The following is a 115,343-nucleotide window of genomic DNA, read 5'->3' on the forward strand; positions in this document are numbered from 1 at the left end:
GCATTTCGGGGAAATGCTCACTGAGGTAGTTCTCCAACTTCAGACGGAAGTAGGAAAGTTCTTTCTTTGTCGTTTCCATAAATCTTTTATTTTAGGGTTGTTATACTTTATTTGTTATCGGATTCCCATTGCCGCATTGAACTTGTCAAGTTTTCCAGCGAGTTGCTCCATGTCATGCTCAACTTTCTTGTTTGTTATTCGTGCATAAATCTGGGTTATCTTGATATTTGTATGCCCGAGCATCTTAGACACTGACTCCATAGGAACCCCTTTAGATATAGACATTGTAGCGAAAGTATGGCGTGCCATGTGGAAAGTCAGATTTTTTTTTATGCCACAAAGGTCGGCAATTTCTTTCAAATATGAGTTGATACGCTGGTTGCTCATCATCGGGAAAACCTTTCCACCCTTTCTGTTGATGTCATAGTACTTTCTTATAATGGCAAGTGGAATGTCCAACAGCATTACGTTTTCATCTATGCTTGTCTTATATCTCTTAGTGATGAGCCATTGCCTGTCTTCAACGGTAACAATCTTATCGTAGGTGAGATTATATACGTCAATGTAGGCCAATCCTGTGAAGCAGGAAAAGATGAATACATTTCGTACCAATTCCAGTCTTTCTATATCGAAGTGCTTCTTCATGATACGGAGTACCTCCTCTTCTGTGAGGTAGCCACGGTCTACCAATTCATAGTGCAACTTGTGGTTTGCAAACGGATCATGCATGATAAGTCCTCTGTTTCTCGCATAGTTCACGACTGTCTTTAAGTTTCTCAATTTCTTGGTGGTTGTGTTATGTACACCACCTACAACGGATGTCAGATACAATTCAAAGTCCTGAATAACGGCACTTGTAAGTTCTGTCAATCCAATATCCTTACGATGATATTTTGCTTGCAGAAAATCCTGAAAGTTCTGCCTCACTACCTTATACTTATAAAAAGTACCCTTTGTCAGCGTCTTGCCAACTTGTTGCGTGATGGAGTCTATGTATTTGTCAAAGACTGGAAGGAAAGTTGTAAACTCCTTATCTGTTCCAAGAAACACTGACCTGATAAGGTCTAAGGACAGGCTCTCAGAGGTTTCATATTTCCTATAAATCTGCATCAAAGTAGTTGTCAGTGCATCTATCGATGCATTGACAGAAAGGGCTTCTGCCGTTCTACCAATCATTCTGCTGGTTTTATTACTCCATTTAGATTTATCCACGAAAATTTTAGTGGATCCCAGATTTGCCATTTCTCCTCCGAGATACATCCGGAGCATTACAGGCGATTTTCCTTCTTTGTTCTCATAGTTGGAACGTAGGTAGTAGGACACCTTGAAAGTTGTTTTCATAACGCATCATTTTAATGTAGCATTTTGGCTACAAAGTTCGACATAAGTTGTTGAAAACAAGAGATTTGTATGCCGTCAAATTGGTAGTCATTTTCCATTCACTGCTACATTTTTTTGAGTGCCTGCTTTTGTGTAGCAGTTTCTGTAGCAGAAAATGACCGAATGATGACTATCAAAAGGTATGGTTTGGCAGTCAAGCAACTACGGATAAAAAACAAAAAATCGCTGTAAAACCTTGATTTTACAGCGATTATCCTTGTTTTGAAGGCTAAAATGACGTATTGTATGACGTCCTCTTGAAACCTATATGTGGACCAGCCAGGGCTTGAACCTGGGACCTCCAGATTATGAGTCTGTTAAAATAAAATTTTTTGAGGTTTTATAAAATTTTTCTTGGCTTTGTAAGTTGTTGTCTCACAATTATTTTATAACTTTGCGGCGCAAAAGTGAAATTTTAATAAACCTCAATTAATGGGCGATTTTGTTCGCATTTTGTTCGCAAATTGTTCGCAAGATTCCCATGAACGAAGCAACAGACTATAGTTATGAAGGCTGAAAAGACATCTATCAAGTGCGGAAAAGTGGACAACTGTTCACTTACTTTAGTTCTAGACAAACGTACCAATAAGAGTACGGATGTATACCCTTTGGCCATCTGTTTTCAGATAGCAGCTAAACGGTATTACTACAAGCTAAAGGATATTGACTATCAAAGCGAGAAGTACTTCAATGACGTATGTAGCGTGAAAGGAGCGAAAAGTTCGCTTATGCCTGTTCATGTCGAATGGCTAAAGATGCTAGAAAGCTACAGGGAAAAACTGGAGAAGCTAAGCAAGAAGCAGACTTTAACACTCGACCTTATCCGTACTTATCTGACAGGTGCGGAAATCGAATATGATAAAGCTACATCTTTTGTAGGTGTTTGGGAGAGCATTATCGCAAGAATGAAAGCAGAAGACAGGGTTGGTACCGCAGAGAACTACCAGTGGGCACTCAACTCCTTCCTTAAATACGTTGGTGATGTGAAGGGCTTCATGGTCGGCAAAAACGTAATTTACAAGTGGAATGATGTAATGAAAAATGGTGTGGTCGAAAACGGCAAGGTCGTCGGAAAGATTGCTGATGCCACCCGTGGTATGTATCTTCGGACCTGCCGTGTTGTTTGGAATGAATGTATTCGCCAAGGTTTTTTGACCGAGGACAAATACCCCTTCTCCAACAAGGACAACACGCTCATCTCAATTCCACGAGGTAAACGTCGCCAGCAATCGTATCTTAGCGTTGATGAAATGACGGAACTATATAAAGTCTTCGTTGAGAAGCGCTATCCCGAAGGTTGGGATCCAGCTTATAAGAAACGTGCCCATGATTCTTTGGGCCTATTCCTGGCACAATATCTGTGCAATGGATTCAATCTTGCCGATGCAGGACGTTTGACCTACAACCGTACTTACTTTGCAGAAGGTGGTCGTGCTTTTGAGTTTATGCGAAAGAAAACATCGGCACGAAGCAACAGCATGTCGGTGGTTATCGTTCCTATCATAGAACCACTCAAAGTGATCCTTAATGAGATTGGAGCCAAGCCAGAGAAGGACGCATATGTTTTTCCTCAAATCTTCAATGGAGCCACAGATGAAACCTTGCGAAGGAAACTGACGGTACAGGAAAACTCCAACATCAAAGACCGCATGAACCGTATATGCAAAGAAGTACTTGGGTGGGACAAGGTGGTGTCTGGAACATGGGCGCGTCATTCTTTTGCTACAAATCTGAAGTTGGCGGGCGTAGAGGAACTATACATTTCTGAAAGTATGGGTCACTCGCAAGGTAACGATGTAACCAGCGGCTATCAGGACATGTATCCTCTTGAAATCCGATTCCGAAACAATAGTAAGCTGCTCAACCTTGAAAAGGAAGAAGAACCTATCGACATTGATAGTCTTACTCCTGAACAGATGAAGGAAATGCTAAAGAAGATGATGGGGCAACAATAAAAATCGCAATTCGTTGTGATTTTTACGTATTATTATGGCAATTCATAGTAAATTATACCTAAAATCGCATTTTATTGAGATTTGCGCCTTTGTTTGAAAATAATTGCTTATCTTTGCACCGAAATCGCAATATATTGAGATTATGACACAGCAGGAAATAGGGAATGCCATCAAGGAAAGGCGGAAAAAATTGGGTATCAACCAACAAACATTGGCTGACCTTGCAAGTGTGGCTGTTAATACCGTTGTAGCGATTGAACGAGGCGAGGGTAATCCTCAGCTCGCCACCTTGCTCACGATACTCGATACTTTGGGTCTGCAAATAGACATTAACATCAAGCAACTTGACTATGAGACAGTGTAAGGTTTATGTTCATGACATGGAGGCTGGCATATTGCAAGAGACGGATGCCAGGGAATATGTGTTCACTTATGGTAAGGACTACCACGGCGAGCCAGTTTGCTTGGCAATGCCCGTAAGAAAAGAGCCTTACCGTTCCAACCATCTCTTTCCTTATTTTTATAACATGTTGTCTGAAGGCTCCAATCGCCAGGTGCAATCCATGTTGCATCATATCGATGAAAACGATGACTTCGGCATTATGCTGGCAACAGCTCAGCACGATACCATTGGAGCCGTAACCGTTAAGCCCTTATGAATATGGTAGAAATAAACGTATGCCCTTCTACATTGCAGGAAGGCTTTACCACCTATTCCCCTGTAGCTCGGAAACAACTGTTTGATGAAAAAGAAGTTTCCCATATTCTTGATTTTGACAGTCCCAATAACGATAGTGGTGACAATGAAGCTTATCTGAAGAATGTGGGGCGCATCTCGCTCTCTGGCGTTCAACCTAAGGCGAGCTTGGTGTTGAGTGAAGGACATTTGGTAAAGCCAGCTGAAGGTGAACGTGGAACATACATTTTGAAACCTGCTCCAACATCATACGCCTTGCTTGACCGTAAGTATTGCCCTGCCAATGAACATCTAACCATGCAGTTGGCTTCGCAGGTCTATCATATAGAAACGGCAGCAAATGGCATTTGTTTCTTCCAAGATGGTGAAGCTGCCTATCTTTGTCGACGTTTCGATGTCGGCCCTAATGGGCAAAAGTATAGCCAAGAAGACTTTGCCTCTCTTGCAGGACTGACCGATGCCAATGGTGGCAGCGATTTCAAATATAGTAATCTGAGTTATGAGGAATGTGCTGACATCATCCGCAAATACGTCAAGGCTGCTCCCGTCGAAATCCTGAAGTACTTCCGCATCGTTGTCTTCAACTATCTCACTCTCAATGATGATGCGCATCTGAAAAACTTCTCACTTATCAACCGAGGTGACGGAGAATACCACCTCACCCCTGCCTACGACCTCATCAATACCAGTCTACATTTGAGCATGCCACGCATCTTCGCTCTTGATAAAGGATTGTTCAAAGAAGGCATGCAACTATCCGATACAAGAACTGTTGGCCGTAAGGACTTCGAGGAGTTTGGTCGCCGTATAGGTCTATCTGAGCGATTGATAAAACGAGAAATGGATTTCTTTGCAGCAGAGCATCCTCTGGCAAAGGATATGATTGACCATTCTTTCCTGTCCGAATCCCTGAAACGAAGCTACTGGCTTTCGTACAACTATCGACGTGCAACGTTGGGATTTAAATGATGCGATTACACTTTTCCAAGGTGTTTTTGCCTCTTTTTGTACACTTTTCTAAGATTCACATAAGAATGCCCGAATGATTACTTGTTATCAGTAATACATTTGGGCATTTATGCTTTGTACTTATGGGAAAAGCTAATTTGTCAATAATCATTAGCGAATAATAATCTTTTTTTGTAACTTTTTTCTTGTTACGCAGAAAGGCTGCAGAGTGGCATTGTACCTTTGCACCCGAAATCCAATGGAAGTATGGGTGAGCGGTCGAAACCAGCACACTGCTAACGTGCCGAGCTGCAAGGCTCCGAAGGTTCGAATCCTTCTGCTTCCGCAAATTGGAGGTTTGGCAGAGTTGGTCTATTGCACTGGTCTTGAAAACCAGAGGGCGGTGAAACGCTCCAAGGGTTCAAATCCCTTAGCCTCCTCTGATGGAACTTTGGCAGACTTGGTGTATGCGCAGGACTGAAAATCCTGAGAACGTGGTTCGACTCCACGAGGTTCCACAAATATATTGAGGTGTTCTCCAGCGGCAACGAGAGCAGACTGTAAATCTGCCGCCATTCGGCTTCGTGGGTTCGAGTCCCTCCACCTCAACGATGGGAGCATAGTTCAGTTGGTAGAATGTCGGTCTCCAAAACCGAAGGTCGGAGGTTCGAACCCTTCTGCTTCTGCAAAATCGCGGGATAGAGTAGTGGCCCAACTCACCAGTCTCATAAGCTGGGCCGGCCAAAAACCGGACGCAGGTTCGAATCCTGCTCCCGCAACTACATGGAGTTTGTAGCTCAGTAGGTAGAGCGCCAGGTTGTGGCTCTGGTGGTCGCAGGTTCGAAACCTGTCAAACTCCCTATTACGTGAGGATGCCCGAGCGGTTTAAGGGGGCGGTCTGCAAAACCGTCATTCATCGGTTCGAATCCGATTCCTCACTCAACAAATAAAGACTCCAGTTGCCGATAAAAGGAACAGGAGTCTTTCCATTATCCATAGTTAAGAATTGCCGTCAGCCTTTTCTTAACCCGTGTGAGTATTCTACCCATTTGCTGAAACTCTGGTTTGTCCTCTGTCGTTTCCAACATTTTCACAGCTTTAGTAATAAGATTGAAATCCTCAGCTGTCAGGGGCAACTCTGTAATAGAGTAGTTCGGATCAGCGTACTTGTAGTACTTCTGATCATATACCTCAATGGGCGCATTGTATCCGAGCTTGTCAGAACGCATAATCTGAATATCGTTCTGAACAGTTCTCAAAGAGATGCCTTTGCGGATACCCTCCATATCATACAGCGCTTCAGATATTTCATCAACCAGGTCCTCTATCGTCCATCTTCTGTATCTGTTGCGTAGGCATCTGTCTATTATCTTGTAACGCAATAATGCATTTTTGTTTACTGGCATGAATGTATTTATAATTTAAAGAGTCCATAATTTGTTTATATTGCTATTAAATGGTTCATAATGAAAACTGTGCAGAAAACAATCTACATCTTTCTGCGTATACCAATACTTATCGCCTTCTCTTGAAAAACCAAGATATCCATTATCCCTTAGTTTTTTGAGATATTTATCCTTCACTCCCAGTAATTCCATAACCTCTTTGTTGTTGTAAACCTTCATAGAGGGCTGGACAACTACAGGAGATGCTTTCATATTTTTTAGAATCATAAGTATTTCTTCTAAGATTTCTCTATCACTTTGTTTATTTTTCCTATTCATTTTTACCTGTTTTTATAATTCATTTACTCATCTGGAATTTCACGGAAGCCTCCGTAGTCATCATCATACCGAACTCTTTTCTTCTTAAACGTGAATTTTCCACTAGGATACTTCGTTTTAAGCTCATGCAATTCTTGGTTTAAGCGTCTAACGAGATCATCTTCACCGTCATCACCTGACAACATCCAGTCTATTCGTTGAGCATATATGTATGCCATTCTAAGGATATAAACTGCCCGTTTCATAATCTCCATTGTCTTCCGATTGTAGGAACTATAGTATTGTTCCTCTAATGGTATCTCCCGTGAGTAACGATGTTGGTGTTCTTCCAATAATACATCTGGAATCTTTCTCCCTGCTTCCAAGATGGTTTGTTCGATATCATCGGCTATAAGTTCTATAGTCCGTTGTGAATAATCAAATGTACCTCCACTCATAATTGTATACTTTTTCTTTGTATTTTTGTCATTCATTAAATCTCTATCATTTTGCCGAAGTCAAATCCGTTTGTCAGATGCTCATTCGCAAACACATATCCCATCTGATTACACACAATTTTAGTATGTCCTATCGTTGTGTCGATATTGGTATGGGAATGACCATATATCCACACATCAATACGGCTATCGGCAACGAAATCACCAAGTTCTGTAGCAAAGCCAGAATTGATGTCTGAACCAAGGTGCTGAGGTGCCACCACCTGCCGTGTTGGCAAGTGATGGGTCACCACGACAATCCTCTCTGCTGTACTTTCTTGGACACTCTGCTTGATGAAGTCAAGACAGAACTGATGCATCCGGTTGTAATCATCTACTGTTAGGCGATGGTCTTCATACAGCGTCTGGTAGAAATCATTCAATCCATGGGACACGATATTTTCATCACCTGGCGGAATATGCGACCAAAGGGTGCTGAAGATGAAATCGACATTATCGATTCTGACTACCTGATTCTGGTAATAGCCGACATTCTCCTTGAACATCCATTCCCATTGCATACCACGAGTCATTATGTCATAATAACCATAATAGTCGTGGTTGCCTGGAACAATAAGTACCTGGCGATAGTTTGTCGATGCCCATTTCCAGAACTTGCCCAGTGGGGCCACATCGTTTCTCAGATAGAAGATGTCACCGGCCAGAACCAACACATCACCCGTAACAGGAAACTCATTATGTTTCAGATACCTGCTGTTCTCTGCGAACTCCATATGCAGGTCACTCATGTATTGTATCTTCATTGTTACTTTTCTTTACTTTGTTCAACTTGCTTGTCAATGATTCTCTTTACTTGCCCAAACGATACTGGGGTAAAGTTGTTATTGTCCACTCCTACGTCGTATTGTGTCGGATAGAGATACTGGAGTCTTCCGGCATCAATGCCTGAATTGCTCCTTCGGGTATGGACGTGTCCGAACAGCTGCCAAACATCATCCTTATAGCCGCCCTCAAAACAGAGAAAGGGATAGTGGCATAGGTAGATTCTCTTCTTCCCTATCTCGATTCGCATCTGCATGGCAACATGTTCAAAGCGACTGATGAATCCTTGTCGAATATTCTTCAAATCATGGTTACCCATGATTAGATAAATTTTGCCATTCAGACGGTCGAGTATCTTTGTCCATTCTGCCGCACCACCCAGACAGAAATCGCCCAAATGGAAAACTGTATCATCTTTACCTATCACGCTGTTCCAGTTTGCTATCATCACATCGTTCATCTGCTCTACGTCCTTGAACGGACGATTGCAGAACCTGATAATGTTCGCATGATTGAAGTGCGTATCTGATGTAAAGAACGTATGTTCTGCATTAAACTTGAAATTCATTTCCTTCTTTGTATTATTCTCTCCATGCCCCATCTGGAGCACGGAGAGAGTTTGTTAATTAATCGAGTATGTAAGCCTGGCCCATATAGACCTTCTTCACCATCTCAGTAGAAAGTTTGTTCAGTTCCTTGTTGAGCAACTTCTGTTCGCTCTTTTCAAGGCAACCATACTCACCGCCATGTTCCTTCAAGAAATCTTCGAGCACGTCCTTAGAGAACAGACCCATGATTTTTCCGAAGTCTTTAGGCACGTGTACCTCACCTATGTGGCTAACGACATTTGCCAGGCGCTGTTCGGTAACGTATGCCTCTACATCAGGGATTAGTGCTTTCAATGCCTCGCTGTAGGGAACAGGTTCGGCAAAGAGCTTGTTGCGCTTCTTCACACTCTTCTTTTCGGCAAACCGTTCGTTCTTGCTCTTGATGAGCACCCTGCTTCCATTTCTCAGGTACATGGGAACGACAGGTCTTATCACGATACCCTCGCAGATGTTGTCTTCAATGGCAGGGAAACCAAGCCATTCAGCAATCTTGCTCTGGAAAGCGTTAGGGTATTTGAGACATTCACCGAGAGTGCCCTTGAACAGAGTCCTGGCATAGAAGAATCCGTGCTTGTCGAAAAACTCGTTTACTTCATCTACAGGCAGATACCTACCGCCATCCTCGTTGATGACATAGATGTCAAAACCATAGAACTCATGTTCAGGGGTGTAGCATACACCCTTCTGGATGAGAGACAACTTGCGGTTTGGCTGCACATCCTTGTGAGGATAGGTTCCACCGAACATCTCACCGAAGACATTGACGCTCCTCACGTCCTCATATCTGCTGAAGACATCCTTGGTAAGGGCCACAACTTTGTCTTTGTACCTTTCAAGCAACTCGGGATAGTCGTAGAACATCTCCTCCGCTTCCAGCAAGGAGGTACGCTTTGCAAACCTTACGTTCTCTCCGTCGCAGAGGAAACTGGTATTGGCACCATGTACCTTTTCCTGTACCACATATTCCAAATCGGTTGGCATCTCTGCCACGATGCGCTCCATGAACTCTCTGTTGAAGGAATTCTCGATGGAGCTGTACTTTTTGAATTCTAACATTTCTTTGTTCCTTCTTGTTTTTGCGCATCGCTGCGCGGTTAATAATTGATTGACTACATATTGTGCCGTAGGCCAGGCCGATGAGGAGAAGTCTTGTCGGTGGTAAGTCGACAGTGTTCATGGTTGTGATAGGCACAAACGAAAAATGGTTGGAAAGCATTGCTGACTTTCCAACCACTTCGTTAATCTCGTGTTTGCACATACAATTATGTCAGGAGTAATCCACCCCCTCCTCGTGCAATATGGAAAGTCTTCCTATCTGAATAGCGTGGTGCAGCAATGCTTGACGTATGCATATAGGAATCGCATTCAAGGCACCATGTGCTCTGAATGTTCAATCCGCCTAATGTGTTAAATTTCTGTCTCTGCATTACTGCTATTTTTATGGATTTTCGTAAAATTGGCTGCAAAGATACACTTTTTCGTATAACTGACCAAAATTTCAGGGAATTATTTTAAGAGGCATTATTGCTTATACACTTGTGTATAAAAAAGTTTGCGTGCCCGAATGATTCCCACAACAAGGGATTTATTCGGGCGTAACTTTTTATCTTCCTACAGCTTGTGCCTTCTTTCGAGATGAAGGTTTTACCATTGCGGCAGCCGTAGCGATACAGCGTACCCACCATCGCTCATCATCCTCATCCTTCTTCTGTTCCCATCCAGACAAGTTCGACACACCACCGCCACCACATGATTCTGCGTAAGAGGTGGCCAGCTTGACATAGTTGAGAGCAAGCAACATGGCACAGTTGGCTATATTTTGAACGTTTTCGGCAAGGTCATAATAACCCTTCTCTCGTAAAATGTCACGTTGCCTATCGTTTAGAGTCGGAATGATTTCCTGCATAGTCTTAGCCAGCATCATATTGTAAGTACTGGTGATTCCCATACGGATGCGTGCTGCCTCCCTATCAATATCATCACCTTCTCTTTCCAAGGCTCTTTGATGCTCTCGTTTCATGTCAAATAGTTCTTCTCGAATATTCTTAAGGCTGGCACTCGTTTCTTCTAGCATTTTGGAGCGTTCAGCAATTTTGCTGTCAATGTCTTCCATCTCTTGGCGAAGGCTCTTAATACGGGCTGTCAGAAGAATGTTGTCCGTACCTTCCTCACCTAAGCTACGGGCGATTTCGTCTATCTCTCGCTGGATAGATGCACGACGCTCCCGAAGATTGGCTATCATTGTTGTCAGACTTTTCAGTTTACGTTCCTCTTGTCTGATGTCGGCAGCCAAATCAATCTTCCGGCTTTCAAGCTGGTTCACGTCATTCACAAGTTCTCGTTTGTATTCATAAGTGGATCGGTGACGGGCTCCAGTTTCTCTGATGCTGTCACCTCGTTCCAGTCCCCACTTCATACTAACCTCTTTTGAGAACTCATCGTGCAGTTGGGAAAACAGCTGCCCCATCTCATACTTGTTTTGCCCAAATACAGAACGCCACGAAATGCGGTTCTTCTCCCGGTCTAATGGAATAAGCGTACAATGTGCGTGAACATTGGTCTCGTCAAGATGGACGTAGAAGCTGACGAGGTTCTCTTCGCCGAAACGATGGGCAACAAAGGCATACACATCTTTTGCCCATTCCTCGATGTCATTGTTCCTTGTCAAGTGGGAGTTATCGGCACCCTTGTCAAGGCTCAATGTCTGGTTTCCGAAAGCGAGTTCGTTCATGCGTTCTCGGCTTCCACCAAAGATAAATTGTGCCAGCGTGTTCTGCCGACGGCGGACATTCTCTCGGGCATTAGGGTCTTTTATTCCACGACCTGCAAGATTGTCTGCCATCTTCTGCATGATGGACTTCGACTTGTCTATTGGTTGGACGATACCACCACGAACCACCTCAAAATTCAGGTGTGTTCGTGTTGGGTCATAATTTGCCATCGGGTCATTTGATTTCTTCCGGAGGAAGTCTTCACTCCAGTTTCGTTGCTGTTCGTTACTCTCTGCCTGGCTAATACCATCAGAGTTTGGACGTATGTCCATTACCTGTTTTCTGTTCATAATTTTTCTTTGTTTTTTTAATTGATGATGTGATAATTGAAGTATTTTCTGAGCTTGCTCCCTGAACGGGATAACAATAATGGTCTCACCCACTCGCGTTAATGGAAGTTAACGCATATTAGGCTATGCGATTCGTAGAATCACTCTCTTCCCTCTATTCGATTTTGGCTCCTTTGATGAACAAGTTGAATCTCATTCGACCATTTCTCGCCATGACAAAGTTCAAACAAGCTTGACTTTGTTCATTTGGCTTAACGAAATGGTTCATCTGCCACAATCGCCCTTACCATATTCGACATATTGATGGAGTTCATCACAATATGTCCCATTGATTCCCTCATGGGAACGAGAGCATTTGTGGCATTCTGGATTCCTGCCGTGCCATCGTTTTTCCTGTGCCATCAGGAATGATTTCATGGCTTCGTCATCCTCTCTTTGTGGAGGTGGTTCTGATTTTACCTCAGATTTGGATATTGGTTTCATCGCATCTTCGTCAATGGAAGAAGCACCTACCACCTCCAGATTAAGTGCCTTGACGAGCAATGCGATGTTGGGATTGGCATCCTCCATTCTCATCAATGCTGCTTCCTCTTCGGTTGGGCGTAGGGGTTGCTGGCTGAGAACCATCTGGGCAATGGTGTGGCAATCGCCTTGTACATTCTCCATCACTTCTGAGAGATGAAACTGGAGATTGGGAACTGCTTGCAGCGTTTCTTGCCATTTGTTATACTCACCTTTGTTGGGGAATACTACCACAGTTTTTCCGACAAGAGGGAACAAATCGGTAGGAGTCGTTTGTTCTTTTCCAGTTGCAAGCCAAACGTATGGCGTTGGGAAACAACTCATAATGGCAGCAGTCAGTTCATCCGTCACCAGTGCAACCGTCTGGCTGGGGAAGGCACCAAGTAAGTGCTCACCAAACATGCAAGTCGGTCGCCCATCTTGATAGTACCAACTGTCATCATAGACCTTGCCTGTTTCGCTATCCATTGTGATGATGTGACCATTAGTAATCTTGTTCTCTGCATTGATGTGCCAGAATATTGATTCGCCTTGCTCTGTAGCACCAATTGGATAGCGTTTCATCAGAGCCTCTAACTTATCTTGGTCAAACCAGACGAAACCGCAGAGGTATTCAAAGAATGAACTGCTGAAACTCGTAATCTCCGTTTTCATAGGCTATCCTCCTTCCAGTTGATTCCATGCTGTGAACAGATATGGAAGAACGTACCGATCTTGATATTGCTGACATTGCGCAGAAGATTGTCGAACTTCTTGTCTGTCTCAGATGCTTTGTACTTCGCATTTTGCGAACTGACCATATGGAACAGACTACGTCCACATTCACCAAGTGATGCCAAGGCTGCACCCACATGGAACCATTCATCGTAGGTGGCGGTAATGTCGATGCTACGGTCTTCAATTATATGGCAGCACTTCTCGACCTGTTCCATGTCGTCACCACTATATGCACTGGAACTGTGGTATGTCTGTTTAGGTTCCACCCATACCTTAGTATATAATGTAGCATCTTCATTTATATACGGCTCTGGGTCGTAGGAGATGAAGCGCATCCTGTTCACGTTCTTGCATGCTTTGTCAATGATTAGTCCGCTGTTGGCGAAGTCACGTTTCAGGGCTTCGAACTGATCCTCGTGCTTATCAGGATAGGCAATGCGGAAGATGGCAAACCAGCCTTTGCCACGGATGCTGCGGCCCGCATAGAGTATCTGGGGGATGTTATGCCACTCATGCTTCAGGTCATCGAACCAGTCAACGTCCATGTTGTCTTTCTTGTCGATGTCGATACAGAGAAGGTTCGAGTGGGCCACGAGGTTTTCCGCCTTACATGTAGGGGCAAATGTGCCTGAGATGGTTGCCACGGGCAGTTGCAACTTCAAGCGCTTTTGTTTATCTTCATCCGATATGGAACGGATATACTCAATCTGTTCCTTGTGTTGGTCGTTGAAGAGGAAGTCGCGCAGGGAAATTTCCGTGCCGACATTGTCTTCCACGTTTCTATAATAGCTAATCTTCGTATCAAATAAACTTTGCATCGTTATTCAAAATTTAAGTTTGTTGTTGTAGTTGTAGCTTGGCTTAAAGTCTTGTAAATACGGGGCTTAATGCTACAACAAGGGTACAACCATATAGATGAGATTCCATGATGGAGATAAGAGCACCTTGGTTGTAGGGTAGTTGTTGGCTTGCGCCCTTTATCCATAGGCTATTACTGACATCTACAACTACAACCATCATTGTTCCTTTAGTATTTTATTGACATACTGCTGTGACACACCGAGGACTTCGGCAAGAGCGTTCTGCGACTTGATTTTGAACTGCCGACTGACTGCCCGAAGCAGGTCGCCGTTGGTCATCGGACGCTGTGTGGCTGCCGAGCCTCGCAACAAAGGATAAATGTGTTCAACATGAATCTGGGTAAAGTAATCGGCAACGCGAATGGCATATTCCATGCATTCTCCTGTGATAACAGGTTCGTTCCAATGCTCAGACAGCAGATGTGCCATGATAGCCAGACGCAGCACATGAATGTTCATCTTCTGCCTCACACCACCGATGTAGTCATCCTCTTCCGCATCAGCCTTCATGTCGTTGGCATCGGCATAGTCAGCGTAGAGTCTTTCAGCCTCATGGGACAGCAAGAGCGGTAAAGATTCCATACTGAACAGCCTTCCTATGATGTCACTCCAGTTGTCACGCATTTCCGTTGTCATCCGTCTGCGGTCCTGTCTCTTGATGAACTCTGCTTTGTCAGGATAGACGAAAAGGAAACGCTGGGTGAAGCCTGAATCCATCAAGGCATCAGTGCCAAAAGTCTTGCCGAGTGGTCCTGGTTGAATACCACCAATGATACTCATGGCAGGGTCATCGACAAGTTTGGTATCTTCTGACTTTCGGTTGATGGTAAAGCTGACATTAGACCAAGTTGACAGCAGTTGAGACACTTCAGTTCCTGAACCGTTACCACCTTTGGAATATCGCCCGAAAGAATCAATGAAGGACTTCAGCTCATCGGCAACAATGACAATCATGTCACCTTGCGCCAGCAATGCGTTACGAGACTCTGGGGAACTATCGCCAGCCACTCGTTGGTGGAATATCGGTTGTTCACCGCTAAAGTTTCTATCCTCCCGTTTGTTTTGGTCATAAACAATCTTCGCCTCGGAATACTTGGCAAAGTTAGCTTTGTCATGTTCCCGTAGAGGACTGGTGACTTCCTTCAACGGCCCCGTCTTATTACGACTCGGCTTACCAACCATACAAATGAAGTCACAAGGATAATTGGTGTATGGGTTGGTGGCAAGCAGCACTTTTTTTCCTGCCGCAATGCCTGCCGTTGTCAAACAGATGGCAACGACAAAGTCCTGTGGGCATCCGTACGATTCTGCAACAGTACGAATATAGTCTTGAACTGATTGTGACAGCCAGTCAATTGGTAAGGTTGGTTCTGTGAAATTCGAAGCTTTCAGGTGCTGTACCTCTTTTGGCCTTTCGGTAGGAATGGGCAATGACTCAGGAGGCACAAGGGATGGCGGTTGCTCGTCTGGAGGAGTAAGCGAAACCTTGATAGTAGGTTCCACCTTCTCCACCTCAGCATTAACGAGGGAAAGGAAGTCGGGCTGCCCTCCCGCAAATGGCATGACTTGTTCACTCATCTTTGGACTTTTTAATTTCACCATTTAGCAATGCCAGGACATCACTATATTTGTACATCACCCGACGGCCACCAATCTTTCTGGAATGGAGATGCCCCTGCTTATCCCATCGCCAAAGGGTGGTGAAGTTCACATGCAGTATGTGAGCCGCCTCTTCACGAGTGATGAAACGTTCACCTTCCGGGACATTCATCCATGCCTCATAGTCATTCTGTGCGTTCTTGGTTTGAGCAGCCACGATGTTTTGGGCCATCTCATTTACCAATGCGTCAAGGTCTTCCCTCGACATTACAACCAGTTGGTTGCCTAAGATCCTATTTTCAGATTGCATAATCACGTTTTTTTGAAGTGAAAGTTTTGTTTGTTATCTCTCATTCGTTTGGCACCTTATGCACGGATCCTTTTGCATTTCAGATTTAATGAAGTGTCGCGTCCGACAATCCTGTAATCTGAGGCACCGCCACGAAATCGAATGCAAAATTAGAGTGCTGCAAGCTCCAAGAAGAAAATCACATCAAAAACCAGCCATTTTTGCCCTCACATTTCAAAATTGGTTCTAATGAGGAGGGCAATTAGAACCAACTCTGTAAGTCAAATGAGCAAAACCATGCTTGTATGAGTTTTGTCATGACGAGAGTTGGAAGAATGAATTCAACTAACAATTTGGTTTTTATAATTTAAAACTTCTTATATAGACCATTTCGAATCAGAATGAGGGGAGGCGCGAACAAGAAACCGTGAAAAAGCATAAAAAAGAATGAAGAAATATAATGTTTTCCAACAAATTGCAGAATAAATGATTTTTTTTTCATTATCTTTGCGACATTAAATTCACAAAGATGGAAGATATCAATCGGATAAAAGTAGTACTTGCAGAGAAGAAGCGCACAAACAAGTGGCTTGCAGAACAGATGGGCGTCAATCCAACCACCGTATCGAAATGGTGCACCAACTCTTCACAACCCGACCTCGGCAATCTATTAAGAATTGCGGACTTATTGGAGGTTGATATAAAAGAGCTGTTCATTAGAGAGTATAAGCAGTACCTGCTTTCGCAGGAAATGAGGTAATAGACAGAGTATAGGCAATGGAAACTCCTACGATAAAAAAGATAAAGGAAATCTTACCTAAAATTGATGAGCATCTCATTAATTTTAGGAAGTATTATAGAGAGCAAAACACCGATTTGGACTCTGCGCTATATGGGGATGAGACAGAATATAGTGTTAATGGTATAGTTGCTGGAGTAAGAAATGTGCTGACAGATATGCGCTTCTTGGTTAAATCCCATAATCTCTTTATTAAACTATCGACTCTTGGTGAACGTAATCAGATTGTCAATGAACTATCTAATATCAATGCACATCTTTCAACAAATAGAGTCGTCAATGTAACAAGATCTCTTGACCAGTTGAAAATGATATTAAGGACATACAATCTAAGAATTGATCGCCAACGATATCTCGATTTCAACACGACAATAGACGAGTTATGCCGTAAGGCTGTATCATTAAGCGATGAGATTGAAAATGTCAAGAATAAGCTTGATGAATCGGAAACAACTTATACGTTAATTGAAGAAAAGAAGCATGAATTTGAAAATATTCTTGCGGAATTAGTAGAACAAAAAGACTCGTTCTCTACAGAGTTTGACTCGTTTAAAAAAGAAACTTCAGACTTTAGGGATTTGGCTAACTCTGCACAAGTGAATAGTAAAACTATATCAAATAATCTCTCTATAACAAATGAAGCGAAAAATACGTTTGATGAATTTATTGCGAAAATTGACGAAAGAGAAAGCCAACTAAATAGGCAAGGGAAAAGTACGGAGGAATACAATGTAAAGTTAGAAGAATTTGCAAAATCATATGGAGAGAAGCTTGACGAAGTTCAAAATTTGATTGAAAAATCAAAACAGGCTCTTCAATTTACCACTGCTGAAGGTATGAGTGCGGCGTTCGCTACTCAATACCAAAATGCCAACAAATGGTATTATAAAGTTGGATGGCTTAGTGGAGCTTTGGTTTTTGTTATACTTACATTGCTGATTGGGGCATGGATAGTTACAGGTTATGGAGTACAACAAAAGGAAGAAACGATGTGGTTTAGCCTAATTGGAAGATTAAGCATGATTCCATTTACAATTTATGCTGCTATTTTCTGCTCCCAACAATACGTTAAACAGAAAAACCTAGTAGAAGATTATGCATACAAATCTGTATTATCGAAATCAATCATCGCTTTCTCTGAAGAATTACGTAAGAATGACCCAGAGAAATATACAGAATATTTATCAACAGTATTGAGGGAAATTCATCAAGATCCTTTACGGAAGCGTGGAAAAGAAAAGGAAGACGATTCCTACAAGGATTCTGCTGGAATTCTTGGCAGAGTTATTGACCTTGCGCAAGCCGTAATAAAACAGAACAATGAATAATCAAACATGGTTAAAAAGAAATATACATTCATAGATTTATTTGCTGGTGCTGGCGGTCTCTCTGAAGGGTTTGTTAGGGCTGGCTTTACTCCTATTGCCCATGTAGAGATGGACAAATATGCTTGCGACACGTTAAGAACACGGGCTGCCTATCATTATCTTCGTGGGAAAAACGAGTTGGATGTCTACAAAAAATACCTACTTGAGAAGAAAGAAGGCGAAAATGGTGAAAAGCTATGGAAACAGGTTCCTAAATCTATAACAGATAGCGTAATTCATGAAACCATAAGTTCCACAACTATTGATAATATCTTCCAGAAGATAGATTCTCTGAAGGGTAAAGCAACTGTTGATTTAATCATCGGAGGACCTCCCTGCCAAGCATATTCCATTGTTGGACGTTCAAGGATGGGGAAATCTGTTGAGGAAGATCCTCGGAATGAATTATACAAGTTTTACGTGAAGTTTTTGGAGAGATACACTCCGAAGATGTTTGTTTTCGAGAACGTTTTGGGACTGATTACGGCAAAAAAAGGTGAGCCGTTAAAGGACTTGAAGCAATTGGTTGACAGCATTGGCTACGAAATGCAGATTCAAGTTCAGAATGCTTCTGAGCTTGGTGTTCTGCAAAGACGTCAGAGACTTATCATCGTTGGCTGGAAAAAGAGTGGCATAAACTCAAAAGGTGAGAGATATTTTTATCCGCAATTGAAAAAAGAAAAAAATATCTATGCTGTTATGAAAGACCTGTTCTCCGACCTTCCGCAACGCAAAGCGGGAGAAGGCAGTATAGCGGAATTAGTTCCATATACCAAGCCTTTAAAAGAAATGAAATATCTGAGAGAATCATGGATTCGAGATAGTGACTTTGACTTTACCACACAACATGTGGCTCGTCCACATAATGTAAACGATCGTGAGATATATTGTTTGGCTATAAAACAATGGCAAGAAAAAAAGAAACAGTTAGACTACTCCAAATTGCCTGCACATTTGCAGACGCACAAGAATACCAAATCCTTCTTGGACAGGTACTCTGTTGTTGATCCCGATGGCTGTAGTCACACTGTTGTTGCCCATATCTCTAAAGACGGGCACTATTATATATATCCGACTCCTAATCCAACCATTGAAAATGTTCGCTCTATCACAGTTAGAGAAGCTGCAAGACTACAATCATTCCCTGACGATTATTATTTTGAGGGGAGTAGAGGTGCCGCATTCAAGCAGATTGGCAACGCCGTTCCAGTTGTATTGGCTTATAAAATCGCAGAAGAATTGAAGAAGCAGTTGTAAACTTATGGATTACTCCAAACTACCTAAAACAGAAGCAGTCCCTGAGGCATCATCGATGATAGAAACCTTCAGGGCAATAGGATATAATCTTGAAACGGCTGTTGCAGATATCGTTGACAATTCAATATCTGCAGGGGCAAAGAATGTCTACATTGACAGAATCTGGGAAGGAGGTAACACCATTATCACTATCAAGGATGACGGTTGTGGTATGAGCAGTGACGAGATTGTCGAAGCAATGCGTCCTGGTTCACATAATCCTTTAGAGACACGAGCGGCAAACGACTTGGGAAGATTTGGCTTGGGCATGAAGACCGCATCTTTCTCACAGTGTCGAAAGTTGACCGTCATAAGCAAGAAGGCTGGCTATCATTCTGCCTATTGGACTTGGGATTTAGATTATGTGGCATTAACACATAAATGGGAATTAATTAGGTGGACTCCTGATGAGTATGCTGATGCCATTGACAATCAGAAATCAGGAACAATGATAATATGGACTGACTTAGACAGGGTTATTCCCCCGTCAACGTCAGTAAGTGATATTGCCGCAAAGCAGAAATTCTCTGATGCATGGGCAAGAGTAAAGTCCCATATTGCAATGACATTCCATAGGTTTATTGAAAGCAATGTTATCTCAATATACTGGGGTGAGAATATAATTGATGCATGGAATCCATTCTGCCTGTCAGAAAAGAAAACACAGATATTCCCCTCCGAATCCTTATATTTTGGAAGCCAAAAAGCTGAAGTAAAAGGCTACGTTCTACCTCACAAGAATAATTTCAGCTCAGAGGAGAACTACAGAAAAGCAGAAGGAATGTATGGTTATCCAGCGGCACAGGGATTTTATATCTATCGTGGGAAAAGATTATTGTTAGCAGGTAGTTGGCTTAACTTGTTTAGGAAAGAAGACCACTATAAACTTGTCCGCATCAGTATTGATTTACCTAACACACTGGATTCAGAATGGCAGATTGATATTAAGAAATCAACAGCGACACCCCCTATCTCATGCCGTGAACAACTTCGCTCCTATGCTCTTGACGTTAGAAATAAGGGTATGGAAGTGTATCGGCACAGAGGTAAGATATTAAAGAAAAAAGCTGGGGCAAATTTCCAACCATTATGGTTAGAAAAGAAAAAAGGAAACAAGTGGTCATTTGTTGTTAATAGAGAAAATCAGTTGATAAAGAATCTGCAAGAAGAAGCAAAGACAAATCCTGTGCCTGCAATTAATAAATTGCTTAGGATTATTGAAGAATCCATACCAACACCGACTATTTTCATTAAACAATCGAGTGAGGAGAATTTGCAGAAAGAGCCATTCTCAGATATGGATATTTCTCTGATAAAAGAGATGTTGTGTCGGATGTATGATAATCTCATTGCATCTGGACAGGTATCTGAACAGGCAAAAGCAGTTCTAAAAACCATTGAGCCATTTAACAATTACGAAGATTTAATAGAAGAACTATGAATATGGAATCATTTCAGAAAGCGATTGAGGTTTGTAGGACTCTCATAGGTATAAAGAATCCTGTAACAGATGAAGACATTGATAACGCTGTCAATAATGTCGTTTTGATGTTTCCGAGTCTTGGCAAAGAAGTCCTCAAAACCAAACTAATGTCTATATATAGTGTTCGGGTGGAACCTATGCAGATATTGGAAGGCCGAGATAGGCGAAGGCCTTGGCTAATGGCTTTTAAAGCTGAAGAGACCAGCAAATGGCCATTCTGGAATAGATATAAATATTATCTAGAACATCAAAAGGGATTTGAACCTGCAGCAATTCAAGGTGTCGATGAGATGACGGATAAAATCTTGGATAGATTCTTTAACCCCTTAAAAACAGATGTGATTATCAATAAGAAAGGACTTGTTGTCGGACAGGTTCAGTCGGGAAAAACTGCAAACTACACAGGTCTTATTTGTAAAGCTGCTGATACAGGATTTAATTTAATCATTGTATTGGCAGGAATTCATAACAATCTTCGTAGTCAGACTCAATTGAGACTTGACGAGGGATTCCTAGGCTTTGATACCCAATTTGAAAGGGCAAGTACAAAAGAAACCACGAAGATAGGTGTCGGATTAATACCTGGGTTCGAAGATGCAATCGCAAATTCATACACAACGAATGCAGAGAAAGGGGATTTTACCAGTCGTTCTGCAAACACTGCTGGTTTTAACTTTAATGCCCCACAACCAGCTCTTCTTGTTGTTAAGAAAAACTCTTCGGTGTTGAAACGTTTGAATACATGGCTAAACACTCACGCAGAAAACGGGAAGATTAACAACAAATCCCTTTTGATGATAGATGACGAGGCAGATAATGCCTCTATCAACACAAATGCTTCTAATGAAGACCCTACGACAATCAACAAATATATATGTTCCATTCTAAACAAGTTTAATCGTACTGCATACGTTGGATATACTGCGACACCGTTTGCGAATATTTTTATACCTTTAGATGACACAAACTTGTTTCCACGTGATTTCATTATAAATCTTCCAGCACCGTCAACATACATTGGGCCAGACAAGGTCTTTGGCACATCATTAACACCAGATGATACTAATGACGATTTATTGCCAATAGTTACTCCAATTAATGACTTCCATAGTTTTGTGCCAAATAAACACAAAAAGGATGATGTTAAGCCCTCTTTAAATGAAGTGCCGGAATCATTACGCCTAGCCATAAAGTGTTTTATCGTGACGTGTGCAATAAGGATTCTTCGCGGCCAGGAGCACAAACATAATTCGATGCTAATCCACGTAAGCCGGTTCCAATCATGGCAAAACCACATAAAAGACTTAGTTTCCAGGGTTTTTAACTATTACAAACAAGAGATTGAAGTCGGGGATAAGATGGTTCTTGAAGAACTTCGGTATGTATTTGAAGTAGATAGGGGGGATTATAAATCTTATAAGACCACTACGCAAACAATACTGGAGTCAAAATTTAAAAGCATTGACGACTCGCTAATTATCCACAAGTGGGAAGATGTTAAGGGACAACTATTTAAGGCAGTACAAAAGATTGCAGTCAAATCCATTAATGGCTCATCAAATGATGCCTTAACTTATTATGACAACAAAGATGAAGGAATCTCGGTAATTGCAATAGGTGGCGATAAGCTCTCACGAGGTCTTACCTTGGAAGGACTGTCAATTAGTTATTTTTTGAGGGCATCCAAAATGTATGATACATTGATGCAAATGGGAAGATGGTTTGGATATCGTTCTGGATATGTTGATTTATGCAGACTTTTTACAAGTAGTGAACTAAATGAATGGTACCGCCATATAACACTTGCTAGTGAAGAGCTTCGAGAGGAATTCAGTTATTTGTACGAAGTTGGTGGTACCCCAGAAGACTATGCACTTAGAGTCAGAAACCACCCTGGAGTACTGCAAATAACGTCTCTATCAAAGATGAGATATGCGAATACCGTAGAAGTTTCTTGGGCTGGTAGATTGGTTGAAACATATCAATTATTAAAAGATAAAGAAAATAGGCATGCCAATTTTGTGGATGTGGACACTTTGCTTTGCGACCTTGGTAGTTATGAACTAAAAGGGAAGAATTATTTGTGGCGAAACGTCAGTCTTGAAAAAATTATAGTCTTCTTCGAGAAATACCGATTGCCAGCCTCAATGGTTAAAGTTAATCTGGGGGCAATAACAGAATACATAAAGCAAGTTAATAAATCGGGAGAATTGTCTGATTGGAATGTGGTGTTAATGAATAAACCCACAGGAGAGAAGGTGCTGGAACATGATGGTTATTTATCAAACGGTTTGGGATTTAATTATTTCCTTCGTGTTCCGTCCAATGACTCAACAGACAATTATCTTCTGAGGAAAAACCATATCTTAGGTAATCCACGTGATGAATTTATAGACCTGGACGAACCGAAACTTACAGCCGCATTGGAAGAAACTAATCAAAAATTGAAAGATCGTAACCAATCCTATCCTAGTCCCAAATTGGTAAGAGAAAAATATCGTGACGTTAAGCATCCATTGTTGATAATATATCCAATAAAACCAACAAATGATTATGTGACAAGTAATGCTGATGGAAATGAACCGTATATGAGCTTTGCCATTTCTTTCCCTCACACCAATACTGGTGTAGCCATATCGTATTCCGTTAATCAATTGAATGATTTTGCAGATACTGAAGACATCTTTGAATCAGAAAACGATAATGTGTATGAACAGTGATAATATGATAAAAGATATTTGGAAGGAACTCGAGGAGGCTCATGTTCCTAGTGTTGTTAAAAGAGCAATGGACATTCCTTCATGTCTCAAAATGTTCTGTACCTATAATGGTCAAGATGGATATTATGGAATAGCTTTTTCTTTTAGCGAAGGAATAAATCTTGATATATCCCCTTTTCAAAATTTATCCGAAATAGAGGTGTCTTTATTTAAGGATAGCTCTTTTCCTGATTCAAAGTTCTTATTGATACAGTTGGTTAACAGGGACTGTAGAGTTCGTGATATTTTTGCAGCGATATGTGGCAACATAGCTAATACGATACAATCTGTCTCATCCGAAAGAGAGGCTGTTCTGCTGGTTGTGAGCCAAATGCGAAAATGGCAAGATTTGTTTTCTAAGAAAATAAAGACAACTTTGTCCGTCCAAGAACAACAAGGGCTATTCGGAGAGCTGTCATTCCTTCAAAAATTGATATGTTCATCAATGGACAAGGTACATGCAGTGAAATCTTGGGTAGGCCCCAACATGACTCCGCAAGACTTTCAAAGCGAATTATGGGCAGTAGAAGTAAAAACTATAGTAGCAAATAAGTTCCCTAATGTGTCAATAAATGGTGAGCTACAATTAGACGAATCTACTATAAGTAAACTATATCTGTATAATTTGGTGGTGGAGATTCTTCCTGTCGACGGAAAGACTCTGCCAGAACTCATTGATGAATTGCGGGATAGTTTAAGCCAAGAAACCTATGCAACGAACCTATTTGAAAACAAACTGTTATATTCTGGCTATTTCGATACAGATAAAGACGTTTATAAAGAGCGTCACTATTATACACGTAAAGAAAACTATTATTTAGTTCAAGGCGACTTCCCTCGAATAAAAAAAGAAAATTTATTGTTAGGTGTAAGCGATGTGAAATATTCAATATCGCTTGCCGTACCTACCGAGAATGTTGTTGAAGAGAGTAATGTACTAAATACCATTCTATCATATGAAGGAAATCAGAAAGTTTTATAAATCTTTAGTTCAAGAGGTCCTTACTCGGCAAATTGCCAATGAGGAGGGAGATAACCAAGAACAGACATTTACTCGTATATGTCTGGAGCTTTTGAGTGAGGCTGGAGAAACAGAAAACACCGATGTGGCTTTCTATGAAAGGGATTTGGGCACGCCAAATCAACAAAAAGTAAATGGTTATGCTATAGCTGACAACTATGAAACCGTTGATTTGTTTTTGTCTATATATGAAGGTACGGAAGAGTCTGTAACAATACTTAAAAGAGATATAGAAAATGCGTCAAAACGTTTGATTAATTTCTTTAGGAATGCTATTTATTCGGACTTTGGTAATGATATTGAAGAGTCTTCTTCAATATTCGAATTTGTCAACACATTAGGCAACTATAAAGAGCTTAGGGATTCGTTAGTCAGAGTGAATGCCTTTATTCTTACAAACGGGACATATAAGGGGGAAATCCCTGCAAGTAAAGAGATAAGTGGTTATAAAATCTTTTTTCGAATCGTTGATATCAATTATCTGTATCAAATATCTGAGCAGTCTCATGCTCCCATATTTATTGATTTCAAGGAAGAAGGTTGGAGCGTACCGTGTCTTCATGCTACGTCTAGTAATTCGGACTATGAAGCATATGTTGCAATTCTTCCTGGCAAATGCCTATCCAGTTTGTATGAACGATATGGTGGACGCCTGCTGGAACAAAACGTCAGGTCATTCCTGCAATTTACTGGAAAGATTAACAAAGGAATACGCGAGACCATTAAAGAGAAACCACACATGTTCCTAGCCTATAACAATGGTATTGCTGCAACAGCTGATGCGATGGAACTTGATGAAGATGGCAGAACCATCAAGAGCATTTCGAATCTTCAGATTGTTAATGGAGGACAAACAACTGCCTCAATATATCATACAGAGAAAAAGGATAAGGCAGACATCTCAGACATCTATGTCCAAGTAAAATTCTCCATCGTAAAAAAGAAAGACGATTACGCAAATATAGTGTCTGCTATTTCAAAGTATGCCAATACTCAGAATAAGGTGAACAACGCAGACTTTTCAGCCAACAATCCAATCCTTGTTGAATTGGAGAAAGTGTCTCGATACGTAATGACTCCTATTACTCCCGAGAGGTCTATGCAGACGTATTGGTTCTTTGAACGTGCTAGGTCGCAGTACAAGAACATCCGTCAAAAAGAAGGATTTACCAAGTCAAGGCAAAAAGCATTTGACTTAAAATACCCAAAGAACCAGATGTTCACAAAAGTCGAGCTAGCTAAATACATCAACTGCTTTGAGGAAGTTTATGAGGGAAGCAAGCTGGTGATTGCACCCCATATTGTGGTAAGAGGCTCAGAAAAGAACTACGCACAGTTTGTTGCTAAAAATCTGCCTTCCAGTGCAAAGAAAATAACGAATGTGTATTTCGAAGATACCATTGCTAAAGCTATCCTGTTCAAGGCAGCAGATCAGTTGTATGGAACCAAAAGGACGGGAAACAACATTGGTGAACTAAAATCGGTGGTTGTTCCCTATACTATAGGACTGCTGAGTCATTTGACTGGCGGAAGGATAGACTTGTATCGGATTTGGAAAAATCAGAAAGTATCGGATACCCTGTCAAATTTTATCTATTCGCTGATGCTACAGGTGAATCCGTTCATCATGAACATTTCGCCATCTAACAACTATCTGGAATGGGCAAAAAAAGAAGAATGCTGGCTTGCTGTGCGTAATAGCAAGGATTGGAAATATGACTTGGATTCTATAGAAGACGATTTGATTGACCCAGAACATCCCGTTGTTCGAAAGGTCACTGTAAATACTGCTGCAGATAACAAATCCGAACATGATTTGAAGGTTGTAAAATCAATACCTTACAAACTATGGCAAAAATTTGCTGAATGGGGTGCAGAGTCTGGTGAATTGAGCCTAATCTTACAGTCTAAAGCCAAGGAGATTGCAAATGATTTAAAGTATAATCGTAAACTTTCCTCTGCTAGTGTAGCTCGCGGAATGGCTATTTTTGATAAAGTTTGTGAAGAAAATTATGAACTTTTAGAAGAAATCGACCAATTGCGTGAAGAGGAGCAAGCGGAAAAGGAACAAAAGGCGAAAGAACGTCAGACCGTCAAAAACATCAATCTTAATGATATTGATATCGATATTGATTTAATAAAAAGAATGGTCGAATGGGATAGGAGAAATCGTGTCCTAGAAGACTGGAAGTTCAAGGTCATGCAAGATGTGGCAATTGGACTAAAGCCTTTGAACGAAAAGTTAAAATGGGGTTTCAAACTCAATCTTAAATTGTTGATTTTAAAAGGTTTTGATGAACTATAGAAAAGATTATTTAATATGGTATTACGATTCAACATAGAGAAGCTTATCGATAACAAACATAATAATATTTTACGAATAAAACGTTATATGATTATGCGCAGATATACAATGAAAAAACTATAGCAAAAGCGCAAAGTCGGACCAAGAGAAAGGAGAAATATAGATTAATGAAAGGGTAGATAAAAGGGTAGATTGAGAAGAGCCCCATCGTTGACCTACAAAATGTCTTAGAAGAAAAAATCAAGCAACTCACTGAAAGGCAAAAGAATATATTCAATCGGCTGATAGGGACTGGAAAAATGAATGTCCTAGAAAATGTCCTAGAAACATCAGCTTCGCTTGCAACGCATTTCAAAGTTGATGCAAGGACTATCCGCCGCGACCTAAGCGTTCTACAAACCAAAGGCTTTATCCGTCACGATGGGCCAGATAGGGGTGGACGCTGGGTTGTTATAAAGGGATAATTGTGTGTTTCTTCAGAAAGCTTACTCGTATTACTGATATTACTGAATAATATGCCGAAAAATGATTTGCGAACAAAAATAATGGGATTTGCGAACAAAATGAGTGAATCAATTATTGCAGAAAGATTATATTGGTGTTCGCGAAATGTAATTTTGTTCGCAAATTGTTCGCAAAACAAAGAAAAAGGAGCTACATTTTTGATGTAACTCCTTGATTTTCAATGTGGACCAGCCAGGGCTTGAACCTGGGACCTCCAGATTATGAGGCTATTTGGTATATATTCCATAAAATTACAAATAATTACAAATGCTTGAAAATAAATGAGTTATATTATTTGTATATTCCAAGAAATATCGTAAATTTGCAGCAGTTTTCAGATTTGAATTTCACGTGAATTTCACGCTTTTCTTTCTGAAATACTAGTAAATAAAGGATTTATTGCATTTATGAAGACAGTGAATTTCACGCAAAAGACGAAAAATGAAAGTAGAGGTTACACGAGTAGAGGTGACACGAGCCTCGATAAGTTTAATTCCTCTAATGGGCAAGTCTATGGTACACTGACTTTGGACACAAGGCGTTCTATAGATGGTGATATGTTCCCTGTTGCCGTTCGTGTTGCCTATGGCGGGAAAAGTATTTATCTGCGTATAGGCAAGAAATTCACAAAAGAAGATTGGATGAATCTTTGTGAATGTGAGAAGCAAGCCCGTAACAAAAGGGCAATAGAGCGTAAAGAGTTGAAGGCGCAGATGGATAAAGTTGCTTTAATCGTGAACCATCTAATTGAAGAAAACACATTCAGTTTACAAAAGGTAAAACAGATACACCAAGGGAGGAGGGAAGATGATAGTTCCATTTACTCAATCTGGGAATCTTTTATTGCGTCAAAGCGTGATGAGGGCAAGGCAGGAACAGCTCGGTGCAGTGAGGATATATTAAAGAGGTTTGTACGAGATATGGGAAAAGATGTGGCTTTAAGTGATATAAGTCATAACTTTATTCTGGATTGGGTAAAAGTAATGAAGAAGAATAGTCTTAGCACAACATCCATTGGAATATCATTGCGTACATTCCGCACCATTGTAAATATCTGCATTGACCGTGGCTTGATTAAAGGAAGTACCAAAGAAATGTTCAAAGACACGGGCTACAATAAGGTGTGTAGTCGCAAGCATGAGTTCATTGATGTTCCTACCATGAAAATGCTTTATGACTTTTGGGAAAGAGACGAAGCCAAAGACGAAACAGGCAAGGAGTTATTCTTTCCAAAAGAGAAACACGCTGTCTTTCGTGATTTAGGGCTGTTCCTATTTATGTATCTTGGTGATGGGCAAAATTTGGCAGACACCTTGCGACTTACTTATGACAGTTGGTATTTTGCCACTCGTGGTAAGCAACTCCGCTTCCTGCGTCATAAGACGAGAGACAGAAACGAGAGTGCCAGTGAGGTAATCTTCCCTATTACCCCAGAACTGCAAAAGATAATAGACAAGTATGGCAACGAGCCTAAACTTGATAAGCGAGTGTTCCCGATTATGAGCGAATGGATAACCCCAGACCAAGAAGTGTGGGTTATCCAACGATATAACCGCTATATTCGTGAGCACATGGCAAAGGTTGCAGAACTTCTTGGCATGGAACAGCGACCATCATCTACTTGGGCTCGACATAGTTTCGCCACCAATCTGAATAATTCTGGTCTAGTACCATACAAATATATTAGTGATAGTATGGGACACAGTGGCAATGGAGATATAACATCCAACTATATTGGTGCCTATCCTTTGGATAAGATGTTGGAATATAATTGGTACCTTTTGAACGAAGAAAGACAAAACAAAGCTACTGATAAGCAAATGGTCTTGGAACTATTGAAGAATATGAGCGAAAAGGATAGAAAAGAATTGCTTGCATCTTTGTAACGAACGAGTTGATTTGAAAAATATGCCACAGGTGGCACTTTTTTCAAATCGTATGTCTTGTTTTAAAATAAATAATGTATCTTTGCCATTAAAAAAGTGCCCCATGGGGCAGAAAATTAAAATATGAGAACAACAATTCCCAGAGATGTCTATTTGAAACAGTTGATTGACGGACGAGAAAATGGTTTTATTAAAGTAATCACAGGTATGCGAAGGTGTGGCAAGTCCACACTTTTACAAGTTCTTTTTCGTGATTATTTGATGAAACAGAACATACCTGCTGATCACATTATCTCTATTGCTTTGGATGACCGCATCAATCAAAAGCTAAGAAACCCTGACGTTTTGTTGGCATATATTCGCCAGCAAGTCAAGGATAACCAGTTGTATTTTATACTTATGGATGAAATACAGATGGTAGATGAGTTTATGGATGTTCTAAACAGCTTGTTGCATATTGAGAATGTGGATGTCTATGTAACAGGCAGCAATTCTCATTTCCTCTCTAATGACATAGTTACAGAGTTTCGGGATAGAAGCGATGAAATACACATGTATCCATTCTCTTTCCATGAGTATTATGCAGCCGTAGGCGGGGATAAGCAAGGGGCATGGAAAGACTATTATACCTACGGTGGATTACCTCACGTATTGACCTTAGTAGGTGATAAGAAGAAAAGCGACTACCTATATAATGTTTATCGCAAAACATACTTGACGGATATAAAAGAACGGCATGAAATTAAGGAACATGAGTTTCAGGAATTGGCAAAGATGCTGTCTTCTTTTATAGGTTCATCCTGCAATCCGAACAAATTGACCAATACCTTTAAAAGTAAAGAGAATGTTGATTTGTCCTATCCCACAGTAGTAAAGTACATTTCCTACCTAAAAGACTCCTTTCTGATAGAAGAAGCAGAACGTTATGATATCAAGGGACGTAAATACATTGGCTCCTTGTCCAAATATTATTTTTGTGATTTGGGGGTAAGAAATTCCATTTTGAATTTCCGTCAACAAGAAGAAAATCATATTATGGAGAATGTTCTCTATAATGAGTTGCGAACGAGAGGTTATAATGTAGATGTCGGCATGGTAGATGTTAAGCGAAAAATTGACGGGAAGAGCATCCGCAAGCAATACGAGGTTGATTTCGTGGTGAATGAGGGAAGCAACAGGTACTATATTCAGTCTGCTTTTGCCATGCCCAACATTGAAAAGGAGCGTCAGGAAAAGACTTCTTTTTCATTTATCAATGACTCCTTCAAGAAAATTATCGTCGTGAAAGATGATATTAAGCCTAAACGGGACGAACAAGGAATCGTAACCATAGGCTTGCTCGATTTTCTGTTGAATAAGGATAGCTTAAAACTATAACTTGATTATGGGAGCAGAACATAAAGGAGATTTGCTGATATGGTACCAAGCCAACAAGGTACCTGCAGACCGCATCATCAATGACCTGAAGAAGCAGTCGCTTGAGGCGGTGATGCACCTCTATGCCTATACTGCCAAATCATTGGAACTGGAACATATTGTGAGCCAGAGGAACTTCCCCTTTCTGTTTTCCAACAATTACACGAGAGTTGGTGATACTATTGTAACAGCGATAGTATTTCTGCTCAGTGAGGGGAACATGAATTTTCTTCGTCCAAACAGGATAAGGAATACATTAAAGTACTGGCTATTTTATGGCAATCTGTACGAAACGACTGTCTCAAAAATCATCGTCAAGACTGATGAAGCCCGTGAACGATTGGAGAAGAACTCCTATTCCGATTTACAGCAGCAATTGGTTGAGACCAGCGTCCAAAATGGAATTAAGACACAGCATGATTGGGACAAATTCTTTGGCATTGAAATTTCGGAAGATGACGAAGATGGCGCAGTAACAGAAAGAAAAGTTAAACAAATCCCAGCCGAACTTCAAACGGAAGCTGCCAGACAGATTCTTGACAAGGCAATTTCGTTGGGGTTATGTGATAATGAATATCACTGGCAAAAGACAAACTCCCTGTTGGCCTATTTCGCTGATTGTGCCTGTGAACATTTGAAGCTATCCAAAGCGGAGCAGGACGGCAAGAAGAAAACATATTGGAAGCCTTTTGAAACCTTGTTCGGTGTTTCCGGGCTGGCCAATTACAAGAACACCTATACCAACAAGACGGGTAAGCTGCCCATTGACCATGAAATTGTGGAATCTATATTCCGCTAAAAGAAGAAACCCATAGCCCGTGTAAGCCAATCTTGCATGGGCTTTTTTATCCATTTTCCTTACTATACAAGCATACCAATCCCATTTGGGAAGGATACACATATACCCATATAGGCATCATGTGATACCTATATGGGCATAATGCCATGTAATTCCATGATACTTTTGCAGCAAACTTTTAAAACCAAGAAACATGCAAGGAAATTTCATCATGCTGCAAAAGGAAGACCTCAAGGAGGCCATTGCAGAAGTATTGGAGACAATGGTGGGCAAGAATCTGCTGAAAGAGCCAACCCCGGTAGAATCCACCGAGTATTACACCCGTGACGAGCTGTGCGCCCGTCTGCACATTACCTATACCACATTGTGGCGCATGGAGAAACGTGGCGTCATCCATGTCCATAAGATTGGAAGGCGCAACCTGTATTCCAAGCAGGAAGTGGACGCACTGATAGCAAATGGACTTTCTTCTGATTCTGTAAGCAGGTAGTATGACCATGGCAGAACTTAGCAAGAACATCTCCAAACCGCCAGAGGTGGATTATATCCTTTCCTCTTTTCAGCAGTTGCAGGAACAGGGAGCTGTTGATGCCGGTGGCTTTCATGTGGCGGCCATGAACGACTGCCTGAAAGCGGCCAAATTGTTGCCGCCTCTTGTAGTCCTCTATCCCAACATTGTCCTCGAAGGTGATCTCTGCATCATCTTCGGACAGTCGGGTATCGGCAAGACCATCTTCGCCATGCAGGTGGCAAGGGATATTGCCGCACAGGGGAAGCGCGTGCTCTATGCCGACTTTGAAATGACGCTGCGTCAGCTGGCCCTGCGGTACGAGGTTCCGAACTTTCCTCCCACCTTCTTCCGTGCGGAGATGGACAGGGACAATCTCGTTGATGATGTATTGAAGGGAATAGAAAAAGCAGCCGTGGCGAATCTTGCGGAAGTGGTGTTCATCGACAACATTACCGCCCTCAGCCAGTCGCTCGACAAAAGCTCTGACGCGGGCTCGCTCATGGCCTCGCTGAACGCCTTGAAACGGAAGTATAACTGGACGCTGGTCGTCCTCAACCATGTGCCCAAGATGTTCTCCGGTTCGGTCCCTCTTTCCCTGTCGGCCATACAGGGCTCCGCAAAACTCAATCAGCTGATAGACGATGCCGTGGGGCTGGGACGGTCAAGCCGTGACAAGTCGCTGGTCTATGTGAAGCAGTGCAAGTGGCGCAACGGCGAAGTTGTGCTCGATGCCGACAATGTGGCTCTGTATGAGCGGGCCAAGAACAAGGACGGCAATCTTTGCTTTACCTTTCGTGGCTATGACACGGAGGCCGCCCATCTGGAAACGACATCTACCAGCGGGCGTGAGGAGCTGAAATCAAGGGTCAGGGATTTGTCCTCGCAGGGCATGAAGCAGCAGGACATAGCCAAGGAATGCGGTATCACCCAGAGCAAGGTGTCAAGGCTTCTGAAAGGCTGATTATTCACTTTATGCAGTTTATGCAATATGCATAAGTGCATAAACTGCATAAAACGCATGGCAGACATGGAAAATCAGGACTTGAAGGGAATGTCGGCGAGCAAGGCCGCGCCCAATGATCGGATGTTGATAGAGATACCCAGACAGGATATAGGATGCCATTATTCCTCCCTTACGGATTATCTGGATAAGATGGCTGGTTATGATTCCAGGCTGTTGTCGGCCATTGATCGCTTTGTGATGGGATTTCATCTTGGTGCCGTCACCTAACTTGTGAACGGACACTATGGCACGGTGCTGCCTCGGATTAACCGAAATAACAAGATTGTAGGAGGAAGTGTGCAGTACATTGATACGGTGAGTGGGGCGGTTCTAAAAAGAGAGCCCTTAGTAAAGCATCTTTATAGCTGGTACTGCTTCGACTATTACACGGATGATGAGGTATTCTTTGGCGAGCATCTGCTTTCAAACAAGCCTGTCGCCATTGTTACAGAAGAAAAGACGGCCTTGCTGGGTACGCTGGCGGAACCGTCCGTTGACTGGCTGGCGGTTGGCGAGGGCTGCAATCTCACCAAAGGAATGATGAGTAAACTGGCTGGCAAGCGAGTGGTTCTTTTCCCTGACGACATGAGTAGTGATTATTGGTCGGAGAAGTTTGGCAAACAATTCAAGGTGGACTGTGGCTTTGTCCATCGGGACATTAACCGATACCTTATCGATACAATAAGAGGTCGTGGCAGTCCTTGAACTCGGGGGGAAGAACAGGGCTCTGCCCTTGTTATAGCCCACTATAACTACCCGCTGCGCTTTCGTAGTTGTGGGCCCAAGGCCAGCCTTGGAGAACCGGCGGGGATGACTCTCCCCCTGCACCCTCCACTCATGGGCATCTGCCCCCAAGGCCCCTGACCAGAGCGTGACCCTCTCTCTGGACTCTCCGCTTAGGGAGTTTCCCTAAGAACCCTATGAAAAGAAAAACCAACAATCATTTAATTCTCTTTTATTATGACACAAATGACATCGGTACACATCAAACCCTGCAATATTGGGCAAAGTGAGGCGCACAATCAACGGACAAAGGCATATCTTGACCACATCAATGCAGAGAAACTTTATATCAGGAAAGACCTGATACCAGAGAATCAATCGTGGACATCGGAACTGCAAGGCGGTATGACCTTACGGCAGTATTATGATGCCATTAGCAGAATGGTAAAGGAAAAGACAGGCAGGGCTATGCAGACCAAGGAACGGGAGCGAATCAACAAGAAGACAGGCAAGGTAACCAAGATTGCCGGCTGTACTCCCTTGCGTGAGGGCGTCGTGGTGTGCAAGGCAGACACCACCATGGAACAGCTGCGTCATTTCGCCGACCTTTGCCGGCAGCGTTTCGGTATCACCGCCATACAGATACATCTCCATCGCGACGAGGGGCATTGTCTTGATCCGAATGACACATCCACATGGAAGTCTAACTATCACGCCCATGTCATCTGGGACTGGATGAACCACGAGACAGGCAAATCCTACAAACTGGACGCTGATGACATCAGTGTACTTCAGGATTTGGCAGCAGAAGCATTGGGCATGGAGCGAGGCGTGTCCAAGTCCGAAACCAACAAGCAGCATCTTGAACGGAATGATTATATCGTGGCCAAACAGAAACGTGAGTTGGAGGAAAGCAAGAAACAAGCGGAGAAGCTGGCAAAGGAACACGAGCAGAAAGCTCTCGCCTGTGAAAAGTTGGATAAGGAAATTCATGAGAAGCAGGCGAAAGCCAATCGGGAGAACGGCAGCGCCATCCTGTCGGGTTTGGCCAATCTTGCAGGCAAAGGCAAGTACGCCCAGTTGGAAGCGGAGAACATGGCCATGAAACAGCAGGTGGCATTGCTGTCCGAGAAGATAGCGCAAGGAGTGGCAGAGCGGACGGCTGAACTTGAAAAGGCCTGTGAAAGGGAAAGGCAGATTGCGGAGTTGCGTTTGGATGAATACAACAAACTCATCCAAAGTTACAACAGGTTGCTGAAGAAGTCGCAAAGCGATAAGAAATCGTATGAGACGGCTCTCTCGCAGAAGAATTGCATCATAGCCAATCTTATATCCGCTTTTCAGAAGGCTATAGAGTTATTGGACTCTGTATGTCGCAAGGCTCTGAAAGCCGTCATCGACTTTGCCAAAAAGCCGATTGCCAGACGGTTCACATACGAGCAAGCCTGTGCCGTCAACGAGTTTCTTGATACGGGTTCTGACAGGCGGGAGGCAGCCGATACGCTGATAACGCTTTCCCGGCCATTCCTCACCGAAAACGAATACACCAAGGGGAGGCAGGAGGTGCAGAATGTTGAAAATGACTTTCCCGCATACCAAAGAATGTTGCAAAGGCAAGAGGAGAGAATAGCAAGTCCACGCCACGGGAGAAGGTTGTAAAATAAATAAAATTATCCCGAACTCGCGCAGTATATCTAAGTTACGATGTTTGCCGGCGCTAACGCACATGTAAGACTGGTTGTTCATAGTTCTCGGGAGCTCTGATAACAAGAATACTCACTTCATATAAAACAAACATAGGAAGTGCAACCAGCAATAATGTAAAAACATCAGAGGTTGGTGTAATAGTGGCAGATATAACCAAAATTACCACGGCTGCCTTTTTCCTGTATTTCTTTAAAATACCAGATGAAACAACTCCTAAACGAGCTAAGAGCAAAGAAAGAATTGGCATTTCAAAAACAAAACCCATTGCAAAGCTTAACAACAAGAGCGTGTCTATATAAGACTTAATAGAAATAAAGCTCTCAACTTTGTTGCTTACTTGGTAGGTTCCTAAAAAACGGAATGTCAGCGGAAATATTAAGAAATAACTAATCAATATCCCGACCATGAACATAATATAACTACAGGATATCATTTTCAACGCATATCGCCGTTCATTTCCATATAAAGCTGGAGAAACAAAAAGGAATATCTGGTAAAGTATATAAGGTAAAGCACATACGATCCCAAACCACACTGCTATCTGAATATGCACCATAAACTGTTCCGTCAAGTTCGTATTAACCAACTTAACCAAGAAGGGAGCTGGGTCCGCTCCTGACACAAATCGGCTTACATGATTAAGTAACTGATAGGTAATAAATCCGTCATCTTTGGGCGCAAGAACAATCACAAATATCTGATCTTTAAGTAAGAAGGCCACGAATCCACATATTGCTGTTGCAACCAAAATCCGAATCAAGACGGATCTCAGGTCGTCAAGATGCTCCCAAAAGGTCAGCTCAATGGGTTTCTGTTCCATCGGCTTCAGTTGTATCAGAATCCTCTAAACCCTTTTCCATATCGTTCAGCCCATCCTTGAAAGAACGAATGCCCTTACCCATGCCTTTCATAAGTTCAGGGATTTTCTTGCCACCGAACAAAAGTAGTACTACGAAAGTTATCAATAGTATTTCCTGTAGTCCAATACCACCAATTAAAAGCAAACTATTCATTGCGTCTATATTTTAAATGTTTTATAAAAATCCTTCAAATCCTTGAAAATGCTATTTCCTGGCAACGCGATAATCCAAAGCTGGAGCTCTGTCGCCTAAGAGAGGAGTATATTTGAAATTCTTGCCGCGTTTCTTTTCAAACTCGTTTCGAATATTCTGTATTAGCTTTGGGTTGGAATAAAGGTCTATTGCCGTGAGCGAAAACACTTTAGCCGCATTGAGAAGTGCCTTTGTACCAATCGTTGTACCGCAGACCGCTACATTTTGCCAACTATGTAACGAGGTTCCAGGAACAAAGACCGATGTGCGGAAAGTAGTCGTGGGGACATTCCAACTCACATCTCCGACATCTGTAGAACCACTCCATGTAGAGAGAGTTTCTTCAACGAGCGGCAACACCTCTTTTACTTGACAGATATTAGTTGGATCTTGTCCAGAAACCTTCGCAATTTCTTCGGCAAAATGTTGTTCACGAGCATCATAGATTACCCCGCCGACAATTTCAAGATTTTTCTGTACTATTTTCGAAAGAGCTCTGTTATCAAGTTTCTCATAAAAGCCACAGATAATTTCCTTTTTCACTTGGGTTTGTGTTCCTTTTGCAGCACCTTCAGCAGCCTGGTCTACCCATTCTGCTATACTTCTTAGGACATCTCGTCTAGGGCTTCGGATATAATAAGAAACCTTGGCAGAGGTAGGAACCACATTAGGTGCTTCCCCACCATCTTGTATCACATAATGAATGCGTGTAGATGGCAGAACATGTTCACGCATCATGTTTACCATAAAGTCCATCGCTTCCACGGCATCCAGAGCAGAACGCCCCTTTTCTGGATTATTGGCTGCATGGGCAGCAATCCCCTTAAAAGTATAATCAACCATTAATACTGCGGTGCCGCTACCTACATTAACAAAATTATTGGTACCAGGATGCCAATCAAGCATTACATCTACATTATTAAATACTCCTTCACGAGCCATATAAACCTTGCCGCCCCCTCCTTCTTCCGCCGGAGTGCCAAAAAGTTTGATTGTTCCTTGACATCTGGTTTGGGCAAGCCAATGCTTGATTGCTATTGCTCCTGCCATAGAGCCGATGCCGAACACATTATGTCCACAACCGTGTCCACCACCACCCTCCACCAATGGTTTACGAAAACTCACCGTATCTTGAGACAAGCCTGGCAAGGCATCGAATTCTGCCAAAATGCCAATAACAGGACCACCAGAACCGTATGTTGCGACAAAGGCAGTAGGAATACCCGCCACCCCAGACTCAATTTTGAAGCCATTCTCTTTCAAATGTTGCTGTAGGAGTTCGGAACTCTTTACTTCCAAGAAACCTAATTCTGCATTTCTCCATATTGTTTTCTGTAACCGATCATATAGCTCGAATGAAAGATCTAAATGTTGTATGGCAACATTTTTTAAGATGGAAGTTCTATTTTGCGAATAAGTTTGCAAAGGGAAGCTGCATAGACATAAGAGGAATAATATATATCGACTTTTCATTTGAATGATATTAAATTTGTTTTGTTTAATTAGCTAATATTTTTAGGGGGCGAACATGAGCCGAGGCAGTACATTCCATGCACCACGAGTAAAGTCGGGGATTTCCACAGGAATATTTCCTCGTTGTATAGAAAGGCTCGTCAATTCCACCAAAGACGACCATTCTACCGCATCATAAACATCCATATCTAAAGGCAGACCCTGTTGTAAGCAATGAATCAGACGATAGTCCATCATAAAATCCATTCCCTCATGAGCTCCAATCCGTTGCGCCAATTCGCCATTAGACCTGTAAAAAGGGTGTTCATACTTAGCAAAAAACTCGTCCTGCACATTTATTTCCCCCCAACAGTCAACAAAATATTCCATCCTCCCCTGTTCACCTTTCTCTACAAAACCTTTCGTTCCGCTCAACAGATATCGCCTGTTATAAGGGCGAGGACTGGAAATATCATGCTGGACGACAATTGTTTTTCCCTTTAGGGTTCTGATGATTGTTGTATTCATGTTGCCTAATTGGCATTCATCGATTATGTTTCGACCCTCAACTTCTGGATAATTAAACTGCTCGTTGGAAACGGAAACCAGCCAAGACAGCCGATCTCCACGGTGGATATTCATGGCTTGACACAGGGGACCTAAGCCGTGAGTGGGGTAAGGATTACCTGTTGTCAACCAGTGGTCTACATAATCAGGGCGCTTCGCAAAATTAATTTTCCGTAAATCATGGATATAACTACCTTCTGCGTGAGTTACTTCACCGATAATTCCTTTTGAACAAAGGTTTAAGGCTGCCATCTCAAATCTTTCATAACAACAATTCTCAAGCATAATACAATGTCGCCTACACTTTTCTGCTGTGTCCACGACCCGCCAACACTCTTCTATTGTGTTTGCAATAGGCACCTCACAAGCAACATGTTTACCATGCTCCATTGCATAAATAGCTATCTCGGCATGCATCTTGATGTTCGTGCAAATATATACCAAATCAATATCGTTACGCAAACATATCTCTTTCCAGTCATCCGCACAACCATATTCATCAGGTATCGCCTTATGGTGAGCCTCTAAGGTCTGCTTTGCTTCGTCTCTATTTTCCTGATGTAAATCGCATATTACTCTAATATCGACCCCGTTAAGATGCATATAATTCTCCAAAGACTGCTTGCCGCGATGCCCAAGTCCTATGAATGCAATTCTGACTATGGGAATCGGAGCACACTGGAGCAACAGGGCATGAGGGGTTCTATGAGAAACCTGATTATCCATTGTAATTTATATAGTTATTTGAGTTATAATTCTTCTCTGCGAAAAGCTCTTTTACAAAATCTTTTGTCAGTTCACAGACTCTAAATATAAAACCATGCTCTGATAAACATTCTGTAGATTTGGATTTAGGCCAGCTTTTACAAGGAACTCACCTGAAATAGTTTCCCCCTCTGCCCAGAACATTGGAGAGGAATTATTCAGTTCTTTAACCGTATAAGACTTTCTTTCATCCAAACCTCTCAATTTCAAATTATTATAAAACATGGGGCCATTGTACTTTAGTGAGAACATATAGAAAACTGCCCGTTTTTTATCCTTGGATACATACATCAATGAATAGATGCCTGATTCGCTATATGGTGAGGATATTCTATACAAGTCGCCAAACTGGATGATATCTCTAATTTGTTTATACTCTCGAATTGACTTTTTCAACATCTCCGTTTCTTCATTAGTAAGATCAGAAAGCTTCATTTCAAACCCCAGGCGTCCTGTCATTGCCATGTCCATACGAAATTTTGCAGGAATAATTCTTTTGGTATGGCGATTAGGAACATGAGAGAAATGCGCTCCTGTAGCTATAGCTGGGTAGATAAAATTTGTGCCATATTGGATAAATGCCCTGCTAAATGCATCGGTATTGTCGCTTGTCCAGAAATCCTGATGATACCTTAAAGCACCATATTCAACCCTGCCGCCACCAGAGGCACATAACTGAATCATCACTTCTGGATATTTCTTACGAATACGATCATAAACACGATAGAGCCCCTTTATATAGTCTATGAAAAAATGAGACTGGCTGTTTGCATCCATATACGAGGAGCCTATAGACTCAAGATGCCTGTTAGCATCCCATTTCACATATGAGATATTTTTTGATTGACTGAGTACAGTATCAAATGTATGAAAGATGAAGTCTTGAACTGCCGGATTCGACACATCAAGAACCCACTGGTTCCTACGAGTAGGAATACTGCGTCCTTGCGCCTTTACAATCCAATCAGGGTGCAGCTTAGCCAACTCACTTTCTGGGTTGACCATCTCCGGCTCTATCCAGATTCCGAATTTCATTCCCTTGGTTGCAGCATATTCTGCCAAATTATCAAGACCATTAGGAAGTTTTTCTTTGTTAACCTGCCAGTCCCCCAACCCCATCTTTGCATTATTGCGGGGATACTTATTACCAAACCATCCATCGTCAAGGACAAAGATTTCTATGCCCAAATTCGAGGCCCCATCAATCATCTCTTTCAATTTAGCTTCCGTAAAGTCAAAATAAACCCCTTCCCAGCTATTCAGGACGATGGGGCGGATTTGGTCTGGCATATACAGGCCATCTCGCCTTGCCCAGTCATGTATATGCCTACTAATATTGCCTGCCCCATTATTACTATAAGTAAATATCATCATTGGCGTTTGAAATCGTTGCCCTTTCTTCAGATGATACTCTGACGCATACGGATTAATTCCTGCAGAGATATTTAGTACATTAAACTCATCCAACTCAAAGTTTAATTTAAAATTTCCACTCCAGGCCAAGGCTCCTCCTATCACTTCTCCATAATCTTCCGATATTGAATGATCTAATGAAATCAGGAATGACGGATTCTCGCCATGTGTCGTCCGGATACCTTTCTTTGTTTCTATGCTTTTTATCCCATGACTCAGCCTTATCTGATTCATAGACATTTCTGCAGTAGGCGTTCCATAAAAATGAGTAAGAAAATATTTATTAGCTTCAACAGGGAGATAAAACGAATAAAAACTATGTAAGACAATGTTGCCTTTTTCATTATTAATTATCTCGGACGACATCGCATAAACATTTTCCTTTTGATAAGCTTGATAAACAAGTCTCACCTCGAGAAGATGTTTTCTATCTCTCATTAAGATAGTCATCTCCTCTATTCCCTGTTCTTTTTTAATAACTCTCTTTGATTTTTCGTAATACAATTCTGTATTTAGATCGCCATCATAATGAGTAACTCTCAACGCAGGCTCTCTAAAGTTCTTGCCTCCCATAGTGGAATAAGCCTCATTTGGAGTTCCATAATCGGGTACTCTATATATTTCTTTTGATAAAAAAAATGAAGATGTAGATATTCGTTGTCCAAAATAACGATGCAGAAGAGTCCCTTCTTTATTAACTTCAAATATTAAAGATAAATCATTCGTATTTAAAATAAGCAAACTATCATCAGATGTTTGGGCGGGAGCAACTACTCCAAAGATGGAACATAGTAGCATTATTAAAAAAATCTTTGATTTCATAGTTTTTTTCTTATTTACTTTGCTTCTGATTCCTTGGATATATTCTTTCAAATGATGTTGTTGTGTCTTCCTTTAACCATTTATTAAACCACTCCAGATTTTTTGTAAGAATCCGCCTATAAAGCACAGGATCAGTAATACTATGTCCCATCCTCGGATATATTTCCAAAACCGTTGGTATCCCGTATGATTTCAAGGCTTTATAGAATAAAACTGCACCGCTGACTGGACAACGAGGATCTTTATCCCCATGCTGGATTAAAGTTGGAGTTGTTACTTTATTTGTATGATATAAAGGTGAATATTGCAAATGCATCGCCCCATTATCCCACGGATAATCTTCAAATGCCTTATGGAGGATTCTTTCTACTGTCCATAAATTGCCATACATGGCTTCTATACTTGGCAGTCCTGCACCAAATTGAGCAGCTTTGAATCTATTTGTCTTTGTGATGATAGATGGTGTCAAGAAGCCACCATAGCTCCAACCGCAAATTCCCATTTTGGTTTCATCTATATAATTTTGACTAATGAGATAATCTACTCCTCTCATAACATCCCTATAATCTTGTCCCCCCAAATCATAATGTGTCGTTTTGATAAAATCTGGGCCATAATTGGCACTACCACGGAAATTTGGGAACAAAAGAACATATCCTGCTGCGGAAAAAGCCTTCAAGGGGTATTGTTCCCAATCTGGTTGCCAGTCATTTAATTTATGCCAGTTGGGACCTCCGTGTACCACAACAATGAGTGGATATTTTTTCTTGGGGTTAAAACCTGGCGGTTTAATCAACAGGGCTTCTATATTCCACCCTTCACAGGAATATGATATAATCTCTCCATGTTCATTTGCATACTGCTCTACCCCTGGATTGATGTCTGTTATCTTACGAGGGTTCCACCGACAAAGTTCCGAAACATAAACATCAGGTTTTAAATTAACATTTTGCCGGATAAAAGAAACTTTTGTGATTTTTTTATCAAAGCTGGCAATATTATTGCAGTCTTTTCCACAGGTAACATGAGAGACCTTCCCATTTCCCACATCTACCCTAAATAAATTATATCCAACACCCTCTCCATTGACAAACCAAATTTGCTTATCATCTTTTGACCATGTAATATTCTCACCTCCCCGAAAAAAGTCCATTCCATCCGCTATGGTTTTTGACTTGCCATCAACGACAGAAATAATATACATATATAATTGCATATACCGATTATACTCTTTCGACACAGCCGTTTCTGGGGAACGGGCAATAAAGACAAGCTGCTTTCCATTATTTGCCCAAATAAGACTGGCAAGTTGCGGAAAAGCTTGTTCTGTGAGTTTTTTGTTTTTTTCTCCTGGAGAATAGAGCCAAATATTTGCCGGTAAGAAAGGAGTACTCTCATGATAATTTACATAAGCAGCTTGCTCTATACCAGAACAAATATAGGCTATCGTATTATTATTCGGAGCCCATGCAAAGAATCTTACACTATCCCCAAGATTGCTAATGATATGCGCACGCGCTTTTTGCTCTATACCCTTTTTATAGAGATGGGGTATTCCATCACTTCCTTCACTGATATAAGCTATTTCCCTACTATCGTGTGACCATTGAGGAGTTCCCATTAGTACTATACTATCTGTCAACTGGCTAACTAAGCCAGTCGACAGATTCTTTACCCAGACAATCTTTTTACGCGTCCATGTTCTTTCTTCTGGGGACAGTACCTCTCCCCATTCTCTCTTATAGTAATACTCTTCCTTAGAAATAGACAAATCTGTTACATATAGAATCTTGGATCCATCAGGAGCCCACGAATAAACAGTTATATTATTGTCAGAATTAGTTATCCTCTTTGGCTTTCCACCCTGTGGTGCTATTAGCCAAAGCTGACATTTCTTTTCCGAATTGGATAGCGGAGCTAAATAAGCTATATATTTAGAATCTGGCGACCATTGGATGAAACGAGCATTAGGATTTGGCGAACTAACAGCAGAGTGCATTTCTAACTCTATCGACTTTCTTTTCTCTATATTAATCGCATAAAAATGCGACGGCTTTACAGGATAATACCCGTCAGCAGTATAGCCAGTCTGATAAAACACATAATTGCCATCGGGAGATATCGTTGCGGAAACTATCCGCTCTGTATGTAAGATATCATCTATCGTCCATTTTTTTTGTGCAGCAGATGGAGAATTGAAAGACAATACTCCCCCAATAAGCATAAACATGCGATATTGATAATATAGTTTCATAAAATGTTAATACAGATAAAAAGATAGATTTATCGTACTACAAAAGTAGTAGACATCCACAAAACTGGACAAAGGAGATTACCAAAGTTGATGCTGCTATTGCTATCTCAACAAGCAGCTGACAACTACTGGTAATCTTTCCCTTCTATCCAATATGTGATTTTTTAAACTTTTTTTATTACAATCCAAACATGGGTTTACGCGTTTTCCATCTTTCTTTTGTAAAATCAGGGAAGAACTCTGGAGTACTTCCTTTGGCTAATGATGCCTCAGAGAGAGGAATTATCGAACTCCATGTAACTGCATCGTAAATATCAATTGGTGGATACGCACTCTCCCTTACGCTTCTAATATATTCTTTAATCGTGAAGTAGTCAATTCCGCCATGACCTGCATTCTGAGCCTTTGCATAAAAATCTTTCCACAAAGGGTGGTCATACTTTTCCATATAGGCATCATACTCCTTCTCTTTTTCCCACTTGTCTTTCGGTGATTTACCTTCGAAATAGATACCTCGCCCTAAATACAGACCACTCCATATGCCATTTGTTCCTTGAAGAGAATAATCTCTTGAGTAGGGGCGTGGAAGATAATTGTCATAGTTGACAACAATAGTTTCATCCTTGATTGTCTTGATCACTGTCGTTACGACATCCCCTTGCTTGAATTTGTAATTAGCATTAGGATTATTATGTTGTCTGGCAAACTCATTGATTGCTTGTGGCTTCGTAGCCGTCGAGGTCAAATATAAGAATCTGTTGCCCCTGTTAATATTGAACCAGTTGGCAACAGGGCCTATTCCATGCGTTGGGTATTGGTCTGCGTTGCGCAGTGCTGAATACTTCACGAAATGTTCGATTTTGGTTGTTGTATTAACCGGTTTTAACCATTTCTCACTTCCCCATGCGGAATGTCGATAACCACAAGTGGCATGCATAGGAATACCAAACATGCCGTCTCTCAACATCTGCAGGATTGCCATGCATTCTCTATCATAACAGCAGTTTTCCAAGAACATCACATTGGTATGGGTCTCTTCATAAACCTCTACCAACTTCCAACAATCCTCCATTGTCATCGCTGCCGGAACCTCTAATCCAACATATTTCTTTGCACGCATTGCGTCTATAGTCATTGGGACATGCCAATCCCAATTCGCAGCGATGATGACTCCGTCTATGTCTTTCCTGTTTAACAGATCTCTATAAGCATAATCGCTCCCCGTATAAGCCACAGCTTTTTTATGTCCTCCTTTCTCTAAGATTCCTTGTGCCAGATCTATTGCCGACTGACTTACATCGCATATAGCTGTTATAACGACATTCTCTTCTCGAGAGGCTAGATTCATCAGATGGCGGCCTCTCATTCCGACACCAATTACACCGATAGACAATCTTTCCTTGCGCGTAGGAGTTGCTATGTTTCTACTGAAAGCAAACTGCGGATTAAATGCCAATGCGGTTCCAGCAAAGGCTGCAGTCTTTAAAAAATCTCTACGATTTAATTTTTTGTTCATAATATAGTGATTTGTACTTGATGTCTGAAAATTATTTTATAATGACCTTCTTGGAGATATTACCGACTTTCACCAAATAGATACCTTTGGGGAGTTGCACCGATAGCTTATTACTATTAGCTCGTGCTTGATATATAATAGTACCTGCTGGCGAATAAACATAGACTGCGTTTCTTACCAAAGAATGTTTAGATACTACCAGATTTCCATTCTCCTGACCAACAAACAGTTCTTCTGCATTCTGGTCAACAATATTTGTGGCCGGTCCTTCATAATCCCTGACACAGCGAAGAGCATAGGCATTGCTTTTGATGTGAGTGTTGCTGATGAGTACACGGGTATCATTAAATGTTATCGTATGAGCCTTGTTTGCATCACTAGCTTCTCCCACCCAATAAAAGGCTTGTGAGTCCATAACAACGAGACGATCGCCAGTTCTCCGGAGACCTGTAGTCGGGAAATACCGAACGACGGCATCACCCCAATCTCCTATCGTCCAAGCCTTTATTTGATCAATAGTTGCACCATTTGATGGTTTTGCACGGATCTCAAAGGTGTTTATCTCTAAGCCTTCGGCATTATGAAAACTATAATAATAGGCCGTTTCATAAGGGGTTCCCTTAAATCGTAGAGCTACAACTGTAAGCTGATCAACAGACCGGTAATCAGACTTGTAGTTTTGTTTCTGCCCATTACCAAGGATGTCAACATCCGTTTCCGTAAAGTCTGATTCATTCACTTCTCCATATGTAATTTTAAAGGCTATCAGGGATTTTGCTTCTGCAAGTGATGGTAAGTGCCACCCTTTTGGTGCTGGCGATCCGCCATTATTACCCACATAACCATCAACCGTGTAATCATACCCCTCGAAAGTTCCAGCAGGAGGGGCACCATTAGCAACGGTTCTTGCTACCACATCTTCCCATTTCTCGGCTGCCAACCCTCCAGTACACCAATTACCTGCACCATTGAAGTTGTTAAGCAAATGAATATGCCACACTCTGTAGTTTTGTGGTGAACCATCCTCATAAGGACCACCTTGATTAGCCCAATAAAGGACCTCACCTTCGCTAGCTAAGGCTACATTACGACCAAACTGATAGTAATTTCCTCGAGTTATATCTTCATCTCCCGTAGTAAAAGTATTCAATTCACCAACATTATATTGAGCCCAACGCTCCAAAGGATTCACATATTGCTGAGCTTGTCCAGGCATTGCAACAAGCAGAACCATAGATAGAAGTAGAGTATTATTTTCCATAATTATAGTTTTTAGATAGATAGTATAAATTGAATTATAGGATTTTTCTCGTGTTAATTTTCTAAATGGCGGGGGGCCGTATCTGGAACCGCACCCCTCTCCATTATCAGTCACCATACACCTTATTCATCTGAATGAAATACTTGTATGTGAACTTATCAAAATCTATAGTTTTCTTATTGAAAGTCAGCCATGAAATTCCCTTTCCCGGATAGGCAGACCCACCTTCTGCACTCGCATAGACGACAAGATCTCCTTTGATACCAATTACGATAGCGATGTGCCCAGGAAAACCAATTAAATCTCCCACCCTGATTAAGTCTACATTTCCTTTGAGAGCTAGTTCCTTCGTGCTCGGGAAAGTCCTATAGTCATTTGCATAAGTCTTTTCTAATAACGCCACATCTGTTACGGCATTGCCATTAAACAAGCACCAGCCTATATAGGACGAGCAATGCAAGCCATTCTCGTATTCATCTCCAAGATTCTTAATATTTTGGCGTGGGTATCTTGGATGTGTCGGAATCATCTCCCCCCATGGCTTATGCGTTGATCCGTTTTCCACGAACTCATTCAAGAAGAGCCCTTTCTTAGTGTATCGACCTACATAGTCATAGTCATGTGTATCTGTTACTTTCCATTCGTGCCCATAAGGAACCCTACATTTCAAAGACACCAGAAAAGTTGCGGCCGTAACCACCTTGCTTCTTTTTCCATTCACCTTTCCCATTTCCTGAGTGAATGCCGTCTGCAGACTATCTTTCTGCTGTTGAGAGAAAGAATTACTTTGCATCAACGGGCGTGAATCTTTGCTATTGACATAGTCAAATGAGAAATTAATATCAATATCGCCACTTATCGGCGTTGTGGGTGCAGATGGAGTTGGGATCACCATGGGGTCATCTCCGTCACCTCCACACGAGGCAAGCACTAAGGTGCATAATGTGATAACACATATAAAATTTTTCTTTGTTTTCATATTTTTTTAATTTAAGTGACACTATTGCGATTTCAAAGTTTTTTAATCATAGCCTGGGTTTTGCACTAAGGCCAGTGTTCCGTCAGGCCTGATGCTTCGGTCTATTTCCACTTGCGGAATGGGGTATAGCTCATTCTTCCCGCGAACAAAATCACCCTGCAAGTAGAGGTTGTTCGGACTGTTTGTTAATCGGGCACCTTCACGCTTCATGAATGTATCCATATACGATTCCAAATCGAAATCATTACCATCATATCTCAACAGGTCGAAATAGCGATGGTGCTCCATTGCCAACTCTAGTCTTCTTTCAAATCTAACCGCCTTGCGGGCATATGATTTGCCATTCGCTGCAAACTGTCCTGTGTAAAGTCCAATCTTATAGTTGGCGGCATAACTGCTTAAGAAAGTTCCATTAGAATATTTTCTTACGAACCCATCTGGATTTGAAGCCCTCTGGCGGATCAAATTCACATATTCCTCTGCCTTCTCCAGACTGCCCACTTCAACCTCACACTCTGCAGCCCATAACAGAACATCGGCAAAACGAATAGCATCATAAGGTACATTCGTATAATTCGTGCCCTGGCGATCAGACGATACTGTAGCCTTTTCCGCAGCATGCTTGATACTGCTATAAGGGCCTCCATTATTTTGATTCCTTATCCAAGACTTCCCGGGGTGATTGCCCCAATCCAGATAGGGGAGACCTCGTCTACCCACACACCAATCCAAGCGCGGATCCAAGGTTCCTGTATATGGTGTGAATCTTGTCGTCGAGGCTATGCCATAATCATTCTTAATTGGAGTCTCATAATAGTTATCCAACAATGGAAGGCCCGTTGTCTCGTCTGTTTGAAATGCGTCTACCAGATCAAAAGTAGGCTGATACCATCCATATCCTTTGTTGGCGAGTCCGTCATAGGTTCCATTCTGGAAACTCATCGGATTTCCATTTACGCCGTTACTCGTGCCGTCGTTTACAGCCATTTGAACTTCAAACACTGCCTCTGAACCATTTTTGGTTGCCGTACGAAAATTATCCCGGTACTTGGGAAGCAGCTGATATTTCAATCCCTTAGAAGTTTTGCCATTAGCGATTACATCGTCCAGAATTGTCTTTGCCTCACTGAACTTCTTTTGAAACATATAAGTCTTAGCCAACATACACTTAGCAGCCCATTTGTTGATACGCCCCACCTCACTCCATGTCTCCGGCAGGTAGTCCGCGGCATAGATTAAATCCTCTTCTATCTTGCCATAGATGTCTGTTGCCATATTTGAAACGAAGTAATTCTTCTCACCATAGCTGATCGTTTCATCAATCCAGGGTACATTTTTCCATATCACGGCCAACCAGAAATATGTATATGCCCGAATAAACCGCGCTTGTGCAGCGGCGACAGCCTTTTCCGTATCACTCATATCTGTCGCCTTTGGTAAAACTTCAAGTACAGAGTTGCAACGATTAATGAATCCATACAGTGTTTTCCACCGTGTAGCAATCTCACCATAGGTCGGATCTATCAAGAATGCGTCAAAAGCACTTACGCCAGCATTCGATCCCATGCGAGCATCGTCAGAAGCCCAGAAGTTATTCCATACATAATTATCCTCCGAGGCTTTCCCGTCAAGGGTTGCATAGCAACCAATTAACAGTTGATCTATACCCTGTCTGTTTGCCAACACATTTCCATCCACAACTCCATAAGGAGCTATGTCCAGCATATCCTCATTGCATGAAGAAACCAGCAGAGCCATGATCATGAGTCCTAACAGCTTTATTATTCTCTTCATTGTTGTTTATTATTAGGTTGTGATTGGTTGTTTAATAAGTAATGGTAAGTCCAAAGTTTATTTTAGGCTCATTGGTAGGATAAGTTGCTACATCCACACCAAAATTGGCCGGAGACCCGCCACTAATGTCAGGGTCTGCCCCCGAATAGTTAGTGATGGTAAACAAATTACTTGCCTGAAAGTAGATACGCAGATTGGAAATCTGCAACCGACGCATCAGCGAGCTTCCAGGATTGAATGTATAACCCAAGGTCAAGGTCTTCAAGCGGAGATAAGAACCGTCTTCCAAAGCGTATGAGTTAAAAACATTGGTGGTACTGAATGTCTGCACATTTTCTATCTTCGGAACCGTCGTTTTCGTATTCTCCGGTGTCCATGCATTTAACAGTTTTCGGCTCTTATTACCTGTTACATTACTTGCGAAAAATTCTGTTGACATTCTTACTTGATTATAAATAGTGTTTCCTTGTACACCATAGAACTGAGCCGACAAATCAAATCCCTTGTATTGTGTCCCCAAGATAAACCCATAGGTAAAATCTGGGTGTGGGCTACCTAAATACTGGCGGTCTTCCGAGTTGATTTTGTCGTCATCGTTCGTATTTACATACCTAAACCGACCTGGAGCAGCTCCGTCTTGAGTCGGTGCATTATCAACCTCTTCCTGACTGTCGAAAATCTTCATAATTTTATAACCATAAAACATTCCGGTAGGATGTCCCTCCTCATTTCTTGCAGATCCCGAGTTAAAATATCCAGGATCGGGAAGATCTACAATCTTATTCTTGTAATGGGAAATATTGAAAGCTACGGAGTTGTTAAACTCGCCTACACGGAAACGATATCTGGCGGAAAGGTCAAAACCTACATTCTGGATATCACCGATATTAACCGTAGGTGAGGTTACCAAAGCACCGATTACAGACGGCAACGGTTCGGTGAGCAGCAAACCATTGATTCTTTTCTTGTAAATGTCCAGTTGAAGGTCAAACGAATTATTGAATGCTACAACATCCAAGCCTATATTCTGCACTATATCTTCTTCCCAACCTGTTGCAGAGTTACCGATGCGCTGCCGATACATGCCCATTACGACGGAATTACTGGTACCCGAAATATCATAGGCAGAAAGATACAGGCTGCTGGCATAAGTAGAATACTGATTTTGAGCCGCAACATTATTCTGGGAGCCGAGTACGCCATAGCTGGCTCTCAATTTCAAATCGTTAAGCCAAGAGATGCCCTGCATGAATTTCTCCTGTGAGATTCGCCACCCAATGGAGAAAGAGGGGAAAGTTCCAAATCGGTTCTCGGAACCGAAGTATGAAGAGCCATCCCTCCGAATGGTTATACCTACTAGATATTTATCATCATAGCTATAATCCGCACGACCAAAATAAGATAATAGAGCCGTATGACCTATACTACTGGAACCCGGCAACCGCTCTGCACCATTCTGCAAAAAGAGGAAATGTTTATTGTCAGAAAAGAAATCATTAGACTGCCCATTAAGGGTCTTTGAATAGGTCTTAATAGTTTCCATACCGACTAACAAGTCCAATTTGTGCTTTTCAAAACTCTTCTTATAGTTTAATGTGTTGCTAAAAGTAAGAGTAGAACCTTGCAAGGCGTTCACCGAGAGAGAATTGGTCTTCGTACTGCGTTCCGCGTTTTCTGCCTGCGCTCCCTCAAAAGTCTGATAAGTTGTATTATAGTTATTAATACCGAAACTTGTCCTAAATTTCAAGTCTTCAAATAAAGTCGCCTCCGCAAAGATATTACCTATCATATTATATGAGTCGTAGTCAGAATTGGCTGCAGTACGCTTCAAAACAGCTACAGGATTTGAAACTGCTCCTAATTGTGGACCTATCCATGTCCCGCCCCAGTTTCCCATAATGTCATGTACTGGAATAATTGGTAGCAATGTGTACAAGTCTGGTATACGACCATAAGCAGAGCCAGTGGTCATCGGCAGATAGCTTTTATAGAAGAAGTTGAAATTTTCACCCACCTTAATATACTTGCCTATATTGAATTCCGTATTTACACGCATGTTATAGCGTTTCAAGTAGGTCTCAGTAAGAGTTCCGTTTTGGTCAAGATAGCCCAGCGAGAAAAAATAGCGAGCCTTATCGCTGCCTCCAGACACCGAAAGATTATGCTCGTGAAAAAATGCTTGTTTAAAAGCCTCATGGAACCAATCCGTACCCTTCTTATTTACCGCCTGAATCAGATAGTTCGAACCTTTATTAGGATCTTCCCTAAAATAGTTACTTGCAGCCACTTGGGCATCCCCTTCAAACCCCACACCACTGCCAAGAGGTGAATTGTAAAGATAGTCAGGCATACCATTGGCAAATAGTTCATTACCAGGCTGCCCGACATTCAGAATCTGCATATATTCCTCAGAATTGGCCAGATTGAAGACATTGCCATGTAAAGGGAAGGTTATGCCAGCCATACCGTTATAAGTAATCTTCACGGCACCAGAGCTTCCCTTCTTTGTTGTAACCAATATAACACCATTCGAACCGCGTACACCATAGATGGCAGCAACCCGGGCATCCTTTAGCACCTGGATGGATTCTATATCTTGCGCACTGATATTGTTCAGATTGCTTTCTATTCCATCAACGATAATGAGCGGAGTCACGCTTCCAAATGAAGTTACACCACGAATAGCCAAGGTGGACGAACTTCCGGGTAATCCGCTGTTTCTTACATTTACACCCGCAACCTGGCCTTGTAAAGCTTCTCCAGCATTGCTTGCCACCGAGCGTTTCATGTCTTCCATGTTTACTGTTGAAACAGAACCTGTTATATCCACTTTACGCTGGGTTCCATAACCAATCACGACGACATCATTGAGCAAATTTTGTCCTTCGCTCAGTACCACATGAATATTTTTACGACCGCTGACCTTCACTTCCTTTGTCTCATGCCCGACATATGACACCAGCAGTACGGCATTGGTCGGGGCAGATAGTGAGAAATTCCCGTCAAGGTCGGTAACAGCCGCAACCGAAGCATTGTTCTTCATGGTGACTGTGGCCCCAATCAATGGTTCGCCCTGTGCATCCCTCACAGTTCCGCTAATTAAAGAGCCTTGGAGGATGCCTTGCTTCTGCGAAATGGATGTGTTTACGCCTTTCTTAGATATGGTGATATTTCTGTCTTTGACAGTATAAGTGAGCGGCAGGTCTTTAAATACTGCATCGAGCACTTTAGAGATTGTCTTTCCCGACGGCGGTGTAACCATGATACCGTCTATATCAGCATCAACATAGAAGAATAGAAAATTACTCTGCTTCTCTATTGTTCTAAACAAATCGCGAAGGGACATCTTTGTATGCTCTATTTTCAATTTCTGAGTCAGTATTGTCTGTTGAGCATTACCGTTGACTGTCCCAGACAAAACAAGCATACATAAAAATACCATGAATTTCCATGATGCCAACCGCATAAAAGTTAGTGTTTGTTGTTTGTTAATCATTTCTGTTTAGGTTTAGGGGGGTCAATTATTAATAGATTATGATTTTTCCCTTCGCTTTTTTCCATTGGAATCCCACACTACTCTGAATCACATTCAGGGTCTGATGCAAACTTTGGTTATTGGAAAGTGCTCCTGATACGCGCATATCTTTATACTTATCGGCAAGCACAATCTCCACATTATAATGTTCTTCTATGCGAAGAATAAGTTCAGATAGTGGGATAGAAGTATAGCGAGACACATGGTCTTTCCATTCTACGCTCAAACAGGCATCCACTTTCGCATTTTTAATGAATCCTTGTTTAGGATAATAGGTCAATTGCTGGTCTGGCTGCATTAACCGTTCTTGGCCACCACCTTTGAAAAGCACTATTCCCTCTATGAGGGTTGTCGTAATACTTTCAGTTGCATTACAGGCATTGACATTGAATTTTGTCCCCCAGACTTCAACCTCAGAGTTACCTACTTCGACAACAAACCTCTTCTTATTATGTTTCCGTATGTCAAAATAAGCTTCGCCTTCCAGCTTCACCTTGCGGTTATTCGCCACAAAGCGGTCGGAATAAGTCAGTCGGCTGTTCTTGTTCAATACCACTACCGAGCTATCTGGCAACACATAGCGAGCGATATTGTCCTGTGTCAACAACACAAAGTTTTGTGAAGGGTTTAACCCGTTTATCAATGTATAAATTCCTAACGAAAGAATTATCAATACCGACGCCGCTATCGAAAGGAAGACAAGTCTCTTGCGACTCCCGTAGCCGGTTTTATCCTTGTAATTGTCGTCATTCTTTCTCCCGAAGATCATATCCTTGTTCCGATCGAATGATATCTCTGTCGACAGAGCCTCCGCATCTGATGCCACATCCCAAAACTCAGAAAGAACTTCTATATCTCGTTTATGATTAGGACTTTCGTTGACCCACTTTCCAAAGATAATTATCTCATCTAGTGTAGCCTCATGCGACAATACCTTTGCTATTATAGCGTTAATATTTTTGTAGTCCATGGTTTCCTTCATGCTTTTATTTATTAGTCGTCGTTTTCCCGTTTTACCCTTAGTGTATCCCTGGAAAATTATTCCGCTTCAATAGCTTCCCTCATTTTCTTTATTGCCAATGCCATGTGTGCCTCAACTGTCTTGATTGATATATTCAGCATAGCAGCCACCTCTTTATACTTCAGGTTCTCTTCTCTTACCAACTTGAAAACCAACCGACATCGCTCAGGAAGCTGATTAATGGCCGCATATAATCTGTCCATCAGTTCCATCGAGAGGTAGAGAGATTCTGGCGTATCGGTCGTTTTCAGAGTACCAGAGCTCATACTCTCTATATCAGACCCTTCATGGCGAGGCTGCCTCCGTAGTGCGCTGACCGAGATATTCCTTACCATCCCATAAACATATGAATCGAAGTTATGTACTTCCTGCAATCCCTTCCTCCGTTCCCACAGACTCATGAATGAATTCTGAACGATTTCTTCAGCCAGTTGCCGCGACCTCACATAGTAATATGCCAAATCAAAGAGTTTGGAATAATAGGCTATATAAATCTCTTTCAATGCATCCTCGGAGGCATTGAAAGACATCTCGTGGATCAGCAGTTTAAGTTTCTCAGCACTGATTAACATTAGATTCAATAGTCTTTCTTTATTATTAATGTCGCAAAAAAGCAAAAACACCCTTAGCTTCCTGTAGGAAAAAATCCGTTCAGTAATAATTGTACTAGCAGTTAAAGAGTCAACCTGCAAGTGCAATACTACGAACAACATTTATAACTTGCTTGTTTTCAAGTATAAAGATATAAATAAATAACGAGATTAGCAACTTTTACAAATACTTTCTGATTCCTAACTCGCGTATCCCAATATAAAAAATATTTTGAGATAGTGCGGATAGAAGGTATAGAATTTAAGAAAGAATCGAATTTTCCAATAAATAGACGATAGTCGTTGAATGGAATGGAACAGGGATAATATCATGCATGACAAAACTGCTTTACTAAATTCTATCATAGTCCTATCTAATGTAATATTATAAAATTTCACGAAACCATTTACCTAATGTTTCTCGTTTTGAATTTCACCTGAATTTCACAGAAGAACAAATAAAAAGGAGTTGCATTGCTGTAACTCCTTGATTTTCAGTAGTGGACCAGCCAGGGCTTGAACCTGGGACCTCCAGATTATGAGTCTGTTGCTCTAACCAACTGAGCTACAAGTCCTCGCGTGCACGCAGGGTGCTCACTTTCAGGATGCAAAGATACAACCTTTGGGGCGAATTCCCAAATTTTTTCGTAAAAAAAGTAGGTATTGCCCGATAATATAGCTTCATCGAAGACCTCCATTTTCCAAAATAATGGGAACACTGGGCAAAGAACTGTCTTATTTAATAGCTGCATCAAAGGCTTTCCAATGCTCTTCGGTCATACTGAACGGAGTGAACAGACAAACGCCCTTGGCACCAGCTTTCATCGCTCCGGAAACCGCCTCGGATATCTCCGACGGCAGCAAGCCCGAGTTTTCCGGGTCTACGACGCTGGCTTTGTTCCGCCAATCGTGGCAGATAAATAACCCACTATATATCGGAGTCCGGCGATTGGCCACGGCTTTTACTTCTTCTTCCGTAACCTTTCCGACCCATGATGCAGGCTCCATGTAAAAATCATTATAGTTCATGGGAAATACCGCGTCGAGGTTCCACTTGTTCCATTCCTGACGAACCATCCATACGGCATGACTGTAGGGACCCGGAAAAACATCTGCACTTACCTTTTTACCCTCCTTGTGAACGGCTTCGACGATGGCATTTACCAAGTCTGTAATGGCATCACAGCGAAACTGTGCCCATTCTTTGATTTTTGAAGGATCGGTAACCTTGCGAATATTGATGCCCGTTTTTTCCTTAAAAGCCTCCACGCAGTCGTCGCAGTAGCAATAGTCTGCCGCGGCATATTCTCCGTTCATGACAAGTCCATACTTATCCCATAGGCCTTTAGAGAGAATCACATCGGCATAGCGTATATAGTCGAGCTGTATATAGTCTACCTCGGGAATCCGAGCTATTTCCGAAAACTTGTCTATGAGATATCTGCGGACATTTGGATTGCGGGGATCGAGCGTCTTATAATACGGTACATAGGCAGGATGGTCATAGGCCGACTGTCCCAGACGGTTCACCGTATACCAAGCGGAATCCAGACCGCCCTGCACCATCGTCGGAATCCAGGCATGATATTCCAAACCTTGCTTCCTGGCGATCTTGGCTGCCTCGGCAATCTTTCCCTTGTCCATACCTGCATTCACGCACACGCCTACCACGCCATGGCGCTTCCATTCACGGAAGTTTTCCTTCAGCGTCTTTGACGGTTTCCACTCTTGCCATACATAGACAGGCACTTTGGCCGCAGCCGTATGAACAACCGTAAGCAATGCCACCAAGGCCAAGAATTTCTTCATCATAACTATTAGGTTTTCTGCAAATATACACCAAAACCACAGAACCACAAAGGGCTTTTAAGTTAAATAATATTGAATACCGGACATTTCATGCGATTTTGAGTAACTTTGCAATAATCAATCAGCACAGCTTACATGGAAGAAAAACAGATTTTCGAGGCCGACCCACAGACCGGACTCAGCTGGCAAGAGGCGGATGAGAGCCGCAGAACATACGGCAGGAATCTGCTCACGCCGCCCCGCCATGCGTCGCTATGGAAACTCTATCTCGACAAATACCGCGACCCCATCATCCAGATACTACTCGTGGCAGCCGCCATCTCGCTCGTCCTCGCTTTTATCGAGAACGATTTCATAGAGGTTATCGGCATTCTCATTGCTATTTTCCTGGCCACTACCATTGCCTTCTACTTTGAGCGCGATGCCTCCAGAAAGTTCGACATGCTCGCCGCTATGGGTGAGGAACAGTCTGTGAAGGTGAGACGGGAGGGCAAGGTGATGGAAATTCCGAGGAAGGATGTGGTAGTGGGCGACATCGTCCTGATAGAAACGGGCGACGAAGTGCCGGCCGACGGACTTCTTCTGGAATCCGTGAACCTCCAGATTGATGAGTCATCGCTCACGGGTGAGCCTATTGTCGACAAGTTCGCCACACCGCAGTCAACAACCCAAGAAACCACTTATCCGGCCAATATGGCGCTCCGTTCCACCATGGTCATGGGCGGAAGGGGCGTGCTCAGGGTTACAGCCGTAGGCGACAGGACAGAGATAGGCAAAGTGGCCATCAAATCTACGGAGACCATCCACACCAAGACCCCGCTGAATATGCAGCTGGACAAGCTCGCATCGCTCATCTCCAAGATTGGCTCGGGCGTGGCGGTGGCAGCCTTCGTCATCTTTCTCGTACACGACATTCTCACCAACACCATTCTATGGCACGGCGATGACTATATGCTCATGGCAAAAGAAGTGCTCGGATACTTCATGATGGCCGTAACCCTGATTGTCATGGCAGTACCCGAAGGGCTGCCCATGGCCGTAACCCTTGCCCTCGCGCTCAACATGCGCCGCATGCTCAAGTCCAACAATCTGGTGCGCAAGCTCCATGCCTGCGAGACCATGGGAGCCGTAACCGTAATCTGCACCGACAAGACGGGGACGCTCACACAGAACAAGATGAGGGTGGCAGAAGTCGTGGAATACGGCGACACCTCTCTTCTGGCACTCGCCATTGCCGCGAACTCAACGGCAGAGCTTGACGGCGACGACGGCATAGGCAACCCCACGGAAGCCGCCCTGTTGCTCTGGTTGCGGCAGCAAGGCTTCGACTATAGGAAACTCCGGGAGGAAAATCCCGTCTTCCGCCAGGAACCCTTCTCGACGGAAAAGAAGTATATGAGCACCACCATCATGCTCGACGGGAAGGAGGTTACCTTCACCAAGGGAGCTCCCGAGATTCTTTTAGCAGCAAACAGCACGGCTGATAACGACAAAAAGCAAGCCTTCCAACGGTTAGAAGCCTTCCAAAAGGCCGCTATGAGGACGCTGGCCTTCAGCATCGATGGAAAGCTGCAGGCCATAGCCGCTATCAACGACCCCGTGCGCGAGGATGTCCCGAAGGCCGTGAAGAACTGTCAGAATGCAGGAATAGAAATCAAGATTGTAACGGGCGACACCGCCGCCACGGCTGCCGAGATAGGGTACCAGATAGGTATTGTGAATCCAGAGGCCGACTCCGGAAAGGCATATATCACGGGGGTGGAATGGGAAAACCTCTCCGACGAGGAAGCACTCGACCGCTCCCGTTATATAAAGATAATGTCGCGGGCACGCCCCACCGACAAGCAACGCCTGGTGGAGATGCTCCAGAAGCGGGGCGAGATCGTGGCGGTTACGGGCGACGGAACCAACGACGCCCCTGCCCTCCACTATGCCCATGTGGGCCTCTCGTTAGGTTCAGGCACCAGCGTGGCCAAGGAGGCCTCTGACATGACCCTGCTCGACGACTCCTTTGCGTCGATAGCCAATGCCGTGATGTGGGGGCGCTCACTCTATAAGAATATCCAGCGGTTCCTCTTCTTCCAGCTGGTGGTGAATCTCACGGCTCTGCTCCTCGTCCTGGGAGGCTCTGTCATCGGCACCGAGTTGCCGCTTACGGTTACGCAGATACTGTGGGTAAACCTCATTATGGACACCTTCGCCGCCATGGCGCTGGCATCTTTGCCACCCTCTCGGGAGGTGATGAAGGAGAAGCCCCGCAAGCAGGGCGACTTCATCATCACGAAGTCCATGGCTTGGGGCATCGTCTTTGTAGGGCTCGGTTTCTTTGCCGTCCTGCTGCTTTTCCTGATGTGGTGTGAGCGCAATGGCAGCGGCACAGTCGATATCCACGAGCTTACCCTCTTCTTCACCACCTTCGTGATGCTGCAGTTCTGGAACCTCTTCAACGCCAAGACCTTGGGAAGCCGCCATTCGGCATTCCACAATCTGCCGGGCGACCGCGGCATGCTATTCGTCATGCTGCTCATCCTTGCCGGACAGTGGCTCATCGTAACCTTCGGAGGCAAGATGTTCCGCACCGTGCCGCTCTCCCTTGAGGAGTGGCTCATCATCATCGCGGCCACTTCCGCAATCCTGTGGATCGGCGAGCTATACCGGCTCCTTAGCCCCAAAAGAAGAAGAGAGGAGGCCTCCCGATGAATGTCCCTGCACAGCCATGCGTGGCCACGATAGGCTTCTTCGACGGCGTTCATCGCGGACACAGGTTCCTGATAGACCATGTCAGGGCCGAGGCCGGGAGAGCGGGAATGGCTTCCATGGTCATCACTTTCGACGAGCACCCTCGCCGGGTGCTGCAAAGTGATTTCCAGCCCGACCTGCTCTGCACGCCTGAATCCAAGCAGGCACTCCTCTTGGAAACGGGAATCGACCGCCTCGAGGTCCTTCATTTCGACAAGGAGATGTCGCAACTCACCGCACGGGAATTCATGAAGCAGATTCTGCGAGACAGGCTCCATGTACGCAAACTCGTCATTGGCTACGACAACCGGTTCGGCCATAACCGCAGCGAGGGCTTCGACGACTATGTGCGCTACGGACAGGAACTCGGCATCGATGTCATTCACAACGAGGCCTTTACCATTGACGGCGAGCAGGTGAGTTCGTCGGCCATCCGTCGCATGATAAGCCGGGGAGACATCGAGAAGGGCAATCGCTTTCTGGGTTATCCCTACACCCTCACAGGCAAGGTGGTTGGCGGCCATCGGGAAGGCCGCAAGCTGGGCTTCCCCACGGCCAATCTTAGTCTCACGAATCATACTCTGCTCGTTCCGGCACCCGGCGTCTACGCCGTAAGGGCACGCCTGAACGAAAGCCCGGCATGGCACAGAGGCATGACGAACATAGGCACCCGCCCCACCTTCGGCGGCACCGAGACCACCTTAGAAACCCATATCTTCGACTTCGGGGAGGATATCTACGGCCAGATTCTGCAGATAAGCTTCGTGCAGCGCATACGCGAAGAACAAAAGTTCGACACCCCCAATGCGCTTAAGGCACAGCTCGAACACGACAAACAACAGATAGAACAACGATTCGAAAAACTTTCCGACAATGAGTAATACCACCAAGGCGTGGACAGACGCCATTCTCTATCTCATCGTTTTCATATTCATACAGGCAGCAACGATGTGTATCGTCGGTTTCGTCGCCAACATTGCCACGGGCGTACCGCTGGAATATGCCTGGAGAGGGACAGCCGCCGTGAGTGAGCAGCGGAACACCTCGGTGCTCGTGCTCTCGTCGGCATTGGGTGCCATACTCACCATCAGCGTCTTCCTATGGCGCAAGTGGGCTCCGTTCTCACGGGAATATATCCGCACGCGACCTTGGAGCGTGCTCTTCTGGGTCGTCTTCCTCGCCCTCGGAACCATACTGCCCTCGGAGTGGATGATCGAGAAACTGGAGCTGAACTTCCCCATGTTCCGTGTCGATGAGTCGCAGTTTGAGAATCTCATCACGCTGATGAAGACTCCCTTCGGCTATCTCATCGTGGGAATCCTGGCACCCGTCTGCGAGGAAATGGTGTTCCGCGGAGCCATCCTGCGCTCCCTGCAGAAGAGCTTCAGTAAGAAGATGCACTGGTGGCCGATTGTCTTCAGCGCCCTCATCTTCGGCATCGCACACGGCCATCTGCTTGCGGGTTTCCACGCCTTCCTCGTCGGCCTGCTGCTCGGCTGGATGTATTACCGCACCAACAGCATCCTGCCCGGCATCGTATTCCACTGGATGAACAACACCGTTGCCTTTCTCATGATCAAGATGATGCCGCAGATGGCCGACGGAAAGCTTATAGACCTCTTCCACGGCGACGACCGTCTGATGGCAGGAGGGTTGTTTTTCTCGCTCTGCATCTTCATCCCCTCACTGCTACAGCTCTGCAGTAAACTGAAGAGATAAGGGACTGCGGCTGCCAAAAGAAACCGGCCTGCGGAAGAATCCGCAGGCCGGTCAATTCATGGGATGTAAGCTGTCGCGGCAAGGCTGCCTACTTCTCCTCGCACTGGCAACCACTCTTGTCGCGGCGGGTGCCGTAAGCCACGAGCATCCAGAGCATCTTCTCCTGTCCCTTGAGATAGTCGCTCATGAGCGAAACCGTAACCTCGTCGCCGGCCTCGGAAGCCAGACTCAGCACCTCGCGCTCCTTGGCAATAAGCGCCTTGAGCCATCCGAGCAGGGCCTCGCGGGCCTCACGACCGCGCTCTACGGAAGCCAGTTCCTTGATTTCTGCCACCTTCAGATACTCGCTGAAGCGGCTCTCGGGCGTCGCGCCCAGCTGCAGGATGCGCTCTGCCAGCTCGTCTATCTTCTCTGCCGCATCGTTGTAAAGCTCCTCATATTTCGCATGCATGACGAAGAAACTCTTGCCCCGCACATTCCAATGGAAGCCGCGCAGATTGGTATAATACACCTGGAAGTCGGCCAGCAACTGCGACAAACCGCCTACAACATTCTTAACCTTGTTCTCATCTAAACCTAAAAAATCTAATGTTCTCATTTTTCCTTTCCTTTCTTTTCGTTTTATGTTTATGTTCTTATTTTCTTTTCTCTGATGCAAAGATAGCTTGCTTATCGGAAATGTGCAACTGATAAAATCTATGGCGACATTCACTTTTTCTATCAAGGTATATAAACCTGCTGATTTTCAACACTATGCACCATGCAAGATGATTGTCAGAAAGTTGAACGGGAAGGGTCTCCGCCAGAAGGATTAGCCGTCATTAGCAACAGTTTCAATGGTTGAAACACTTTGTTTCAACAACAGAAACATCTTGTTTCAACGGCTGAAACAACCATCGGAAGTAATGAATGGAGATGCATGCAGACGGAAACAGGCTTGCTGTCGGCCTGCAATAGGCATTCTTTAAGCCTCGCAAAAGGAAATCTTTTGCATTTCCCCTGCCTGCTCCATGAAATCTTCTGTCGGTCAATTTGTGTCAAAGAATATCACCTCCACGCCCATTGACTTGGGTTGCCCACAATAATCGGCAAGGTCTTCCAGCTCCGCAGGGCAGACAAAAGTAAAGTCGGCCGGATAGAGGAAGAACCTTTGCTTTTTTATTGAGTTATTTCAGTCTGCTCTCCACGACCTTCCAGTCGATGATTTCCCACACGGCCTCCACATGGTCCGCCCTCCGATTCTGGTAGTCGAGGTAATAGGCATGCTCCCACACATCGATTCCCATCAGCGGGTTCAGCCCGCTGCGCAGCGGATTTCCACCGTTGGCCTCCTTGGTAATGACGAGTTTGCCGCTCTCGTCCTGCGACAGCCAGGCCCAGCCGGAGCCGAAGAGCGAGGTGGCCGCCTGGGCAAACTGCTTCTTGAAGGCCTCGAAACTGCCGAAGTCGGAATTGATGGCAGCCGCAATCCTGCCCGTGGGCACATTGTCCTTGCGTGGCGAGCGGAACTGCAGGAAGTAGAACTTATGGTTGAGAGCCTGTCCTGCATTGTTGTACATAGGCCCTTCGGGAACCGTCCGCACCAAGTCTTCGAGACTCTTGCCCGCAAACTCCGTGCCCTCTACGAGCTTATTGATGGTATTCACATAACCCTGCAGATGCTTGCCATAATGGAAGCTGATGGTCTGTTCACTAATAACTGGCTCCAGCGCATTGGGCGCATAAGGGAGCACCGGCATTGGTATATTCATAATCTTCTCGTTTTTTGAAAGGTTATTACTCATCATCATATTCGTTTGCAAAATTAGGGAGAAAAGACTCCCCAGAAGAATTGTACTCATAATCGTGATGTTCTTTAGAAATTATTATAATGTTGTTTGATGTTTACAAAGATAAGGAGAAAGAAGCCGCATGCAAAGAGAAAATTTCTATCAGCACATAGAGAAAAACTATTAGGGACGGTAAAGACTCCTGCACACGGGCATTCTTCCCGAAGATGAATTTTGGCAAAAAGATGGAGAAAGATGATTATTTTCCAGAAAAAAAGAAGTAACTTTGCCCGAAAAGGATACATTCCCATGACGCTGCAACAATTAGAATACATCATTGCCGTATATCGGCACAAGCACTTTGCCAAAGCGGCAGAGCAATGCAATGTTACCCAGCCCACCCTCAGCTCCATGATACAGAAACTGGAGGAAGAACTGGGAGTGAAGATATTCGACCGCAAGACGCAGCCCATAAGACCCACGCCAATCGGACAGAGCATCATAGAGCAAGCCTGGAAGGTGCTCGTGAGAGCACGCAAGATAAGGGAAATCGTGGAGGAAGACAGGCTTTCGCTGCTGGGAACCTTCAACATCGGCATCCTGCCCACCATTGCCCCTTATCTCATTCCTCGCTTCTTCCCGCAGCTCATGCGGCAACACCCCGACATGGACATACGGATCAGCGAAATGCAGACCGAAGACATAAAGAAGGCTCTGCGCCATGGAGACATCGACGCAGGAATCCTCGCCATGACCGACGGGCTGGACGACTTCTACTGCGAACCGCTCTTCTATGAGCAGTTCTTTGCCTATGTGGCGAAAGACGACCCCTTGTACAATAATAAAGTGATACGCACCATCGACCTGACGGGGGAGTACCTGTGGCTTTTGGACGAGGGACACTGTTTCCGCGACCAACTCGTGAAGTTCTGTCAGCTCAAGGCCGCCAGTCGCAGCAAGAAGGCCTACAGCCTTGGAAGCATAGAAACTTTCATGCGCATCGTGGAGAGCGGCAAGGGAGTAACCTTCATTCCGGAACTCGCCTTGTTGCAGCTCAACGAAGAGCAGACCCGGCTCGTGAGGCCTTTCGCTATCCCCGTGCCCACGCGAAGGATTGTCATGATGACGAACAAGAACTTCATCCGGAAGACCTTGCGCCAGCTGCTTGTGGAGGAAATCAAGAAAGCCGTGCCCGCTTCCATGCTCAGACTGGGGCAGGCGCAGCAGCAGGTATGACCCGGAAATATCAGGGTTATTCCCCATAAACGCTGGCTATCCCGGCAACCCAAGGCGGCTGACACATTTTCTGTTTTGCTTATTCCATATTCTGGCTGACAGCTACAAAATAAACGAGGGGCCGGAACTCCGACCCCTCTTCTTCGTTAGTATGTTATGAAAAATTTGAGAGAATTTGAAGCTTCACAGCCTCGTTTGCTTGTTTTACTAAACATTATAGAGAAAGCATAGAAATTGTCTACTTCAATAAGGACTGCTCCTGCACTTGCACAGGCTCGATGCGACTCTGCTTGAGTGTATCCATCGTTGCGCTGTCGCCCATTGCAACCGATGTGCCGTGCTTAATGACTTGATAACTATCACCCGTGGCACCGATCTTATTAGCCTGATCGTTGGTCATTGATATATGCATGGCATTGCCAAGCGTAAGCACGATGGCCACCACGGCCGCAGCCTTGAAGAGCGGCATAAGCCGCTGTGGCATGGTGATAACGCGCGCCTTGACAGGAGCAGGCTCCTCTATCATCTTGAGCACACGCTCATCAAAGTCATCGGATAATACATCATTCCTCACCTCGATCTGTTCGTAAGTGAACAGGTCTTTATAGCGCAGGAGCCCGGCAGGAACATCCTTTTGCGAGAAGAATGCACGAAGTATCTCCTCTTCTTCAAGAGTAGTCTCGCACATCCAGTAGCGCTCGAGTAATTGTTGAATGTATTTATAGTCCATAATTATCAAATTCTTTAAATTTGGTCTTTATCGCCTGCCTTGCCCTGAAGATGTTGACTTTTACTTGTTCTTCAGTAATGCCAAGGATTTCGGCAATCTCCCTGTAAGGCTTTCCTTCGAAATCTCGCAACTGCATGCAGGAGCGCTGCTTCTCCGGAAGTGAGTCTACGAGCTTTCTCACCAGTTCGACCCTGTCTTTCTGGATCATCTGCTCATAAGGATTATATGCGGCATCCGGCGTTTCAAACGGAACGGCATCGAGTGATCCATTCTGGTTCTCAGCCTTCTTGATGCGGTCGAGGGCAAGGTTTCTGCATATTGTCATGCTGAACGCTTCTATGGAATCTATATCATCCCAGCCGTCGCGCCTGTCCCAGACCTTAATCAGCGTGTCCTGTACGATGTCCTCAGCCTCTGCAGTATTGAGAGTTATGCGGAGAGCTAACCGATAAAGAGCATTCTTCAGCGGCAACACATCGTTACGGAAACTGATTTTTTTCATCTGCCTCTCTGTTTGAATTGACGACTAAGATGGGCGAAAGTTACAGGAAAACTAAAATTTAACACTCTTTTCCAGACTGGTTTTTGTTCGAGGCGCCTTGCCTTTCGCTTTCTCCGTTTAATTCTATCTTTCGAGATGCCCGGTAAACGAAGCCTCTCCTTTATCTTTTAATGATGGTTCCTTGCTCACCGTTCATCGTTTCGGCTTTGGTAATTATAACGCGGCTCACACCTGCATCTATAGCGGCAAGAGCATTCTCAATCTTGGGAATCATGCCACCGGCAATAATACCCTCGGCCATATACTTGTAGAAATCAGCATGCGTGATAATGGGAATCACGCTGTCGGCATCATCCGGATTACGAAGCACCCCGTTTTCTTCGAATGTAAATATAAGCGTTACATCAAAGTAGGTAGCGAGTGCCTTTGCCGTTTCTGCGGCAATGGTATCCGCATTCGTGTTGAGGAGCTGTCCCTTGCCATCGTGCGTTAATGGTGCCATGACTGGCGTAACTCCCATTTCAACAAGTCGGCTCAGGCTTTCTCCATCCACCTGGTCGACATCTCCCACGAGGCCAAAGTCAACGCCATCCTTAACAGGACGCTTGTGAGCACGGATGACATCCATGTCGGCTCCCGTAAGCCCGAGAGCGTTAATCCCCCTCGCCTGAAGGCCGGCCACCATATTTTTGTTGACGAGTCCGCCATATACCATAGTTACAATCTCAAGCATAGCAGCATCCGTGATACGGCGGCCGTTCACCATCTTGCTCTCAATGCCAAGGGCTGCGGCTATCTTTGTCGCCCTGCGACCCCCTCCGTGCACCAATACTTTCCGTCCCGGAATGGCTGCAAAGTTATCAAGCAAGAGCTTCAAGCACTGTTCGTCCTCTACTACGGCACCTCCCACCTTAACGACGGTAAGAACTTCCCTATGCACTTCTTTTAGAGACTCCCGACTATTGGTATTGTCCATTGGCACTCCATCCATACTTAATTATTCCAGATAAGTGTATCCGTACAGTCCGCTGCGATAGTTGCTAAGGAATTCCTTGCCTTCTTCCAATGAAATCTTGCCCTGCTTCACACTTTTGGTTACCCAGACCTCCAGCTGACGAACCAGTCTCTTCGGATTATACTGTACATAGTCAAGCACTTCCTCTACGGTCTCCCCATCAAAAATCTGGTCGATATGATATGCTCCGTCCTTGACGCTGATGTGCGCAGCCGTAGTGTCGCCAAACAAATTGTGCATGTCTCCTAAGATTTCCTGATAAGCACCTACGAGGAACACGCCCAGATAATAAGGCTCGTTCTTCAAAAGGCGGTGCAGCGGCAACACATGGGTGATGTGCCCGTTCGTAACGAAATTAGCTATCTTGCCGTCTGAATCACAGGTGATGTCCTGAATTGTCGCATTACGCGTGGGTCTTTCATCGAGTCGTTGGAGCGGCATGATGGGAAAAATCTGGTCGATAGCCCATGCGTCAGGCAGGCTTTGGAAAAGCGAGAAGTTGCAGAAATACTTGTCGGCAAGCAACTTGTCCAGACCACGAAGCTCTTCCGGAACATGTTTGAGCGACTTTGCAAGGCAGTTTATCTCATGACACACGCTCCAGTACATGCTCTCGATTTCTGCGCGTGTCTTCAAATCTACGATGCCGTGGGCAAAAAGTTCAAGTGCCTCATCGCGAATCTGCTCCGCATCGTGCCAGTCCTCAAGCATAGAGCGTGGGCTCAGATTATCCCAGATTTCATAAAGGTCTTTCACCAGCTGGTGATCGGTTTCCTTGGCTTCAAACTCCTCGGGCATTTCCGGAAGGCTCGCAGTTTCCAGAACATCGATGACGAGCACAGAGTGGTGGGCGGCCAGAGAGCGCCCGCTTTCGGTAATGATATTAGGATGCTGAATGCCATTCTTATTGGCCGCATCGACAAAAGTGTAAATACAATCATTAATATACTCCTGGATGGAATAGTTCACGGAACTCTCACTGGAAGAAGAGCGGGTTCCGTCATAGTCTACGCCAAGTCCGCCTCCACAATCCACAAAGTCCACATTATAACCCATCTTGTGAAGATTGATATAAAACTGAGCTGCTTCACGCAAGGCCGTCTGTATACGGCGAATCTTGGTAATCTGGCTACCTATGTGAAAATGGATAAGACGCAGGCAGTCGTGCATGCCCTTTTCGTCCAATATCTGAAGAGCCTTGAGGAGTTCCGAACTCGTCAGCCCGAACTTAGACGCATCACCTCCGCTTTCGGCCCACTTGCCGGAACCGCTTGACGCAAGCTTGATACGGATTCCAAGATTTGGCATCACATTCAACTTCTTGGCTGCCTTGGCAATAATATCTATCTCATTGAGCTTCTCAACGACGATAAAGATGCGTTTCCCCATCTTCTGGGCAAGAAGTGCAAGCTCTATGTAGCTCTGATCCTTATATCCGTTACATATAATGAGTGAATCGCTCTGGCATTGCACGGCAATTACCGCATGAAGTTCCGGCTTGGAGCCTGCCTCCAAACCGAGATTGAATTTGCGCCCATGGGTGATCATTTCCTCTACCACGGGCTGCATCTGATTCACTTTAACCGGATAGATGATGAAACTCTCGCCCTTGTAGCCATATTCCTTCGCAGCTTTCTCAAAACAACTGGAATTCTTTTCTATACGGTTATCGAGAATGTCGGGAAAACGCAACAGGACTGGAGGAGTAACATCACGAAGGGTGAGTTCATCCATTACCTCCTTAAGATCTATCTGAACTCCATCCTTGGAAGGTGTTACATAGACATCACCTTTCTCGTTAATACCAAAATACGAGGTGCCCCATCCAGAGATATTATATAGCTCTTTCGCATCATCGATTGTCCATTTCTTCATATATTCAACAGTTCTCTAAGTTTGGTTACCGTAATACTAATTTTATCAAAGTTATCCATCAGGCTCACATCCAGCGTATAGCGCGCCTTGGAGTAATATTGTTCTCGCCGCACGAGTTGTTCTCGTATATAGTCTTTCGTCTCCTGGGGAGTCTTATCAAGGAGTAAAGGCCGCACCGACTTTCCCATTTTCAAATGTTGATAAAGTACTTCTGGACAGGCTTTGAGATATACCGTCTGTCCTTTTTCGTTCATATAGTCGACATTATCAAAGAAGCACGGAGTCCCACCGCCACAGCTGAGGATGACATTTTCAAACTCTGCGACTTCATGGAGCATATTGCGCTCTATCTTCCGGAAACCTTCCTCGCCACGCTCATCAAAGATTTGCTTCACCGTACGGTGCATGCGCGTCTCGATATACCAATCGAGATCATAGAAGGGAACCTTAATCTCCTTCGAAAGTGCCTTCCCGAGAGTTGTCTTTCCGGCACCCATATATCCAATGAGAATGATGCGTATCATGAGCAACAGGAGCAGGAGAGCCCTGCCGGAATGACTTTCCAAAGGGTTCCAAAGCTCTTTCGTGATTTTATCTTTTCTTGTGTGCCTTAGGTTCCGGAGCTTTCTCCACGATTTCCTTACATTCCTCGTAAGTAAGCTCTGCCGCTTTTTCATGCAGGGCCTTAGGCATGCGGTAGTTCTTACCGGCATAAGCGATGTAGGGGCCGAACCGTCCGTTCAACACCTCCATATTCGAATCTTCCTCGAAACTCTTGATATGGCGCTGCCTTTCCTGCTCATCCCTTGCCTCTATGAGCTTGACTGCATCTTCAAGCGTGATGATAAGCGGGTCTTGGTCTTTCGGAATTGACACATATCTCTTGTTGTGAAGAATATAGGGGCCAAAACGACCGGCACCAATCGTAACGGTCTTGCCCTCATATTTACCTATCTCACGCGGCAACTGGAAAAGCACGAGTGCCTCGTCGAGCGTGATAGTCTCGATGCTCTTGTCGGCAGGCAGCTGTGAGAAGCGCGGTTTCTCCTTGTCATCGGCAGAACCTATTTGCGCAACAGGCCCAAATCGACCAATCTTCACGAATACCGGTTTGCCGCTCTTGGGGTCTATGCCGAGCTCGCGTTCTCCTGTCTTATGCTCAGAACGGGATTCCATCACCTCCTTTACGGAAGGTTCAAAACCTTTGTCAAAAGCCTTCATCATTTTGCTCCATTCCTCTTTCCCTTCGGCAATCTTATCAAATTGCGCTTCCACCTTGGCCGTGAAGTTATAATCCATGATTTCCGGGAAGTTCTGCATGAGGAAGTCGTTGACCACGATACCTATATCAGTAGGAATCAGTTTGCCAGTCTCCTTACCGATGGTTTCCTTTTTATTCTTGGTGCTTACCTTGATGCCCTTAAGGGTATCTACGATATAGAGATGCTCCTCGCCTTTCTTATTTCCCTTCTGCACATATTCACGCTGCTGAATCGTAGAAATTGTCGGGGCGTAGGTAGAAGGACGCCCGATACCAAGTTCCTCGAGTTTCTTGACGAGCGAAGCTTCTGTATAACGCTGTGGAGCCATCGAGAACCGCTCGGTGGAAGTGATTTCACGCCGTTCCAGAACATCACCAGCCTTTAAATCCGGCAATATATTGAGTGATTCTTCAGAGTCATTTTCCTCATCATCGGTAGACTCACGATACACCTTGAGGAAGCCGTCGAAAGTGATAACCTCACCATTAGCCATGAACTTCTCTTCTTCCCCGTCGATATCGATGGTTATCGTAGTCTTCTCAATTTCTGCCTCAGCCATCTGCGAGGCAGCGGTACGCTTCCAGATAAGGTCGTATAGCCGGCGTTCCTGGGCATTTCCCTCAATGGCCGTATTAGCCATAAAGGTCGGCCGAATGGCCTCATGAGCTTCCTGGGCACCCTTTGAGTGGGTCTGGAAGTTACGAGGGCGGCTGTACTCTGTTCCGAAGAGTCTGCTGATTTCTTCCTTGCTTGTCCCGATAGCGAGCTTGGAAAGATTCACGCTATCAGTACGCATATAGGTAATCAAACCGTTCTCGTAGAGGTGCTGAGCCACCATCATGGTCTGGGTAACGGTAAATCCGAGCTTGCGGGCGGCCTCCTGTTGTAAAGTGGAGGTCGTGAAAGGAGGAGCCGGCATACGCTTCAGTGGTTTCTTTACGATATTGCCGACGGTGAAGTCGGCACTCTTGCACCTATCAAGAAAGGCCAAGGCCTCTTCGTGGGTGCTGAAACGGCGGTCGAGTTCAGCTTTCACTTCTGACTTGGACCCATCAGGATTCTCAAGCCCGAAGATGGCATTGATGCGATAGTAAGGCTCGCTCTTGAAGCCCTGAATCTCACGCTCACGCTCCACAATCAGACGAACGGCCACACTCTGCACGCGACCGGCGGACAGTGCCGGCTTGACCTTGCGCCACAACACAGGTGATAGCTTGAAGCCAACAATGCGATCGAGCACCCTGCGAGCTTGCTGCGCATTCACTAGATTCATATCCAAACGACGGGGATGCCCAATAGCCTCCACAATGGCAGGCTTCGTTATTTCATGGAAAACAATACGGCTGGTCTTGTCTTCGTCCAATCCGAGCACCTCGCACAGATGCCACGAGATGGCCTCTCCCTCACGGTCTTCATCGGAAGCGAGCCAAACTTTCTTGGCAGCCTTCACATTCTTCTTCAGTTCGCTCACGAGTTTCCTCTTCTCCTCGGGAATCTCGTAGTGAGGCTCCATCGTCTTTTCGTCTATGCTCAACTCTCTTTTCTTCAGGTCTCTGATATGTCCGAAACTTGACATTACCTTAAAGTCCTTACCAAGGAATTTCTCTATGGTCTTTGCCTTGGCAGGGCTCTCTACTATAACTAAATTTTCTTGCATGGTCGCGAATAACTTATATTTGGAGCGCAAATGTAAGCAAACTTTTAGTTTATACCTTATTATATATGGAAAATTTTTGTTTTTTTAAGGAAAACAGATAGGATTTCCATCCCGGAATACGGCAAATTACATTTTTTCTATTTCCTCTACCTCCTGGGAACTTTAATTTCAGAAAACCAAAAAGGTGGCTTCCCTGCATTCCTGTTTGCCGTTAACGGTGCATAGGAAGCCATCCTTTTACTCGTTTCCCATCTGTTTCTACAATCCACTCCTATATCTTTCCAGGAATTGCCGGAGTCCGTTGCGTATGGAATGCAGGCCAAACAGCTCGGGGCGAATATCCTTGGTGGATACCCAGAGGATTTCCGCCGCGTCGTCGGAAGCTTTGAGCGGTGAGAAATCATCCACCCTGCAAAGGTAGAACTGGTCGAGAGTAGGAATATCAATACCGCCATAGGAGTACTTGTTCGGGCAACTGAAGAGATACTCCGCCTCTCCTACCAAAAGCCCGGTTTCCTCCATAACCTCTCGCTTCACTCCCTCCTCAGCAGTCTCATTCTCGTCGGCGAATCCACCGGGAAGGTCATAGGTTCCCCGCGCCGGCTCTTTCTTTCGAAGCACAACAAGCACTTCGTCTCGTTCGTTCACGATGAACGCGGCATTGGCGGCACTCGGATTCACGAAATACTCGAAACCGCAGCTCCCGCAAAGCAGGCTTTTCCCCGAATTCGGGGAAAAGCTACTACTCCCGCAGACCGGGCAAAACTTGAACTTTTCTAATATTTTCATCTTCTAAAAGACTTCCATGCGATGGCGTGAACTGCCCCTGTCTATTTCCTCAACTGTAGCTTCATCGGGCCCACCAAACCGGCAGGAATCAGCGGACTCTTGGCATCGTAGAACTTAAACGAGGTATAGGTATAGCGGCGTTTACAGTCAGGCTGCTGATCGCCGATGATGCGGTTTCGCCACAAGCTCGTTACCGCAATCTCCACTTGGTTATCACCTTTCTTCAAGGCATCGGTGATATCTACGGAATAAGGCGGTTTCCACTGCCACCCGAAGTTCTTTCCATTCACCTTCACCCCGGCAAGATAATACACCGTGCCCAAATCCAGGAGAATCCGGCCTTGCTTAAGTTCTTTCTTCGAAAGCTTGAAATGATTGGTATACACGGCCGTTCCTCCGAAATACTTGATTCCGGCATCGCTTGATTCCGTATAAGACTTCAGGCTATCGGTGGTAATCATCTCCGGCGCACCGAGGTTTTTCTGGAACAGAACGGTCCAAGGGCCGTCAATGGTTTTCAGGTGCGAGAGAGTCGTCTCCGGCAGTTTCTGAATGGCATGATGGTCCACCTCTCCCTGGAATACCACGAACACGGCATCGCCCGGCGTCAGATTCAGTTCTACTATAGAGTTTTCATCGGTAATACGGTAGTTCACTTCTTCGGTCTCACCCGTCTCCGGGCGCCACACCATCGGTTTCAAGCCGCGCACATTGAAGGTTGCGTTCATCTTGCAACCGTGGAAAGAGCGATTGTTTATCCAATATATCTCGGCATCAGGAGTCGTACGGTGCACAAAGCGCAGGCTGTCCATGTCTTCGGCCTCAAAGTCGGGAGCCACCCCGATTGCCTTGAGCACATCGCCGACCGACATACCCGTATAGATATTCTTGCGCCCCGTGTTCCAAATATCGTCCACAAGGCGTTTCCATTCTTCCTTCGAATCACTCAAAGAGGGGCATACGGTAGGTCGTTCCCCGCAGACAGGCGCTCCTTTTCTTACCATTTCATCGAGTTTCCTAAGAGCCTGGACGGTCATCCTCGTTGTATTCTTGTCGAGCATGAGCAACCTGTATTTCATGCCCGAGGGAGCCACAAAGTCATGCCCGTCATACGAAAGCAGGTCAACAAGTGCCGTGGTATTCACATAGTCGTAGCTGTAAGAGGGCGGAACGGCCGGCAAGTCATTATTGAAACAAGCCGTTACATTGGTGTCCTCACCATAGTAGCAAGCCACATCCGCCACATACTGCCCCTGCGAGAGCATGTAACTGGTGCGTGCGAGGTAGTCGGTCCACGGCTTTGCCTGTTCTGCCCATGTCTCAAAACGATGGAACCATTGACCGTATACCTCCAGACCTTGTCCCGGAATCTTGTCGTCCACGGGCTGATGGGCACTCTCATGGATGACCACCCGGTTCAGTCCGCTGGCAAACTCGAGGTCTATCACCCGCTTCAAGATGCTTGGATAGAGTGAATAAGCCAACCCGATACCGTCGTTTCCATTCGCCGTCAGCGACTCGGCAGCCACGAGGTTCTGCCCCCAGAGGTGTGCCACGGAGGCCGACTCATGGATATCGGCCTGCTTCCCGTTCTCGGTCTTGTCCTTGAAATCCATCAGCCTGACACTCGACCACATGGCTCCCATCGGAATATCGGCGTTCTTCTTCACATCCATTCCGTCTGCGAGGAAGGGACGCGAGGACTCATGGCTTTCCATGTAGGTCTTTATTCCACGCCGGTGAAGTATTTCCCTGGCCTTGCCGTACTGGTTTTCCTGAATAAGCTCGCACAGGGTCTTGCGCCAGTCGAAAAGGAAGCGGTCGGTCTGCTCGGCGTCTCCCATAATCTGTCCTGCCAACGCAGGCATCCACGGAGTCAGCTCATAGCCGCGCCGACGCTTGAATTCTTCCTTTATTTTCGGGGTCCATGTGCAGATTCCAGCCTCATAGCTGTCGAACATCATGTGCTCGATACCGTCTTTGCCCATTCTGTTTCCCGAGGCATCCTGGTAGATGTCCACGAGATGTTCGAGATAACGGCCCACGGCATCGGCATCCAGTTTGTCCACTTCAAGCCCTGTCGCCTCCGGTGAGGCGGGATGGTTCTGCTTCCCGGTGAGGGAGTAGCCGAAGCGGTAGATGCGCCATTTACCCTTGGGTGCCTTCCATACAAGCTGTCCGTTGGCGTCTATCTTGTCGGTCAGGTCGACCACTTCTGCCAGCTGGGGTTCCTTGTCGCTGCTCACGGTAGGGCCTTTCGCTATATTCGAGGGCGTCCCGAAACCGGCCTTATCGGCCGCGCGGTTCACCTTGTTGACGGTGTAAAGGCGCAGTTCGCTTACCGCAATCGGCCGTTTCTGATTCTCGAAGCATACACGGAAGTATCTTGCCGTCGTCGAGGGGATATTCACCGTCTGGAGCATGGCTCCGCTAATGGGTATCTTGCAGATGTCGCGGAAGGTCTTGCCGTCGTCGCTGGCCTGCAGGAACTTCGTCGCGGCAGGCTCGTTGGTCGTCCATACGCGCCAGGTGCGCCCGTCAGCCACGCTCAGAGCCTTGATGGTGTAAGGCTTGTCAAACTCCACCTGAATCCATTTATAGCCCTTCGCGGTATCGCCCGGAAGCCTGGATGCCTTCACGACATCTTCGTCCGTCAACTGCCGTAGGGTGAAGTTGCCGTCGCTCGAGGTAATCCTCGCTCCCATTTGCTGCATGCTTAAATCGCCCGGAGAAAGGGGTACGGCGAGCACATTAATATCTTGATAGTAAGTCTGCCCATGGGCATCGTCGCCAGAAGGGACATTCTGGAAGGGGCCGCTCACCCTGAAAGGTTCCGGCAGCTGTATCTTCAAGGTGGAACCGCCTTGGACATCCGTCTCCCTCCATACCAGCTTCTTCATGGCATCCTCCGGCTTCACCCACGGCCCGCCGGTATTGCTCCAGCCCGGAGCACTGGTTACCGTGGTGGCCAGCCCTAACGAGTCGGCCAGGTCGACGGCATACTTGAAGCAGTCTTTCCATTCCGGTGTCATAAAAGTGATACGCTTCGGAACCACCCGCGGAGTCTTCAGCCCGGCATCGAAGATATGCACGCCTCCGATTCCCACCCGCTGCATCCACAAGAGATCCTTGCGGATGCCGTCTTTTGAGATGTTTCCGTTCATCCAATGCCACCACACCTGAGGCCGCGCCTCCTGCGGGGGATTCACAAAGCCGGCCTTCAACGCATTGTCCTGAGCCTGCATGCCTAAAGCCCAAAAGACACAAAGTGCCAAAGTAAAAATTCTGAAATGTTTCATCGTATGTTATTAAGTTTATCGCTTTCAATGGACAAAGATACTAAAAAATCTGCTATTAATCGCGATTCCCTCTATTATTTTGTGCTCTTAGGAGACGCTGAAAAGCACCGAGATCCCAGTAAGCCAAGCCCTTTTTAGACGCAGTTTTCGTCCATTTCATCGGCAAAAATAAGAATCAGATATAATAGAAAGGAATATAAGAGACCACCTCCTTGTTGACAAAATCGGCGAGATTGAACGACAAAATCGGCGAGATCGTGGGACAAAATCGGCGATTTTGTCAGGCAGGAGGTCGCCTCCTACAAATTCTTCAGCCGTATGCGGCACTCCTCAAGGATGCCCATGAGTTCCTCTACGGTCGTGGCACGGAGCATGGCGATGCGTGTCTGACGGAAATCGGGGATGCCCTTGAAGATGGGACTTGCCGCCAAATGGCGACGGGTGTGCAGGATGCCGCGGTACTCGTCGATGCGTGCGACATTGATGCGGAGCTGTTCCTCCAGCACATCTATCTTCGTGTCGAGGTCGAGCGAGGAACCGGAATCGCCCTTTCCATCGATGGCATTCCTTATTTCTCGGAATATCCAGGGGCAGCCGAAGGTGGCTCTGCCCACCATGACGGCATCCACCCCGTAGGCTTCAAACGCATGCCGGGCCTGCTCGGGCGTGGCGATGTCGCCGTTGCCGATAATCGGGATGTGGATGCGGGGATTCCGCTTCACCTCGCCGATGAGGCTCCAGTCGGCCTTGCCGGTATACATCTGGCTGCGGGTACGCCCGTGAATGGTGAGCACCTGGATGCCACAGTCCTGCAACTGCTCGGCCAATTCGGTGATAATCAGGTTCTCCTTGTCCCAGCCGAGGCGTGTCTTGGCGGTAACAGGGGTCTTTACGGCCTTTACCACCTCGCGAGCAATATCGAGCATCAGGGGGATATTCTTCAGCAGTCCGCTGCCCGCGCCCTTACTGGCAACCTTCTTTACCGGGCAGCCGAAGTTCAGGTCGATAACATCGGGGTGAACCTGCTCCACGATTTTTGCGGCCTCGACCATGGAATCCACATCTTTGCCGTAGATCTGGATGCCGACAGGACGCTCTGCTTCGTCGATGACCATCTTGGAAAGCGTTGATTTTATCGAGCGGATAATGGCATCGGCCGACACAAACTCGGTATAGACCATGGCAGCTCCATGCCGCTTGCAGAGCATGCGGAAGCCGATGTCCGTAACATCTTCCATCGGGGCGAGAAAGAGCGGACGCGGTCCGAATTCTATGTTGCCGATCTTCATTTCGGATGCAAAGATAGGAAAAAATCTTCAGTTGAGCAAATGATACATGCCTCCGGCAAAGGTTTTCACCACACCCTTCATTTCCAACGAGAAGAGCAAAGCCGACAGCCGGGGAATCGGGATGCCAGTCTTTAGGGTGAGGATGTTCACCTGAAGGTCGTTCTGCCGTGAGAGTGCCTTCACGATTTTCTGCTCATCCTCCGACAGATTCGGGAATAATTCCCGTTCTATGCCCTGCTGCCTGACCTCCGAGAGGCGTTTCTCCGTCTCCCATCCCATGGCCTTCACGAAGTCTTCGGCATTCGAGATGAGGGCGGCGCCGTTGTCGCGGATGAGGTTGTTACAGCCCTTGCTGAACTCCGACCCTACCGGACCGGGAAACGCAAAGACATCGCGGCCGTAGCTCTGGGCGATGCCACAAGTGATAAGGCCTCCTCCCTTGGGACCGCTCTCCACGAGAACCGTCGCGTCAGAGATGCCCGCCACGATGCGGTTTCGCCGCACGAAGTTCATCTTGTCGGCATTGGTGCAAGTGAGGAATTCGGTCAGCAACCCTCCATTTCTCACCATTTCATCGGCAATTTGCCGATGCTGGCGGGGATAAAGGTCGTCCAGGCCATGGGCAAGCACGCCCACCGTAGGGAATCCATTCTGCAACGCCTGGCGGTGGGCGTTGACATCCACCCCGTAGGCAAGTCCGCTCACGATGAGCACCTGCGGACAGAGCTGCTTCAGGTCGGCGCAGAATTGGCGGGTAATGTCTATTCCGTAAAGCGTAATATGCCGTGTTCCGACAATGTCTATCACCCTCGCCTGGTTGAGGTCGGCCGTCCCCTTATAAAACAATAGCAACGGCGCGTCGGCACATTCCTTGAGACGCTGGGGATAGCGGTCGTCGAGCATGCACAGGGGAGTTACTCCGTTCGCCCTGTCCCACTGCAACTCGGCCTCCGCACGGTGCATAGGCTCGCTGACATCCTTGAACGCCTCGACCAGCCGGGGCGACGCGTCGGGGATGACCTCACGGATGTCCTTGCGGTGCTCCATCACCGCCGTGGCCGAGCCCAACCTCCGATAGAGCTCCAGCATGCCGGCCAGCGAGAAGTAATTGATACGCGTGAGGGCTATGGAACAGAGTATCTCCTGCTCGTCCATCTATTCTGTCTCCAGATATTTGGCAAAGGCACGGTCGTATTCCTCGCTGTTCCCGAGCCTCCCGTCGATGAGGACAACAAGTTCGACGGTAGCCCTGAGGCAGAGTTTCTCGTCCTTCTCACGGAAGATATCCTGATTGAAGACATAGCGGAGGCCTTCTTTCCGGAGTCCCAGTCGCGAGATGAAGACATCGTCGCAGCAGAGAGGGGTTTTGTACTGAAGGTTCATCCGTGCCACCACGGCATCTATTCCTCGCTGGTGCATCTCGGAAAAGCTCAGGCCTGTGCTGAGCAGGAAAAGGTGGCGCGTATGCTCCATGTAGTGCAGATAGTTGGCATTGTTGACGATGCCCTGTATGTCGCACTCATAGTCGCGCACCTCCATGCGGGTCTCATAGATATATTTGCTCATCTTGTCTTTAGGTATTCGTATCCTATGCGGCAACGAAGGCAGTCCTTCCTGTCGCAATATTCTTTCTTCAACTGTATCAAAGCCTGCGAGTCGCCGGCGCTCCTCACGGTCAGGCCGCACGCTTTCCACATCTTTACGATATGGTTGTTTTCCGCCTTCAGCTGGTCGAGGAAGTCAAAGGCACGGTCGCAGAGCTTGTCAGACGACTTGTGCCGCCCATAGGCGAAGAGCATGGGGATGGCGGTGTTAATCATCAGCAAGTTGAGGGAGAACGGCGAGAGGCGCTTCTCGTTCCTGCTGCTCTCGGAGCCGAAGGTGTAGTGCGTCTCCCAATAAGGCGTTACCCGGGTCTTCAGAATCTCCTCCATCTGCTCCACGGTGGTGCATTCCATGAGTTGGCTAAGGCCGGCTTTCCGCCCGAAATACAAGTTCGCAAGCTGCGATATGCGGATATGAGGGAAGTTCTGGGGGCGCAGCCGCAGGAATCGCCACAGCTTATAGTCCATGGGATGCAAGCCGAACTTATGCGCCAGGTAAAGGTATTCGTCCCTCAACCGTGTGAAATAGCCGTCTTCCGAAGCTGCTTTTCGATACCTTTCCGGAACGGCGTCAAGCTCAAGGAGCCCTGCCTGACCCATGAAGATGGCCTCTATCTGGAAGAGATTGTCGCGGTGATGGTCTACGGCATGCAGGGGAATCGTCTTTGCCCACGCCTCGAAAGCCTCGCTGTTGATGCCGAACCCGTAGTTACGGGCCAGGGTTACGAAGTAGGCTGCCTCCCAACTGCCGCCGCAGTCGTCGGTTCTTTGCTTGATGGCCTCGGTCTTCTGCTCCAGTCGCTCGGTCTGCAAGGCGCTCATCCAGCTGTGAAGCATCAGCTTGCCGAGGTCGGGAATAATCCGGTAGCACGGCGGATACTGGTCAGTAGTGAGGAGTTCCTTATAATGATTCCTTACCGTTTGCGGCACTTCAAGCTCCAGCTGCGGGAGCGTCATGCCGCTGGCAGTCTTCGCCTCGGCATCGGCCTTTCCCACCACATGCAGTATCACATTGTCGTAATGGGCATCATGGTCGTGCCCATGAGCGAACCAATCGCTCGCCTCATCATGTATTTCAACATTCCCAACCCACAGAGTGCCGTCGATCTTGACCTTCGCATTGAAGAAGTCCGGTCCGGAATTGCGGTTATGGAGTCCCGGGTCGATAACCTCGACGAGCTTTCCGCTCGTGGTCCTCAAATCGCCTAAGGGAAGCAGCCTGTGCTTCCAACAATAGTGAATCAGCTCCTCCATGCGTGCCGGTAATGTTTCTTTCTAAAGTGCAAAACTACTAAATTTTTCGTAATAGATAAAGGAAAGAGTAAAAAAATGACTATCTTTGCCGCATAATTAGTAATTGCAATTATGAAAATAGCATTGATCGGCTACGGCAAGATGGGGCACATGATTGAGCAGATAGCCCTTGAGCGTGGCCACGAAATCGTGAGTATTATCGACATTGACAATCCTCAAGACTTCAATTCTCCTGCCTTTGCATCGGCTGATGTCGCCATCGAGTTCACCAACCCGACTGCCGCCTACGCCAATTACCTAAAGGCCTTCGAGCACAATGTCAAGGTTGTGTCGGGCTCCACGGGATGGATGAAAGACCACAAGGCCGATGTGGAGAACCTGACAAAGGACGGGAAGCAGACCCTCTTCTGGGCTTCCAACTTCTCAATCGGCGTTGCCATCTTCGCCGCCGTCAACCGTTACCTGGCAAAAATCATGAACCAGTTTCCGCAATACGAGGTGGAGATGGAGGAGACCCACCACATCCACAAGCTCGACGCACCGTCGGGAACGGCCATCACACTGGCAGAAGACATCGTCGACAACATCGACCGCAAGAGCGACTGGAAAGCCGGAACCACCACATGGGACGACGGCCGCGTAGAAGGAGACGGCCGGCACAAGCCCGAAGAACTGATGATCAACAGCGTGCGGCATGCCGAAGTGCCGGGCATACACACCGTTTCCTACGACTCGGAGGCCGACAAAATCACCATCACCCACGACGCCCACAGCCGCAAGGGGTTTGCCCTCGGTGCCGTGCTGGCGGCAGAATATACCCTGAACCACACCGGGTTGTTGACCACAAGCGACCTCTTTAAATTCTAAAAAACATTCAGAACAATGATAGACAAAGAAAAAGCAAAGCTCAATATGACGCACCAATGGGTAAAGTTCATCATCGTATTGGTGCTTTATCTCATCTTCCTGTATTGGGTGAGGAGCTGGTGGGGGCTCCTCGTGGTGCCCTTCATCTTCGATATTTACATCACGAAGAAAATCCGCTGGCAGTGGTGGAAAGACTCGGAAGGCCCGGTGCGATGGGTCATGAGCTGGGTAGACGCCCTCGTCTTTGCCCTCGTGGCGGTTTATTTCATCAACCTCTTCTTCTTCCAGAACTATGTCATTCCCTCCAGTTCGCTGGAAAAGTCGCTGCTCACGGGCGACTATCTCTTCGTGAGCAAGGTGAGTTACGGGCCACGCATACCGCAGACTCCGCTCACCATGCCGCTCACCCAGCACACACTTCCCATCATCAACACCAAGAGCTACATACCCTGGCCGCACTGGGACTACCGCCGCGTGAAAGGCCTGGGCGATGTGAAGCTCAACGACATCGTGGTTTTCAACTATCCCGCAGGCGACTCCATCTGCACGGAACCCCAGTATCAGAACGACTATTACTCCATGGTATACAACTTCGGGGAATACTATTACAACCAGCGATACCCCGACCATGTGGACATCAGCACGCTCAACAAGCAGGAGCAGTATGACTATTTCGCCGAAATCTACAATGTCGGCCGCAGCTATATCAAGGCCAACCCCAACCAGTATGGCGACATCGGCTGGCGTCCTACCGACCGCCGGGAGAACTATGTGAAGCGGTGCGTGGGACTGCCGGGGCAGACTCTCCAGATAAAAAACCGCATCGTGTATCTTGACGGAAAGCCCAACAAGGAACCGGAAAATGTGCAGTACACCTATTATGTCAAGTTCAAGGCCGACCTCCCGGATGAGCTGATGAAACAGCTGGGCATCTCCATGGAAGACCTGACGAGCCTTAATCAGAACGGCTACATGCCGCTGACGAGGGCGGCGGTAAAGGTGCTGAGCGCCCGGAAGGACCTCGTGGAGAGCATCCGGCTCAATACCGAGCCCTATGCGGGCAACCTCTACCCCTGGAATACCGTTACGGGCTGGACCTGCGACAACTACGGTCCGGTCTGGATACCCAAGAGGGGAGCGACCGTGACCCTCAGCATGAACAACATCGCTCTCTACGAGCGCCCCATCAAGGTGTATGAGGGCAACGAACTCGAGGTGAAGAACAACCAGATTTACATCAACGGCAAGCTCGCCCACAGCTATACCTTCAAGCTCGACTATTACTGGATGATGGGCGACAACCGCCACAACAGCGCCGACTCACGCTATTGGGGCTTCGTTCCGGAAGACCACATCGTCGGGAAACCCATCTTCATCTGGTGGAGTTCAGACCCCGACCGCCACGGAATCGGCGGTATTCGCTGGAGCCGGCTTTTCCGCTGGGTGGACAACATCAAATAAACCGCAGATATGAGGAATGCCGTCAAGTTCTTAATCTCACTGGTGGCAGCCTTCATCGTACTGCTGCTCGTCAGAGCCTTGGCGTTTACCGTCTACACGATACCCGACAAGGCCTTGGAGCCTACATTGCTCCAAGGCGACAGGGTGATCGTAAACCGATGGAGCTACGGCCTCAGAACCGGCGGCGATTCTTTGTTCTGCTATGCGCGGATTATGAAATCACCCGTCAGAAAAGGCGATTTCATCGCATTTTATTCTCCTGTTGACACCACGAAAAAGATTTCTTCCCGTGAGGTTTTCATCGGCAAGGTGAACGCCTTGCCGGGAGACACCATCACCGTCTACGGAAAGAGCTTCGTGCTCCCAAAGGACTGCCAGGCCTGCTCGTGGCCCTATCAGGCACCTTATGCCATAGGCTCCGCGAAGAGCGACTGCCTGCTTCTGGTGCCCGGGAAGAATATCATCGGGCGTGCCTGCCTCGTTGTCTACAACTTCCACGACGGCAGACTGGACAAAAAACGCTGGCTAAAGCTCATTCCATGACGACTGCCCTGCTCACATCCACTTATTTCGGCCCGGTGCAGTGGTATCAGAAGCTGAACCGATATGACAGCTGCCGGATAGAGTGCCACGACAACTACCAGAAGCAGACCTACCGCAACCGCTGCCTCATAGCCACCACCAACGGCATACAGGCTCTCTCCATCCCGATAGAAAGATACGAGGGAGGGAAGTGCGAGATGAAGGACATCCGCATCAGCGACCACGGCAACTGGCGCCACCTGCACTGGAACGCCCTGCTCTCAGCCTACGGCGAGAGTCCTTTCTTCGAGTTCTATGCCGACGACATAGCCCCTTTCTTCGAGCGGAAGTGGGACTTCCTGGTGGATTTCAACATGGAGATAACGCGAAAAATGTGCGATCTCATCGATATAAGGCCCCACATTTCACTTACCGAGGAATACCGGAAAGACATGCCGGAAGCCACCGCCGACTTCCGCGAAGTCATCCACCCCAAGCATCCGAAGCCCGACGAAGAGTTTGAAAGCAAGCCTTACTATCAGGTATACCAGCAGAAATTCGGATTCCAGGCAAACCTCAGCATCCTCGACTTGCTGTTCAACGAGGGCAACGAAGCCATTTTCTATCTATAGGGAATCCACCTTTTATTTACGGAGGAAGCACCGGTGCATAGCGAAAAGCCGCATGCTATATGCCAGTATGCGGCCTTTTGCCTGCCGGGAAGCCGCATTCCGGAGGTGTTTCAGTAACTGAAACAAAGTGTTTCTACTACTGAAACAAGATGTTTCAACCATTGAAACACCTGTAGGAAGTCGCTTTTAACGATAAACAAGGGTAGTAATACAATCGCTGTTGAATACTTCCCGGGCCACTTGTCGCAACTGTTGGGGGGTAATGGCGTCAATCCGGGCATACAGGGAAGTGAGGTCCCGCTCCCAGCCATAGTGCAGGAAGCTCTTGCCGAAATCGAGGGCAAAGTTCTCGCGGTTGTCGCACGCCACGCCTATCTGCCCCTTTATCTGCTTCTTTGCCCTGCTTAGTTTAAGTTCAGAGAGCTCATTTTTGCCCATTTCATCGAGCTCTTTGCGCACGAGCCGCAGGCACAGGTCGATGTCGTCGGCATCGCATCCGAAGTAGGTACACCACAATCCGGTGTCGCTATAGCTCACCATACTGCTGTCTACGGTATAGACCAGTCCATGGCGTTCGCGCAGGGCGAGGTTCAGCCGGGCGTTCATACCCGGGCCGCCGAGCATATTGTTGAGCAGATAGAGCGGCATGCGCCGCTCGTCGCGGATGTCGTAGCCCCGTGTCCCCAGCATCACATGTGCCTGATGAGTGTGCCTGTCGCGGACGACGGTCTGCCCTAATTGCCCCCATGAAGGCTGCTGCTCCGGCTTCCTGACGACGCTTCGGCGGCTTTCAGGAATATCGGCGGTATATTTCTCCAGCAGCCTCAGCAGTTTCCGGAAGTCGATGTCGCCATAGGCAAAGAATATGGAGTTGGCAGGCGTATAGAAGCGGTTCACGAAGCGCAGGGCGTCGGCCGTGGTATAGGAGCGCACCCGCTCGGCCGTGCCCAAGATGTTATGGCCCAGCGGATGGCCGTCGAAAATCAGGTTTTCGAAATCATCGTAGATAAGCTCCGACGGCGAATCGTTGTAACTCTCGATTTCATCGCAGATAACCTCTACCTCCTTCTCAATCTCGGCCTGCGGATAGACGGAGTGGAAGACGATGTCGGAGAGCAGGTCGACCGCCCGTTCCAGATGGTCCTTGAGTATCGCCGCATAGTATACGGTGTCCTCCTTGTTGGTGAAGGCATTGAGGTCGCCTCCCACGCTTTCCAGGTAATTGATGATCTGGAAAGGCCTGCGGCGGGCGGTGCCCTTGAAGGTTACATGCTCGCAGAAGTGCGCCAGGCCTTCTTCGCCGGGGTTTTCGTCGCGCGTGCCGGCATTTATCTCGTATCCACAATACAGCACGGGGGAATCCGACGGAAGGTGTATGACGCGGAGCCCGTTTCCCAATTTGTAGGTATTATATTTCATATCAGATGCAAAAATACGGAATTTTACTTTGTTTTCTGCTCTTTTTTTCGGATATTTGCATATCATTTCATAGAAACATCATGCGCAAAGTCATCGGCATCGGAGAAACAGTTCTCGACATTATATTCAGAGACGGGCAGCCCATAGGAGCCTATCCGGGCGGCTCCACATTCAACTCGGTCATCTCGCTGGGCAGGGCGGGCGTGGAAACCAGCTTCATTTCGGAAACCGGAAACGACCGCGTGGGCGACAAGATCGTCTCCTTTCTCAAGGAAAACGGCGTGAATGCCGACAATGTGAACCGGTATCCGGACAGCAAGTCGCCCATCTCGCTGGCATTCCTCAACGAGCACAACAACGCGGAATACCTATTCTATAAAGACCCGACGAACGACCAGTTCGACTTTACATACCCCGACATACAGGCCGACGACATCGTCATCTTCGGGTCGTACTATGCCGTGAACCCCGCCATCCGCCCCCAGGTGGTGGGGCTGCTGGACTATGCGCGCAGCCGGGGAGCCATCATCTATTATGATGTGAACTTCCGTCCGGCCCACAAGAACGAGGTGATGCGGATAACGCCGAACCTGCTGGAAAATCTGGAATATGCCGACATCGTGCGCGGGAGCAACGAGGATTTCGAGACCCTGTATAAGAAAGACGACCCCGACAAGGTGTATAACTCCGAGATATCCTTCTATTGCAAGAAGTTTATCCATACGCAAGGAGCCAGAGCCGTGGAGGTAAGGGCGGAGAACGCTCTCCGGAAGAGCTACCCCGTGAACTCCACCGAAACCGTGAGCACCATCGGAGCCGGCGACAACTTCAATGCCGGATTCATCTATGGAATGCTGCGGCTGGGCATCACGCACGAAAAGATAGAGCAAGGCCTCGGCGAGGAACAGTGGGACGGGCTGGTGCACTATGGCCAGCTCTTCGCCGGGGAATGCTGCAAAAGCCTCTACAACTATGTCTCCCGGGAATTCGGAGAACGGATGAAGACAGAACTCAACCTATCAAGAAAATAAAAAAAGAAGAAATGAAAGAAATCAAGAACAAGGTCTTTTATGTGGGTGTAAACGACCGCAACAAGGCGTTATTCGAAGGGCTATGGCCCCTCCCCTACGGAGTTTCCTACAATTCGTACCTCATCGACGACGAGAAGGTGTGCCTGATCGACACCGTAGAGGTGGGCTTCTTCCCCCAATTCCTGGAGAATATCCATGAAGTCATCGGCGACAGGACGATAGACTATCTGGTCATCAACCATATGGAGCCTGACCACAGCGGCTCGCTGCCCCTCCTGCTGAAGTATTATCCTGACATAAAGATCATCGGCAACAAGAAGACCTTCGACATGATAGGAGGCTTCTATCACATCAAAGACAACAAGATAGAGATAAAAAACGCCGACACAATCAGCCTCGGACGCCATACACTTAACTTCTATATGACCCCGATGGTGCACTGGCCGGAGACCATGATGACCCTCGACACCACCGACGGCATCCTTTTCTCGGGCGACGGGTTCGGATGCTTCGGCGCGCTGAACGGCGGCATCGTAGACGAGGCCATCGACACCGACTGGTGCTGGCTGGAAATGATTCGCTATTATTCCAACATCGTGGGCAAATACGGCACTCCCGTGCAGAACGCACTGAAGAAACTGGCCACGATAGAGTTTGACTATATCTGCTCCACCCACGGCCCCGTATGGCACAAATATATAAAGAAAGTGGTGGAAATGTACGACCACATGAGCCGCTACGAGACCGAGCCGGGACTCATCATCTGCTATGGCACGATGTACGGAAACACCGAGAGGATGGCGGAAATCATCGCCAAGGCGGCCTCGGAGGCAGGCGTAAAGAACATCGGGATGTTCAATGTCTCGAAGACCCACCACTCGTATATCCTCCGCGACCTGTTCCGCTTCAAGGGACTCATTGTCGGCGCGCCGACCTACAACAACGGCCTGTATCACGAAATGGAGACCCTGCTGTCGGAAATCGCCAACAAGGACATCAAGAACCACTACATAGGCTGGTTCGGAAGTTTTGCCTGGGCAGGAAAGGCCGTGCAGAAAATCAACGACTGGAACGAAAACAAGATTCACTTCGAGCCCGTGGGCGAGCCTGTGGAGATGAAACAGGCACTCACGCCGGAAGTCAAGGCGCAATGCGAGGCACTGGGCAAAGCCATGGCAGAGAAGCTCCTGGCCGAATGAATATAGCATGGGCGAAAACAGGAATAGAGACTGACACAGCTTCCGGACAAGGGCACTCCTAAAAGGAAAAACCTCTGCCGTGAAGTCTTTATTCCTCCACACACAGCCGGAAAGGGAACCCGCCCCTTTGAGAAAGAGACCTTATTCAAGATTTTAATACTATCATGACATGAAGAAAAACAAGTTCGGACTGCTGCCCCGCATCATCCTGGCCATTATCCTGGGTATCCTCTGCGGCAACTTCTTCCCGCTGCCATTGGTAAGGGTATTCGAGACCTTCAACAGCATCTTCAGCCAGTTTCTCGGATTCATAGTCCCGCTGATCATCGTGGGACTGGTGGTTCCAGCCATTGCGGATATCGGCAAGGGAGCCGGACGGCTGCTGCTCGTAACGGTGATACTGGCCTATCTCGACACGGTTTGTGCCGGATTCCTCTCGTACGGGACGGGCTCGTGGCTGTTCCCGGACATGATAGCCAACTCCCATTTCAGCAGGACGGCAGAAGAAAGCGTGAAGATAATGCCTTACTTCACGCTCAACATCCCGCCGCTGCTCGATGTCATGAGCGGCCTGATATTCTCCTTTGTCGTGGGCCTGTGCATCACGATGGCTAACCTCGGCAGCCTCAGGGGGGTATTCAACGACTTCAAGGAAGTGATTACCATCACGATCGGCAAGGTGCTCATTCCCCTGCTGCCACTCTACATCTTCGGCGTATTCCTGAATATGACACACTCCGGGCAGGCCTACCGCATCATGCTGGTGTTCGCGCAGATTATCATCGTCATCTTCGTGCTGCATGTATTCATCCTTCTTTACCAATATTTCATTGCCGGCGCACTTGCAGGAAAGAACCCGCTGAAACTCTTGGCGACAATGATTCCCGCCTATCTGATGGCTTTGGGCACTTCCTCGTCGGCCGCAACCATACCGGTTACCCTGAAGCAGACAATTAAAAACGGGGTGAGAGAAGAGATTGCGGGCTTCGTCATACCGCTGAACGCAACGATTCACTTGTCGGGCTCGGCCATGAAAATTACCGCCTGTGCCCTTGCCATCTGCCTGTTGGAAGGACTGCCCCACGACCCTCTGCTCTTCGTAAACTTCATTCTGATGCTGAGCATCATGATGGTGGCGGCACCGGGCGTGCCGGGAGGAGCCATCATGGCAGCCCTGGCTCCCTTGGCGAGCATCCTCGGCTTCAACAGCGACCAACAAGCATCGATGATAGCCCTTTACATTGCAATGGATTCCTTCGGCACGGCATGCAATGTAACAGGAGACGGAGCCATCGCCGTCGTCATCGACAGATTCTTCAAGCGAGGCCCTAAGCAAGCAGCTTAGCCAGCTCCTCAAGGCTGCCGGCCACGGCTATGGCCCCATGGTAATCGCCTCGGATGAAGCCGCGTGCCTGCAAGTCGTCGAGCATCTCTATGGTCTTGTTCCAGAAACCTTTCATGTTATAGAGAATGACGGGCTTATGATGGTATCCTATCGTGTGGGACGATGCCATGGTAAAGACTTCGTCGAGCGTGCCGATGCCGCCGGGAAGGGCTATGGCCGCATCGCTGTGCTGCAACATGAGTTCCTTGCGATCGGAAAGATTGTCGCATAGAATCTCGACATCTACATAGTCGGAGATTTCACCGTGCTCTTCCACCAGACGGGGAATCACGCCGACGGTCTCTCCGCCTGCCTCCTTCACCGACTTTGCGATGCACTCCATAAGCCCCAGATTACAGCCTCCGAAAACGAGGGAATGGCCGTGAGCCACGAGCCACCGCCCCAGTTCCCCGGTCATCTCGAAGAAATCTGGATCTATCACACTGTTTGCAGAACAAAAAACAGATACCTTCATTGCATTATTTTTCCTACAAAGATAATGCTTTTCCGTAACATACACAAGCCTTGGCGGCAAAAGAATCGGGGACTAAAAACAAGAGTGGCGGTGAGAAATCACCGCCACTCTTAGTATAGTTATCGATAGATTAATAACCAGGATTCTGCGGATACTCCGCACCAGAGTTGGAGTTGATTACCTGTCCAGGGATAGGATACTGGTACATCCATGGCTTCATACCCGTAACATAGCGGACCACATTAGGCGTGCTGCCTACCTGACCCTCTACATGACCACTTCTATCCTCTGTGATACCCAGCTGGTTGATGAGGTCGGCATTGGCATTGGTATAGCTGATACCATACTTGCGTGTGCGCTCATACAAGGTATTGCTCTTCAGAGGATCCTGTACAGGATACTTGGAAGTAACATAGCTGCCGCAGTTAGGATTGCAAGACAGACGGTTCAGAGTAACGAAACGCATCTCCTCACCCAGCAACTCACGAGTACGCTCGTCGAGGATGTAGTCGATATCAATATCGCTGGCAGAGCAATGAGGTGCACCTACACGGTCGCGCAATGTATTGATGTCCTGGGCAGCCTTGGCCTTATCACCCTTCGCCAGATAAGCCTCCGCACGGAGCAGATAGGTCTCGGCTACACGGGCAAGATAAAGCTCGCAAGCATACTCCTGAGTGTTTCCATGGGGATGCTGGTCTTCTGATATTTTCCAGAGACGAGGCTGCAGAACGGTCAGAGTGTCCCCGCCGAGCACCTTCAGTCCAGGCTCGTTAGGATTATCCTTCTCACGCTGCAGGATGACTTTGTAGAGATCGCGGATGCCTTTGCCACTCGGAGCATACCAGTTGCGTTGCATCATGGCCTCTGAACCACGGAAGTCCTTGATGTTCTTGTATTCGTCAGAACCACGAGGAATGCCCCAGATATCCCAGATAGTGTGCTCAGAGAGCATCCAAGAGTTAGCTACATAGCCATAGCCACCCCCAAGAGAGTCTTTCTGAGTTGTGGTCATACGATAGCGGTTAGCGACGGCGGGATCGGTAATACCGTCTTGTGAAGCCAAGCGATTAGAGCCTACCACGCCGGCAGGATAGCAGGCACCGTCGGCAGTCCACTTGTAAACCTTCTCACCTGACTTCAAAGTATATGTACCGGCATTATCACGACACATAGCGTTAGGATTCCACTGAGATTCCCAGCCATTGTAGCCACGAACACGCCACCATGCCATACCGGAACCACCAGTATCATAAGTACCATAGTTGAACTGGGCTGTCCAGAGAGCTTCCTTATTGCCGTTCACGCCGTAGTCTTGATTGGTATTGCCATTCTTGTCTCCACGGAACAAATCCCAGTAGGCGTTCACCTTGTGGCCATAGCGGTCGGTAGCCTGAGTGGCACGGACGCCGAAGCGATTGGTCATCAACTCCACATCACCATCCTGCTTTCCGATTACGCGAGAAGCAGCGGCAATAGCACCGTCGAAATCACCCAAGGCAAGGTCTACCTCAGCCAGGAAGTGGTCGGCAGCAGCACGAGCCGGGCAACCTATCATACGCGGAGTCTTAGGCATGTGCTCGGCAGCATAGGTAAGGTCTTCCTTCACGAATTCCCAAACCTCCTGGCGCTCACTTACCGTATAACCAGTCTCAATCGTAGTGGTGTGGTGTCTCAGAATAGGCACTCTTCCGAACATAGCAGCCAGGTTGCGATAGCACCAGGCACGCATGAAGCGAGCCTCACCCATCAGTTCTTCCTTCTTGGTATCGCTGGTGTAAGTGATGTTTGGACGCTCGTCAATCATGTCAATCACGGTGTTAGCATAGTTGATGATGTTGAAAAGACCATCAAACCAGTGGCGGCCGTTACCGTTATCAACGGCACCGAAAGAGGCAGGATTGTTCCAGAAGTTGTTGGCTCCGGTAGAGCCAAACTGGTCGAGACCCGGACCGTGCAGAATGTAGTTATGGTTTCCGTTAGGTCCATACATGAGATACTGAATACCGCCGTTGGCACTTGACGAGCCAGACTTATAGCAGGCATTCAGACCCATCTCTATCTCATTCTGAGTGTTATAAAGAGTTTTGCTGTCAAGGCCATAGGAATGCTCTTCCAAGAAGTCATCGTCGCTCTGGCAGCCAGCAAGTCCCAGTGCCAAAGTTCCTACTGCAAAACTTAACAATATTTTATTGAATTTCATATGCATTTCCTTTCTTGATTAGAATGTGAAGTTAAGACCGAAAGTAATGGTGCGGTAAGTACCGATAGAGCCATAGCGCCCAGATGAAACTCCGGCTGCGATCGTTCCGCCATCCTCCGGATCAAGCCCTCTCCAGCTGGTAATGGTGAACAGGTCGGTGCCTGCAATATAAGCACGCAGACCCTGCAGACCCAGAGGAGCAATGAGCTTCTTGTCGAAGTTGTAAGAGAACACGAGGTCTTTGAGCTTCAGGAAGCCGCGACCCTGCCAGTACAGGTAGCCCAGATTGTTTTCATATCCGAATCTCGGATAGATATCGGTGTGGTTTTCTGTTGTCCAAGGATTCACCTCGTCGAGCTGTGCCCCACTGCCACCGAGCGCATAAGCATTCGGGTTGAGACCCAGGAAGTGAGTATCAGAACTTGGCATCCAGCGGAAGTTGAAGTACAGGCTGAAGTTCTTATAAGATAAGGTATTACCAAAGTTCAGGGTAAACAACGGATCGGTGTCGCCAATCACATGCTTATCTTCACTATCAATCTTGCCGTTATGATTTGAGTCCTCAAACTTCAGATCACCTGGCTTGGCTGTCGGCATGATTACCGTGCCGTCAGCACTCTTATAGTTATCAATCTCTTCCTTGCTCTGGAAGATACCGAGCTTCTTATAGTCGTAGGCCGCATTGATAGAGCTTCCCTTTACGAGTGCATAGTAACTGTCTGGACCGTAAGCCTCATAGTTGGCCACATCCTTACCATTCTCATCGCCCTTATAGTCTTTTCCGTAAAGTGTCATCACCTTATTGCGGGAGAGATTGAAAACAACCTGAGATTCCCAACGGAATTGATCGTTGCCGTCGCCGTCGATGTTTACAGAGTTCAAGGTAATCTCAATACCCTTGTTCGCAACCTTACCGAGGTTGGTCCAGGCAGTCTGGAATCCAGAAGGATAAGGAATGGAACGGGGCATCAGCATGTTGGTGGTGCGCCCCGTATAGAGGTCAATGGTACCGCTCAGGCGATTCTTCAGCACAGCAAAGTCAAGACCGAGGTTATACTTGGTAATGGTTGCCCACTGCAGGTCTGGGTTACCTACTGATGTCGGATAGTAAACGAGCTGAGAATCATTGCCCAACCATGTGTAGCCAGTAGTTACACCGGCGATGGTCTGATAAGCGTTTACGGAACGGCTACCGTTCTGTCCCCAGGAGAGGCGCAGCTTCAGATAGTCGAGCCAGCTGACATTGTCCTTGATGAAACTCTCATTCGAGAGAACCCATGCTCCACTCACTCCGTAGAAGTTACCCCACTTCTTGTTGTCGCCAAATGCCGAGTAACCATCCCGACGGAAGTTGAAAGTCAGATAGTAGGTGCTTGCATAGTTGTAGTTCAAGCGGGCCAGATAGGCGATTGACTGAGTACGAGTCCTTCCGCGTTGGATGGTCTTGGTGTTAGCAGCATCAGCGCCATAGAAGCCCAGAGATGTGGTACCTGTGAAGTCGCTGTAGCTGAATTTCAGAGCATCGTTGTTGTAAGCCTCACGGGTGTAGCCCAGGGTTGCATCCACATGATGCTTGCCGAAGTCCTGGTAGTAGCTCAGGATGTTATCCACATTCCAAGTATAAGAGTGCCCGGTCTCAGAGTGTCCCTGAGCCTGATTGTTATACTGTGAAGGGTTATCCATGTCGCTCGTACTATTGGTATCTACGAAATACTCCGGCCGGCCAAACCAGTCGCTGGCACTATAGTTGCGACGAGCGTTCAAGTTGAAACGATAAGACAGCCCGGGGAGGAACGGAAAGTCAACCTGCGTGTAGAACACGCCGTTGATATTCTGATTGTTACCCTGCTTGTCTGTCCACAGGAAAGAATGTTCTATATCAGTACCCCAGTAAGGACTCACATAAGAATTACCTGCACCCGCAGGATCTCTCTGATACCAACTGCTATACTGATCATTAATCACATTGCCTTCGGCATCCGTGCGATGCAACTTCACATAAGACAGAGGAGATGTCCATGTGGCCAGGTTCATGCTGGCGGGAACGCCCCAATTCCGTGCGCTGAGGTAATTACCCTTCAGACCCATACGCAACCAAGAGTTGAGCGTAACATCAATCTTGGAGAGAATGTTGAACTTCTCATAGTCATCTCCACGCTGCACGCCCTTCGTGCGAGTATAGTCAGCCGACAGGTAATAGTGCACATACTTGGAACCTCCGCTCACATTGATGTCATATTTCTGGCCCAGACCCGTGCGTGTCATCTCGTCAATCCAGTCTGTCCAAGTGCCGTCCTTCCAAGCCTCCTGCTCCACGGCTGTAAGCATGCTGCTGAGGATGGTACCATTGGCAGGATCGAAGTCAAGGTCGGCCACGGTCTGGTTACCGGTAGCCTTGGCAAAGTTGAAGCGATTGCGCAGTAACTTCACCTTGTCGTTTACCATGTCAGGCTTTGTCGACCAGTCAGAGAAACTCCACTGCGTGTTGAATCTCACGACAGGCTTCTCTGTTCCGCCGCGCTTGGTGGTGATGATAATCACACCATTGGCAGCACGGGAACCGTAGATGGCAGCCGAAGAGGCATCTTTCAGCACATCGATGGTCTCGATATCGCTGGTGTTGATTTCATTGATGGATCCGGAGAAAATCACTCCGTCCACAACGAGCAGCGGCTGGTTAACGCCCTGAACGCTCAAGCGCTTATCTGTAGGGATAGAGTTCATGCCACGGATGTTCATCGTTGCCATGTTATCACCGGCCGCGCTGTTGGTAGGGCGATAGGTGATACCGGCCACCTGGCTTGACAGCGCGGTCATGGCATTGGGGTTAGGCAGGTTGGCAATGGTGCTGTTGGCAAAGCGAACACTCGAGATGGCGCCCGAGACATCCTTTCTCTTGGCAGTGCCATAGCCCACTACGACGACCTCTTCCAGTCCTTCGGTGTCTTCCTCAAGGTTGACAGAGACACTACCGCTGCCCGCAGCCACATCCTGTGATTTGTAGCCCACATAGCTCACGGAAATCTTGGATCCCTCACCAATCTGCAATGTAAACTTTCCGTCAATGTCGGTAATGGTGCCGTTCGAGGGATGCCCCTTCTCCACCACCGTAGCTCCCATTACGGGCTGACCTGTCTCGTCGAGGACCGTGCCCGTAACTGTCTTCTTTGCCTGCTGCTGTAGGGCAACAGTTTTCTCATTAGCGTAGCTTCCCGCTGCCGACACACATACTGGAGCCAGCAGGAACAAAGAGGCGGCAAACAGATACTTCCACTGTCTCCTCTCCGGCAAACCGAATGAACGACTCTTCAAATTCTCATCCATAAATTATTATTTTAGGTTAAACTTATATATTGATTTCTTGATATCATTTCCACAACAGCATGCTGCCGTGGAATTGGTTTTTAATGGATTGCTTCTGCTTTCTATGTTCTCCTTATATTTATATATATTAAGACTCCGTTTATTATTCCGATGGTATTTTCCGACAGGGACTTACTGTATATTTATCATGGCATCACTCTGCGAACCACTCCCTCCCCCTCTTAAATCGCAATGCAAATATACTGAATATTTTGTTTTTTACAAAGATTTTATTCTTTTTTTAATTTAGGCTCCTTAAAAAGAGGTTAAAATATGCGCAACTTATTGCGCAGCCTGTAATTTTCCCAGACAATTGCACTTAATACCGTAATTGCGGCAAACGGCAATCAAGGAATGCCCGGGCAAGGAAGAGTTCCGGCCGACGCCGGCCGGAACAATACTGGAAGACAAGGCCTTCCATCAAAGGCCATCCTGCATATAAGTCTTTTGTTTTAAGTATTTTACACATAAAATGTTAAAATAATGGCACAAATTCGTCTTTTCTCATGAATAATGATTACCTTTGCACCCGTTTTATAAAACATTCTATATTGAAGACATTTGAAGAATTAGGCGTTAACGAAGATATTCGCCGCGCCATCACGGAACTGGGATTCGAGCATCCCATGCCCGTTCAAGAAGAAGTAATCCCCTATTTACTTGGTAATGGAAACGATGTAATCGCCCTGGCACAGACCGGAACCGGCAAGACAGCCGCCTTCGGAATTCCCCTTTTGCAGAAGATTGATCCTGATAAAAAGGAGACACAGGCCCTGATTCTCAGCCCTACCCGTGAGCTATGCCTGCAGATTGCCGACGACCTGACTGACTTTTCCAAGTACATGAAGGGCGTGCATATCGTGGCCGTGTATGGCGGAGCTTCCATCGAGACCCAGATTCGCACCCTTCGCCACGGCGTGGAGATCATCGTGGCGACGCCCGGGCGACTGATAGACCTGATGAAGCGCGGCGTGGCCAAGCTCGACCATGTGAACAATGTGGTGCTCGATGAGGCCGACGAGATGCTGAACATGGGCTTCCAGGAGAGCATCAACACCATCCTGGAGAATGTTCCGGACGACCGCAACACCCTGCTCTTCTCGGCAACGATGAGCCGCGACATCGAGAAAATCGCCAAGTCCTACCTCCACGACTATAAGGAAATCGTGGTCGGCTCAAGGAATGAGGGTGCCGAGAATGTGAACCATATCTATTATATGGTGCACTCCAAGGACAAGTATCTCGCCCTGAAGCGCATCGTGGACTTCCATCCGCGCATCTTCGCCATCATCTTCTGCCGCACGAAGATAGAGACTCAGGAGATTGCCGACAAGCTCATCAAGGACGGCTACAATGCCGAAGCCCTGCACGGCGACCTGAGCCAGCAGCAGCGCGACCTCACCATGCAGAAGTTCCGCCAGCACACCGTACAGCTGCTCGTGGCCACCGATGTGGCTGCCCGCGGACTGGATGTAGACGACCTGACGCATGTCATCAACTACGGACTGCCCGACGACATCGAGAACTATACCCACCGCAGCGGCCGAACAGGGCGCGCGGGCAAGAAGGGAACCTCCATCTCCATCATCCACACGAGGGAGAAGTCGAAGGTTCGCGCCATCGAGAAGGAGATAGGCAAAGAGTTTGTAGACGGAACGCTTCCTGCTCCGGAGGAGATTTGCAAGAAACAGCTCTACAAAGTGATGGACGACATCATGAAGACAGATGTCGAGGAAGATCTCATCGCGCCGTATATGGAGGAAATCAACCGCCAGTTCGAATACATCGACAAAGAGGACATCATCAAGAAGATGGTTACCGTAACCTTCGGCCGGTTCCTCAACTACTATAAGAATGCCCCTGAAATCGTGAAGCCCACCTCCTCACGCGGCGACAATAAAGGCGGCCGCGGCGAGCGCAAGGGCCAGGGCAGAGGTCCCCGCAGGGCCGAGTCCGGCTATCAGCGCCTCTTCATCAACCTCGGCAAGGCCGACGGATTCTATCCCGGAGAGATCATGCAGTTCCTCAACAAGAACATGCACGGCCATCAAGAGGTGGGGCACATCGACCTGCTGAGCAAGTTCTCTTATATCGAAGTTCCCCAGGAGGATGCCCGCAAGGTGATGAAAGCCCTCAACGGAGCCTTCTACAAGGGTCGCGAGGTGCGCTGCAACGACGCCGATGACACGGGGCACGGCCGATCGTCGAGAGGCGGAGGCCGCAGCGACAGAGGCTCCTCACGAGGCCGCAAGTCGCGTGATTATGGCCGTCAGGCTCGTCCCGAGCGGGTCAGCCAGAAGGAAGACTGGCGCGACCTGATGGGCGAAGCTCCCTTTAAGTTCAAGGGCGAGGATCCAGACTTCAGCGAAGAGGGATGGGCACGACGCCGTCCGAAGAAGAAGAAATAAGCCCGCTGCGGTCGGCTTTCCCTTCCGGGAAGCTCATCGCAACCGCCATTCAACATCAATCCCCATGCAAGTCGCTATGACATTTGCATGGGGATTTTGCTTTGCCTACGGCCAGAGCCGGGGCGGGAAATCGCTCAATAGCCCGGCGGAAGGATGATCGGGCCGCGGCTACGCTTGCCGTAGACGGCCTTCTCCACCACCGTGCGGACGAGTCCTCCCAAGGGGAGCTCGACCTTTACCTTCCTCGAGATATTGAATTTAGGCGTGAGGATGGGGCTTGTAATCCACCTGCGCCCGAAAGCGTCGTAGTAACGCTCTGCCCCGACATCGACGCCGAAGCCCTGCCCGATCCATGTCAGGTAACCTCCATAGCGGGAGGTTGCCACGAAGGGGAAGGCTGCCATCGAGAAATAAGGCTGCGCGTTGTAATACTGTCCGAAGAGCGTGGCGCTCAGGCGGTCGGTAAGTTGATAGGACAACTGCCCCTGCACGCCATACTGCGTGGCCACATGGAGGGCACGATAGCGGGCTGCCGTGGCACCCATGCGCAGGTGCAGGGCACCGAAACTGCGGCCGAAGCCCACCGAAGCCGACTGCACGGTGAGCAGGCCCGGATATTCCCGCCAACCGCTCGCGCCGTAGAAATCGAATCCCCGGGCATGGGCAATCTCGCCTGTCTGCGAAAAATCGTAGCTGCCCGGAGGCACCGCATAAGGCAGAACCGGCATGCCAAATGGAGCTAAGGACAGCGCCTGCTCGTCTTTCCAAGCGTGCTGAAGCCTCCTGTGGGCGGCCGTATCTGCCATGGCCGGCAGCCCCTTGACAGACAACTCCAGAGGCTTTTCCCACGGTTTTGCCTCCGGCAACGGTCTTGGAAGTGGCAATGCCGACGCCGGCTGCTCACCGTTCATCTTCGGCGAGCCCACCTCTTCAGGCTTCACTTCCTGTGCCAAGGCTGCCTGAACCAGGCATGCCAACAGTAAAAACACGCTCAATCTCCTCATTATCTGGTGTATTTTAAACATCTTACTACTACGGGAATTCACCCTCCTTGCGGCTTATCGCCGGATTACACGCCGTGTGTAAGGTCGTTACAAGCCCTTTGTAAGGCCGTTACAAGCGGCGTGTAACATTCCCGGAAACCGAGGAGCGGATACACGGCTGCGACTCGCCCGCCCCCGGCTCGCCCCTTGCCGCAAATATACGAAAAGTTTCCGGAAGTCCAAACAAGGTCGGACAAAAAAATGAGAGGTCGCTTGGCGGATTTGCCTTCATGGCGTGTTTTACTTATAAAAGCGCATGCAAATGGACATTCGAATCATAAGATACGCCAACGGCGAACTGCCCGCGCAGGAGAAGGAGTCGCTCCTCCGGGACGCCGGGGCCGACCCGCTGCTCAGACAGCAGCTCATGGAGGTGCTGAATGTATCGGCACTCGCCGCGCTGCACCCCGCCGCAGCCGACGGAAATGCGGGCAGGGAGTCGCTCAGGCAGTTCAGGCAGGCTCGCACGAAGGAGCGCAGACTGGCGGCGCGCCGCAGCCTCCTGAAGTATGCCGCAGGGTTCGTGCTCGGGCTGCTGGCTGCCACGGCCGTCGTCTACTTCAACGGCAGGGACGGCCGCACGACCTATCAGGAACTGTCGGTCCCCTATGGCCAGCGCGCCCGCATCACCCTCCCCGACGGCAGCAAGGCATGGGTGAACTCGGGGAGCACGCTGCGCTATCCGTCAGCCTTCGGCAGCAAGCGTCTGGTGGAGCTGCGGGGCGAGGGACTCTTCGAGGTGGCCAAGGACCATCGACACCCGTTCATCCTGTCTTCAAAGGGCGTGCTCGTCAGAGCCCTCGGCACCCGGTTCAATGTCTACGGATATGACTCCCGGCCCCTGACGGTGTCCCTGCTCGAAGGCGCAGTGAAGGTCTACCCCCGTGCGAGGGAGCGCGAGGGAGTGGTCCTGTTGCCGGGGCAACAGGTCGTGGCCGACGGGCGCGGGCTCACGGTCTCCCCCATTAATCAGGATGTGTCGTCATGGCAGGACGGAGTGCTGAGCTTCCATGCGACGGAGATGGGCGACATCGTGCAGAAACTGCAACTCTACTATGGCGTGAAGATTACCGCCGCCTCGCCCGACATCCTCACCAAGAGCTACACGGGAAAGTTCCGGCAGCAGGACGGACTGGTGGAGATACTCCGCCTCATCAGCAAGGTGCACCACTTCAAGATATCGTGGAACGAGAAGAAAAACGAAATCATACTCTATCACTAAAACCTAAAGCCTATGACAATAAGCCCATCTGCCTGCGACGGATAGACTCCCCACGAGACCATCTGCCACCGACGACCCCGCGCGCCACGACATACGGTGGGCGCGGCCGCCGGCAAAACCAATGAACTTATCTATCAAAAACCAAAACTACACATGGAAATTATTCAATCATCCGTTCGGAGAACATCCGAAAGAGACGGGAACAGACGCAAGCCGTCGCTGCGCCCGCTTCTCCTGCTTGCGCTCATGTTCTGCCTTCTGGGCGGTCAGAAAGCCTATGCACAGAATCAATCCGTAAGTCTCCCGTCGGGAAGCCTCACCATCGCCAAGTTCTTCAACACCCTGGAGAAGCAGACTGGCTACCTGCTCGTCTACAGCGATGTGGACCTCAATGTAAACTCCACCGTCAGCTTCCCGAAGACCAAGGGGACAATGGGCTACTTCCTCGACAACTTCGTGAAAGGGCGAGACATCAAGTATGAGATCACGCCCAACAAGTATATCGTCTTCTCCAAGGCCTCTGCACAGGCACAGGCTACGGCGCAGACCGGCAAGAGCAAACTCTCCGGAACCGTAACCGACCCCGACGGCGAGCCGCTCATCGGAGCCACCGTAACCCAGAAAGGCACCCAGAACAAGGTGGTAACCGACATCGACGGCAACTTCACCATAGAGGCTCCCGTGGGTTCGCCCCTCGTCATCTCCTATATCGGGTCGGAGGACAGGGAGGTAAGAGGAGACCATAACATGAGCGTTACGCTCAAGGACGACACCAAATCGCTGGAGGAAGTGGTCGTTGTGGGCTACGGCACCATGAAGAAGAAGAACCTCACGGGAGCCGTGAGTGCCATCGACGCAAGCACCATCAGCGACAGCCATGCCACCAATCTGGCCAACGCCTTGCAGGGAGCGGCCGCCGGACTCACCATCAACCGCTCCGACGGAGCACCCGAAGGCAATTCCACCCTGCTCATCCGAGGTGTAACCACCATCAGCGACTCCAGTCCGCTGGTCATCATCGACGGCGTTCCCGGCGACATGAGCATGGTGAATCCGGATGATGTAGACAATGTATCGGTGCTGAAAGACGCCGCCTCGGCAGCCATCTACGGCTCCCGTGCGGCGGCAGGCGTTATCCTGATAACGACGAAGCGCGCAAAGTCTTCCGACCTCTCGCTGTCTTACAACATGGAGTTTGCCTACGACAGCCCCACCTCAACCCCGGGCTATGTGGGCTGGAAACGCTTCATGGAGATGACCAACGAACTGCGCTACAACGACAACCCTGACGGCGGGAAGAACCAGACCTACCCGCAGGACCTGATAGACAATTACCTGACCTACAACGCACAGAACCCCGACCAGTATCCCATCACGAACTGGGAAGACTACCTCTACAAGAGCCACACCAATCGTCAGTCGCACGCCATCAACCTCATGGGAGGAGGAAAGGTAGTCAGGAGCAAGGCCTCGTTCCGCTACGACAAGAACGACGGCATGTATGCCAACCGGAACTATGAGCGCTATATGACGCGCATCAACAACGACTTCGAATTCAACAAGTATATTGAAGCCCACCTGGACGCCAACTTCACCTTCACAAAGTCGAATACGCCGCACAACAATCCCTATGCCGACGGCGCGAGGAACATTCCTCCCATCTACGCCGTCTACTGGTCGGACGGACGCTACGGCGATGTGAAGGACGGCGAGAACATCGTGGCCAAGATTCGGGAAGGCGGCTTCGTGCGCACCAATCGCTACAACATCGGCGGAAAGGGAGAGATCAATGTCAAGCCCATAGACGGCCTGAAGCTCTCGGCCATTGTATCGCCCAACTTCTCCTTCACCAAGATCAAGGACTTCACCAAGCAGATTCCCTACACCAACGCGGGGGACCCCAACAAGATCATGGGCTACATGGGAGGATTCTATACGACGCAGCTGAAGGAGGAACGGAACGATGCCTACAACATCACGACGCAGTTTTTGGCCAACTACGAGAAGTCGTTCGGCTCGCACAACATCGCAGCGATGGCGGGCTACGAGTACTACTACATGAAGGAGGAGACCATGTCGGGCTCCGGCAATAACTATGAGCTCACGGAGTATCCGTATCTCGACCTGAGCCCCAACGACTTCAGGGACACGGGCGGAAACGCTCTGGAATACTCCTACCGGTCATACTTCGGGCGCATCAACTACTCCTATGCCCACAAATATCTGCTGGAGTTCGACCTTCGTCGGGACGGTTCCTCGCGCTTCGCAAAAGACACCCGGTGGGTAACCTTCCCCTCCGCCTCTGCCGGATGGGTGGTTTCCGAGGAGAATTTCATGAAGAATATAGGCTGGCTGGACTATCTGAAACTCCGTGCCTCGTATGGCAAGCTGGGCAACGAGCGCATCGGAAGCTATTATCCCTACCAAGCCTCCATCGACTTCGGAACGGCTCTCATGATGAACAATGGCGTGCCCGTAACCGTAACGACGGCCGCCCAAGGTAAGTATGCCGTGAGAAACATCTCTTGGGAGACCACTGAAACCTGGGACATCGGTCTCGACGCGAGATTCCTGCGGAACAGGCTGGGACTCTCCTTCGACTATTACCGCAAGAACACCAAGGGCATGCTTCTGGCTCTGCAGATACCCATCTTCATGGGATATGAGAACCCCGATGTGAATGCCGGCACCATGCATACCAACGGCTTCGATCTGGAGCTGTCGTGGAGAGACCACATCGGTGAACTCAACTACAGCGTCGCCTTCAACCTGACGGACTATAAGTCGGTGATGGGCAACCTGAACGGAACGGAGTTCGTAGGCGAGCAGATCAACCGCGAGGGTAGTGAATACAACCAATGGTACGGATATCTCTGCGACGGAATCTACCAGACACAGGAAGAAGTGGACAACTCTGCCAAGCTGAACCAGAATATCAAGGTGGGCGACCTGAAGTATCGCGACATCTCAGGGCCGGATGGAAAACCCGACGGAATCATCTCCCCGGAATACGACCGCACCCTGCTGAAAGGATCTCTGCCGCGCTTCCTCTATGGCATGAGCCTCAATGCCGCCTACAGAGGCTTCGATTTCTCGATGTCGTTCCAAGGAGTCGGCCAGAGATGGGTAAGGAAGACAACTGCCATGGTGGAGGGCCTTGCCAACAACTGGACGACTTTCCCCGACATCATAGACGGTAAATACTGGAGCTCCTACAACACCGACGAGCAGAATGCGGCAGCCATATACCCGCGGCTCAGCCGTTCGGCCCGCGATGCCAACTACGCCATGTCGGACCACTGGCTCTTCAACGGATGGTATCTACGCTGCAAGAACATCACGCTCGGCTACACCCTGCCCAGCTCGTGGGTGAGCAAGGCGTTTGTGAAATCCCTGCGCGTATATGTGGCAGCCAACGACCTCTTCTGCTTCAACAACCACCCCAAGGGCTGGGATCCGGAAGTGAGCGATGCGGGGTACCCTATTATGCGGTCATTAATGTTCGGACTGAATGTGAACTTCTAAGAAATTGAATTATGAAAAGAAATATTTTATATGCAATCTGCCTGATAGGAACCTTCATCGGAATGACTTCCTGCCATGACTTGAACTTGAATCCGCTGTCGAACGGGTCGACCGAGAACTGGTATTCCACGGCAAAGGAAATAGAGATGGCCGTCAATGCCATGTACTCGTCGACATACTGGAGACCGGAAGGAGACAACCAGACCGACTGGAGCGACGACGCCGTATACCGCGAGAGCCTTACTGAATTCGAGAACGCGACGATTACCAGCGAGAACTGGATTGTGTCGCTATACTGGCGGACGAACTTCCAGATGGTGTCGTATTCCAACAGCGTAATCAACAAATACCGGCGTGCCATCAACAACGGAGCCAACGAGGCGGAGGTCATGGCCTTCGTCGGCGAGGCAAAATTCTTCCGCGGGGTGGCCTATGGACGACTGTTGACACGGTTCGGAGATGTTCCCTACCTCACTTCAGAAATCAATATTGACGAAGGATTGAACATGGCACGCACGCCCAAGGACGAGGTCTTGCGCCATGTCTATGCCGACCTTGACTCGGCGGCACTACTTCTCCCTGTCAGTTACTCCGGTAATCAGCGCGCCACGAAAGGTGCCGCACTTGCCATGAAGGCCAGAATCGCCCTGTATCTGGGCGACTACGCGACAGCTGCACAGGCGTCGAAAGCCGTAATGGACTTGGGTGTCTATGATCTTGAACCCAGCTACAGGAAGTTGTTCTTGCAGAGCACGAAGTCGTCTAAGGAGTTCATTTTCATCCTGCCAAGATCAATTTCCATGAACATAGATGTGCTGAATTCAACGACCGTGAAGAACAAGATGGTCAGGAATGCAGGCGGATGGTCGGCCGTAGACCCGTCTTGGGACCTGCTGGCCGCATACACCTGCACCGACGGTCTGCCCATAGACGAGTCGCCATTGTTCGACTCCCATAATCCTTTCAAGAATCGCGATCCCCGCTGTTCGGAGACGCTGGTTCCCTTCGGAGAGTCGTTTCTCGGCTATGTCTACAGTCCTTCGCCCGCCGATACGGAAGTTCTCAATACAAAAACAGGGAAGATGGGGTACAACAACGATACCCGCATCAACAAGCAATATGCCTCTTTCAACGGACTCGTATGGAAGAAAGGCATCGATGAATCTTGGATGGATAACGGCTATACGGCAGAGAATCCGCTGATTGTGATGCGCTATGCCGATGTACTTCTCATGTATGCGGAAGCCAAGATAGAGCTGAACCAGATAGACCAGACCGTCGTGGATGCCATGAACACCGTCAGGGCCAGAGCCTACGGGGTGGACAAAGCGGCCATTACAAGCTATCCGGCATTCAGCATTCTGCCTCAGAAGGACATGCGGAAGCAGCTGCGCATGGAGCGACGCATGGAGCTGGCCGGCGAAAACCTGCGCTTCGCCGACCTGATGAGGTGGCATTTGTCGGAGGTAGTCATGAAGAAAAAGCAGTATGGCATGCTCTATCCGGCCACAGACTGCCTGACAAAGGTCGTTAACACGGGCAACTGGTTCTGGCCCGTTACCCCCGACATTGACGACAACGGGTGCCCCGACTTCACGAAGATGGAGGCCACCGGCCTCATCCAGGTGCTCTCCCAGCGGCAATGGGACGACCGCCAGTATCTCTGGCCGATACCTGCCAAAGAGAAACAAATCAACGACAAGATAACCCAGAACCCGGGATATTGACATCCTCAATGGCAGGGAGGCCGAACGGCCTTCCTGCCTGTTTTCACTTCTCGCTAAAATCCATTTCACACGATGAAAAGAATTCTACTCTCACTGCTTATCGCCTGTTTCGCCCTCCACATCCATGGGACCGGCATTCTGCTTGAGGCAGAAGCTTTCAAAAACGCAGGAGGCTGGAAGATCGACCAGCAGTTCATGGACATCATGGGGTCGCCCTACCTGATAGCCCATGGCATGGGACAGCCTGTCGCCGACGCGAGCACCGACTTCCGGGCTTCCGCTGCAGGCTATTACCACGCCTATGTGAGAACTTACAACTGGACCTCGCCCTGGAGTGGGCGCAAAGGACCGGGGAAATTCCAGCTTGCAGTAAACGGCACCGTTCTCTCGAAGGTTCTGGGGGAGGGCGAGCCGTCCTGGCAATGGACCTATGTGGGCAAGGTAAAGGTTAAGTCCGGCATCAACACCGTGAGGTTGAAAGACCTGACGGGCTTTGACGGCCGCTGCGACGCTATCTACCTCTGCCAGGAGCAGACGGCGCCGCCCGAAACCGCCGAGGCGCTTCAGAGTTTTCGTAGAGAACATCTGGGCTACCCCCGGAATCCCCCTGAGGCGGGGCGTTTCGACCTCGTTGTCGTGGGAGGAGGCGTGGCTGGCATAGGAGCGGCAGTCTCCGCCGCACGACTGGGGCTGAAGGTTGCCCTGCTGCAAGACCGCCCGATTCTCGGAGGCAACAACAGTTCTGAGGTCAGGGTGCATCTGGGAGGAATGATAGAGGTTGGGCGGTATCCGCGGCTGGGCGGCCTCCTGAAGGAATACGGACCCGCTAAAGAAGGCAACGCCATGGCCGCCTCCAACTATGAGGACGAAAACAAGCTCCGCATCGTACGGCAGGAGAAAAACCTCTCACTCTTCCTGAACCATCATGTAAGCCAACTGGAGAAAGACGGAAACAGGATAACCAGCGTCATCGCCCAGAACATACAGACGGGAGAGAGGCTGCGATTCTCCGCACCGCTGTTTGCCGACTGCACAGGAGACGGCACCGTGGGATACCTTGCCGGAGCCGACTACCGCATCGGCAGGGAAAGCTCCGACAAATATGGAGAGTCGAGGGCTCCCGAGGTTGCCGACAACATGATCATGGGGGTCTCCGTCCAGTGGTACTCCGGTAAGGAACGCAATGTCAGCCGTTTTCCCGACTTCTCCTATGGTATGACTTTCAACGAGGAAACCTGCGAGAAAGTCTACAAGGGCGAATGGACTTGGGAGACGGGCATGTACGAGAACCAGATTGACAGTCTGGAGAAGGTGCGCGACTACGGGCTGCTCGTCGTCTACTCCAACTGGAGCTATCTCAAGAACCACTCCGAGGAGCGCAAGGACTATGAAAAGCGCCGTCTGCAGTGGGTGGCATACATTGCCGGCAAGCGCGAGACGCGACGCCTGTTGGGCGACTATGTGCTGAGCCAGCAGGATCTTACCAAGAATGTATATCACGAGGACGGCTCTTTCACCACTTCGTGGAGCATCGACCTCCACTTTCCCGACAGCATCAACAGCTTGAGATTCCCGGGGCGGGAGTTCAAGGCCGATACGCGCCACACCGTCATCTACCCCTGCGAGGTGCCCTACAGATGCCTGTATTCCCGGAATGTAGACAACCTCTTCATGGCCGGGAGGAACATCAGCGTTACACATGTAGCCCTCGGTTCGGTACGGGTGATGCGCACCACGGCCATGATGGGCGAGGTTGTGGGCATGGCCGCCGCCGTCTGCAGGCGGCAGGAGACTACTCCCCGCGAGGTCTACCAGCGGTATCTGCCCGAGCTGAAGGCACTCATGCGCAGAGGCATCGGCGGTCAGGGGCTGCCCAACAATCAGGATTACAACGAGGGAGGGCACCTGAGTGCTCCCCCTATAATCCAATAGAATATGAAGACAGGTTACATGACGCATGCGGCCCTCCTCCTGGCCGTACTGGCAATGGCGGTCGCCGATGTACGGGGGCAGGATGTAATTCCCCAGCCGGAGAAGCAGGAGACGGGTAAGGGATTCTTCGTGCTGAGCCGCAACACGGCCTTCGTCTCCAACCTCAAGCGACAGGATGCCCAGGCTTTCAAGGGCATGGTCGACGCGTTGAGAGCCCAATCCTCCGCCCCGCAGACAGAGAATACGGTAATCAAACTCATCTCCGAGCACCGGAGAGGCAAGGCATGGGAGGATGTGGGACTGCAGTCTTACAGGCTCACCGTAAGCCCGGACTCCGTCGTCGCCCGTGCCCCTACCACCACAGGGCTGTTCTATGCCCTACAGACCCTGGGCCAACTGGCCGACAACGGCAGGATAGCCTGCACGCGGATAGCAGACAGACCGAGGTTCAAATACCGCGGTCTGATGCTCGACTGCTCCCGCCATTTCTGGTCGCCGGCCTTCATCAAGAAGCAGATAGACGCCATGGCCCGCCTGAAACTCAACCGACTCCACCTCCATCTGGTGGACGGAGGCGGATGGAGACTCGAGATAAAGAAGTATCCGCAACTCACGCGGGAGGGGGCTTACCGCACCCATTCCGACTGGGACGAATGGATAGAGAACGGCAGGAAGTTCTGCCGGAAAGACACGCCCGGAGCCTATGGCGGCTATTACACGCAGAAAGAGATGCGCGAACTTGTAGCCTACGCCCGGGCGAAGCACATCGTCGTCATTCCCGAGATTGAGATGCCCGGCCACAGCAACGAGGTGCTGCACGCCTTTCCGGAGCTCTCGTGCACGGGCAAAGGCAATGGTTTCGACCTCTGCGTGGGCAATCCCAAGACCTTCACCTTCCTCACCGATGTATTGAAAGAGGTGATGGAGATATTTCCCTCGGAGCATATCCACATCGGCGGAGACGAAGCCACCATGCTCTATTGGAAGAAATGCCCCAAGTGCATGGGGCTCTTCCGCGACAGACACTTCACCGACACCCTCCAGATACAGTCCTTCCTCATCGGCCGGATAGACAGTTTCCTGACGGCGCGGGGAAGGAAGATGATCGGCTGGGACGAGATACTGGACAGCACCCGTCTGTCGCCCTCGTCGGTGGTCATGTCATGGAGGGGCGAGCGAGGCGGCATCGCCGCTGCCAAGGCAGGACACCACACCGTCATCTCACCCTCCAGATACTATTATCTTGACCACTTCCAGGCCTCACCCGCCACGGAGCCCAAGGCCATAGGAGGCTTCAGTCCGCTGGAGCGCGTGTACTATTACGACCCCGTACCCGCGGAGCTCCGACATACTCCGGCAGCCGATCGCATAGACGGCGTGCAGGGCAACCTGTGGACGGAATATATCGCCGACGAGCGTCAGGCAGAGTACATGCTCTATCCGCGACTGTTCGCCATCGCGGAGAGCGGCTGGGGAACAAAGACTTCCTATGACCGTTTCGTCAGCCGGTTGCAGACAATCCTGCCCAGGATGGGAGCGGAAGGCTACAACTACAGAGCCCCCGACAGCGACTCCCTGCAGCAGAAACGAGACCAGGAGTTCACCGTGCTCCAGTGGAATATCTGGCAGGAGGGCACCCTCATTCCCGGAGGCTACGACGCCATCGTGAACGAGATAGACCGCCTCTCGCCCGACTTCGTAACGCTGAGCGAGGTGCGCAACTACCACGGCAGCGACTTCACGCGCCGCCTCTGCCAGTCGCTCAAGGCACGGGGCAAGACCTATTACTCCTTCCGCACAGACGACTCGGGGCTGCTAAGCAGGTATCCCCTCAAGGATTCCGTGGCCGTCTTCCCGCTCAACAAGGACCACGGCAGCGTCTACAAGCTGACAGCACAGCTCGGCGCACACGAGATTGCCGTCTATACCGCCCATCTGGACTATCTCGACTGCGCCTACTACAATGTGAGGGGATACGACGGATTCACCTGGAAGGAGACCGAACGACCCACCAGCGTAGGGGAGGTGCTCCGCCTGAACGACCTCTCCTGGCGCGACAATGCCGCCCGATGCTTCCTGAACGAGGCCCGCCACGACTTAGAGGCAGGGCGCATGGTCATCTTCGGAGGCGACTTCAACGAGCCTTCCCACCTCGACTGGACGGAGGCCACGGCATATCTTTACGACCATCACGGCATGGTCGTGCCATGGACTGTCTCCACCCTGCTCGAGAGAAACGGGTTCACGGACGGCTACCGAAAGGTATATCCGGATGTGCTCAGCTACCCCGGTTTCACCTATCCTTGCCATAACCCCGCCGCCGATATTACCAAACTCACCTGGGCTCCCAAGGCCGATGAGCGCGAACGCATAGATTTCATTTACTATCAGGGCGACAATCTCTTTGCCATAGACGCCAAGCTCTTCGGCACAGGCAGTTCCATCGTGCGGTCGAAAGCCGTCGGCGACCGGTCGGCCGACCCGATCATTCTGCCCTCGGGCACATGGCCGACCGACCACAAAGGGGTTTGGATGAAATTCAGAATCAAGAACAAATAGCCATCTGAGCCCTCCTCCCGCCCCTGCAAGGCAAGTCCCCGCAGGCGGCGGGTGGCTTGTCGTGGCATTCATCGTACAGGATTCGGAATGTTGTCATTTTTGCCGACATTTCCGGCAACGGAAACTGCATAAATATTCATTTCCTCCCTGCGGCTGCAGGGCAGGCGAAAGAGGAAAATCCACCCAGTCGGCATTTTGAGCCGACACAGCCCATTTTAGAGGCGTATTTATACTTTGTTAACACTTTTGATTCTCGAGAATCGTGCGAAATATGCAATTTCTTGCGACTGGAAGCGGCTTCCGGTCTTGCTTTTAGCCGTCTTCTACCCGCCTGAAGGCCGCTAAAAGGAGTGTCGGAAGCCGTTATCTGCGACATCAGAGCCCATTTTCCGCATATTATACAGTAATTTCCGAAATATGCAAAAACAAGAAATTAAGAAAAATCAGGATAATGACTTGTGAGCCCACACCCGCCTACATACAAAGAAGGCATAGTCTCACCCGATTTTGCTTTCCGGTCCCCATGAGCGGGAAGGCAGCGCCCAGCCCTGTCGCTACTGACTGATGTGGCACTCGAATGCACAGAACAGGAAGAGGAAGAGAGGCAGATAGTCTTTCAGCTCCTGCCTCAACCTCTTGTAGGCAATGCCCATCTGCGTCTCCACCGTATTGATCGAGATGTTCATCTCACGGGCTATGTCGGCCTGGCGCATGCCCTCCAGCCGGCTTTTCACAAAGATGATACGGCACTTCTCGGGCAGCCGGGCGAGAGCCCTGTCCAGTATTTCCACGATGTCTTCTTCTGTCTCGGGCACCAGAACCATCTGTCCGAGGGAGTCGTACCTGAGCCTGAGCTCCATCTGCAGGGTGCTCCGCAGCCGCTTCTCCGCGTTGGCGGCTGCGAGCCTTTCCCTGAGAAGGTTCAGGCAGGCGTTCTTCACGGCCTGGAACAGATAGCCCGCCATGGCCTCCTCGCGCGCCGGAAGGCTCTGTCGCTCGTACAGGCGCGTGAATACATCCTGGACTACATCCTCGGCATCGCTGTCCCGGAGCACATAAGTGAGTGCAAAGTTCTTCAGCCTTGCATACCACAATATGTAGATGTTCTCAAAAGAAGACCTCATAGACCAGCGTTCCCTGTGCACTTGTGAATTACTCCCGCCACGATGCCGGCGCCCCTATTGCGGATTGATTTCCCGCAAGAGGCGGTCGGCATGCCCCCACTTGTCCATCAGGTAGAGCACATAGCGGATGTCGACTCCTATGCAGCGTGCCAGCCGGGCATCGAAGTTGATGTCGCTGGAAAGGCTGTCCCAGTTGCCGTCGAAAGCCAGTCCGATGAGCCGCCCCTTACCGTCGAACATCGGCGAGCCGCTGTTTCCGCCCGTGATGTCGTTGTTGGTGAGGAAGCAGAGCTGCATCTTGCCGCTCGTCTTGTCCTGGTAGCGACCGAAGTCCTTCGCCGACATGAGTTCCTTCATCACCGGCTCGGCCTGATACTCAAAGTTGTCGTCGCCATGGTTCATCTTCTCCACGATGCTCTCGGCCGTCGTATAGTAACCCGAAGGCTTGCCACTCAGCTCGAAGCCGCCCACCTGACCATAGCTCAGGCGCATGGTGAAGTTGGCGTCGGAGTAGTGAGGCTTGTCTTGCTCCATCCGAATCTTGGCGTCGCAAAGATAGCGTTCCTGCTCGTCGATCTCGTCGATAACAGATGCCATGTCGTTTCTGATGTCGCCGATCACTTCCAGCAGGTCGAGGCTATACTGCACTCCGGGATCCTTCTGATAGCCCTTCTTGTTCACATAGATTCTCTCACCGCTCCTCATGAGGAACGACTTCTCATAGAGATAGTCTACATAAGCGGCATAGTTGCCGCCGAACTTCGTGTCGATAGTCTTGTAGAAGGCCGGCAGATACTTGGCCTGCACCTTGTCGCGATAGTTCTTCAGAAGTGCGGCAAACACTTCCTTGTCGAGCGCGGCGTCCCAAGCGTCGCTGTTATCCTTGAACTCCACATACTGCTTCTTGGGCTTATCCTGCGGTCCCTGCACCTCGATATAGTTCAGACGCATGGCCCTGTTGCTGAACTCCGATGTCCCGCGGAAAGTCTCCGTGAAGTAGGTCATGGTCTTCCCAGCCTCGAAACACTTATTGTAAAGTTCCTCCATCTTCTTGAAGTCGAGCTTGCCCTGCAGATACTTGGTGCTGTCCTGCCAGCGGGCAATCTGCTCCTCGAACTGACGCTTCTGGCCAATGAGGCCGATGGAGTCGATGCACTTGTTCATGCCGATGGAGTTTTTCCAATAGTTGGAACTCTGCGCATACTTGGAATCATACTTGATTCTTACGGCTTCATCCGCCTGCATGTGCTTCAGCATGATTTCCTGCTTCACGCCGCGAACCTGCGCCCGGGGAGCGTTTATCGCGTCGCGCCGCTCGCGGATACCATAGGATGAGAGATAACGGGAGGTGGAACCCGGATAGCCCACGGTCATCGCAAAGTCGCCCTCCTTGTATCCCTGCAAGGAAACGGGAGCCCAACTCTTCGGGTGATAAGGCACATTGTCCTTGCTGTACTTGGCCGGACCATTGGTCTTGGGGTCGGCATAGATACGGAACACGCTGAAGTCGCAGGTCTGGCGCGGCCACATCCAGTTGTCGGTCTCACCTCCGAACTTGCCCATCGACTTCGGCACGGTAAATACGAGCCGCAGATCGGTGAAGTCCTGATAGGTGGTGGCGTAGAACTTGTTGCCTTCATAGAAGGGATCTATGTCTACATGCAGGGTGGAATCCTGTCTTTTAACCTCGCGGGTATAGGCATTGGTAAGCGAGTCGATGAACTCCTCCTGTGCTTCGGGTGTCTTGTAATAGAATCCTCCGGCAAGCACCTCGTCGGTAATGTCCTTCTGAGCCACCATAAACGACACGAACATGTTCTCGTTGGGCAGTTCCTCCTCATACGACTTGGCGTAGAAGCCGTTCAACATATAGTCGTGCTCCACGGTGGAATGCGAGCGGATGGCCTCAAAGCCGCAGTGGTGATTGGTGAAGACGAGCCCGTCGGGGCTGACGACCACGCCCGAGCAATAGCCCGAGAAGTTGACCACGGCATTCTTGATAGCGTTTTCTCCTGAGTAGAGAGCGGAGTAAGGCAGCTGGAACCCCTCGGTCTGCATAGTCTGGTAAACGGCCTGCGGGAGGTTGTAGAGCGTCCACATGCCTTCGTCGGCATTTGCCACATTCACGGCAAGAAGCCCCGCCAGAATTAATGTTGATTTCTTCATATCTGATTATTTTCTAAAATATTTTCCAATGACAGGCAGTCCCGACAGCGGGAAGTCTTTCTTCACGATGTATGCAATGAAGAGAAAGCCCAGCAAGGTGTTCACTGCCAGAGCCGGCAGAGTGGACAGGTTATGGTTGGAGGCCGTCATGGCAACGAACAGCAATGCGGCCAGCCCTACATATACGGCCATCTCCTTCATCGGATAGGCTATGGGATAGTATTTCTGTCCGACGACATAAGAAAGTATCATGGCTACTCCATAGCCCGCAAAGCCTCCCCATGCGCATGCCATATAGCCGTAGCGCGGCACGAAGACGACATTGATGACGATGAGCACGGCACATCCTATGCCCGAGAACACGGCACCCCAGATGGTCTTGTCTATGAGCTTATACCAGAACGAGAGGTTGAAATAGACGCCCATCATGATTTCCGCCGCCATGACAATCGGCACCACCTTCAGGCCTTCCCAGTAGTCTTGCCCGATGATGTAGCGGAGGATGTCCATATAGCCTATCACCATGAGGAACGCCAGCAGCGTGAAAATGAGAAAATACTTCATGGCCTTTGCATAGGTGGCACGGTCGTCCTTGCTCCTGGCCTGCCCGAAGACAAAGGGCTCATAGGCAAAGCGGAATGCCTGGGTGATCATCGCCATAATCATGGCTATCTTCGAACTGGCTCCATAAATGCCCAGCTGGCTGTGCACATCGCCGGCCTTGTAGATGAACGGGAAGAGTATCTTGTCGGCCGTCTGGTTCAGGATGCCGGCAATGCCGAGGATGAGAATCGGCCAGGCATAGGCCAGCATGCGTTTCAGAAGCTTCATGTCGAACCCATAGGAAAAACCTTTCATCTCCTTCAGGAGGAAAAGCGTCTGCACGGAGGAGCAGAAGAGGTTGATATAGAAGATGTAGACCACATCGGTAACACCCATTACAAGAAAATAAAACAGGTTCAGCCCTATCAGCATGCCGATGTTCAGCAACTTGATGCTCGCAAACTTCAAAGCCTTGTTCTGGTAGCGAAGATAGTCGAAAGGAATGCACAGGAAGGCGTCGACGGCCACGGTAACGGCCATGATTCCGATATACTCAGGATGCTCCGCATAGCCTTCAAAATCAGCGATAGGCTGCAGAAAGGCCATGACCAGCAGCACGAAGACCAAAGACAACAGGCCTACCGACCACAGAGTGGTGCCATAAACCTTGTCGGCATTCTCCTCCTGCTTGTTGGCGAAACGGAAGAATGTGGTCTCCATGCCAAAGGTCAGCAAGACAAGTATCAGGGCCGTATAGGCATATACATTCGTAACGACACCGTAGCCGCCCGACGCTGCCGAAATCTTTATCGTATACAGCGGCACCAGGAGATAATTCAGAAACCGCCCGATGATGCTGCTGAGACCGTAGATGACGGTATCCTTCGCCAAAGATTTTAAATTCGCCATTTTCCTAAAAGAACAAATAACATATAGAAATTGCCGCTATCACTCCCGCCAGGTCGGCAAGGAGTCCGCAGGCAACGGCATGACGGGTGTACTTAATGCTCACGCTGCCGAAATAGACGGCCAGGATATAGAAGGTGGTATCCGTGGAGCCCTGAAACAGGCAGGAGAGACGACCGACAAACGAGTCGGCTCCGAAGGTCTTCATCGCGTCGACCATGAGTCCGCGCGCACCGCTACCGGAGAGCGGTTTCATGAGGGCCGTGGGGAGGGCGTCCACAAAACTCGTATCGAAACCACAAGTCTCTATGCCCCACTTAATGCCGCCGATGAGCATGTCCATCGCCCCCGAGGCCCGGAACACGCCTATACCCACGAGTATGGCAACCAGATAAGGGATGATGCGCACGGCCGTCTGAAATCCATCTTTCGCTCCCTCGATGAAGGCGTCGTAGACATTGATGCGCTTTAAGAGACCCACAAGGATGAATCCCGTGATGATGCCCATCAGAAGAATGGTGGCCACACTCGTACTCACCGCGTTCATCGTCGCCCCGTCCAGCTGTGAGAAGCCCCAGATGATGCCAGCCACAACGACGCAAGCCCCGCCCAGCGTGAGCAGGAGGGTGCGATTCAAGAGATTGATGCGCTGATATAAAGAGGTGATGATGATGCCTGCCAAGGTGGCAAAAAAGGTGGCAAGAAGGATGGGGATGAACACATCCGTGGGCTGCGAAGCCCCCATCTGGGCCCGATAGGTCATGATGGAAACCGGAATCAGGGTGAGTCCGCTGGTGTTCAGGACGAGAAACATAATCATGGGATTGGTCGCCGTGTCCTTCTTAGGGTTCAGCTCCTGCATCTGCTCCATGGCCTTTAGTCCCAGCGGAGTTGCCGCATTGTCGAGCCCGAGCATATTGGCGGCAATGTTCATGAAGATGCTGCCCATTGCCGGATGGTTTTTCGGAATGTCAGGAAAGAGCCTGACGAAGACCGGGGAGAGGAAGCGTGCCAGAGCGTTTACCAGCCCGCCACGCTCCCCTATCTTCATGATACCCAACCATAAGGACAGCACCCCCGTCAGTCCGAGGGATATTTCGAACGCCGTCTTCGAAGAGTCGAAGGTGCTTTTCATCATCGCCGGAAATACTCCCAGGTCGCCCAGAAAGATTAGTCGGATGAGAGCCACCACGAAGGCAACGACGAAAAACGCTATCCAAATATAGTTCAGTACCATTTCCGAATGTCTTTACTTAACGGTCGTACGACGCTCCCGAATCAGTTTTATCTGCTGGAGAAGCTCGCCATAGTGCAGCTTGTTGATACCCGTAGCAGACACAGACTGGCTCTTACAATAGCTCTCAATCTTGTCCAAGTGCTGAAGCACATAGAGGGTTGCATCAGAACTGATTGCCGTCGAGGAACCGCCGCCACTAAGAAGTTGCATAAGAGCGTTGCCCGCACTTTTCGTTTCTTCCTTCTTTTCCGGGTTCAGGATGGAATTGATGCGGCCCAGATAATTGCGCTCCAGCGTTCGGCGTATCTTGTTCTGCAGTTCGCTCTTGCCGTTCAGGGGCTTCCACACATACTTGAACACGGTATCCAGATAGGTGCCAAGCTTCAGGATATCGGCACCTTCAGTAAACGAATCGTTGTAAATCTTATTGAGGACCGACACGCTGAGCAAAGCGGAGAGCGCCGTACTCTGCCTGCCTTCTATGTCTTTCTGGACATCCATGCCTACCAACTCGGTTATATTCTTCGGATAAAGCCACATGGGAGCCTCAAGGACATTCGTTCCGACCCAGCTGACAGCAGAGAGCTGTTTCGACGCCGGAGCCACCTCGACGGGCTTCTTGCCGGGAAGATTGCTGAGATAGTGGCCTCCGATGTTCTTCTGCACATGCCGGGTGTAACGGCTGAACTGGTCGCGAACGGCAGTATACATCTCCGCAAGGTCGTCGTATTGGTAGTTGTCCTGCTTCGTCCATGCAGGCAAACCGGCTATCACACGCTTCAAATTCTTTACGCCATAGGTGCTTGCCTTCATGTTGTCATCGCCCACGCTCTCAGTCTGCGAGCGTGGATCCTCGTCCCGGCCCTCACCCGAGAACCAGAGTTCTGGATGCAGCTTGAGCACATTCGTGGTCTCCGTCATCAAGGCTTCCTTCTCCTCGAACTCATCCTTGAACTCCGGCCGCCACTGATAACCCCACTTGATGGCCCACTTGTCGTAGTCGCCTATACGCGGGAAGAGTCCCTTTTCGGAAATATTGTCTTCCGGCTGTGCCACATAGTTGAAGCGGGCATAGTCCATGATGCTTACGGTATGGCCATGGGCTTCTACCCAGGCCTTGTCGCGGAGCTTCTCAACGGGAGTGGCATAACTTGCGCCCATGTTATGACGAAGCCCGAGAGTATGCCCCACTTCATGGGAACTTACAAAACGGATGAGCTCTCCCATCAGCTTATCATCGAACTTCATGGTCTGGGCGCGTTTGTCGAGCGGACCGCACTGAACCATATACCACTTGGTAAGAAGATTCATCACATTATGGTACCAGCAGATATGGCTCTCGATGATTTCACCGCTGCGAGGGTCGGAAACATGAGGCCCATAGGCGTTCTCGGTTTCTGAGGGCAGATAGCGGAGCACACAGTAGCGGGCGTCGTCGACGCTCATGTCCGGGTCGTCAGGCCACTCCTTGCCCTGAATGGCATTCTTGAAGCCGGCAGCCTCGAAAGCGACATTCCAGTCCTCGATGCCCTGTATCAGATAGGGCACCCATTTTTTTGGGGTCGCAGGGTCGATATAGTAGACGATAGGCTTCACCGGCTCTACGAGCTTTCCCTTCAGATAGGCCT

86 protein-coding genes, 9 tRNA genes and 3 pseudogenes (1 of these 98 running past the window's edge) are annotated in these 115,343 nt (G+C 47.9%); 45 read left to right on the top strand and 53 right to left on the bottom strand.

Translation table 11 applies throughout. From position 1 onward, the window contains the following. Both BM114_RS14035 and BM114_RS00005 read right to left on the bottom strand, forming a co-directional pair. On the bottom strand, positions 1-79 hold a 79-nt coding region (locus BM114_RS14035), incomplete at its 3' end, for a DUF1896 family protein (RefSeq protein ID WP_143089224.1). A 35-nt stretch (positions 80-114) separates the two neighbouring features. Next, positions 115-1,341: a site-specific integrase gene (locus BM114_RS00005; protein ID WP_092108786.1), complete on the bottom strand. Its 1,227-nt coding sequence runs from the start codon at positions 1,339-1,341 to the stop codon at positions 115-117. A 545-nt stretch (positions 1,342-1,886) separates the two neighbouring features. Here BM114_RS00005 and BM114_RS00010 point away from each other — a divergent pair. The 12 genes from BM114_RS00010 (at position 1,887) to BM114_RS00065 (ending at position 5,920) form a co-directional block, all read left to right on the top strand. Further along, complete coding sequence (locus BM114_RS00010; RefSeq protein WP_177207003.1) at positions 1,887-3,335, top strand: tyrosine-type recombinase/integrase; 1,449 nt, start codon at positions 1,887-1,889, stop codon at positions 3,333-3,335. Between the two features lie 142 nt (positions 3,336-3,477). Further along, a complete protein-coding gene (locus BM114_RS00015; protein WP_092108790.1) occupies positions 3,478-3,699 on the top strand; it encodes a helix-turn-helix domain-containing protein in 222 nt (73 codons plus the stop codon). Next, a complete protein-coding gene (locus BM114_RS00020) occupies positions 3,686-3,994 on the top strand; it encodes a HipA N-terminal domain-containing protein (RefSeq protein ID WP_092108794.1) in 309 nt (102 codons plus the stop codon). Before BM114_RS00015 ends, BM114_RS00020 begins: the two co-directional genes overlap by 14 nt. A gap of 2 nt (positions 3,995-3,996) precedes the next feature. After that, positions 3,997-5,001 (top strand): type II toxin-antitoxin system HipA family toxin, encoded by a 1,005-nt coding sequence (locus BM114_RS00025; protein ID WP_091826732.1) that lies wholly within the window; start codon positions 3,997-3,999, stop codon positions 4,999-5,001. Between the two features lie 240 nt (positions 5,002-5,241). Next, positions 5,242-5,326, top strand: a tRNA-Ser gene (locus BM114_RS00030). 6 nt (positions 5,327-5,332) lie between these two features. Further along, positions 5,333-5,420, top strand: a tRNA-Ser gene (locus tag BM114_RS00035). Between the two features lie 5 nt (positions 5,421-5,425). Continuing rightward, positions 5,426-5,498, top strand: a tRNA-Phe gene (locus BM114_RS00040). Between the two features lie 9 nt (positions 5,499-5,507). Beyond that, positions 5,508-5,589: transfer RNA gene (locus tag BM114_RS00045), tRNA-Tyr, on the top strand. A 4-nt stretch (positions 5,590-5,593) separates the two neighbouring features. Continuing rightward, positions 5,594-5,666: transfer RNA gene (locus BM114_RS00050), tRNA-Trp, on the top strand. A gap of 6 nt (positions 5,667-5,672) precedes the next feature. After that, positions 5,673-5,759: transfer RNA gene (locus BM114_RS00055), tRNA-Met, on the top strand. A gap of 7 nt (positions 5,760-5,766) precedes the next feature. Further along, a tRNA-His gene (locus BM114_RS00060) sits at positions 5,767-5,839 on the top strand. Between the two features lie 7 nt (positions 5,840-5,846). Beyond that, a tRNA-Cys gene (locus BM114_RS00065) sits at positions 5,847-5,920 on the top strand. Positions 5,921-5,969: 49 nt separating this feature from the next. Here BM114_RS00065 and BM114_RS00070 read toward each other — a convergent pair. The 11 genes from BM114_RS00070 to BM114_RS00120 form a co-directional block, all read right to left on the bottom strand. After that, positions 5,970-6,386 carry a hypothetical protein gene (locus tag BM114_RS00070; RefSeq protein WP_025002845.1) on the bottom strand — a complete coding sequence of 139 codons (417 nt, stop codon included), beginning with the start codon at positions 6,384-6,386 and terminating at the stop codon, positions 5,970-5,972. 15 nt (positions 6,387-6,401) lie between these two features. Further along, a complete protein-coding gene (locus BM114_RS00075; RefSeq protein ID WP_092108797.1) occupies positions 6,402-6,704 on the bottom strand; it encodes a helix-turn-helix domain-containing protein in 303 nt (100 codons plus the stop codon). A gap of 23 nt (positions 6,705-6,727) precedes the next feature. Further along, positions 6,728-7,177 (bottom strand): hypothetical protein, encoded by a 450-nt coding sequence (locus BM114_RS00080; protein ID WP_092108802.1) that lies wholly within the window; start codon positions 7,175-7,177, stop codon positions 6,728-6,730. Beyond that, a complete protein-coding gene (locus BM114_RS00085; protein ID WP_092108807.1) occupies positions 7,177-7,944 on the bottom strand; it encodes a metallophosphoesterase in 768 nt (255 codons plus the stop codon). The genes BM114_RS00080 and BM114_RS00085 overlap by 1 nt, the downstream gene beginning before the upstream one ends. Positions 7,945-7,946: 2 nt before the next feature. After that, a complete protein-coding gene (locus BM114_RS00090; protein WP_092109689.1) occupies positions 7,947-8,531 on the bottom strand; it encodes a metallophosphoesterase in 585 nt (194 codons plus the stop codon). 58 nt (positions 8,532-8,589) lie between these two features. After that, the gene (locus BM114_RS00095; protein ID WP_092108812.1) at positions 8,590-9,627 is read right to left on the bottom strand and encodes an RNA ligase, Rnl2 family; all 1,038 of its coding nucleotides are present in this window, start codon (positions 9,625-9,627) and stop codon (positions 8,590-8,592) included. 547 nt (positions 9,628-10,174) lie between these two features. Continuing rightward, positions 10,175-11,725, bottom strand: coding sequence for a MobV family relaxase (gene mobV / locus BM114_RS00100; protein WP_092108816.1), 1,551 nt, complete (start codon positions 11,723-11,725; stop codon positions 10,175-10,177). A 171-nt stretch (positions 11,726-11,896) separates the two neighbouring features. Further along, positions 11,897-12,808: a DUF6371 domain-containing protein gene (locus BM114_RS00105; protein WP_092108820.1), complete on the bottom strand. Its 912-nt coding sequence runs from the start codon at positions 12,806-12,808 to the stop codon at positions 11,897-11,899. Further along, a complete protein-coding gene (locus BM114_RS00110) occupies positions 12,805-13,689 on the bottom strand; it encodes a PriCT-2 domain-containing protein (RefSeq protein WP_092108824.1) in 885 nt (294 codons plus the stop codon). Before BM114_RS00110 ends, BM114_RS00105 begins: the two co-directional genes overlap by 4 nt. A gap of 198 nt (positions 13,690-13,887) precedes the next feature. Further along, complete coding sequence (locus BM114_RS00115; RefSeq protein WP_092108828.1) at positions 13,888-15,309, bottom strand: DUF3987 domain-containing protein; 1,422 nt, start codon at positions 15,307-15,309, stop codon at positions 13,888-13,890. Beyond that, entirely contained in the window at positions 15,302-15,640 is a 339-nt protein-coding gene (locus BM114_RS00120) for a helix-turn-helix transcriptional regulator (protein WP_092108833.1), read from the bottom strand. Before BM114_RS00120 ends, BM114_RS00115 begins: the two co-directional genes overlap by 8 nt. 508 nt (positions 15,641-16,148) lie before the next feature. Between BM114_RS00120 and BM114_RS00125 the strand changes: the two genes are divergently transcribed. From BM114_RS00125 to BM114_RS00190, 15 genes and pseudogenes are all read left to right on the top strand, one after another. Continuing rightward, positions 16,149-16,379, top strand: coding sequence for a helix-turn-helix transcriptional regulator (locus BM114_RS00125; protein WP_092108838.1), 231 nt, complete (start codon positions 16,149-16,151; stop codon positions 16,377-16,379). A gap of 17 nt (positions 16,380-16,396) precedes the next feature. Further along, the gene (locus BM114_RS00130; protein WP_092108842.1) at positions 16,397-17,746 is read left to right on the top strand and encodes a hypothetical protein; all 1,350 of its coding nucleotides are present in this window, start codon (positions 16,397-16,399) and stop codon (positions 17,744-17,746) included. 6 nt (positions 17,747-17,752) lie between these two features. Next, positions 17,753-19,042, top strand: coding sequence for a DNA cytosine methyltransferase (locus tag BM114_RS00135; protein WP_092108845.1), 1,290 nt, complete (start codon positions 17,753-17,755; stop codon positions 19,040-19,042). A gap of 4 nt (positions 19,043-19,046) precedes the next feature. Next, positions 19,047-20,522: an ATP-binding protein gene (locus BM114_RS00140; protein ID WP_092108847.1), complete on the top strand. Its 1,476-nt coding sequence runs from the start codon at positions 19,047-19,049 to the stop codon at positions 20,520-20,522. Continuing rightward, on the top strand, positions 20,519-23,284 hold the full coding sequence (locus tag BM114_RS00145) for a Z1 domain-containing protein (protein ID WP_092108850.1): 2,766 nt from the start codon (positions 20,519-20,521) through the stop codon (positions 23,282-23,284). Before BM114_RS00140 ends, BM114_RS00145 begins: the two co-directional genes overlap by 4 nt. Next, positions 23,274-24,305: a PD-(D/E)XK motif protein gene (locus BM114_RS00150; RefSeq protein ID WP_177207004.1), complete on the top strand. Its 1,032-nt coding sequence runs from the start codon at positions 23,274-23,276 to the stop codon at positions 24,303-24,305. The genes BM114_RS00145 and BM114_RS00150 overlap by 11 nt, the downstream gene beginning before the upstream one ends. Continuing rightward, on the top strand, positions 24,280-26,649 hold the full coding sequence (locus BM114_RS00155; protein WP_092108856.1) for an AIPR family protein: 2,370 nt from the start codon (positions 24,280-24,282) through the stop codon (positions 26,647-26,649). The genes BM114_RS00150 and BM114_RS00155 overlap by 26 nt, the downstream gene beginning before the upstream one ends. A gap of 299 nt (positions 26,650-26,948) precedes the next feature. Beyond that, entirely contained in the window at positions 26,949-27,113 is a 165-nt protein-coding gene (locus BM114_RS14695) for a DeoR family transcriptional regulator (protein WP_143089214.1), read from the top strand. A 447-nt stretch (positions 27,114-27,560) separates the two neighbouring features. Next, the gene (locus BM114_RS00160; protein ID WP_091820214.1) at positions 27,561-29,039 is read left to right on the top strand and encodes a tyrosine-type recombinase/integrase; all 1,479 of its coding nucleotides are present in this window, start codon (positions 27,561-27,563) and stop codon (positions 29,037-29,039) included. 123 nt (positions 29,040-29,162) lie between these two features. After that, positions 29,163-30,416, top strand: coding sequence for an ATP-binding protein (locus tag BM114_RS00165; RefSeq protein ID WP_091820218.1), 1,254 nt, complete (start codon positions 29,163-29,165; stop codon positions 30,414-30,416). Between the two features lie 7 nt (positions 30,417-30,423). After that, complete coding sequence (locus tag BM114_RS00170) at positions 30,424-31,254, top strand: DUF6043 family protein (protein ID WP_091820698.1); 831 nt, start codon at positions 30,424-30,426, stop codon at positions 31,252-31,254. A gap of 193 nt (positions 31,255-31,447) precedes the next feature. Further along, positions 31,448-31,744, top strand: coding sequence for a helix-turn-helix domain-containing protein (locus tag BM114_RS00175; protein ID WP_091820222.1), 297 nt, complete (start codon positions 31,448-31,450; stop codon positions 31,742-31,744). Position 31,745: 1 nt separating this feature from the next. Beyond that, positions 31,746-32,726 (top strand): AAA family ATPase, encoded by a 981-nt coding sequence (locus BM114_RS00180; protein ID WP_091820225.1) that lies wholly within the window; start codon positions 31,746-31,748, stop codon positions 32,724-32,726. 27 nt (positions 32,727-32,753) lie between these two features. Continuing rightward, a pseudogene (locus BM114_RS00185) lies at positions 32,754-33,473 on the top strand (DUF6371 domain-containing protein). Positions 33,474-33,728: 255 nt separating this feature from the next. After that, entirely contained in the window at positions 33,729-35,150 is a 1,422-nt protein-coding gene (locus BM114_RS00190; protein WP_091820230.1) for a recombinase, read from the top strand. Between the two features lie 58 nt (positions 35,151-35,208). Here BM114_RS00190 and tatC read toward each other — a convergent pair whose 3' ends face one another. The 15 genes from tatC to BM114_RS00265 all read right to left on the bottom strand — a co-directional run bounded on the left by tatC (position 35,209) and on the right by BM114_RS00265 (position 56,031). Then, a complete protein-coding gene (gene tatC, locus BM114_RS00195; RefSeq protein ID WP_091820233.1) occupies positions 35,209-36,018 on the bottom strand; it encodes a twin-arginine translocase subunit TatC in 810 nt (269 codons plus the stop codon). Next, positions 35,999-36,211, bottom strand: coding sequence for a Sec-independent protein translocase subunit TatA/TatB (locus BM114_RS00200; RefSeq protein ID WP_091820236.1), 213 nt, complete (start codon positions 36,209-36,211; stop codon positions 35,999-36,001). The genes tatC and BM114_RS00200 overlap by 20 nt, the downstream gene beginning before the upstream one ends. 51 nt (positions 36,212-36,262) lie before the next feature. Further along, complete coding sequence (locus BM114_RS00205) at positions 36,263-37,723, bottom strand: amidohydrolase (RefSeq protein ID WP_091820238.1); 1,461 nt, start codon at positions 37,721-37,723, stop codon at positions 36,263-36,265. Between the two features lie 42 nt (positions 37,724-37,765). Continuing rightward, a complete protein-coding gene (locus BM114_RS00210; RefSeq protein WP_091820240.1) occupies positions 37,766-38,995 on the bottom strand; it encodes a Gfo/Idh/MocA family protein in 1,230 nt (409 codons plus the stop codon). A 66-nt stretch (positions 38,996-39,061) separates the two neighbouring features. After that, on the bottom strand, positions 39,062-41,269 hold the full coding sequence (locus tag BM114_RS00215) for an alpha-galactosidase (RefSeq protein WP_091820242.1): 2,208 nt from the start codon (positions 41,267-41,269) through the stop codon (positions 39,062-39,064). 10 nt (positions 41,270-41,279) lie between these two features. After that, positions 41,280-43,523 (bottom strand): S9 family peptidase, encoded by a 2,244-nt coding sequence (locus BM114_RS00220; protein WP_091820244.1) that lies wholly within the window; start codon positions 43,521-43,523, stop codon positions 41,280-41,282. A 178-nt stretch (positions 43,524-43,701) separates the two neighbouring features. Beyond that, positions 43,702-45,039 (bottom strand): Gfo/Idh/MocA family oxidoreductase, encoded by a 1,338-nt coding sequence (locus BM114_RS00225; protein WP_091820246.1) that lies wholly within the window; start codon positions 45,037-45,039, stop codon positions 43,702-43,704. A 31-nt stretch (positions 45,040-45,070) separates the two neighbouring features. After that, on the bottom strand, positions 45,071-46,300 hold the full coding sequence (locus BM114_RS00230) for a T9SS type A sorting domain-containing protein (RefSeq protein ID WP_091820247.1): 1,230 nt from the start codon (positions 46,298-46,300) through the stop codon (positions 45,071-45,073). A gap of 106 nt (positions 46,301-46,406) precedes the next feature. Then, a complete protein-coding gene (locus BM114_RS00235) occupies positions 46,407-47,279 on the bottom strand; it encodes a hypothetical protein (RefSeq protein ID WP_091820248.1) in 873 nt (290 codons plus the stop codon). A 42-nt stretch (positions 47,280-47,321) separates the two neighbouring features. Then, positions 47,322-49,073 (bottom strand): RagB/SusD family nutrient uptake outer membrane protein, encoded by a 1,752-nt coding sequence (locus tag BM114_RS00240; protein WP_091820251.1) that lies wholly within the window; start codon positions 49,071-49,073, stop codon positions 47,322-47,324. Positions 49,074-49,104: 31 nt separating this feature from the next. Beyond that, complete coding sequence (locus tag BM114_RS00245; protein WP_091820253.1) at positions 49,105-52,569, bottom strand: SusC/RagA family TonB-linked outer membrane protein; 3,465 nt, start codon at positions 52,567-52,569, stop codon at positions 49,105-49,107. Between the two features lie 28 nt (positions 52,570-52,597). Further along, positions 52,598-53,590, bottom strand: a complete 993-nt coding sequence (locus BM114_RS00250) for a FecR family protein (RefSeq protein ID WP_092108862.1) — start codon at positions 53,588-53,590, stop codon at positions 52,598-52,600. A 56-nt stretch (positions 53,591-53,646) separates the two neighbouring features. Next, a complete protein-coding gene (locus BM114_RS00255) occupies positions 53,647-54,201 on the bottom strand; it encodes an RNA polymerase sigma-70 factor (protein WP_255406387.1) in 555 nt (184 codons plus the stop codon). Positions 54,202-54,720: 519 nt separating this feature from the next. Next, positions 54,721-54,794, bottom strand: a tRNA-Ile gene (locus tag BM114_RS00260). Between the two features lie 160 nt (positions 54,795-54,954). Further along, positions 54,955-56,031, bottom strand: a complete 1,077-nt coding sequence (locus BM114_RS00265) for a putative glycoside hydrolase (protein WP_092108865.1) — start codon at positions 56,029-56,031, stop codon at positions 54,955-54,957. A gap of 132 nt (positions 56,032-56,163) precedes the next feature. On the opposite strand from BM114_RS00265, the gene BM114_RS00270 reads away from it, so the two are divergent. Genes BM114_RS00270 through BM114_RS00280 form a run of 3 tightly spaced genes read left to right on the top strand, consistent with a single transcriptional unit; the run spans position 56,164 to position 60,486 of the window. Further along, positions 56,164-58,728, top strand: a complete 2,565-nt coding sequence (locus BM114_RS00270) for a calcium-translocating P-type ATPase, PMCA-type (RefSeq protein WP_092108868.1) — start codon at positions 56,164-56,166, stop codon at positions 58,726-58,728. Then, a complete protein-coding gene (locus tag BM114_RS00275; RefSeq protein ID WP_092108871.1) occupies positions 58,725-59,648 on the top strand; it encodes a bifunctional riboflavin kinase/FAD synthetase in 924 nt (307 codons plus the stop codon). Before BM114_RS00270 ends, BM114_RS00275 begins: the two co-directional genes overlap by 4 nt. After that, a complete protein-coding gene (locus BM114_RS00280; RefSeq protein ID WP_092108875.1) occupies positions 59,641-60,486 on the top strand; it encodes a CPBP family intramembrane glutamic endopeptidase in 846 nt (281 codons plus the stop codon). Before BM114_RS00275 ends, BM114_RS00280 begins: the two co-directional genes overlap by 8 nt. 88 nt (positions 60,487-60,574) lie before the next feature. Here the strand turns inward: BM114_RS00280 and BM114_RS00285 are convergent, their stop codons facing one another. The 3 genes and pseudogenes from BM114_RS00285 to BM114_RS00295 all read right to left on the bottom strand — a co-directional run bounded on the left by BM114_RS00285 (position 60,575) and on the right by BM114_RS00295 (position 62,276). Next, complete coding sequence (locus BM114_RS00285) at positions 60,575-61,084, bottom strand: Dps family protein (RefSeq protein ID WP_092109692.1); 510 nt, start codon at positions 61,082-61,084, stop codon at positions 60,575-60,577. A gap of 450 nt (positions 61,085-61,534) precedes the next feature. Then, positions 61,535-61,633: pseudogene (locus BM114_RS00290) on the bottom strand (redoxin domain-containing protein); the annotation flags it as partial. Positions 61,634-61,652: 19 nt separating this feature from the next. Then, positions 61,653-62,276 carry a superoxide dismutase gene (locus BM114_RS00295; RefSeq protein ID WP_304441996.1) on the bottom strand — a complete coding sequence of 208 codons (624 nt, stop codon included), beginning with the start codon at positions 62,274-62,276 and terminating at the stop codon, positions 61,653-61,655. Between the two features lie 288 nt (positions 62,277-62,564). Here BM114_RS00295 and BM114_RS00300 point away from each other — a divergent pair, with 288 nt between their 5' ends. Continuing rightward, positions 62,565-63,491, top strand: a complete 927-nt coding sequence (locus BM114_RS00300; protein ID WP_092108881.1) for a hydrogen peroxide-inducible genes activator — start codon at positions 62,565-62,567, stop codon at positions 63,489-63,491. A gap of 238 nt (positions 63,492-63,729) precedes the next feature. Here the strand turns inward: BM114_RS00300 and BM114_RS00305 are convergent, their stop codons facing one another. The 12 genes from BM114_RS00305 to BM114_RS00360 form a co-directional block, all read right to left on the bottom strand. Next, positions 63,730-64,221, bottom strand: a complete 492-nt coding sequence (locus tag BM114_RS00305) for a pyruvate ferredoxin oxidoreductase (RefSeq protein WP_092108885.1) — start codon at positions 64,219-64,221, stop codon at positions 63,730-63,732. After that, the gene (locus BM114_RS00310; RefSeq protein WP_092108888.1) at positions 64,211-64,723 is read right to left on the bottom strand and encodes an RNA polymerase sigma factor; all 513 of its coding nucleotides are present in this window, start codon (positions 64,721-64,723) and stop codon (positions 64,211-64,213) included. Before BM114_RS00310 ends, BM114_RS00305 begins: the two co-directional genes overlap by 11 nt. A 160-nt stretch (positions 64,724-64,883) precedes the next feature. Next, on the bottom strand, positions 64,884-65,699 hold the full coding sequence (gene argB, locus BM114_RS00315) for an acetylglutamate kinase (RefSeq protein WP_092109697.1): 816 nt from the start codon (positions 65,697-65,699) through the stop codon (positions 64,884-64,886). 21 nt (positions 65,700-65,720) lie between these two features. Next, positions 65,721-67,613 (bottom strand): biosynthetic arginine decarboxylase, encoded by a 1,893-nt coding sequence (gene speA, locus BM114_RS00320; protein WP_092108892.1) that lies wholly within the window; start codon positions 67,611-67,613, stop codon positions 65,721-65,723. Next, positions 67,610-68,137, bottom strand: a complete 528-nt coding sequence (locus BM114_RS00325; protein ID WP_092109700.1) for a shikimate kinase — start codon at positions 68,135-68,137, stop codon at positions 67,610-67,612. Before BM114_RS00325 ends, speA begins: the two co-directional genes overlap by 4 nt. 67 nt (positions 68,138-68,204) lie before the next feature. After that, positions 68,205-70,532, bottom strand: a complete 2,328-nt coding sequence (gene topA, locus BM114_RS00330) for a type I DNA topoisomerase (protein ID WP_092108896.1) — start codon at positions 70,530-70,532, stop codon at positions 68,205-68,207. A gap of 258 nt (positions 70,533-70,790) precedes the next feature. Beyond that, positions 70,791-71,321 carry an NUDIX hydrolase gene (locus BM114_RS00335; protein WP_092108901.1) on the bottom strand — a complete coding sequence of 177 codons (531 nt, stop codon included), beginning with the start codon at positions 71,319-71,321 and terminating at the stop codon, positions 70,791-70,793. A gap of 41 nt (positions 71,322-71,362) precedes the next feature. Beyond that, positions 71,363-74,620, bottom strand: a complete 3,258-nt coding sequence (locus BM114_RS00340) for a glycosyl hydrolase (RefSeq protein ID WP_092108905.1) — start codon at positions 74,618-74,620, stop codon at positions 71,363-71,365. Positions 74,621-74,919: 299 nt separating this feature from the next. Continuing rightward, positions 74,920-75,909 carry a tRNA dihydrouridine synthase DusB gene (gene dusB, locus BM114_RS00345; protein ID WP_092108909.1) on the bottom strand — a complete coding sequence of 330 codons (990 nt, stop codon included), beginning with the start codon at positions 75,907-75,909 and terminating at the stop codon, positions 74,920-74,922. Positions 75,910-75,936: 27 nt separating this feature from the next. After that, the gene (dprA, locus tag BM114_RS00350; RefSeq protein ID WP_092108914.1) at positions 75,937-77,064 is read right to left on the bottom strand and encodes a DNA-processing protein DprA; all 1,128 of its coding nucleotides are present in this window, start codon (positions 77,062-77,064) and stop codon (positions 75,937-75,939) included. Next, positions 77,065-77,475, bottom strand: coding sequence for an acyl-CoA thioesterase (locus tag BM114_RS00355; RefSeq protein ID WP_092108918.1), 411 nt, complete (start codon positions 77,473-77,475; stop codon positions 77,065-77,067). Beyond that, positions 77,472-78,767, bottom strand: coding sequence for a DUF2851 family protein (locus tag BM114_RS00360; protein ID WP_092108921.1), 1,296 nt, complete (start codon positions 78,765-78,767; stop codon positions 77,472-77,474). The genes BM114_RS00355 and BM114_RS00360 overlap by 4 nt, the downstream gene beginning before the upstream one ends. A gap of 111 nt (positions 78,768-78,878) precedes the next feature. Here BM114_RS00360 and dapB point away from each other — a divergent pair, with 111 nt between their 5' ends. From dapB to BM114_RS00380, 4 genes are read left to right on the top strand one after another with little or no spacing between them, the layout of a single operon-like run. After that, positions 78,879-79,634: a 4-hydroxy-tetrahydrodipicolinate reductase gene (gene dapB, locus BM114_RS00365; protein WP_092108925.1), complete on the top strand. Its 756-nt coding sequence runs from the start codon at positions 78,879-78,881 to the stop codon at positions 79,632-79,634. Positions 79,635-79,649: 15 nt separating this feature from the next. Next, positions 79,650-81,095, top strand: coding sequence for a signal peptidase I (gene lepB / locus BM114_RS00370; protein WP_092108928.1), 1,446 nt, complete (start codon positions 79,650-79,652; stop codon positions 81,093-81,095). A 9-nt stretch (positions 81,096-81,104) separates the two neighbouring features. After that, on the top strand, positions 81,105-81,638 hold the full coding sequence (gene lepB / locus BM114_RS00375) for a signal peptidase I (RefSeq protein WP_092108932.1): 534 nt from the start codon (positions 81,105-81,107) through the stop codon (positions 81,636-81,638). Further along, complete coding sequence (locus BM114_RS00380; RefSeq protein WP_092108937.1) at positions 81,635-82,249, top strand: WbqC family protein; 615 nt, start codon at positions 81,635-81,637, stop codon at positions 82,247-82,249. Before lepB (BM114_RS00375) ends, BM114_RS00380 begins: the two co-directional genes overlap by 4 nt. Before the next feature lie 186 nt (positions 82,250-82,435). Here the strand turns inward: BM114_RS00380 and BM114_RS00385 are convergent, their stop codons facing one another. Next, complete coding sequence (locus BM114_RS00385; protein ID WP_092109701.1) at positions 82,436-83,668, bottom strand: M16 family metallopeptidase; 1,233 nt, start codon at positions 83,666-83,668, stop codon at positions 82,436-82,438. Between the two features lie 80 nt (positions 83,669-83,748). Here BM114_RS00385 and BM114_RS00390 point away from each other — a divergent pair, with 80 nt between their 5' ends. The 3 genes from BM114_RS00390 to BM114_RS00400 all read left to right on the top strand — a co-directional run bounded on the left by BM114_RS00390 (position 83,749) and on the right by BM114_RS00400 (position 87,243). Continuing rightward, entirely contained in the window at positions 83,749-84,699 is a 951-nt protein-coding gene (locus BM114_RS00390; protein ID WP_092108941.1) for a carbohydrate kinase family protein, read from the top strand. A gap of 11 nt (positions 84,700-84,710) precedes the next feature. Further along, on the top strand, positions 84,711-85,898 hold the full coding sequence (locus BM114_RS00395) for an FprA family A-type flavoprotein (protein ID WP_092108945.1): 1,188 nt from the start codon (positions 84,711-84,713) through the stop codon (positions 85,896-85,898). A 169-nt stretch (positions 85,899-86,067) separates the two neighbouring features. Further along, entirely contained in the window at positions 86,068-87,243 is a 1,176-nt protein-coding gene (locus BM114_RS00400) for a dicarboxylate/amino acid:cation symporter (protein WP_092108948.1), read from the top strand. Here the strand turns inward: BM114_RS00400 and BM114_RS00405 are convergent. The 3 genes from BM114_RS00405 to BM114_RS00415 all read right to left on the bottom strand — a co-directional run bounded on the left by BM114_RS00405 (position 87,227) and on the right by BM114_RS00415 (position 93,284). Then, positions 87,227-87,757: an LOG family protein gene (locus BM114_RS00405; protein WP_092108952.1), complete on the bottom strand. Its 531-nt coding sequence runs from the start codon at positions 87,755-87,757 to the stop codon at positions 87,227-87,229. The genes BM114_RS00400 and BM114_RS00405 overlap by 17 nt on opposite strands. Positions 87,758-87,887: 130 nt before the next feature. Beyond that, positions 87,888-89,960 carry a RagB/SusD family nutrient uptake outer membrane protein gene (locus tag BM114_RS00410; RefSeq protein ID WP_092109703.1) on the bottom strand — a complete coding sequence of 691 codons (2,073 nt, stop codon included), beginning with the start codon at positions 89,958-89,960 and terminating at the stop codon, positions 87,888-87,890. Positions 89,961-89,978: 18 nt separating this feature from the next. Next, a complete protein-coding gene (locus tag BM114_RS00415; RefSeq protein WP_092108955.1) occupies positions 89,979-93,284 on the bottom strand; it encodes a SusC/RagA family TonB-linked outer membrane protein in 3,306 nt (1,101 codons plus the stop codon). Between the two features lie 590 nt (positions 93,285-93,874). Here BM114_RS00415 and BM114_RS00420 point away from each other — a divergent pair. Continuing rightward, complete coding sequence (locus BM114_RS00420; RefSeq protein WP_092108958.1) at positions 93,875-95,731, top strand: DEAD/DEAH box helicase; 1,857 nt, start codon at positions 93,875-93,877, stop codon at positions 95,729-95,731. A gap of 134 nt (positions 95,732-95,865) precedes the next feature. On the opposite strand, the gene BM114_RS00425 is transcribed toward BM114_RS00420, so the two are convergent. Continuing rightward, on the bottom strand, positions 95,866-96,735 hold the full coding sequence (locus BM114_RS00425; RefSeq protein WP_143089215.1) for a hypothetical protein: 870 nt from the start codon (positions 96,733-96,735) through the stop codon (positions 95,866-95,868). A gap of 301 nt (positions 96,736-97,036) precedes the next feature. On the opposite strand from BM114_RS00425, the gene BM114_RS00430 reads away from it, so the two are divergent. From BM114_RS00430 to BM114_RS14570, 6 genes and pseudogenes are all read left to right on the top strand, one after another. After that, on the top strand, positions 97,037-97,996 hold the full coding sequence (locus tag BM114_RS00430; RefSeq protein WP_177207006.1) for a FecR family protein: 960 nt from the start codon (positions 97,037-97,039) through the stop codon (positions 97,994-97,996). Positions 97,997-98,149: 153 nt separating this feature from the next. Beyond that, positions 98,150-101,521 carry a SusC/RagA family TonB-linked outer membrane protein gene (locus tag BM114_RS00435; RefSeq protein WP_092109704.1) on the top strand — a complete coding sequence of 1,124 codons (3,372 nt, stop codon included), beginning with the start codon at positions 98,150-98,152 and terminating at the stop codon, positions 101,519-101,521. An 11-nt stretch (positions 101,522-101,532) separates the two neighbouring features. Next, positions 101,533-103,248 (top strand): RagB/SusD family nutrient uptake outer membrane protein, encoded by a 1,716-nt coding sequence (locus BM114_RS00440; RefSeq protein WP_092108967.1) that lies wholly within the window; start codon positions 101,533-101,535, stop codon positions 103,246-103,248. A 72-nt stretch (positions 103,249-103,320) separates the two neighbouring features. Continuing rightward, the gene (locus BM114_RS00445; RefSeq protein ID WP_092108970.1) at positions 103,321-105,180 is read left to right on the top strand and encodes an FAD-dependent oxidoreductase; all 1,860 of its coding nucleotides are present in this window, start codon (positions 103,321-103,323) and stop codon (positions 105,178-105,180) included. Between the two features lie 54 nt (positions 105,181-105,234). Further along, positions 105,235-106,644, top strand: a pseudogene (locus tag BM114_RS14565) (beta-N-acetylhexosaminidase); the annotation flags it as partial. Positions 106,645-106,710: 66 nt separating this feature from the next. After that, positions 106,711-107,739, top strand: a complete 1,029-nt coding sequence (locus BM114_RS14570; RefSeq protein WP_255406388.1) for an endonuclease/exonuclease/phosphatase family protein — start codon at positions 106,711-106,713, stop codon at positions 107,737-107,739. Between the two features lie 554 nt (positions 107,740-108,293). On the opposite strand, the gene BM114_RS00460 is transcribed toward BM114_RS14570, so the two are convergent. The 5 genes in view from BM114_RS00460 to BM114_RS00480 are tightly spaced (at most 54 nt apart) and all read right to left on the bottom strand, a layout consistent with a single transcriptional unit that may run on beyond the window. After that, the gene (locus BM114_RS00460) at positions 108,294-108,863 is read right to left on the bottom strand and encodes an RNA polymerase sigma-70 factor (protein WP_092108973.1); all 570 of its coding nucleotides are present in this window, start codon (positions 108,861-108,863) and stop codon (positions 108,294-108,296) included. Positions 108,864-108,917: 54 nt separating this feature from the next. Beyond that, entirely contained in the window at positions 108,918-111,029 is a 2,112-nt protein-coding gene (locus BM114_RS00465; protein WP_092108976.1) for a S46 family peptidase, read from the bottom strand. Between the two features lie 6 nt (positions 111,030-111,035). Beyond that, complete coding sequence (locus BM114_RS00470; RefSeq protein WP_092108980.1) at positions 111,036-112,481, bottom strand: oligosaccharide flippase family protein; 1,446 nt, start codon at positions 112,479-112,481, stop codon at positions 111,036-111,038. Positions 112,482-112,485: 4 nt separating this feature from the next. After that, positions 112,486-113,715 (bottom strand): nucleoside recognition domain-containing protein, encoded by a 1,230-nt coding sequence (locus tag BM114_RS00475; RefSeq protein WP_092108983.1) that lies wholly within the window; start codon positions 113,713-113,715, stop codon positions 112,486-112,488. A gap of 12 nt (positions 113,716-113,727) precedes the next feature. Next, positions 113,728-115,343, bottom strand: partial view of a zinc-dependent metalloprotease gene (locus BM114_RS00480; RefSeq protein ID WP_092108988.1) — the 3' portion only. The gene runs 943 nt beyond the window's last position; only the last 1,616 of its 2,559 coding nucleotides appear in the window; its start codon lies off the right edge, out of view — the gene reads right to left on this strand; its stop codon occupies positions 113,728-113,730.

Origin of the sequence: Prevotella sp. KH2C16, assembly GCF_900113305.1 — a bacterium.
Classification (GTDB): Bacteria; Bacteroidota; Bacteroidia; order Bacteroidales; family Bacteroidaceae; genus Prevotella.

Bases quoted from the DNA above. Each gene is read 5' to 3' on its own strand.
- BM114_RS00005 (WP_092108786.1), bottom strand. From the start codon at position 1,341: ATGAAAACAACTTTCAAGGTGTCCTACTACCTACGTTCCAACTATGAG.
- BM114_RS00010 (WP_177207003.1), top strand. From the start codon at position 1,887: ATGAAGGCTGAAAAGACATCTATCAAGTGCGGAAAAGTGGACAACTGT.
- BM114_RS00015 (WP_092108790.1), top strand. From the start codon at position 3,478: ATGACACAGCAGGAAATAGGGAATGCCATCAAGGAAAGGCGGAAAAAA.
- BM114_RS00020 (WP_092108794.1), top strand. From the start codon at position 3,686: ATGAGACAGTGTAAGGTTTATGTTCATGACATGGAGGCTGGCATATTG.
- BM114_RS00025 (WP_091826732.1), top strand. From the start codon at position 3,997: ATGGTAGAAATAAACGTATGCCCTTCTACATTGCAGGAAGGCTTTACC.
- BM114_RS00070 (WP_025002845.1), bottom strand. From the start codon at position 6,386: ATGCCAGTAAACAAAAATGCATTATTGCGTTACAAGATAATAGACAGA.
- BM114_RS00075 (WP_092108797.1), bottom strand. From the start codon at position 6,704: ATGAATAGGAAAAATAAACAAAGTGATAGAGAAATCTTAGAAGAAATA.
- BM114_RS00080 (WP_092108802.1), bottom strand. From the start codon at position 7,177: ATGAATGACAAAAATACAAAGAAAAAGTATACAATTATGAGTGGAGGT.
- BM114_RS00085 (WP_092108807.1), bottom strand. From the start codon at position 7,944: ATGAAGATACAATACATGAGTGACCTGCATATGGAGTTCGCAGAGAAC.
- BM114_RS00090 (WP_092109689.1), bottom strand. From the start codon at position 8,531: ATGAATTTCAAGTTTAATGCAGAACATACGTTCTTTACATCAGATACG.
- BM114_RS00095 (WP_092108812.1), bottom strand. From the start codon at position 9,627: ATGTTAGAATTCAAAAAGTACAGCTCCATCGAGAATTCCTTCAACAGA.
- BM114_RS00105 (WP_092108820.1), bottom strand. From the start codon at position 12,808: ATGAAAACGGAGATTACGAGTTTCAGCAGTTCATTCTTTGAATACCTC.
- BM114_RS00110 (WP_092108824.1), bottom strand. From the start codon at position 13,689: ATGCAAAGTTTATTTGATACGAAGATTAGCTATTATAGAAACGTGGAA.
- BM114_RS00115 (WP_092108828.1), bottom strand. From the start codon at position 15,309: ATGAGTGAACAAGTCATGCCATTTGCGGGAGGGCAGCCCGACTTCCTT.
- BM114_RS00120 (WP_092108833.1), bottom strand. From the start codon at position 15,640: ATGCAATCTGAAAATAGGATCTTAGGCAACCAACTGGTTGTAATGTCG.
- BM114_RS00125 (WP_092108838.1), top strand. From the start codon at position 16,149: ATGGAAGATATCAATCGGATAAAAGTAGTACTTGCAGAGAAGAAGCGC.
- BM114_RS00130 (WP_092108842.1), top strand. From the start codon at position 16,397: ATGGAAACTCCTACGATAAAAAAGATAAAGGAAATCTTACCTAAAATT.
- BM114_RS00135 (WP_092108845.1), top strand. From the start codon at position 17,753: ATGGTTAAAAAGAAATATACATTCATAGATTTATTTGCTGGTGCTGGC.
- BM114_RS00140 (WP_092108847.1), top strand. From the start codon at position 19,047: ATGGATTACTCCAAACTACCTAAAACAGAAGCAGTCCCTGAGGCATCA.
- BM114_RS00145 (WP_092108850.1), top strand. From the start codon at position 20,519: ATGAATATGGAATCATTTCAGAAAGCGATTGAGGTTTGTAGGACTCTC.
- BM114_RS00150 (WP_177207004.1), top strand. From the start codon at position 23,274: ATGAACAGTGATAATATGATAAAAGATATTTGGAAGGAACTCGAGGAG.
- BM114_RS00155 (WP_092108856.1), top strand. From the start codon at position 24,280: ATGAAGGAAATCAGAAAGTTTTATAAATCTTTAGTTCAAGAGGTCCTT.
- BM114_RS14695 (WP_143089214.1), top strand. From the start codon at position 26,949: ATGAATGTCCTAGAAAATGTCCTAGAAACATCAGCTTCGCTTGCAACG.
- BM114_RS00160 (WP_091820214.1), top strand. From the start codon at position 27,561: ATGAAGACAGTGAATTTCACGCAAAAGACGAAAAATGAAAGTAGAGGT.
- BM114_RS00165 (WP_091820218.1), top strand. From the start codon at position 29,163: ATGAGAACAACAATTCCCAGAGATGTCTATTTGAAACAGTTGATTGAC.
- BM114_RS00170 (WP_091820698.1), top strand. From the start codon at position 30,424: ATGGGAGCAGAACATAAAGGAGATTTGCTGATATGGTACCAAGCCAAC.
- BM114_RS00175 (WP_091820222.1), top strand. From the start codon at position 31,448: ATGCAAGGAAATTTCATCATGCTGCAAAAGGAAGACCTCAAGGAGGCC.
- BM114_RS00180 (WP_091820225.1), top strand. From the start codon at position 31,746: ATGACCATGGCAGAACTTAGCAAGAACATCTCCAAACCGCCAGAGGTG.
- BM114_RS00190 (WP_091820230.1), top strand. From the start codon at position 33,729: ATGACACAAATGACATCGGTACACATCAAACCCTGCAATATTGGGCAA.
- tatC (WP_091820233.1), bottom strand. From the start codon at position 36,018: ATGGAACAGAAACCCATTGAGCTGACCTTTTGGGAGCATCTTGACGAC.
- BM114_RS00200 (WP_091820236.1), bottom strand. From the start codon at position 36,211: ATGAATAGTTTGCTTTTAATTGGTGGTATTGGACTACAGGAAATACTA.
- BM114_RS00205 (WP_091820238.1), bottom strand. From the start codon at position 37,723: ATGAAAAGTCGATATATATTATTCCTCTTATGTCTATGCAGCTTCCCT.
- BM114_RS00210 (WP_091820240.1), bottom strand. From the start codon at position 38,995: ATGGATAATCAGGTTTCTCATAGAACCCCTCATGCCCTGTTGCTCCAG.
- BM114_RS00215 (WP_091820242.1), bottom strand. From the start codon at position 41,269: ATGAAATCAAAGATTTTTTTAATAATGCTACTATGTTCCATCTTTGGA.
- BM114_RS00220 (WP_091820244.1), bottom strand. From the start codon at position 43,523: ATGAAACTATATTATCAATATCGCATGTTTATGCTTATTGGGGGAGTA.
- BM114_RS00225 (WP_091820246.1), bottom strand. From the start codon at position 45,039: ATGAACAAAAAATTAAATCGTAGAGATTTTTTAAAGACTGCAGCCTTT.
- BM114_RS00230 (WP_091820247.1), bottom strand. From the start codon at position 46,300: ATGGAAAATAATACTCTACTTCTATCTATGGTTCTGCTTGTTGCAATG.
- BM114_RS00235 (WP_091820248.1), bottom strand. From the start codon at position 47,279: ATGAAAACAAAGAAAAATTTTATATGTGTTATCACATTATGCACCTTA.
- BM114_RS00240 (WP_091820251.1), bottom strand. From the start codon at position 49,073: ATGAAGAGAATAATAAAGCTGTTAGGACTCATGATCATGGCTCTGCTG.
- BM114_RS00245 (WP_091820253.1), bottom strand. From the start codon at position 52,569: ATGATTAACAAACAACAAACACTAACTTTTATGCGGTTGGCATCATGG.
- BM114_RS00250 (WP_092108862.1), bottom strand. From the start codon at position 53,590: ATGAAGGAAACCATGGACTACAAAAATATTAACGCTATAATAGCAAAG.
- BM114_RS00255 (WP_255406387.1), bottom strand. From the start codon at position 54,201: ATGTTAATCAGTGCTGAGAAACTTAAACTGCTGATCCACGAGATGTCT.
- BM114_RS00265 (WP_092108865.1), bottom strand. From the start codon at position 56,031: ATGATGAAGAAATTCTTGGCCTTGGTGGCATTGCTTACGGTTGTTCAT.
- BM114_RS00270 (WP_092108868.1), top strand. From the start codon at position 56,164: ATGGAAGAAAAACAGATTTTCGAGGCCGACCCACAGACCGGACTCAGC.
- BM114_RS00275 (WP_092108871.1), top strand. From the start codon at position 58,725: ATGAATGTCCCTGCACAGCCATGCGTGGCCACGATAGGCTTCTTCGAC.
- BM114_RS00280 (WP_092108875.1), top strand. From the start codon at position 59,641: ATGAGTAATACCACCAAGGCGTGGACAGACGCCATTCTCTATCTCATC.
- BM114_RS00285 (WP_092109692.1), bottom strand. From the start codon at position 61,084: ATGAGAACATTAGATTTTTTAGGTTTAGATGAGAACAAGGTTAAGAAT.
- BM114_RS00295 (WP_304441996.1), bottom strand. From the start codon at position 62,276: ATGATGATGAGTAATAACCTTTCAAAAAACGAGAAGATTATGAATATA.
- BM114_RS00300 (WP_092108881.1), top strand. From the start codon at position 62,565: ATGACGCTGCAACAATTAGAATACATCATTGCCGTATATCGGCACAAG.
- BM114_RS00305 (WP_092108885.1), bottom strand. From the start codon at position 64,221: ATGGACTATAAATACATTCAACAATTACTCGAGCGCTACTGGATGTGC.
- BM114_RS00310 (WP_092108888.1), bottom strand. From the start codon at position 64,723: ATGAAAAAAATCAGTTTCCGTAACGATGTGTTGCCGCTGAAGAATGCT.
- argB (WP_092109697.1), bottom strand. From the start codon at position 65,699: ATGGACAATACCAATAGTCGGGAGTCTCTAAAAGAAGTGCATAGGGAA.
- speA (WP_092108892.1), bottom strand. From the start codon at position 67,613: ATGAAGAAATGGACAATCGATGATGCGAAAGAGCTATATAATATCTCT.
- BM114_RS00325 (WP_092109700.1), bottom strand. From the start codon at position 68,137: ATGATACGCATCATTCTCATTGGATATATGGGTGCCGGAAAGACAACT.
- topA (WP_092108896.1), bottom strand. From the start codon at position 70,532: ATGCAAGAAAATTTAGTTATAGTAGAGAGCCCTGCCAAGGCAAAGACC.
- BM114_RS00335 (WP_092108901.1), bottom strand. From the start codon at position 71,321: ATGAAAATATTAGAAAAGTTCAAGTTTTGCCCGGTCTGCGGGAGTAGT.
- BM114_RS00340 (WP_092108905.1), bottom strand. From the start codon at position 74,620: ATGAAACATTTCAGAATTTTTACTTTGGCACTTTGTGTCTTTTGGGCT.
- dusB (WP_092108909.1), bottom strand. From the start codon at position 75,909: ATGAAGATCGGCAACATAGAATTCGGACCGCGTCCGCTCTTTCTCGCC.
- dprA (WP_092108914.1), bottom strand. From the start codon at position 77,064: ATGGACGAGCAGGAGATACTCTGTTCCATAGCCCTCACGCGTATCAAT.
- BM114_RS00355 (WP_092108918.1), bottom strand. From the start codon at position 77,475: ATGAGCAAATATATCTATGAGACCCGCATGGAGGTGCGCGACTATGAG.
- BM114_RS00360 (WP_092108921.1), bottom strand. From the start codon at position 78,767: ATGGAGGAGCTGATTCACTATTGTTGGAAGCACAGGCTGCTTCCCTTA.
- dapB (WP_092108925.1), top strand. From the start codon at position 78,879: ATGAAAATAGCATTGATCGGCTACGGCAAGATGGGGCACATGATTGAG.
- lepB (WP_092108928.1), top strand. From the start codon at position 79,650: ATGATAGACAAAGAAAAAGCAAAGCTCAATATGACGCACCAATGGGTA.
- lepB (WP_092108932.1), top strand. From the start codon at position 81,105: ATGAGGAATGCCGTCAAGTTCTTAATCTCACTGGTGGCAGCCTTCATC.
- BM114_RS00380 (WP_092108937.1), top strand. From the start codon at position 81,635: ATGACGACTGCCCTGCTCACATCCACTTATTTCGGCCCGGTGCAGTGG.
- BM114_RS00385 (WP_092109701.1), bottom strand. From the start codon at position 83,668: ATGAAATATAATACCTACAAATTGGGAAACGGGCTCCGCGTCATACAC.
- BM114_RS00390 (WP_092108941.1), top strand. From the start codon at position 83,749: ATGCGCAAAGTCATCGGCATCGGAGAAACAGTTCTCGACATTATATTC.
- BM114_RS00395 (WP_092108945.1), top strand. From the start codon at position 84,711: ATGAAAGAAATCAAGAACAAGGTCTTTTATGTGGGTGTAAACGACCGC.
- BM114_RS00400 (WP_092108948.1), top strand. From the start codon at position 86,068: ATGAAGAAAAACAAGTTCGGACTGCTGCCCCGCATCATCCTGGCCATT.
- BM114_RS00405 (WP_092108952.1), bottom strand. From the start codon at position 87,757: ATGAAGGTATCTGTTTTTTGTTCTGCAAACAGTGTGATAGATCCAGAT.
- BM114_RS00410 (WP_092109703.1), bottom strand. From the start codon at position 89,960: ATGAAATTCAATAAAATATTGTTAAGTTTTGCAGTAGGAACTTTGGCA.
- BM114_RS00415 (WP_092108955.1), bottom strand. From the start codon at position 93,284: ATGGATGAGAATTTGAAGAGTCGTTCATTCGGTTTGCCGGAGAGGAGA.
- BM114_RS00425 (WP_143089215.1), bottom strand. From the start codon at position 96,735: ATGAGGAGATTGAGCGTGTTTTTACTGTTGGCATGCCTGGTTCAGGCA.
- BM114_RS00430 (WP_177207006.1), top strand. From the start codon at position 97,037: ATGGACATTCGAATCATAAGATACGCCAACGGCGAACTGCCCGCGCAG.
- BM114_RS00435 (WP_092109704.1), top strand. From the start codon at position 98,150: ATGGAAATTATTCAATCATCCGTTCGGAGAACATCCGAAAGAGACGGG.
- BM114_RS00440 (WP_092108967.1), top strand. From the start codon at position 101,533: ATGAAAAGAAATATTTTATATGCAATCTGCCTGATAGGAACCTTCATC.
- BM114_RS00445 (WP_092108970.1), top strand. From the start codon at position 103,321: ATGAAAAGAATTCTACTCTCACTGCTTATCGCCTGTTTCGCCCTCCAC.
- BM114_RS14570 (WP_255406388.1), top strand. From the start codon at position 106,711: ATGGGAGCGGAAGGCTACAACTACAGAGCCCCCGACAGCGACTCCCTG.
- BM114_RS00460 (WP_092108973.1), bottom strand. From the start codon at position 108,863: ATGAGGTCTTCTTTTGAGAACATCTACATATTGTGGTATGCAAGGCTG.
- BM114_RS00465 (WP_092108976.1), bottom strand. From the start codon at position 111,029: ATGAAGAAATCAACATTAATTCTGGCGGGGCTTCTTGCCGTGAATGTG.
- BM114_RS00470 (WP_092108980.1), bottom strand. From the start codon at position 112,481: ATGGCGAATTTAAAATCTTTGGCGAAGGATACCGTCATCTACGGTCTC.
- BM114_RS00475 (WP_092108983.1), bottom strand. From the start codon at position 113,715: ATGGTACTGAACTATATTTGGATAGCGTTTTTCGTCGTTGCCTTCGTG.